The following is a 114,133-nucleotide window of genomic DNA, read 5'->3' as shown; positions in this document are numbered from 1 at the left end:
GGCGACACGGTGAGATTCACGCTCTCCGATCCTCAGGCGTTGATGGTGCCGGGCAACTATTCGCTGTTCGCGGCTACCGACATTCTCACCAGCGCCAAGGGCGAGTCCGGCGAGGCGCGGCTCGACTATTCGATGAATTTCGATGCGGACAGCCGCGGCTGGGGACTGAAAGCCGGCCTGGGCATGCGTGATTTCTCCATGGAGCGGGATCTCACCAACACCACCTTCAACGTCGATCGATCCTCGATGTCCCTGGCGGCCTACGATCCGCACTACGTGCCGTGGTTGTGGAACTATCCGGTGCTGTGGGTCGACTACGATGCCTATAACGCCAACGTCCGCGCGAATCAGACCGTCAACGTCGCAACCTCGGCCTCTGCGTCGCTGAGTTCGGACTATTCGTACGACGAGACCGTTTCTTATGGCTACGTGTCCGGCACCTATGCCACGGAGAAAACTCGCGTGATCGCCGGATTGCGCGCCGACACCGCCGACTACAGTGCCGATGTGCCTTTGAGCGTCGGCGGCGTGTTCCAGAATACCTTCGGCCACTACAAGGGTGACTATGCGTATCTGCTGCCGTCGCTGAACGTATTGCATGACTTCAGCGATCAGCTGCGCCTGAAAGCGGGTTACAGCCGCACGCTCGGTCGGCCAGCGCCCGAAGATATCGCGCAAGCGGAAACCCGTAACGATTCGTCGTTTACCATCAGCCGCGGCAATCCCAATCTGGATCCGCGCCTTGCCGACAACATCGATTTGGCGCTCGAGTACTACATGGGCAACGGCAGCGGCATGGTCAGCCTCGGCGGCTTCATGAAACAGATCAAGGACGACATTTATGAGCTGAAAGAGGAGCAGATCCTCGACGGCATCACGTACACCGTGAGCACGCCGATGAATGCCAACGAGTCCAAGCTGAAGGGCCTCGAGTTCCAGTACATCGAGAACCAGCTGCCCGGACTGCCGGGATTTCTCGCCGGCAAGCTCGGCGCGTCGCTCAATGTGTCGCGCATGTGGGGCGAGATGGATTACATCGTCGACGGTACGCCATTGCACGTGGACCGGCTGCTGTTCCAGCGCGATTGGCTGGCGAACGGCGCGCTGTTCTATCAGCTGCCGCGCGGCGGTGAGGTTCGCGTCGCTTACAACTACGGCGACGAATATTATGACGGCATCGGTGCGAGCCCGTGGCTGCATCGTGGGCCGCAGGAGCGCGGCCAGCTGGATATGACCGTCCGTTATCGGGTGTGGGACGACTGGATCCTGAAATTCCAGGCCGTGAACCTGCTCGATGACAATCTGAATCTGGGCTACGGCGAGGATCTGGGCCAGCGCCGGGCCGAGATGAAGAAGGGACTGACGTTCTACTTCAACATCATTTACAAGCCATGACCCATCGCATGATCGCGCGTCGCGACGTTCTGAAGCTCGCGGGCAGCCTGGCGCTGTTATCGGGCGTTGGCCGGCAAGCCTGGGCCAGCGCACCGTCGAGCGATTATTTGTTTTCGCTCGGCGTTGCGTCGGGAGATCCGTGGCCCGATGGCTTCGTCCTGTGGACCCGTCTTGCGCCGGTCCCGCTCGATCCTCACGGCGGCATGCCGATGTCTGTTGTTTCCGTGGATTGGGAAGTAGCGGAGGACGAACGTTTTACGCGTGTCGTTCAATCGGGCGTCGCCGCGGCTCGGCCTGAGCTTGGGCATTCAGTGCATGTCGAGGCGAGAGGATTGAAGCCGGGCTGGCGCTATTGGTATCGCTTCCGCGCCAACGGCCAAGTGAGCCCGGTGGGTGCGGCTCGCACGACCGCGCCCCAAGGAGTGACAATCGATCGCGTCCGCATCGGGGTGGCGGGCTGTCAGCATTACGAAGAAGGGTTCTACACGGCCTATCGACGTCTGGGCGAAGTGTCCGATCTCGACGCGATCTTTCATTACGGCGATTACATTTACGAAGGGCGCGGCCGGGACTGCACGAAGGTGAAGAACTGCGTGCGCTCGCATGCGGGCGACGAGATCTATTCGCTCGACGACTATCGTCGGCGTTATGCGCAATACAAGCTCGATCCCGATTTGCAGTTCGCGCATGCGGCTGTGCCGTTCCTGGTTTCGTACGACGACCATGAAGTCGACAACAACTGGTATGGCGAGTGCGATCAGGACGGATCGCCTGCCGAAGCGTTTCTCCTGCGACGTGCGGCGGCCATGCAGGCCTGGTACGAGCACATGCCGGTTCGGCAGGCGCTGTATCCGATGAACGGCGGACTGAAAATGTATCGCCGTTTCGACTATGGCGATCTATTGCGCGTGCAGGTGCTCGACACGCGGCAGTATCGCCATGGCGGCTTGCTCCAAACGAATCGGCCGCCGAAGGGATGCAGGCTCGATGAGTCCGGGCCGGTGACGATGTTGGGCTCACAGCAGGAAACCTGGGTGTCCGCCGGACTGAGCTCGTCGGCGCGCTGGAATCTGTTGGCGCAGCAGGTGATGGTCATGCCATTCACCTATCCGAAGAGTCGCGATGCCGGCCGCACGAACGTCGATTCGTGGAGCGGATACGCCGCTGCGCGCGAGCGATTGGTCGCGGAGATCGTGAAGCGCGACCTGAAGAATGTCGTGATCGCGACCGGCGATGTTCATCAACATCATGCCGGTGTCGTACCGGTGCGCGAAGGTGCGCTGGATGGACCGGCGGCAGCGACTGAGTTTGTTTGTACGTCGATCAGCTCGGGCGGTGACGGCGTTGAGCTGGGCAAGGGATGGAAGGAGACGCCGGCCGACAATCCTCACTGTCAGCTCTATGACGCGCGTCGCGGCTATCAGGTCTTCGACATCGGGCGCGACTCGTGGCGCACGGATGTCACGACCATGGACAAGGTGTCGGAGCGCGGCGGTCGCGCAACTGTCACGAACAGTTTCGTGGTCGAGCGCGGCCGCGTCGCGTTGAATCGAGTGTCGTAGAGCTCAGGTCGTGCGCTGCCGAGTCGACTTCAACGGAAGTCGATATAACGCGGCTTAACCTCGGAAGCCTGGCAGCCGGCGCTCGATGATCTCGAGCGCCTCGCGCATGATGCGATCCATCAGCTCGGCGACCGTCGGGATGTCGTGAATCAACCCTTGTACCTGGCCTGCCCAATACAGGCCAGCGTCGAGGTCGCCGCTTTCGAGCAGCACGCGGCCTTGCGCGCCGCGCACCAGGTGTTGCACGTCTTCGAACTTCGCGTCCGGGCGTTTCAGAATTTCCACGACTTTGTCGGAGACGCTGTTCTTACCGACGCGAGCCGTGTTCTTGAGCGAGCGGAAGATCAGGTTTGTGCCGCGCTCGTCGTTCTCAACCAGAATTTGTTTTGAGTTCGGGTGAATGGGCGCTTCGACGGTCGCGCAGAACCGTGTGCCCATGTTGATTCCGTCGGCCCCCAGGCTGAGCGCCGCGACCAGGCCGCGTCCGTCGCCGAAGCCGCCTGAGGCGATCATTGGAATCTTCACTTTATCCGCGGCCGCGGGAATCAGGATCAGTCCCGGAATGTCGTCTTCGCCCGGATGGCCGGCGCACTCGAAGCCGTCGATAGAAATTGCATCGACGCCCATGCGCTCCGCAGACAATGCATGGCGAACCGCCGTGCACTTGTGGATCACGATGATGCCGTGTTCCTTGAAGTGCGCGACATGCTCTTGCGGGCTGTAACCGGCGGTCTCAACGATCTTGATGCCGCTGTCGATGATGGCCTGGCGATACTCCGCATACGGCGGCGGTTTCACCGACGGCAGAATCGTGAGGTTCACGCCGAACGGTTTGTTCGTCATCGTGCGGCAGCGCTCGATCTCGCGTCGCAAGTCGTCGGGTGTGGGTTGCGTGAGTGCGGTGAGAATGCCGAGACCGCCGGCATTGGACACTGCGGCGGCAAGTTCGGCACGGCCGACCCACATCATGCCGCCTTGGACGATGGGGCGGTCGATGCCGACCAGCTCCGTGAAGCGCGTCTTCAGGCGCATAGACGTTCCGTTGTTTGTTTCAAGTAGCAGGCTGGGTGCGTTCGGCATCCGCCATCGCTGCGCGCATGGCGGGCAGACCGATCAGCAGAAGCACGGCGCAGATGGGGCCGATGACGCCGATCACCACGCCCATGCCGGAGCCGATGGCTGTGTTCGCGCCGTCGAAGAAATATTGGGCGGCGCCTGCGATCAGCACAGGACCGGTGCCCGCGCCGATGAGATTGCCGCTGGCCGAGAATAACGCGATGCCCGTGCCGCGCATTTCATTCGGTGTGACCAGGTTCAGTGCGGCGTTGGCGCAGGCGGGCAGGGGTGCGATCAGAATCAGGAACACGCCGATGCCGGTGAGAAAGATGTATGGGTTGGAGCTGCTGGTTGCGAAGATGCCGATGGGCGTGCCGACGAGCAGCGCGCCGGCGTACCAGCGCAGTTGTCCATCTCGCATGCCACGCTGATACATCGCGTCGACGGCGCGGCCGCAAATGATCTTGCCGACGAAGCCGGCGACGATCATCGTCAGGCCGAGGCTCATGCCGATCTGCGCCGCGCCCCAACCGAAGGCGCGACCTAAATGCGCCGGATACCAGGTGCTGCAGCCGGCAATGATGGCGGAGGCCAGGCCGAAGCCGAGGTAGTGGCAGATGAAGAAGCGGCGTCGCGCGTTCATGAACTTCAACAGTCCGGCGTAGGTCTCGCGCCATGACTGGTTGGCCGCGCGGCGACCGCGACGAACCGGGTCGGGCATCGTGAACACCATCAGCGCCAGCACCAGGCCCGGCAGTCCGACCATCAGAAACACGGCCTGCCACGAGCGCACGTCGCCAATCAACGGTACAGAGATGAATTCGACATGCGAGATCATGTCGATCAACGCGCCGCCAAACATGAACGCCGTGCCGCCACCCAGCGTCGCGCCGAGCGTGTACACAGCCATCGCCAGCGTCAGTCGCTCGCGAGGAAACAAATCGGTGATCATCGACGTCGCGCAGGGATTGAGTGCCGCTTCCCCCGCGCCGACTCCCAGGCGCGCAACCAAGAGTTGCCAGAAATTCTGCGCGACGCCGAGCGCTGCCGTTGCGAGCGACCAGACTGAAACCCCTGCGAAGATCAGCCAGCGACGGCTGTAACGATCGGCCAGCGCGCCGCAGATGAGGCCGAGCACCGCGTAGGTGAGCGCGAAGCCGATGCCATGGAGCATGCCGAACTGGATGTCGGTGAGTCCAAGATCCCGCTTGATGGGATCGACGAGCAGCGACACGATGAACCGATCGAGCACCGACAGCCAATACAACATCGCCAGCACGAACGTGGCGTACCAGGCGACGGTGCGAGCCGGATACGCCGCGTCGTGCGATTCAATCAGCGCAATCTCGGAAGTCCCGCCCGACACCGGAAAGCTTTGCGACTCGGGACGCATGGCCGAAGCGGTCCCGCCGGACACCGATTGGCCATGTGACTCTGGAACCGCGGCCGAGGAGGTCCCGCCGGACACCGATTGGCCATGTGACTCTGGAACCGCGGCCGAGGAGGTCCCGCCGGACACCGATTGGCCATGTGACTCTGGAACCGCGGCCGAGGAGGTCCCGCCGGACACCGAACGGCCATGCGACTCTGGAGGCGCGGCCGAGGAAGTCCCGCTGGACACCGAATTAACGTCGGTGCTGACCACGCAGCGCTAGCGATTGACGTCGATAACGACGCGTCCGCGAATCTTTCCTGCGACGATGTCTTCCGCCGCGCGCAGCGCTTGTTCCAAGCTAATCACGGTGCTGACGCGATCAATCGCGGCGCTATCCAGGTCACGAGCAAGACGGGCCCAAGCCTTTTCGCGCGGCTCGCGAGGCGCCATTACGCTGTCGATGCCGAGCAATGAAACTCCACGCAGAATGAAGGGCGCGACACTCGCCGGAAAATCCATTCCTTGCGCCAAACCGCAAGCCGCGACGAAACCACGGTACCGTGTTTGCGCGCATGCATTCGCCAGTGTGTGGCTGCCGACAGAGTCGACGACACCGCCCCAACGTTCCTTCTGCAACGGCTTGCCAGGTTGTGACAATTCGTTGCGATCGATGACCTGAGAAGCGCCGAGCGCCTTGAGATAATCCGCTTCGTTCGCTTTGCCGGTGGCCGCGACCACCTGGAAGCCTTGTTTCGCGAGCAGGGCAATGGCGAAGCTGCCGACGCCGCCGGACGCGCCCGTCACCAGCACTTCACCACGATCCGGGGTCAGTCCGTGGCTCAGCAATGCGTCGACACACAGGCTGGCGGTGTAACCGGCGGTGCCGATCGCCATGGCCTGCTGGTTGGTGAATTCTTTCGGGACTTTTTGCAGCCACTCGGCTTTGACACGGGCCTTCTGCGCGAAGCCGCCCCAGTGACCTTCGCCGACGCCCCAGCCGTTCAACAACACGCGATCGCCGACGCGAAAGTCGCTGCTGTCCGAGCTCTCCACAACGCCGGCGAAATCGATGCCGGGCACCATGGGGAATTTCCGCACAACGGGCGACTTGCCGGTGATGGCCAGGCCGTCCTTGTAGTTAACGGTCGAAAACTCGACGCGCACCGTGACAGCGCCTTCCGGTAGATCGCTCTCGGCGATCTCGGTCAGCTTCGCCGACTGTTTGCCGTCCTGCTTGTCGATCAAGATTCCTCGAAACATTCCGCCGACCTCGCCTGAGTGTTCTTTTCAAGCTAGCCGACCCCGCCACGGCTAGTCAACAGCGCTGTTGACTTGCGGGCCGCGCGGTTATAGTTTCTCCGGACGGCAAGAAAAATAGCCGATCGATTTGTTCGGGGGGTTACGGCCATGGTCTTGAAGGCGGCTTTCGTCTTTGTAGCCGGTGGATTGATGGGCTCGGGCATCGTGGCGCTGACGCGCTCGGATGACGCGGCAAAATCCGCTGAATCCGCAGTGCCGGCCGGCGCGCTGATAGCAGCCGAGTTGCATCATGAGACAAATCAGCCGGGTTATGTCCAGGCGCGCTTCGCCGCCCAGCGTCCGTTCGCGGCGCTCGGTCCGGTGACCCGCCAGTAGGTTCGATTAGTCGAATCTATTCAGCGCGTGGGCAGGACTCGATCGATGAGAGAGTCCGGCAACTGCCACGCGCGCAGCGTATTTGCGTCGACCGAGGTACTGTCCTGAATCGTCGTCGGCGTGCGCGAGAACCGGGGTGCCGGCGCGGGTTGAACGATTCCGGCATGAGTGACGAAGGTGCCGCGGGCGACGTTATGCGGATGATCGATGGCTTCGCTCATGGGCAGCACCGGCGCGAAGCACGCATCGCTGTTCTCCAGCAGCTGGCACCAGTGCGCTTGCGGCTGGCTCTGAAAAATCTTCTCGAAGCGCGCCCGCATGCCCGGCCAGCACGCCGGATCCCAATGATTGGGATAGTCGCTCACCGACATACCCAGTTTGTTGAGCAGCACCGTGAAGAACTGAATTTCCAGCGCGCCAACGCAGATCCATTTGTCATCGGAACAACGATAGGTGTCGTAGAAGGGCGCGCCACCGTCGAGCAGATTGGCATGTCGCTGCTCGAGCCAATTGCCGCCGGCGCGCATTGCGAACATCATGCTCATCAGGGACGCGGCGCCGTCCGTCATCGCGCAATCGACAACTTGCCCAACGCCAGTGCTACGCGCATTGAGCAGCGCCGCGAGCACGCCCATCGCGAGATACAACGCACCGCCTCCGAAATCCCCGACCAGATTCAGCGGCGGCGTCGGCTTTTCCGCGCTACCGACCGAATGCAGCGCGCCGGAGAGTGCGATGTAGTTGATGTCGTGACCGGCGGTGTGCGCGTTCGGCCCGTATTGTCCCCAACCCGTCATGCGTCCATAAACCAGCTTGGGATTTTCCTTGAGCAGCACGTCCGGCCCGAGGCCGAGCTTTTCCAGCACGCCGGGACGAAAGCCTTCGATCAGCGCGTCGGCGTTTTTGGCCAGCGCGCGGCAGGCTTCGACACCAACGCTCTGTTTCAAATCTACGGTCAGCACAGTGCGGCCGCGGTCGAGAATCGCGTCGAAGGGTTGAGCCGGAGCGTTGGGTCGCGAGATGCGAATGACTTGCGCGCCGAGATCGGAAAGCAGCATGCCGCAGAAGGGCGCCGGGCCCAGGCCGGCGAATTCCAGCACGCGCACGCCGTGCAGCGGGCCTTTCGCAGCTGCGCGCGTCGTCGCTTCAGACGATTTCGTTGGCTCGGTCGGGTTCATCGGGCACCGTATGATTCAGTAGCGAAAATTCTAGTCCAGAGCATGGCGTTGCGTACAACTTCAATACGCGCGCTGGAGCGCGCCGCGCTGTTTTCGCGGCGAAGTTGATTTCTAGCGACAGTGGCTGTGCTTTTCGTTTGAATTTCAGTCAATCGTTAACGTGAGAACACCATGGGCGAAGCATATATCGTTGCAGCACTGCGCACGGCCGGCGGACGGCGCAATGGCAAACTCTCGAGCTGGCATCCGGCGGACATGGGCGGTGAAGTGCTCAACGCGCTCGTCGATCGCACCGGCATCGATCCGCGCGCGGTCGAGGATGTGATCGTTGGCTGCGTGAGTCAGGTCGGTGAGCAGAGCTTTCATGTCGGTCGCAACGTCGTGCTCGCTTCCAAGCTGCCCGACAGCGTGCCGGCCGTTTCCATCGATCGGCAGTGCGGCTCGTCGCAGCAGGCAGTGCACTTTGCCGCGCAAGCCGTGATGTCGGGCACGCAAGACGTGGTGATTGCCGCCGGCGTCGAAAGCATGAGTCGCGTGCCGATGGGCTCGCCGGTCGCGCTGGCCGAGAAGGCGGGCATCGGCACCGGGCCTTGGAGCGAGCGCATTCGCAAACGCTATGGCGTTCAGCAGTTCAGTCAGTTCACGGGCGCGCAGATGCTCGCCGAGAAATACGGCTTCAATCGCGAGCAGCTCGATCGATTCGCTTTGCAAAGCCATCAACGCGCGGCTGCGGCGATTCACGTGGATGCGTTCAAAGACGAGATCGTGCCGATGCGCGCCGCCGACGGCAGCATGCACACGACGGACGAAGGCGTTCGTTACGACGCGAGTTTGGAAAGCATCGGAGCGGTGAAGCTGTTGCAGGAAGGCGGCGTGCTGAGCGCTGCAAACTCCAGCCAGGTTTGCGATGGCGCATCCGCGGTGCTCGTGGTCAACGAGCGCGGCTTGAAGACACACAACCTGAAGCCGCTTGCGCGAATTCACAATCTCACCGTCACGGCTGGCGATCCGGTGATCATGCTGGAAGAGCCGATTCCGGGCGCCAAGCGCGCATTGGAGCGGGCCGGGCTGAGCATCAACGACATCGACTTGTTTGAAATCAACGAAGCGTTTGCCTCGGTGGTCTTGGCCTGGTTGAAAGCCACCGGCGCCGATCCGGACCGGATGAACGTGAACGGCGGTGCGATTGCGCTGGGTCACCCGCTCGGTGCCACCGGCGCCAAGCTCATGGCGACGCTGGTGCACGCTTTGCGCAAGCGGGGCAAGCGCTACGGATTGCAGGCGATGTGCGAGGGCGGCGGTATCGCGAACGTGACGATCGTCGAAGCGCTCTGAAGTCTGGCCAATGGATGTGTAGGTCCCTGCCCGCAACGGGCAGGGGGCCGTTGCTCGCCGTGGCCGCCCGGGGCTGCATGGACTAACATATGCACCTCGGTTGGCCCGATATTTTGGCCCCAAACCTTAGTTGATCTGAAAACACCATGGCAGAGCGATCCACCAACGTGGTCCGGCGTCCGCGTCGGAAACGCGATCCCGAAGGCACCCGCGAAGCGATCCTGGAAGCGGCCCGCGGCGTGCTCGCTCAGGACGGCAAGGAAGGCCTGAGCGTGGCGCAAGTGGCCCAGGTTGCCGGCGTCAATCGCGGCACCGCGTATCAGCATTTCCAGACCCGCGAGCAGTTGATCGAAGCGACCGCGGCCTGGGTCGCGGAAAAGCTGAATCACGCCGCGTTCGGCGATCCGGCGACCACACACGACACGCCGGTCGATGCCCTGGTGGAAAAAGTCATGGGCGGGCTGTCCGAGTTCGCGATGGAAAATCCCGAGCTCGGGCGCGTCTGGCTGTACGAGCTGCTGAGCTCGGCGCGTCCTTCCAGCGACTCGTTCTGGCGCCAGTACAAGGAGCAGATGGAGCGCTTCACGCATACCGATTTCGCGCGGCCCGGCATCGACGTGGAAGTGCATTCGGTGGTGATGCTGGCCGGCACGTTCCTGTGGCCGGTGTGGGTCCGCGCCCATGCCCGGACCGCCAAGGAGCGCAAGGAAATGACCGAGCGCTTCACCCGGGAGATGCTGCGTCTGTCGCTCCAGGGCACGCTGCGCCCGGAAAAATTCCCCGAGCTGGACGCCAAAGTCGGCGGCAAAAAGCGCAAGTAACCGGCCAAGTAGATGATTGCAGGCGTCAGCGACCCTGGCGCCACACGTCAGCCGCCTTACGCCTGATTTCATAATCAACACCAGTGTTGACTTACAGCCGCGCCTTCCTCTAGCCTGACCGTCACTGGTTTCGGCGGCGAGGCGGAAGCGGACGTGAGCAAGGCAAGCGCGGTACCCCAGACGATCGAGTTCGATTTAACCGACGTGCAGCGTCGCGTCGGCCAGGAGGTCGGCGGCGGCCAGCTGATCGAGCCGTGCACCGCCACCGACATTCGTCGCTGGGTCATGGCGATGGATAACTTCAATCCCATCCACTGGGACGACGAGTTCGCCAAAGCGTCAAAGTTCGGCGGCCTGGTCGCGCCACAATCCATCGCGGTGGGGCTCGACTACGGTCACGGCGTGCAACCTGCGTGCGTTGGCTTCATCGCCGGCTCGCATCTCATCTTCGGCGGCGAAGAGTGGTGGCACTACGGCCCGCGCATCCGGCCGGGCGATCGTCTGACTCAGAAACGCCGCTTCCACGACTACAAAGTCACAGACACCAAATTCGCCGGTCCGACGCTGTTCTCGCGCGGCGACACGATGCACTTCAATCAGCATGGCGCCGTCGTTTGCAAAGAGCGCGCGACGTCGATTCGTTATCTCGCTGCTGAAGCGGAGAAGCGCGGCTCTTTGACTCAATCCGCAGGCAAAGCGCCGGCCTGGACCGCCGAACAACTCGCGGCCATCGATCGCGAGCGTCTGGACTGGATGCTGTCGAATCGCGAAGGCCGCACGCCGCGCTTCACCGAAGTTCGAGTGGGCGACCGCTTGAAGCGCCGTGTGATCGGTCCGCATTCGCTCGCGAGCTTCGCCACCGAATATCGCGCCTTCATTTTCAACATCTGGGGCACGTTCCGTTGGACGGCGCCGGACGGCGTGAGCGATCCGTGGATCAATCAGGATCCGGGTTGGGTGCCGGGCTTCGGCTTCGACGAGCAGGGCGCGAAGATCGATCCGCGCCTGCGCGATGGTTTGTATCTTGGCCCATCGCGCGGTCACGTCGATGCGGACAAGGCTAGCAAGATCGGCATGCCGCGCGCGTATGGCTACGGCGCAACGATGGGCGCCTGGGTGACTGACTACGTCGCTCACTGGGCGGGTCACGAAGGTTTCGTTCGTTACTCCAACACCGCGTTCCGCGGGCCGGCGTACGAAGGCGATATCACTTATCTCGACGCAGAAGTGGTCGGCAAGGAAGAGCTGTCCGCGTGGGGTGTGCCGCTGGTGAGCCTGTCGCTGCGCATGACCAATCAAGACGGCGGCACGCTGGCCACCGGCAAAGTCGATGTCGAGTTGCCGTTGTAGTAACCGAATAACGCGCTAGCGAGTGCCAGGATCCTTTAGAGATCCGGACGATCGGGGGTAGGGTGGATGAAAGCAGAGAAACGCAAACTGTCCGTGGTGCGCGATAACGCCGGCCTGAAGAGCGAGGCTGCGTTGTCCGCGAACAGCGAGCTGGCGTCGGTCCGCGTCGACGCGCTTCGACAGTTCGACAAGCTGGTGGCGAGTCTCGGCGGCGATGCCACGGCGCTGTTGCAACGAGCACGAATCGAGCGGGGCCACCTCGATCAAGGCAAGGGCGTGATTCCGTTCAGTCAGATGGCCGATCTGTTCGATCGCGCCAGCGCCGAGCTCACCTGCCCGGATTTCGGGTTGCGATTGGCGACGATCCAGGCGGCGCACGGCGCGACCAAAGTGCTTGGCCCGCTCGACGTGGCGATGCGTAACTCGCCGACGCTGGGCGAGGCGCTGAGATATTTCGCGAACCACGTGCACGCCTACAGCAATGCCCTGCGCATCTGCTTCGAGAAGATCCCCAACGACTCGCGGATCTTCATGCTGTTCGAATTTTCTTCGATGGGCTTCGCCGCGCAACGCCAGGCGGTCGAGCACGCGCTGGCCTTGATTCAGCACACGGTGCTGGCAATCACCGGCGGCCAGGCGCGTGCACGCGAGCTCTGGTTTACGCATGAGCCGGTGGGCTCGGCGTCGACGTATCGCAGCCATTGCAACGCTACGGCACGGTTCGGTCAGAGCATGAACGGTTTGTTCTTTGACGAGCGCGACTTCGAGCTGGCGCTGCCGGAAGCCGATCCGCAGCTGTACGAGATCGCGACCAGCTTCATCGATCAGCGCTTCCCCACGACCGCCATGTCGCTCAGCGAGCGCGTGCGTATCATCATTGGACGCTTGCTGGTCGAAGGAAATTGCACCCACGAGCGGGTGGCGTCGGCGGTCGGCATGCATCCACGCACGCTGCAGCGTCGTCTGAGAGACGAGGGCGACTCGTTCGAAGCGATCAAGGACTCGGTGCGCCGGGACGTGGCGCTACGCTACTTGCAGCAGCCCAATGTTTCCTTGGTGCGAGTGACGGAAATCCTCGGCTACTCGGAAACATCGGTGCTGTCGCGCAGCTGTCATCGCTGGTTCTGCGCTTCGCCGCGCGAGTTGCGTAACGCCGCGAGCCGTTAGAGCTTCGTGTTGTCCGTGCAGAACACGGGGCGACGCTTTTCCTGCATGGCCTTGACCGCTTCACGGTGATCGGCGGAGCGCGCCGTCACCGACTCGTAGGCGATGCCCGCGTCCATGACCGCCGTCGCGACGCGTTTCAATTCCAGGTTCATGAGCACTTTGGTCCAGCGGATGGCCTGCATGGAGCCGTGCTTCATCCGGTTGCAGAAGGCCGTGACGGCGTCGTCGAGCTGCGAAGGAATCACGCAATGGTTGATGAGACCGATCTCGGCGGCGTGCTTCGCGGTCAGCGGCTCGCCGGTCAATAGATACTCCTTCGCGCGGCCCAGCCCGATCCGCTGCGCCCAGATCGCCGCGCCACCGTCGCCTGCAACGAGGCCGACGCACACGTGCGGGTCGCCGATCTTCGCGCCGTCGTGAGCGATGACCACATCGCAAAGTAACGCGAGCGTCGCGCCAAGCCCGATGGCATGGCCGTTCATCCGGCACACCAGCGGCTTATCCAGATCCAGCATGGCGAACACGATGCGCTTGGCAATGCGCGCCTCGTGATCGAACAGTTCGGGCTTGGCGGCATTCCGCGCAAGGTGCTCGATATCTCCGCCTGCACAGAAGGCACGACCGGCGCCGGTCAGCACGACGATATCGGAGTCCATGTCAGCGGCCGCAAAGTTGAAAGCGTCCGCCAGTTCGTCGTGCATCTCCAGATTGACGGCATTGAGCACGTCGGGACGGTTCAAGGTAATGGTCAGCACTCGATCCTTGTGTGTCAGTGTCAAAGTGCTGTAGCTACGCACAGTTCGTCACCCCTTAGAATCTTGCCCGGATCGAAACGCCCGCGGTCGCCGGAGCACCCCAACCCGCGCCGATGCCGGTCGCGTTGGCCTGAGCCATGGTGCGGTACTCCTCGTCGGTTACGTTATCACCGTAAACGGCGAAGGTGTACCGGTTCGACGGATCCGTCCATTCGGCGCGTAACGAAAGCAGCTCATAGCCGTCCTGGGCAAACTGCTGTGACGTGTCGAAGTAAAACTTGGACGTGTGATAGAGATTGCCCGAAAGCGCCAACTCGCCCCCGCCCAGCGTGAGCGCGTAGCGCACGCCGAGACTGCCGCTGAAGTCCGGCGAATTCTGCATCTTGAAGCCGCTCGAATCGTTCGGCACGTTCACGAACAAGCCATAGCCGAAGCCGCACAGCGCGAGGTCCGTGCAGCGGATGAAGCTCGGCGAGTTGGCGAAGTCCTTGTACTCGCCATCGACGTACGAGGCACCGAGTGAAACTTGCAGGCTCGGCGTCAGATCCCAGCGCAACTGACCTTCAACGCCGGTGACGCGCGCGTTCGCCGCGTTGATGATCTGCGCTGTGCCGCCTGTATAAATCGAGATCTGCAGGTCCTTGTAGTCGTAGTAATACGCGGCCACGTCGAGCGAGAAGCCGCTGACGCTGCGCTTGTAGCCCACCTCATAGGAGGTGAGCTTTTCGGGATCGACGGCGCCGGGATTGCTGCCGCCGAGATCGTAGATGGCCGCTTTGTAGCCCTGCGTATAAGAGCCATAGATGCTGGAGTTGTCGTCCGGCTCATAACGCAAGACGACGCGTGGCGTGGCTCGATCGTCTTCGAGCTTCGGCAGATCCAGTCGAGTGAGCGGACCCGTAGCGCTGCTCAGAACCCAGGCATCGGTCACGCTGTCGCGGCCATAGCGAGCGCCGACCGTGAGGAAGAACTTCGACGTCATCTCGTAAGTCACATCGGCGAATCCGGCGATCGTTTCGGACACCGAGCGTGAGCCTGCGGTGGGCACCCACGCCGGCCCGCCGCCCAGCTGACCGAGAATGGGATTCCACTGATCGGCGAAACGCATGTAGAACAGGCCCGCGGTCCATTGCAGGCGATCGGTCGGTTCGAAGGCGAGCAGGAACTCCTGTGTCAGCGTGCGATCCTGGACGGGAATGCTCAACAGCAGAATCTTCGCGCCGGACTGATCCAGATCGAGCTGGCTCACCGCGTCCTCACGACGATACTGCGTGTAGGAAGTGAGCGTCGCGAAACCCAGCTCGAAGGTCGATGTGAGCTGAAAGATGTCGCTCTCGAGCGTGAACAGCTCTTTGTCTGTATTGGCGATGTCATTAGGCGCCGTAGCGATCAACGACCGCGGCACGCCGATGCCGCCGTTCAACGGCTCACCATTGGGAGCGACGAACGCGTTGCTCATGGAGCTGGTTGGATCGTTCGTGTCCTGGTGCGAGTAGCGGAGCAGGAAGGACACCGAGTCCGACGCGTCGATCTTCAGTCCGGCGCGGACCGCCCAGTTCTCATACTCGCCGTCGTCGTTGCTGCCCGAGACGATGTTGTGAGCGAAGCCATCGCCGGTGCGATACAACGCTTGAATGTCCGCCGCGACGTTGTCAGTGATGCCCGTGGTGAAGTAGCCCTGATAGCCCTGAGCGTTGTAGCTGCCGTAGCTCGCTTCGGCCACCGCCTTCGTGTCGTGACTCGGTGCCGCTGTTGTGACGAGGATCGCACCGCCGGTGGTGTTGCGTCCGAAGAGCGTGCCCTGCGGGCCTTTCAACACCTGAATGCTCTCGATGTTGAGCAGCTGAAAATCGACGTTCAGCGGATTGGTGGAATAGAAGCCGTCGGTGTAGATGCCGACGTTGCTGCCGCTGCCCGAGCTGAGAATCGCCGTGCCGACGCCGCGAATGGTCGGCTGCACGAACGGACCGCTGCGAGGAAAGCTCAGGCCCGGCGTGAGCTTCGCGATATCCGCAAGCTCCTCGGTGTTCGCTGACGACAAAGTGGCCGCGTCGATGGCGGTGACCGAGATGGGCACGTCGACGCTGCGCTCGGCGCGTCGCTGTGCTGTGACCACCACTTGATCGATGACGGAGTCATCCTGTGTTTGTGCCAGCGAAGGTAGTGGCAACAACGCGACGACGCCGACCAAAGCGAACGCATCCATCTTCATGTGATATCCCCCTGAGCTTCGGCAACGCTAAGGGAGGCGCTACACAGGGTCTTGATGAATGCCGACAGAACTCCCGGAGCCGGGCGACACGTTACGCAGCGCTCGCCACGCCGACCCGCAGTTGCCTGGGCGAGACAGAAAACCAGCGATAACAGCTCCGTGACAGCGCCGAGGTCTCCGAATAGCCCAGCAATCTCGCGACCCGGATCAGCGGCAGCGACGATTGTTTCAGGTATCGAAGAGCCAGCTCGCGGCGGACGCTGTCCTTGATCGATTCGAACGATTCGTTCTCGGCGCGCAGCCGTCGTTGCAGAGTGCGCGGGTGCATGCCGAGCGTCGAGGAGACGCTGCCATAGCTGCAGTCGCCCTTGATCAGCAGACGCTCGATGATGGTGCGAACGCGAGTACTCAGCGGCGCGCTCGCTGACGGGAAGCGGTTCTCGATGAAGTCCGTCGACAGCTCGTACAACTGTGCGTCGACGTTCGGGATGGGCATGTCCAGATCGCTGTTGGCGAACAACAGTCCGTCGACGGGCTGGCGGAAGCGCACGTTGAGGCCGAAGTATTCGCGATAGCGCGCTTCCGGCACCAGCGGATCGTGAGTGAACCAAATCTCGCGAGCGCGACTTCGTCCGCGGCTAATGTCGAGCGCCACGAGCTGCGTGAGCAACAGCGCGCGTTCGATCGCCTGCGTGTGTGGCGGAAGGCGCTGAAGCAGAATCTCGAACTTCAGGAACAGCGCGTCGGGAGCTCGACCGGTCTCGAAGCGCATCTGCGACGCCGTGCTGTACACCTGCGGATGCGACGCGCAGTACTGAAACGCTTCGCGAATGGTGCTCGAGTTACGCATCGCGAATTCCAGCGGCCCGAGCACCTTGAGCCCGCCTTGCGCCATCGCCAGCCGCATGCCGAAATCGGGGCAATGCAATTCATGCGCTGCCCGTTCCAGCAACATCACCAGCGAGCGATACGGAATGACGGCGTGACGATTGTGCAGAACCGTCGGATCGATCTGCGACTTGGTCAGCAGCGCGCTCGGGTCGTCGCCGAGTCGAGCGACGACTTCAGGAAATTTTCGCAGGCCGTCGACACGAACGGTCGCGGCGCCCAGCTCCGTGCTCGCCAGCTCGTCGGCGGCGAGATGTGACTTTCTATCGTCGGCCATCGGCATTCCTCTCCGCTACGGTCAAGCCCAGTTCCTTCAGCACTTGCGTCGTGTCGGCGCCCAGCTCCGGCGCGCCACCGGCGACCCGTCCCGGCGTTCGAGAAAACCATGTCGGCACGCCCGGAAAGCGCACCGGCCCGTGCGGCGTGTCCACTGTTTCGAAGAAGCCCACGGAATTCAGATGTTCGTTATCGAACAGCTCGGCCGGCGTGCGCAGCGGCGCCGCTGGAATGTCGAGCTTTCGGAACAGCGTCAGCCATTCCTCGGTCGTTCTTTCTTTCATCGTGTCCGCGAGCAACGCGTACACGGTGTTGATCTGGCGAGCGCGCTGCTCGAGCGTCGCCAAGGCATCGCTGGCCCAAGGCGGACGCACGGCTTCGACAAACGCGGACCACTGCTTGTCGTTGTAAATCAGCGCGGAGATCTGGCCGTCCTTGGTGCGATAGGGGCGGCGATTGGGCGCCACCGCGCGGTGATAAATCGCCGGCGTCAACGGCGGCTCAAACATCGCGCCGTTCGCGTGTTCGACCAGCATGAACGACGCCATGGTCTCGAACATGCTGACTTCCACTTCCTGGCCTTCGCCGGTGCGCTGCCGATGAAACAGTGCCATCAGCGTCGCGTACAGCGCGGTGAGGCCGGCGACTTTGTCAGCCATGATGGTGCCGACGTAGTTCGCTTCACCTGTGAGCATTTCTTGAACGGCGGGCAAGCCGCACTCGGCCTGGATGGTGTCGTCGTACGCGGTCAGATCTTTATCGGGACCGCGCCGGCCGTAGCCATAACAGTTGGTGTAGACGATCGAGGGATTGATGGCGGCGACGTCTTCGTAACCGAAGCCGAGCTTGCTGATCGCCTTCGAGCGCATCGAATGGATGAAAACATCCGCGGCTTTGATGAGTGTGCGCAAGGCGTGCGCATCTTCGTCGCTGCGCAGATCGAGTACGACGCCGCGCTTGCCGCGATTCACGTTGGTGAACACGCCGCTCAATCCCGGCACCGGCCCCGGCGAAATGTATCGGCAACCGTCGCCCACGGGCGGCTCCACTTTGATCACGTCCGCGCCCATGTCGGCCATGATCTGAGTGCAGTAGGGCCCCATGACCATCGCGGTCAGGTCCACGACCAGCAAGCCCGCCAGCGGGCCGGTTCGTTTGCCGGGGCTCGCCATGAATGCTCCCTTTGATGACTCGTTGTGCCGGAGGCCCTCAATCGCCGTACGGCTCGGAACGGACCTCCTCTCGAGCCGTACGGCTGGGAATCGAGCTCGTCCGAGCCGTACGGCTGGGAATGGAGCTCGTCCGAGCCGTACGGCTGGGAACGGACCTCGTCCGAGCCGTACGGCGATTGAGGGCCTCTTAACTCCGGAGTCTTGCACGGCACGCGTACACATTCCAGATCAATGAGCTAATATCGGTACATCTGACCCGACGGCCAGGAACGATCGAAGCCGGGTCATTACCGCTCAACCTATTGGCAGGCTATGGATTTTTCACTGACCTCCGATCAACAGAACATCCGGGACGCCGTCCTCAAGCACTGCGCCCGCTTCCCCGACGAGTTCTGGCTGGAGCGCGACCGGGAGGGCGTGTTTCCGCACGAATTCTTCCAATCCATGGTCGAGGCCGGCTGGCTGGGCATCGCCATGCCGACCGAGTTCGGCGGCTCGGGGCTCGGCATCACGGAGGCGGCGGTGATGATGCAGGCCATCGCCGAATCCGGCGCCGGCATGGGAGGTGCGTCGAGCATTCATTTGCCCGTGTTCGGTTTGCAGCCGGTCGTGTTGGTCGGCACGGAGGAACAGAAACAACGCATGTTGCCGCCCGTCGTGCACGGTGAAGACAAAGTTTGTTTCGCGGTGACTGAACCGAACGTCGGCCTCAATACTACTGAATTGAAAACGCGCGCCGAACGACGCGACGGCGGTTATCTAGTAAACGGCGAAAAGATCTGGATCTCCACCGCCCAAGTCGCGAACAAGATGCTCTTGCTCGCACGCACTACGCCGCTGGATCAGGTGAAGCGCAAGACCGACGGACTGTCGTTGTTCTATACCGATCTGGATCGCAGCAAGATCGAAGTGCGGCTCATCCATAAAATGGGCCGGCACGCGGTCGATTCGAACATGCTGTTCATCCAGGAGCTGTGGATCCCGGAAGCGGATCGCATCGGTCCGGAAGGCGAAGGCTTCAAGCTCATCCTGCATGGCCTGAATCCCGAGCGCATACTGGTCGCGGCCGAAGCGATCGGCATCGGTCGCGCGGCCGTCAAACGCGCCGCGAAGTACGCGCGCGAGCGAATTGTTTTCAATCGGCCCATCGGAATGAATCAAGGCATCGCGCATCCGCTGGCAAAATGCTGGGCGCAGCTCGAGGCGGCGAACTTGATGGTGATGAAGGCGGCGACCCTGTTCGATAAAGGCCAGGAGTGCGGGGTCGAGGCCAACGCTGGAAAATATCTGGCCGGCGAGTTCGGGTTCGAAGCCTGCCATACCGCGATGCTGACCTTGGGCGGCATGGGGTATGCGCAGGAGTACCACGTCGAGCGCTACTTGCGCGAAAGCCTGATTCCCCGGACCGCGCCGGTCAGTCCGCACATGATCCTGAACTTCCTGGCCGAGAAGGTCCTGGAACTGCCGAAGTCTTATTGAGGATGATCCCATGACTCAAATGCGCTCCTGGCTGTTCGCGCCGGGCGACAGCGAACGCAAGATGGAAAAGGCGACTGCGAGCCGCGCCGACATCGTGATCTACGACCTGGAAGATGCGGTGTCCGAGGCGGAGAAGCCCAAGGCGCGCACGCTGGTGTCGGCGTTTCTCAAATCGAACGCTCAGCACCGGTCGCGTCTGTGGGTTCGAATCAATCCGATCCAAGGCCCGCATGCGTTGGCGGATCTCGCCGCCGTGATGCCTGCGGCGCCGGCCGGCATCATGTTTCCCAAGCCGCGCGGCCGAGCCGATGCTGAATTGCTCGATCATTACCTGACTGCGTTCGAAGCGGCCGCTGGGTCGGAGATCGGCTCCACCAAAGTGATTCTGCTTGCGACTGAGATGCCGGCGAGCATGCTCGCCATCGGTAGCTATGTCGGCGTGCCTCGCGTTGTGGCGATGTCATGGGGTGCGGAAGATCTCGCGACGGAGTTAGGCGCTAGCGACAATCGTAGCGCCGATGGTGGCTATGACTTTACGTACGAGTTGGCGCGCAGTCTTTGTCTGGTCGGCGCGGCCGCTGCTGGCGTTGCTCCCATCGAAACCATCCACGGCGATTTCAAGGACGACGCGGGCCTTCGCAAACGCGCGGTGCAAGTGAGGCGAGCGGGCTATCGCGGCATGCTGGCGATTCATCCGGCGCAGATCGATGTGATCAATGAGGCGTTCTCGCCCAGCGCCGAAGAGCTGGCGGCGGCGCAGGAGATTATCGATCTGTTCGCGGCGAATCCCGGTGTCGGCACCATCGGTCACAAAGGCGCGATGTTGGATCGACCGCATCTCGCTCGCGCGAAGGCCTTGTTGGCGTCGGTGGGGCGCTGATGGGTGCTTCTATCGAGCCTGCTGAGTTGGATCTCGGCCAGTATGTTCGCGCGGGCGACCGCATCGTCTGGGGTCAGGCGTGCGGTGAGCCCACGACTTTGGTCGAGGCGCTGATCGCGCAGGCCGATAGCATCGGTCGCGTCTCCGCATTCGCCGCCACCAGCTTCTCCGGAATCCTCACGGCGGAAGCGGCAGAACGTTTCGATCTTTCCAGCATGGGCGCGATTGGAGCGTTGCGCGTCGTTGCGGCGAAGGGCCGGTTGGGCATCGTGCCGTGTCATGTCAGTCAGGTTGCGCCGATGATCGAGCAGGGCATCCTGGGCTGTGACGTAGCGTTCGTGCAGGTCAGTCCGGCCGATGCGAGCGGCAATCACAGCTTTGGTTTGATCAGCGACTTCGTGGCGTCGGCGGTGAAGAAGGCGCGAGTCGTGATCGCGGAGGTGAACGAACGTGTGCCGTTCACCTATAGCAATGTGGTTCTGCCGGCATCGCGTATCGACTGTGCCGTGCACGTATCGCGCATGCCGGTTGAGGTGCCGCCGGCGCAAATCAGCGAGACCGACCTGGCAATTGCCAAGATCGTCGCGGGTTACATCGATAGCGGCTCGGTGATTCAAGTCGGTGTCGGCGCGGTGCCGGATGCGATCTTGCGATTGTTGTTGGATCGCCGCGATCTCGGCGTGCACTCGGGGATGATCGGCGACGGCCTGGTCGATTTGATGGAAGCGGGTGTCATCACGAATGCGACGAAGGCCATCGATACGGGCGTCGCCATCACGGGCGCGCTCATCGGCACTCGACGTTTGTATGAGTTCGTCGACCGCAATCCCAAGATCGGCATGCGCAGTACCGCGTACACGCATGACGCGTCGGTGCTGTCGCAGCTCACGAAACTCGTGACCATCAATTCGGCTGTCGAAGTCGATCTGACTGGACAGGTGAATGCCGAGCAGAGTGGCGGCCAATATCTGGGTGGCACGGGAGGTCAGGTCGACTACGTTCGCGCGGGTGCGCGGTCACCGGGCGGTCACGCGATCATTGCTCTGCCTGCAACGGCCAAAGGCGGCAAGATCAGCCGCATCACCGCGGCGCTGTCGGGTCCGGTCACGACGGCGCGTAGCGATGTTGATGTAATCGTCACCGAGTTCGGCGCGGCGGAGCTGAAGGGACAGACTTTGGCCGAGCGCACGCGTCGGCTCATCAACGTTGCGCATCCCGACTTTCGCGAGGAACTGGACCGGGCCGCGCACGCCATCCGGCAGAGAGGCTTCTAATGAGCGACGCTGTACTGTTCGACGCGCGTGACGATGGCATCGCCATCATCACGTTGAACCGTCCAGAGACGCGCAACGCGCTCAGTAAGGACATTCGCGAGGGCCTGTTTGCTGCTTGGGATCGGTTCGAGCGGGACCCGAAGCTGCGAGTCGCGATTCTTACTGGATCCGGCGAGAAAGCGTTTTGTGCGGGTGGCGATCTGAAGGAAATGGTTGAGCGTCAGCTCGCCGTGCCACCGCGCGATATGTTTCCTGTGCCGGGCGATAACATCGAGGTGAGCAAGCCGACGATTGCCGCCGTGAATGGCGTGGCGTTTGCTGGCGGCTGGATGATCGCGCAGGCCTGCGACCTATGTGTCGCCAGCACTCGCGCTCAGTTCGGTATCACTGAAGTGAAAGTGGGTCGCAGCTCGCCCTGGGCCGCGCCGCTCATTCATATGATTCCGCAGCGGATCATGATGGAGATTATTCTGACTGGTAAGCCGATCACGGCGCAGCGTGCGTATGAGATCGGGCTGGTGAATCGGCTGGCCGAGCCTGAGGCGCTGATGGAAACGGCGCTGGCCTTTGCCGCTGAAATTCTCGATGGCGCGCCGTTGTCCGTTAAAGCGGGCCGCGAGACGGTGATGCTTGCGACCGAGATGGGCCGTTCCGCCGCTCTGCGTGCTGCGAGGCATGCGTCGGAATATTGCTATATGAGCAGCGATGCCCAGGAAGGGCCTCGAGCTTTCGCGGAGAAGCGCCGGCCGCAGTGGAAAGGGCGCTGAGTCGTGCGAATGACGTCCACTCGTGCCTTCGAACGCGATTCCCGACCGCACGGAATCGAGTTCGGCGCATGGGGCCGATGTCGGCATGTATATGCAGACTTTCATGCTGCTCGCAGTCGAGCAGGGGCTCGCGACTTGTCCACAAGAGATTTGGTCGGTCTGGCCGCGCACTGTCGCTCGATTCATTGGCATGCCCGATGAGCTGATGTTGTTCGCCGGTATGTCGCTCGGCTACGAGGACACGCAGTCGCCTCTGAACAGCTTCCGGACGACGCGCGCACCGCTGGACAGCTTCGCGTCGTTTCTTGGTTTCAACTGAACGCGTAGGTCACTATGGAACTCAGGGATCTCCTGGATCGAGAACAGATCCGCGATTGCATCGCTCGCGTAGCGCGCGGCGAGGATCGTCGGGACGCCGAGCTGATCAAGCAGTGTTACTGGCAGGATGCGAACGTCGACTTCGGCATCTTCACCGGCTCCTTCGCGGAGTATCTTGCGTGGGTCGTGCCGGGCTCGCCGGCGGTTCCGTTGACGCTTCACACGCTCGGGCAGAGTTTGATCGAGCTTCATGCCGCGAAGGCTGCTGTTGAAACGCACGTGACGTCCTATCACCGCATCGACATGGGCGAACAGCATCGCGACATCGTGATCGGCGGGCGCTATCTGGATCGTCTGGAGCAGCGCGAGGGGCACTGGCGCATTGCTCAGCGCACGATGCTTTACGACTGGGTGAGCGACTATGGCCAGTCGGCCGACTTCGGCAAGGGTGTGCTGGGGACGCCGTTCAAGACCAAGCACTCCGTCGGCGCTGCGCGCGGCGATTTCAGCGAGACGTTCTTCAAGCAGCTCAGAGCTTGATGACGCGTTGTCCTGCTGACATTGAGCTGTTGCGGTTCAATTTCAGCCGGGACGACCGCCGTCCTTCTAGTTCATATTGAAGTGTTCCATCGCGCCGCCGGTCGAGAACGGCTTCAGCAGCGCGCGGAACTCAGTCATGATCGGGCTCGTCTTGAACGCGGTGTGCGAGTCCATCGCGTCCCATTCGACCAGCAGCATGAACTTCTGTGGATTCTCCACCCCGCGTCCCAGCTGCACCGATTTCACGCCTGGCACGCTGGCCAGGAGCTCCAGGCCTTTACTCTTCATGGCCGCGGCGAATTCCAGTTCCATGCTTTCGCGAATTTGCAGTTCCGCGCGTTCGAGCAACATGCAGGCACCTCGAGATTCTTCGGGCTTCAACGGCCGGGAATGGATGTCGGGACATTGGTCCACTAGCGGCCAGGAATGGATGTTTGGCGCTGATTCGTCAGCGGCCGGCGATAAGATGGATCTTGTTTGTCGCGCGACGGCGCGCCATTCGCGTGAATGCCGGGCACGTCTGCGAACGGAATCGGCAGCGTCGGGACCATGCCTGACCACTCGATGGCGTTGGTTCTCAGCGCAATCTTCCATGCGCCGTCGCGACGCTCTAATCGATCGATGTATCGTCCGCCCGCGATCCAGTTCGTGTCGTCACGGTTGCGGCCCACAAACAAGTAATACGTTTCAGCGTGCGCGCGGTTGCCGTCTATCTCGCAGGTGTGATTGAGCAGGTTGTGATGCGTGGCCACCTGACCGTGCTCGTGCAGACTCGCCGCCCAATCGTAGAGCTCGACCGGCCCGCCGACGAACGGTCCCGCGGCAATCACTGCATCTGAGTGGAACGCGGAGAGGAAGAGTTCGCGATCGAAGCGATCCATGCCCCGGCTGAAGCGGATCAGGCAATCGAGAATGTCCTGCCGATCCAGCAGCTCCTCGAGCCGCGCTTGTCTGTCGTTAGTCATCGTGCTCCACCGCCGTCCAAACCTCCGCCCCTCGCTGCGCTATTCATCCTGCCCGCGTCCAGATCGCCGATCCACGCCGCGCTGTTCATGCTCTTAAATCGGCGCCAAGTCGCCGGCCCACGCCGCGCCATTCATACCTCTTAACCGGCGCCCAAGTAGCTGACCCACGCCGCGCTATTCGTCCTCTTACACCGGCGTCCAAGTAACCGACCCTCGCTGCGTTATTCATCACTTGAGCTGGCGTGCCGTTCGAGGGCATTCTGTGCTGTTGCTATACCGGTGCCCAAATCGGCGATCCGCGCTTCTCGCGCAGCGAGGGCGGCGTGTGGCCGTTGACGTCGGTGACGCCGTATTCGCGTGCCAGCTCGGCGGCGATGTAGGTGCCGCCGGTGCGTTTCAATACGTTCGTGTCCTTGGCGAGCGCCGCAATCACACGGCCGGGAAACTCAACGGACGAGCCGACGTTCGGGTCGGTGACGGTCTGCTGCTTCATCGCCGGGTTCCGACTCAGATTGCGCTCGGCGCGCTCTGTGAATGTGAGGCCGAGCCAGAGAGACAACGAAGCGACGTTATGGGGCTTCAGCTCAATCGCCATATCGCGAGCCATGCGATCGACGGCGGACTTGCACGTGCCGAACACGACGCCGTATGTGTACGTCACGCCCACATAACCCGACGTGGCGACAATCAATCCTGACTTCTGTGGCGTCATGATCTTCGCCGCATGCCAGGCCGCGACGAAGTTCGAGCGTACGCCGACGTCGACCATCTCCCAGTTGGAGAGGGGCTTCTCCCAAAACGATCCCGGTTCGGTGAGATCTTCCGGCAAGGAGAAGGCGTTGTTGACCAGGATGTCGAGACGCCCTTGCTCGCGCCGAACTCGTTCGAAGAGGGCAGCCACGTGAGCATCGTTCGCATGATCGACCTGAACAGCAATACCTTTCCCGCCGCGACGATCCACTTCGAGCGCGGTTTCGCCGACCGTGCCAGGCAGCGGATACGAGCCGGGAGTGACGGTGCGGCCGGTGACGTAGACCGTGGCGCCTTCTTCGGCGAGTGCAAGCGCGATGCCCTTACCGATGCCACGGCTCGCGCCGGTGACGACAGCGACTTTGTTTGCTAGCGAGCCCATATCACAGCTTCCGAGGCGCGCCGACGCCGCTCATATAGCGCGCCAGATTGCGATGGAGATTGGAGATCGACTGCTCGCGATAGGGATTTGGCAGCGTCCCACGGAACCCGCCGTTCTTCATGCCTTGCTGAACCGCCGCCATGTTCGAGAAGTCCTGCGGCAACACCGTACGCCAGCCCGCATCGTCAGCCGGCGTATATTGCCACTCAGTCTTCGGCTCCTCGCCTTTAGGAAACAACTCGTAGACCGCCGCCTCGAAGATGCACTTGTCCGGGTTGTACCCATACGGACGCGCGCTGTAACACAGCGCGTTGTTCAACGCGTGACCGATCTGGAAATTCGGGAACAGCTGCCAGGCCGTGCCGCTCTTACCCGTATGAGCCGGATCAACCGTCGGCCACACAACGCCGCGTGCGGCATCGTCACGCCGTGCCGAGTCGAGCCAATGTTTCAGAACTTTATCGGCCGGCGTTCCTTCCGGGAGCTCATCAACCAATCGTTGCGCGGCTTTGACCAGCGTCTGCGTCGTGTTCGTGTTCGCGTGCTCCCACGTGTAGAGCTGTAGCTGAGCTGTCGAGACACGCGGATCGCCGCCCGAGCCGAGACGCAACTTGGCCTGGTTCTCGTCCAAACCCTTGGGTGCGTCATAGCCGATATTGCTGTGAAGACCTTGCGCTCGTGCCCAACCGCGGAAGTCACCGAACGGCATGAACTCCGGATGCGTGCCCGGCACATGGTAGGTTTCGCTGAACGCTTCCATCGCCACTTTCCAGTTGCAATCGAACACCAGCCAGCGACGCCAGCGATAGCGCATGTTCTGCAGTTGGAACGGATCGAGCATGCTCGCGGCGGGCTCGAGGTAGTCGCGTAGCGGGCCGGCGTTCGGATCCAGGTTGATCCAGATCCAGCCGCCCCACGTATCCACGTTCACTTCGCCCAGTCGAGTGCGCTCATCCGACAGCGCGCCTTTCCAATCCTCGTGATTCATGACATGCGTGCACTTACCGTCGAGGTTGTAGCGCCACGCATGAAAGCCACAAACAAAGTTGTCGCGCTTGCCACAGGCGCGCTTCGCGCCGGCCGGCGTGTCCACCAGGCGGCGGCCGCGATGAGAGCAAACGTTGTAGAACGCTTTGAATTTATCGGCAGCGGTGCGGACGATCAGAATGGAATCGTCGAGAATGTCATAGGTGAGAAAGCTGCCGACTTCCGGCGCTTCCTCGATGCGACCGACTTGTTGCCACACCTTGCGCCACAGCTTGTCGCGCTCGGCCCGCACATATTCTTCGGACGTGTAAGCCTCGACGCTGTAAGTCACTGCGGTCGACAGGTCCTCGGCCGTCGTTGCCACGCCCGTCGTATCAGCCGCTGTGCTCATGACATCCTCCGCCTGCACTGATGCTCAACGGGCGGAAGTTAAAAGCAGGGCCGGCGAGGGTCTTGACCCGACACGGCAAATCCCCAACCAGCGACGACAGGGTGACGGGAGGCGAGGAGTTAACCTGCGCGTGTCAGCCGGCGCGAGGCGGGGCTTAACCTGCGCGCGTCAGCGGAGGCGTACGGAATCCAAGGCTGCGGGAAATCGCCGTTGCTTCTTCGAGCACCAGTCGCGCCAATTCGGCGCCACGATCCTGCAGGCGAGAGCTCGGTGCGGCCGCGATGATTGCGCCGATCACCGTGCCCGCGGCATCGCGAATCACCGACGCCGTTCCATTCACGCCATCCGCTGCTTGATCGAGGGTCTGAGCGACGCGGGCCTCGCGGGCGGCGGCAATAATCTCGGTGAGCTTGCGTTTGTTTGTTTCGGTCTTGGTCGTGAGCTGTTCGGGTTTCAGTCGCTGCAAATAGGACTGCAGCTCTTCGTCCGGCAGCGCTGCCAGCAGCACGCGACCGCCTGCCGTACAGTACAGGGGCCGACGATCGCCGACCGACACCGCGAAACGCACGGTGTTACGACTCTCGATCACATCCACATAAGTCAGGGTGTCGCCACTCGAGTCGCGCACGGCGAACAACACCGTTTCGCCCGACCGCTCCGCCAGCCGCACCATGCCTTCGCGCACGAAGCTCGACGATTGCAGACGGCGACGAGCTTCCAACAGAGCGCTGCCCAATCCGTAAGCCGCGGGCCCGAGTCGATAAACACCTTCGGTGGGAATGACGAAATCCGCTTCCGCCAGGCCTCGGAGCAAGGCGGCGATGCTGCTCTTCGGCGCATTCAGGGTGCGACTGAGTTGGGCCAGGCCGATGGGCGTCGGGCTGGCGCACAGCGCTTCCAGAATCTGAATCACCCGCGTGACCGATTGGGGTGAGCTGAAGCGGCGTTCGTCATCGTTGAGCATTGGGAAATTAGACTCCACTGAGACGCGCCCGCCAAGCCCGGCGCGCGAAAATTCATCCGGAGAAGTTTGTCAAATTCCTCCGGAGAGGTATCGTGGTGAAAACCAGTGCGATGCGGGGGCGCCAGTGACCGAGCTCAGATTCGACAATCGCGTGGCCGTGATCACGGGCGCGGGCCGGGGGCTGGGACGCGCTTACGCACTGCTGCTGGCGTCGAAAGGCGCCAAAGTCGTCGTCAACGATCCGGGCGGAAGTTTGCAAGGCGCCGGCGCTGACTCGACCCCGGCGCAAGACGTGGTGCGTGAGATCAAAGCGGCTGGAGGCGAAGCGGTCGTCAACACCGATTCGGTCGCGACGGCCGACGGTGGCAAGGCGATCGTTCAATCGGCACTCGATCGGTACGGTCGCATCGATATTCTCATCCATAACGCCGGCAACGTTCGCGCAGCGTCCTTGCGCGAAATATCTCACGCCGATTTCGACGCGGTGCTCGATGTTCATCTACGTGGAGCGTTTCATGTAGTGCGGCCCGCGTTTCCTGTGATGTGCGATGCCGGCTACGGCCGCATTGTGCTCACTTCATCGATCGGCGGGCTGTACGGCAATCATCGGCAAGTGAACTACGGTGTTTCCAAAGCGGGATTGATCGGTCTTTCCAATGTCGCGGCCCTCGAAGGCGCGGAATACGGCGTGAAATGCAACGTCATCGTGCCCGCGGCCGTGACGAGAATGGCTGAGGGCATCGACACCAGTGCGTTTCCGCCCATGACCTCTGAAATGGTGGCGCCGGTCGTCGGGTGGCTCGCACACGAGTCGTGCTCGATCACGGGTGAGATGCTTGTATCTATCGCGGGCCGGGTCGCGCAAGCGTTTATCGGCGAGAGCGTCGGTGTGTATCGGCCGGAATGGACGATCGATCAAGTCGGCGAACAGATCGACTCGATTCGGGACAAGAGTGCGCCGTGGATTTTGCCGGTCGTGCCTTCGGGACATGTCGATCACATCCGTCGCAGCTTCGAAATGGCGGCTAAGGGCTGACGCATGCCCGTCAAGGCCAGCGCCAGATCCCATCGAAGGGCGAGAGTGCGCTTATCGCCTGTTGTGGCATCGGACGATCCACTGTATTTGCAGGTTGCTCGGGCGTTGAAGAAAGAAATCGTCGGCGGTCTCTATCCCGTCGGCTCGCATTTGCCGACCGAGAGCGAGCTTTGCGAACGGTTCGTCGTCAGTCACTACACGATCCGAGAAGCGCTACGTCGTCTGCGTGACGATCGCCTGGTGTCCTCGCGACAAGGCGCGGGCACCGTCGTCGTGCCTCGACCCAGCGCTGACGCGTACGCGCAGGATGTGGTTTCGATCAATGATTTGCTGGAGTTCGCCACCGGCGCACGCTTTGCGATCGAGTCCATCGATATGGTTACGATCGATGCCAAGCTCGCCGCGCGCACGGGGCTCGCAAGCGGTCAAGAATGGCTCGCGGTGCGCGGCTTGCGCCAAAGAGAGGGCGCGCCGACGCCGGTGTGCTGGACGGAGTACTACATCAATCGTGAGTTCGCGGCGCTTGGCAAAGTGTTGGGGCGACACGTCGGGCCGATCTTTCCATTGATCGAAGACTTGTTTGGCCGGAGCATTCTGGAAGTGCATCAGGAGATCGGCGCGGCGGTGCTGTCAGCGACACTGGCGCAGAGCTTGAAGGTCGATGCGGGGACGGCGGCGCTAGAGGTTCGCCGCACGTATAAGAGCTCGGACGCGGAAGTCGCGCAGGTCACGATCAACACACATCCGGCGTCGCGCTTTCGTCATTCCATGACGATGCGAAGAATCCGAATGTGACGACCGCTTACGTCACTCCATAGCACTGCGATGAAGCGGAATGTAGCGATTAACGCCGCGCTCCCGTCATTCCATGACGCTGCGAGGATTCAGGGCGCGATCAACGCGGCCCTTTCGGTAACCCGAGCACGCGCTCGGCAATGATGTTTCGCTGAATCTCAGCCGTGCCGCCCGCGATTGTCTCCGAGAACGCGTCGAGATAATCGTGACCCCAGCCATGCATGCCGGCGACTTCCGGCGCATCGATGCCATAGAGATCGATGGCCGCTGCCGTCACGCGTTGTGAGAACTCGGCGAAGCTCAGGCGGATCATCGAGCCGCTGGCGTCGGGCACGCTGTTTTCGGAGTCGAGTGCGAATCGATACGTCATGGCGCGGATCGATTGTCCTTCGGCCCGCAAGCGTCCCAAGCGGAGCCGCAGCTCCGATCGATGTGCGGGGCAGGCAGCCAGCAGGTGTTCCACTTTGATCGTGAGCCCGATCAACAGCGCGAGGCCGGCCGTGCCACGCTCGAAACTCAGGGTCGACATCGCGGTGGCCCAGCCGTTGTTCACGCCGCCAACGACGTTGGACAGCGGCACACGTACCGAGTCGTAGAACACTTCGCAGTACTTGTGCGGGCCCGCCATCGTGCGGATCGGACGCACGGTGATGCCGGGGAGATTCATGGGGCAGATCACCCACGTGAGCGCGGCAGAAGTCTTGGCGCTCGGATCGGTGCGGATCAACAGTTCCTGCCAATCGGCGATGTCGGCGAAGCTCGACCAGATCTTGTGACCGTCGATGATGAGTGTGTCACCTTCGACCCGGCCACGAGTTCTTACGCTCGCGAGGTCCGAGCCCGCCCCGGGTTCCGAGAAGCCCTGGCACCAGATCACTTCGCCCGCAAGGATCTTCGGCAGATGAAACGCTTTCTGCTCCGGACTACCGCAGGCGATCAGCGTCGGGCCCGCGTGATTCAGAGCGACGAACGATGCGTTGAGCGGCGAGGGCGCGCTGGCGCGTGCGTACTCTTCGAACCAGACGATCTGCTCGAGCACGGACAACCCGCGCCCACCGACCTCTTTGGGCCAGGCGAGGCCGGCCCAGCCGCCTTGGGCCTGCTTGCGCTGCCAGGCGAGAACGTAGTCACGCGAGGCCGGGCCGTCTTCGGGCGAGGGCTCGTGAGGAACATTCGCTTCGAGCCAGGTGCGGGCCTCACGTCGAAACGCGCCGATCGAGTCCTCGTTCGCGGAATGCGTGCCCATCGTTCAATGGCTCTGCGCGAGCGTCGCGCGAATCTGATGTTTCAGGACTTTGCCGGCGTCATTCTTGGGCAGCGAGTCCCAGAGGACCACTTGCTCGGGGAACTTGAACTTGGCCACGAGCTGCGCATCGAGAAATTCTCCGACGCTCGCGACTGTGGGCCCCGGCGCTCCCTTGGGAACAATGACAGCACAAGCTCGTTCGCCCGTGCGTGCATCGGGCAACCCGACGATGGCGACTTCCGCGATCTGCGGATGACCGATGAGAATATCTTCCACTTCCTTGGGAGAAATGTTTTCGCCGTTGCGAATGATGATGTCCTTGGCGCGACCCGTGACGACCAGATAGTCCCCATCCACCCAACGGCCGAGATCGCCGGTGCGGAAGTAACCTTCGGCATCGAACGTGTCGTTCTCGTCCTCGTTGTGCAGATAGCCGACCAGCATCTGCGGACCGCGAGCGTAGATCTCACCCTGGCCCGAGGGCGCTGACGAGTGATCGATGAGTTTGATGTCCGCGAAGCCGGCGCGCCCGTCGGTATCGGCGGCGTGAGCGACGTCGTTGCGATCGATCGCGCCAACGGTCGTCACCGGCACTTCTGACGAACCATAGACTCGAGAAACAATCGCTCGCTCGAAATATTCCGACGCGTTCCGAATCAGCGCCGGCGGCACCGAAGCGCCACCGCAGATGAAGACTTTCAAGCTGGGCACACGAGTGCCGACGCGTCGCGCGGCTGCGAGGATTTGCTCCAGGAAGGGCGTCGCACCGGCCATGTGAGTGCAGCCTTCGCGATCCATGATTCGCACGGCCTCGTCGGCGTCCCAGCGCTCCATCAACACCGCGGTGGTCCCGAGCAGCAGCGGACCTTCGAATACATAGATCGAGCCGCCGATGTGGCCGATGGGCGAGGGAACCAGAAACTTGTCACCCGGCGTCGCCAGCCAATGATTGCGCAGCTGCTGAATCAGCGCATGCAACGTGTTGTGAGTGTGCATGACGCCTTTGGGCCGGCCCGTCGTGCCCGACGTGTAAAGGATCATTCGAACTGCATCGGGATCGACCACCGGCAGCGAGGCGGTGGGCGATGCTTTCTCACGAACTAACGATTCGTAGGCGATGTGACCGGCGGGGTCGCCACGTAGCACCACGACGTCGGGCGGCGAATCGATCTGAGCGACCACTCGCGTCAACATGGCGGCGCATTCCTGCTGACGGAAGCGCGCGGGCACGAAGATGATTCGGGTGCCGACATCCTTCAGGATGAACTGCAGCTCGCGATCGCGCAGCGACGGCAGGATGGGATTCACGATCATGCCGGCCAACGTCGCGGCGAGATAGATGGTGGCGGCTTCGTGCCAGTTCGGCAGCATGAACGAAATCACGCTGCCCGTCGGTGCTCGCGCCAGCATGGCATGCGCCAGGGCCGTGGCTTCGGCATGCAGCGTTTCACAATCGATGTGACGCTCGCCGTCGATCAGCAGGATTCGCTTCGGGGTTTGCCGGGCCGCTCGCTGAAGCGCGTCGGCTAAGGTCTCGCGGACCCATTGGCCGCGTGCGTATGCCTGCGATGCCCGTTCGTCGTTCCACCGGAGGGACCGTCCGGCGATTAATTTGCGCTGTGTGCTCGGCATCGTTGCGGCCTTCTAGAGCCTGTAATGCTACTGGCGGAGGCGTCGGAGGGTCTTGATTACTGGCGACATTCGCGCAGCGTGCGGAGCCATGGGGGTGTCGTACAGCGTCAAGCCGCTTGTCGCGCCCGCTCCCTAAAATGCCTCAATTCTTACCATGAGGCAGTGCTTTGCAGGCCCAAACCCGCTATCACCCCGATGCCGAGCAGCTGGCGCTGGCGGGCACGATCGAGGAATCGCTCGACAGCCTGGTGCCGGTCGCCCGATTGCATTCGGCCGTTGAAGAAAGTGCCGATGCCTGGTCCAGCCTTCGGGATCTCGGCGTGTTCGGCATCAGTCTCGATGAAGCGCAGGGCGGCAGTGGGCTCGGCGCAGTGGAAGAAGCGCTCATCGTCATGGGGCTGGGCCGGCGCTTGGTATCGCCTGCCGTGCTCGCGACGATTGGCGCGGGGCCGGCGTTGGCTGCCAGCGGAAATAGGGACAAGAACGTCGCGGCTGCTTACCGGCGTGGTGATCGCACGGTCGTTGTGGACGAGTCGCAGGCCAGTCTCATCCTGGTGCGCGACGGTGATAGCGCCGCGCTCTACAACCGCACGCCGAGCCGAAGCATCGATCGTCGCTTGTGGCTCGCGGGCCTCAGCGAAATCGAAACTCCGCGTGAGCCGCTTGCCAGGCTTGATGCGCATGATGTTTTACGACTGCGTTTGATCGACGCCGCTGCTCTCGCCGGAATCGCCGCCGCCGCGCTCGATATGGCCGTTGCCTACGCTGGCATTCGCGAGCAATTCGGTCGACCCATCGGCACTTTCCAAGCCATCAAGCATCACTGTTCCAACATGGCGATGGCGGCGCGTTGCGCTCGCGATCAAACGAACTTCGCCGCGGTCGCATTAGACGATGAGCGTGACGACGCGGCGCTCCAGGTCGAATGCGCGCTGCTCGTGGCCGGTCAGGCGGCACTCGACAGCGCGGGCAAGAACATTCAGATCCACGGCGGCATTGGCTTCAGCGACGAAGCCGATCCACATCTGTTCCTCAAGCGGGCGCAGTTGCAGCTCGCGATCGCCGGCGGCCTCGAAGCGGCCAACGCCCGCATCGCCAACCTGCCGGCGAAGTGGTAGCGTCCCCGCCAGGGATTACAGGCGGAGCTCGATATGAATCTTTCCGGCAGGAAGATCGTCATCACCGGCGCGTTCGGCGCGCTCGGGACCAAGGTGTCAGCGGCTGTTCGCGCGGCCGGTGCGAGCGTTGCTTGCATCGACCACTCGCCGACGGCGAGAGCGCCGGACTCGTTGAATAACTGCGTGGTGATCGGCGGCGTCGACCTTACTTTGCCGGACGCGGCGGCTGCGGCGTTGAAGGCGGCCGCCAAACAGATGGGCGGGCTCGACGGCCTGGTCAATATCGCCGGCGGCTTTCGTTGGGAGAAGGTCGAGGGCGGCGGCATTGCCACGTGGGATCAGCTGTACAACCTCAACCTGCGTACTGCCGTGAATGCGGTGCAAGCCGCATTGCCGTTGCTCGGTAGCGAGCACGGCCGAATCGTCAATATCGGCGCCGCCGGTTCAATCAAGGCCGGCACTGGAATGGGCGCGTACGCCGCGTCCAAAGCCGGCGTCGCGAAGCTCACCGAGGCGCTGGCCGACGAGCTGAAAGACAAAGGCGTGTGTGTCAACGCCATCCTACCGAGCATCATCGATACGCCGGCGAATCGCGCCGATATGCCCGATGCGGATCCCGCTCGCTGGGTCAAGCCGGAGCAGATCGGGGACCTGGTCGTGTTCCTGTTGTCGGATCATTCCAGCGCGATCACTGGCGCGTTGATTCCTATCACGGGACGCGTTTGAGATCCGCCACCGCAAGCGTGGGATCTGCGCCGCGACGGCGCGTCGATGCGTCGAATAACCGGGTGCTGTTGCTCGATGCCGCCGAGCAGGTGTTTCTAACGGACGGCACGTCGGCGCCGCTGGATCTGATCGCGACTCGCGCTGGCGTGGGCCGGGCGACGTTGTTTCGTAATTTTCCCGACCGGCCGACCCTCATGCGAGCGTTGGTGGATCGCGCACTCGATCGGTTGCAAGCGCGGGAGCGCGCATTACGCGACGATCCAAACGCCTTTCTCGAGCTGCTGCGGTACTGCGCTGAGCGAATCGCGCTCAGTGCGCCGCTGGTCGAATACTGCCGGCGCATGGATCAGCGCGAGACCTCATACCGCGCCGCTGTTGCTCGCTACGTCAAAATATTCTCGGGCCCGATGCGTCGTTGCGTGAAAGCGGGTCTGTGTCGCCCAGACTTGCAGCCTGCGGATGTGCTGCTCTTGAGCTCGCTATTGAACGCGCGGGCCATCCACCTGGCGCATAAACGAAGGAAGCTGGCGGCTCGCAGTTGGGAATTGATGCTCGCCGCCGCGGGCATCGAGGACACTCACGGCGTGTAGATGCTGATCGGATCGCGACTCGGATCCGGTGTTTCCGCCCGCCAGCGCACTGACCCAAACGGTCGCTCCAACCGCCGACGCACGCGAGCGCCTGCGCCAGCAGTGTGAAACGCATCGGCCATCGTTTGCAGCTCGCGATCGGCGTGTGTGAAACGAGTGCGCAGGCGCAAATAGTCGGCCCAGGTCGGGCAGTGATAACGTTCCGTCCACAACTCCGGATCGGCGATGTCGCGCGACAGGGACCAATCGAACGCGCCGTTGCGTAGCCGAGTCCGCTGCATCTTCAGCATCACATCGTAAAACTGGCGGGCCGCGTCGGGATACACTCGATAATCGATTTCGATGACGATGGGACCGCTGCGTCCGGTGAGCGCCAGCCCGACTTCCGGCTCGTTGGCCAGCTCGACCATTTCAACGTCGGCCGTGGACACGGGCGGCATCGGTAATACCAAACCGATCAGCGGCGTGAGAATCAGCGTGATGCCGGATGCGATGAGCGCATGGCTCACGCCCCAGTCCGACGCGATCACGCCCCACATCCACGCGCCAATCGCGATGCCGCCGGTGAGCGACGCTTGGAACCACGCGATGGCTCGTGCCGTGACCCAGCGCGGCGCGGACAACTGCACGCCCACATTCAGCAGCGCGATGTTCAGCATGTAGGCTGCACCGGTGACCGACAGCGCAAGCGCGGTGATCACGATGTTCGTGCTGAGCGCGATGATGACGATCATCACACTGGCAACGATCGCGCACAGGCGAACGGCATTCTCGGGCTTCATCCGATTGCGCACTCCACTGACGACCAGCGCGCCCAGCACCGCACCGACCCCGTTGGCTCCGAGCAGCAGGCCGAAGGTGCTCGCATTGCCGGCGAGCAGATTGCGTGCGACCAGCGGTGTGAGCGCTGAGATCGACGCCGCCGCCAGTCCCAACGTAAACGCACGAACCAGCACGATGCGAATCGGCGGCGAGTGAATGGCGTAACGCGCGCCAGAAATGATGGCGCGATGGAGGCGTTCGGGCGGCAGCCGAGCGGGCACATGCTCCCGACGCCACAGAAAGAACGCCACGATGAGCGGCAGATACATCAGCGCGTTCACGGCGAACGCAGCCGTCGCACCGGCCGCCAGCACGATCAAGCCGCCCACCGCCGGTCCGAAGCTGCGAGCGATGTTGTAACTCACGGAGGCGAGTCCAACGGCGGCGGGCAGTTGTTCCGGTTTGACCTGTTCGCTCACCGATGCCTGCCACGCGGGTCCATACAGCGCGACGCCGACGCCGATCAGTGAGCTGAAACAAAGCAGCACCCACGGCGTCGTGAGGTTCAGCATCGCGATGGTGGTCAACGTCAGCGCGCAGATCGTCGCGAACGTGAGTCCGGCCAGCGCGATCTTGCGACGATCGAACATGTCCGCAATGGCGCCGGCAGGCACCGCCACGAGCATCAGCGGCAGCATCAACGCAGTTTGCACCAACGCCACCATGCTGGGCGACGAGGTGAGCCGGGTCATCTCCCACGCGGCGCCGACGCCTTGAATCAACTGTCCGAAGTTGGATAGAACGCTGGCCGACCAGATGCGCCGGAAGGTCCGTTCACGCAGCGGCTCGAATGCGGTCCAGCGCTGGGTCGGGGCCGAGTCTTCTGCTATCGCCATGCCTCAGCTACCGACCTGCTGACCGACTTGCCGGTCGATGAAGTCGAACACGGCTTCGTTGAATGCATCGTTGGCATCGCCGGCCACCATGTGATGCGCGCCGGCGATGTCGACGAACTCGGCATGCGGCACCATTTCAAGAAACTCACGTGCGCCTTCTTCGCTCACGATACGACTGCGGCTACCGCGGACGAGCAGGGTAGGGACGTCGATGGCGCGTGCGAAGGTTTCGAGAGGATTCGGTCCGTCGGTTTTCAGTTTTCCTTGCGAGTCCCGGCCCATGCGGATGAAGGCGGGATCCCAGTGCCAGTAGTAACGGCCGTTGCGAAGTCGCAGATTCCGTTTCAGGCCATTTGTGTTCTTCGGCGGCGGCCGGTGCGGCAAGTAAGCGGCCACCGCCGCGGCGGCTTCTTCGAGCGAGGCGAAGCCGTCGGGTGCGCTGTCCATGAATGCGATCACTTCGTTCGCGCCGCTCATTTCGACGCGAGCCGTGATGTCGACCAGCACGAGCCCTCGCAGTCGTGGCGGTGGCGCGGCGGCGACCATCATGCCGATCAATCCGCCGAGCGAGGCGCCGACGACGATCGGTTCGTCATCGAGTTGTTCGATCACCTGGCGAATGTCGCGGGCGAAGGTGTCCAGCGAGTATTCGCCATCGGGCGACCATTCGCTGTCGCCGTGACCTCGCAAGTCGACCGAGATAGCGCGATAGCCGCGTTGAACCGCTTCGGCTAAGGCGCCGGCCCAGCTCTGACGCGTCTGCCCGCTGCCGTGTAGAAACAAAAGGGTCGGAGCGTCGGTGGGACCGGCCGCGTCCGCGGCCAGATTCAAATTCGAGCCACGCAGTGTGATCATTTGGCGAGCTGCGTGTCGAGGTGCAGACGGGTCAGCTTCAGCGACGCGATCTTCCATTCGCCATTCTGTCGTACGTAACGTTCGTGATAATGGCCGTAGCCCGTGATCGATGCGAGGCCGCGGCGGGGTTCGTCCCATACGACGCGGTCTTGCATCGCCCAGATCACCAGCGCTTCGTCACCTTGCACGTCGATCTCGGGAGTGTGGACCTGATGCACAGTTCGCGCATTCCCGACGAGCGTTTGCACCTGTTGTAACGCTGCTTCACGACCGCGAATCACCGGCACCGACGTGCCCTCGCTCACATCGAGCACGAAGTCTTCGGTGAACAACGCACCGAACCCGGCCCAGTCCTTGGTGTCGAGCATCCTGCAATAGCGTGCTTTGACTTTGCTGATTGCGAGATGCGCTTCGAGCGCGGCGGTGTCGGCCATGGAATTTCCTAAGTGAGGGCGGTCATAGCGAGCGCGCGATGACCATGCGTTGAATGTCGGACGTGCCTTCATAGATCTGGCAGACGCGCACGTCGCGATAGATCTTGGCCAGGCCGAACTCTTCGAGATAACCGTAGCCGCCGAGTGTCTGGATCGCGCCGGAGCAAACGGCTTCCGCGGTTTCGGAGGCCACCAGCTTCGCCATCGAAGCTTCTTTCAAACACGGAGCGCCCGTGTCTTTGATGCTCGCTGCATGCAACACCAGCTGACGCGCGGCTTCGAGTCGGGCGGCGAGATCGGCGAGGCGGAAGCCGACGGCCTGGTGCTCGATGATGGCCTTGCCCATGGAGCGACGTTCCTTCGCATAGCCCGTCGCGATTTCCAGAGCCGCCTGCGCCATGCCGATGGACTGCGAGGCGATGCCGATGCGGCCCGCTTCGAGATTCGACAGAGCGATGCGATAGCCCTGGCCCTCCGCGCCCAGTCGCAGATTGTTTTCGACCTTCAGGTCGTCGAAGCGCAAGCTGCAAGTGTCGGACGCGAGCTGACCCAGCTTGTGCTCGACTTTATCGACGACGTAACCCGGGCGGTCGGTCGGCACGAGGAAGGCGGAGATGCCTTTCTTGCCCGCGTCGGGATCGGTGACCGCGAACACGATCGCGAGTCCGCCGATCTTTCCGGAGCTGATGAATTGTTTGCTACCGTTGATCACATAACCGTCCGCGACTTTGGTCGCTCGCGTGCGAATGGCGGAAGCATCCGAGCCCGCGTCGGCCTCGGTCAATGCGAACGCGCCGATGGTGCGGCCGTCGATCAAGTCGGGCAGATACAGGGCCTGCTGTTCCTCGGTGCCGTCCTTGATCAGCGCCGAAACGATCAGGCTGTTTTGAATGGACAGAATGGTCGAGAGCGCACCGTCGGCGGCAGCGATCTCCATCAGCGCCAGCGCATACGACACATAGTCGGCACCCGCGCCGCCTTTCGACTCGGGCGCGGTCATGCCCATCAGGCCCAGCCCGGCGAGCTCCTGGAACAACTCGGGCGGATAAGCGCGGGCGGCTTCGTAGCTCAATGCGTTGGGACGAATACGTTCTTGGGCGAACTCGCGGACGGAATCGGCAATGGCTTGCTGCGTGGCGTTGAGTAGCATCGGCGGAGTCTTCGGTAAACAGGACGAGAGCGTCAGGCCGCAAGGATGGCGAGGGAACCGCCCGGGTGCAAATGGCAGCGGGATTTGGCGGATTCCGTGCACAAAACCTGTCGCGTCCGATCAAGACCGCGCATTCATATTGCAAAATCATAGCCGCCATTCACGGGATAGGTTTGTCCGGTGATCCAGCTGGCCGCGTCGGAGCACAGGAACAGCGCCATGACGGCGACATCGTCCGGCTTGCCGAAGCGGCGGATCACATAACGGGACACGATGGCCTTCGCCTGCTCGCTGGCCAGGAACTGCTCCTTGCTGACCGGGTCAAGCGGAGGTTCCAGCGCGGACAACGAAATGGCATTGGCGGTAATGCCGAAGCGGCCTGCCTCGCGCGCGATGGCTCGTACGAAACCAGCGGCGCCGGCCTTGGCGGCGGAGTAGGCCGCGAGCCGTGCTTCGCCGACGCGCCCCGCATCCGAGACGATGGTCACGATTCTGCCTTTGCCTTGTGCCACCATGCCGGGCAACGCGACATGGCAACAGTTCATGACTCCTTGCAAGTTGGTGCGGAAGTATCGGTCCCAGTCGGCCGGCCGGGTCTCCCAGAACCAGGGCGAATGGCCCATCTGTGCATTCGGCCCCGCGTTGCCCGCGTTATTCACGAGCAATGTGATCGGGCCGAGCGTCGATGTGGCTGTGTCAATGGCTGCTCGAACCGACGCGTATTCGCCGACATCGGCGGTGACAGCGACGGCACGCACGCCGAGCGCTTCGATTTCGGAAGCCACGGCTTCAGCTCGCGCCGCGACGAAATCGTTGACCGCGATCGCGCCGGCATTGTGGTGTGCCAGCATCAACGCGATGCTCCGGCCCGCGCCTTGTCCCGCTCCCGTGACGAACGCGATCTGGCCGCCGAGATCGAGCGGATCGGTGCCGATCATCCAGCCTCCTCAAACATGCTCAAATTCGACCAATCGAACGTGCCCGACGCGCTCTTGACATTGGCGCGCCGCTAAGCGAGTCTGAGGTTAATCAACAGCGTTGTTGTTTACAACAAACGTTGCATGACCCAAACAAAAAGGGTGCGATCAGGACTTGCGAGCGTGACAGGGGGCATCGATGACACGCGGCGACTCGACGAATCCTCGTTCGAGCGCGCGTGACTCACATCACATTCCCTCTGAAGAAGCAGGTTCCCGGCAACGGAATGTGTGCCGGCTCGTGGGCATCCGAACGGTCGATGCGTTTCCGCGAAAACAGCCAGGGGTGATTCATGAGAGTTCGCAGGGGGAAATGTATGAGAGCCGGGACACTGAACCTGCTTGCAGGGTCGAGTCTGGCATTGCTTGCTTCTGCGGCCGGCGCGCAGACGCAGCCGGCCGCCGGAGCCGCCGCCAGTGCCGAGCCGAATTTCGGTCTGGAAGAAATCATCGTTACCGCACGTCGTAAAGCAGAAAGCCTGCAGGATGTGCCGCAGACCGTCGATGCTGTCACCGCCGATGAAATCGAGCGGCTCAGCTTCCAGCAATTCACCGATGTGCAGGCCATCGTGCCGGGCTTGACGCTCACCAGCGGCAGCAACGGTTACACCACGGCCGCGACCATCCGCGGCGCTTCGTTCCAGGTGGAATCCAGCGCCACGCCGACCGTCGAGTTCTATCTCAACGACGGCCCGATTCAGTCGGTGTTTCTATTCCAGTCGATGTACGACGTGGGTCAGATCGAAGTGCTGCGCGGTCCGCAAGGAACATTGCGCGGTCGTGCGGCCCCGTCCGGCTCGATCACCGTGACCACGCGCGATCCCGATCTGTCGGAGTTCGGCGGCTATGTGAGCACGATCGCGACCGACGAAGATTCGACGATGGCGCAGGGCGCGTTGAACATCCCGCTGGTCAGCGACACGCTGGCGCTGCGCGTCGCCGCTGTGTACGAAGACAACGAGTACGATCACGTCAAGAGCATCAACAACAGCGACGATCCGTCGCAGGAAACAAAGAGCGGCCGCGTGTCGCTGCGTTGGGAGCCGAACGACGCGGTGAGCGCGAAGCTCATGTATCAATACCTGGAGCGCGATCTCACTTCGTTCGACGGCTACGAGTCGTTCTATCTGAACCAGTCAGGTGCGCCGGTGGTGCAACCGACGATCCGTGCTGAAGATCGCCTGGGCATCACGGACGGTGCACGCACTTCCACCCAGAAGCTGGACATCCTCACCGGCCAGATCGACTGGCGTTTCGGGGGTCAGAAGCTGAGCTACGTCGGCACCTACACCACGTTCGATAACGTGGCACTCACGCCGCAGGACACCGGCAACGTCATTCCCAATTACGAGTTCTATCAGGACCTGCACGCGGAGTCGGAGCAGCGCACGCACGAGCTGCGTCTGGCATCCGAAGAGCGCCTGGGCGGCGTGTTCGATTACACCGTCGGTGCGTTCTATTCGGACTTCTCCAGCCCCAGCGATCTGACCAATCGCACCCTGCTGGCTCAGCCGATCGCCGCCTACACGTTGATGCCTCTGCGGATGTTCGAATCGCCGATTGCCCGGCGCAGTACTCTGGAAGAGGCCAGCGTCTTCGCCAATCTCACTTATCACCTGGGTGAGAAGACCGAATTCTCGGCCGGGGCGCGCTACATCGATTTCAAGTCCACCAGCTCGCTGGTCGTGGCCGGCAACAAGCTGTCCGATCTCGATGAGGACGAGCAGCCGGTAATCTGGAACGTGGCTGCCTCGCATCGCTTCACCGACGACTTCATGGCCTACGTCAACGTCGGCACGTCGTGGCGTTATGGACCGAGCGTGGTGGGCGTGTTCCGCCCGCTGGACAACACGCGGCTCGGTCAGTTCCTGAACCTGGACTCCGAAGACTCGACGTCGTACGAGCTCGGCTTCAAGGCGGATCTCATGGATGACCGGCTGCGGGTGAACGCGTCCGTGTTCCATCAGGACTACAAGGACTTCATCTACCGTGGCCCGTCGGTGTGGTATGTCAATTTCAGCCAGACCGGCCCGGTGCCTGCGCAATTCAACTTCGTCGCGAACGTCGACGCGAAGGTGGACGGCGCCGAGCTCGATGTGGCGTTCCAGGCTACCGAGAATCTCAATGTCGGCGTGACGCTCGCCTATGCCAAGGGCGAGATGGAAGACGGCGTGGTCGCGTGTAACGACTTCGACAGCAACGGCGTGCCGGACTTGTTCCCAACGGCACCCACGGTCCAGCAGATCCGTGATGCCACCGGCGACGAAGTGGGCGCTTGCACGGTCAACGACCGTCTGGCGTTCGCGCCCGACTGGACCGGCACGCTGCAGGCCGAGTACAAGTACCCCGTCACTCCGTCGATGGATATTTTCGGCCGCGGGCTGTACAGCTACTACACCAGCAACGAGCAGGATCCCAACAACATCTACGACAACGTGAGCTCTTACGGGTTGCTCAATGTGTACGCGGGCGTTCGTAGCAGCGATGGCGCCTGGGAAGTGTCGTTGTTCGCGCGAAACCTGACCGACACCACGGAAGTGTTGCGACGGGGCAATGGTCCTGAAGCCACGCCGTATACGAATACGGGTGGCCTCGGCACGACGCTGGCCGGCCCGTATCAGCTCGCGACGTATACTCCGCCTCGCGAGTTTGGTATCAGTCTGCGTTACGCGTTCGGTTCACGATAATGTGATGAGCACCCCGGCTGACTTCGGTCAGCCGGGGCTGCCGCCGATGCGGGGTTCGATGCGAGGACTCATGGCGGTGGAAATAAAACAAGTGCGCATTGGATGGCGCAGCCGGTTGCGCGTGAAGCTGCTGCGGACCTTCTTCAAGCCGATGGTGTCGCGCATGAGCAAGGCGTCGCCAGAACGCCTCGTGGCTATGCAAACGCGCGCTGCGGCCGGGCTGAAAAATAACTATTCCGGTTTACCGGCACGCTATGGGGTGCTCGGTGGCGTACCGGGACCGATGATTGGCGATCTCGCCGATCGAAACCGGCTTGCGATTCTTTATCTGCATGGCGGCGCCTTCGTTTTTCCCGCCTCGCCCAATCTGCAGGTCGAATTGATTGGGCGGCTGTGCAAGGATCTGGATGCTGTCGGCTTCATGCCCGACTATCGTTTGATCCCTCAGCATCCCTGGCCCGCGGCGCTCGACGATTGTGAGGGTGCTTATCGTGGCTTGTTGAACCTGGGCTTCGCGCCGGAACGCATCGTCGTGATTGGCGAATCGGCGGGCGGCAATCTGGTGCTTTGTTTGTTACAGCGCATTCGCAAGGCCGGGCTGTCCATGCCCGCGTGCGCGGTGCCGATCTCAGCAGTGACGGATCTGGCGCGCACCCATGCACCGCCTGCTCGTGGCTTCAATGCCAAACGCGAAGCTTTGATTCCTACAGGTTTCGCCTATCGGATGACGCAGTGGTACGTCCACGGTCAAGACGCTTCCAATCCAGAGATCTCGCCGCTGTTTGCCGACTACGCCGGCTTTCCGCCGTTGCATTTCCTCGTCGGCGAGGAAGAGTTCCTGCTGGACGACACGCTACTCGCGGCCGAGCGTGCGCGTGAAGCGGGCGTGGAAACGCAGCTCGATGTGTGGCCGGTGCTGCCGCATGCATTTCCAGTGTTCGAATCGATGTTCAGCGAGGCGCCGCAGGCGCGGCAGGACATGGTCGCTTTCATCCGCCGGCATGTCAGCCGGCGCAACGACAGCAGCAATGTGACCCCGTTGCGCGCGTAGTCAACACGACTGTTGACTAGCGGGGAAGCGACCGGTTAGGGTCGTTGCTTGCGGTATGACCATCGCGTCACGAGTCGTCCGTCCATGAATTTCGAGCTTTCCGAAGACCAGCAGCTGCTGCGCGAGACCTTCGCGCGCTATCTCAATGAACACAGCAGCATGAGCCGGGTGCGTGCCGCGCAGCCGTCCGGCTTCGATCCGGCGCTGTGGAGCGGGTTGGCGGAGCTCGGTGCGTTCTCCTTGCGCGTTCCCGAAGACGCCGGTGGCGTTGGGCTCGGGCTGCTCGATGCGGCCGTGTTCATGGAAGAAGTGGGCCGAACGCTGGCATCGGGTCCGATCGCAGAAACTTTGGTCGCTGCCCGACTGCTGGCGACGCTCGCTCCGAATGCGATGCTCGATCGCGTCCTGTCTGGCGAGGCCGTTGTGAGCATCGCGTTTCATAACATCGCGGATGAGCCGGTGCAGTGGGTTGCAGGCGGTGCCGTTGCCGATGCTGTCATTGCACGAGATGGCGATCGAGTCGTGTTGATTCAGATCCCGGCGAGCGTGCGTAAAACTGAAGCGAATCTGGCATCGACGCCGATTGCGGAGTTGCGCCTCGCCGATGGTGAGCGCTCGGTTCTTTCCAAGGACGAGTCCGGGCGCAAAGCGTTTGCCCAGGCCATCGAGGAATGGAAGTTGCTGATCTCGGCGGCGCTCGCTGGGTTGTCTCGCGAGGCTATTCGTCTTGCCTCGGCCTACGCGTGCGAGCGCTCGGCATTCGGTCAGCCCATCGGTACGTATCAAGCAATCTCACATCCGCTCGCGGATCTGAGCACCGACGCTGACGGCGGCAAGTTCCTCACCTGGAAGGCGATTCGAGATATTGCCGACAGCAAGGCCGGCGCGGGCGCGGAGATTTCGCTGGCCGCGTGGTGGAATATTGATACAGCAGGTCGTGCGGTCGCGCAGGCGTTGCATACGTTCGGCGGCTACGGCCTTACGACCGAGTACGACATTCATTTATATAACCTTCGTGCCAAGGCGTGGCCGCTGATCCTCGGTGATCCGGCGCGTTTGCTGGAAGAGGCCGGGCGGCGTCTCTATTCCGGCGAGCAGGTAGCACTGCCCGATGTCGGCGCGGTGACCATCGATTTTGATCTCGGCGCAGAGGCGCGCGAGCTCGCCAAGGAAGTGCACGCGTTCTTCGAGAAGACGCTGACGCCCGAGCTTCGAGCCAAAGCGCACTATTCTTTCGACGGGCACGACGCCGGTGTCCATCGCAAGCTCGCCGAGGCGGGGTTGCTGTTTCCGTCGTGGCCGAAAGAGTGGGGCGGTCGGCAGGCACCACCCTATGCGATGAACGCCTTGCATCAGGCTTGGGAAGAAGTGGGCTGGAGCAGTCATGCGATCAGCACGACCGGCCTGGTCGGCACGATGATCCGACTGTTCGGCAGCGATGAGCTGAAGAGCGAGGTGCTGACGAAGATCGTGTCTGGCGAAGTGGTGTGCAGCCTCGGTTACTCGGAGCCGAGTTGCGGGTCCGATGTTTTCGCCGCACAGACGCGCGCGACGCGCGACGGCGAGGGCTGGCGCATCGACGGTTCGAAGATGTTTACGAGCGGCGCCAACATTGCCGACTACGTCCTGATGCTGACGCGGACCAATCCCGACGTGCCCAAGCACAAGGGCCTCACGATGTTCATCGTGCCGCTGAAGAGCCCGGGTGTGAGCATCCAGCCGGTGTTCACGTTTCAGGACGAGCGGACCAACATTACTTACTACGATGGTGTGAGGGTCAAGGACAGCTATCGGCTCGGGCCGGTCGACGGCGGCACGAAGGTGATGGCCGGTGCGCTCGAGATGGAGCACGGCGGTGGCTTCTCCAAGAGTATGCGGCACATGGTGCACGCTGCCGAGGAGCTGTGCCGGGAGATTCAATATCGAGGCCGGCCTTTGATCGAAGACTCCGCTGCTCAGGTGCGGCTAGCGCGTTCGACGGCGCACGTGCTGCTTTCAGAAGTCATCGCGTATCGCGCCGTGTGGGCGGCGACACAGCGGCAGCCGAACGTAGGCTATGGACCAATGGCGAAGTTGTTCTCGTCGGAGAAGTTCTTGAAGGACTCGGCCGATTTGTTGAATCTCACCGCGCCATATTCGCTGTCCAAGCGCACCGGCCCGGCGGGATTTCTCAACCAGTGTTATCGGCACGCGCAGGGCACGACTATCTACGGCGGCACCAGCGAGGTCCATCGCAGTATGATCGCCGAACGCGGGCTGGGTTTGCCGCGTAGCCGAGCCTGAGCAGGAGACGAATGTGTCCGACGCTCCCCATCTACTGACCGAACAAGACGACGCGATTCTGATCGCGATCCTCAATCGACCGGACAAGCTCAATTCGCTGAGCGCCGAGACCATGGCGCTGTTCGAACAGGCCCTGCATCGGTTCCGCGATACGCCGGAGCTGAAGGTGATGCTCGTGCGGGCGACTGGCCGATATTTCTGTGCCGGTGCGGATCTGCGTGGCAAAGATGAAGGCGGCCCGGCGCGCACTGGATCGGCGATTCGGGAGAAGCATCGATTGCGATTGCATGGCATGCATCGCATTTACGATGAGATGGAAGCGATCGAGAAACCCATTGTCGTTGCTCACCACGCTGCCTGCGTGGGCGGCGGTCTGGAGTTGTCGTTGTCCTGCGATTTTCGCCTCGCCGCGAAGAGTGCGAGTTATGCGTTTCCTGAAGGGAAGTTCGGTGTGCTGCCGGCGTCGAACGGCGTGAGCCGCCTCGCGCGGATCATCGGCCCCCATTGGGCGCGCTATCTCATCATGGCGAACCTGCCCGCGAGCGCGGACAAGGCGCTGATCATGGGGTTGGTGCATGAAGTGTTTCCTGATGAGACGTTCTCTGAAGACGTGATGAAGTTCTGCCGTCATCTGGCACAGCAGAATGGCGAGCAGATGGGAACGGCGAAGATCGCCATCGAGCTGGCGCATGACGTCGGCCTTGCTCAAGCCCGGAATGTGGAGCGGATGGCGAATAGCGCGCTGATGCTCAATCCGGAGTATCTCGCTGGGATTGAGCGGTATATTCAGAGCTTTGGTGGTAAGAGCAAGGATAGGGAATAGTCAGCGGTAACGCCCGATGCAACAGCCCCGCAGCTAGCGCGCGACACGCCGCATCGGCTACGCCGAGCGGCGGCAACGCTCGATGCAATAGCCCCGCCGCTAGCGTGCGACACGCCGCATCGGCTACGCCGAGCGGCGGCAACGTTTACTCCGATGTGTTCGCGCGGCCTGCACTGGCTGCGTCGAGCGACTCACGCCACGACTCGCATCGACTTGCCCGAAACCGGCGCGTTGTACGGCTTGGTCAGTGGCGCCGCGCAGCGGGCGCGCTCGATCTGCTCTGCGTTCGCATTGGCGTACAGCGTCGTTCGCTGTCGGTAAGGACGGCCAAGTTCTGTAATGAGCTGTTGCATCTGACGGGGCTCGAGCTCCTGCCCATGCGTCGCGCCCGCCGCGCGGCTGATCGACTCGTTCATGAGCGTGCCACCCAGATCGTTCGCTCCAGCTTCGAGGCAACGCTGCGCCCACAGCGGCCCGAGCTTCACCCAAGACACCTGCACATTCGGAACAACCGGATGCAGCGCCAGCCGCGCAACCGCATGCATCAGTAACGTCTCTCTCAACGTCGGTCCCCTGCGCGCACGGCCGCGCAGATACATCGGTGCTTCCATGTGCACGAAGGGCAGGGGCACGAACTCCGTAAGCCCGCCGGTTTCCTGTTGCAACCGTCTCAGTAACAGCAGGTGCCTCGCCCAGTGCTCATATCCTTCGATGTGACCGAACATGATCGTCGACGTGGTCGGCAACCCAACCTGGTGCGCCTGAACGACGACATCCAACCATTCCCTCGTACTGAGCTTGTCCGGCGCGAGCGCGCGGCGAATGTCATCGTCCAGAATCTCCGCCGCCGTGCCCGGCAACGAACCCAATCCCGCCTGCTTCAGCTCAATCAAAAACTCCTGCACCGAGATGCCGAGCGTCTGCGCGCCGTGACTGACTTCGAGCGGGGAGAAGGCATGAATGTGAATCTGCGGCTGCGCCTGCTTCGCCGCACGGCAGATCTCTAAATAAGTGTGCCCTGTAAAGGAGGGATGAATGCCCCCTTGCATGCACACTTCCGTACCGCCCCGTTCCCAGGCTTCGCTGACGCGTCGGCGGATCTCATCGAGATCGACCAGATACGGCGCACCCCGCAGGTGCTCATGGGTGCGACCCTTGGAGAACGCGCAGAAACCGCACTTGTACAAGCAAACATTCGTGTAATTGATGTTGCGTACGACGGCGTAACTCACCGTGTCGCCAACGGCCTGGTGCCGAACCTCGTTGGCGACCCGGCAGAGGCGAGCGAAATCGGCGCCGCGCGCAGTGAAGAACTCGGCGATCTCGGTCTCGATCAGCTCATGGCCGGCAGCAGCGCGCTCAGCGAGTTCCGCGATTCGAGACCGACGCGGCGGCGAGGAGATCGCGCTCGTTGGCGTGGCGCACGTGAGCACCTGCGGCGCTGCTGAGATCGCCGGCACCTGGCGCGGCACATTGCACAGATGTGGCGCTATCAAGATCGCCATCGCCGAACTCGGCACATCACGCAGATCATCCGCAGATGGGGCGGATGTCGCCATCGCCGAACTCGGTATATCACGCAGATCATCCGCAGATGGGGCTGATATCGCCATCGCCGAACTCGGCACATCCCGCAGATCATCCGCATTTGCCGGTTCCGGCGCCCCGGCGCACCACCGCCCAACGCGAGCCCAACCCGCACCATCGGATAACTTCAGGACCGGCGCACGCAACTCATCAACGAGCCATTCCTGACTACGGCGCACATAGCTCGGATAAACCGTCAGCCGCTCAACCAAATCGCAACCCGCGCGCGAAGTCTCCGCCGCGAGCCGATCGAGATGTGGCCAGGGTGCTTCTGGATTGACATGATCGGGCGTGAGCGGCGACACGCCGCCCCAATCGTTGATGCCAGCCGCGATGAGCTCCGTCAAATCGCCGCCATACAAATTCGGCGGCGCTTGAATGCTCATCCGCGCACCGAACATCAAGCGAGCGACGGCGATCGTCCAGCACAGATCATCGGTGGAAGGCTCCGGCGCGTGCTGCATCTTGGTGCCAGGCTTCGCGCGAAAGTTCTGAATGATGATCTCTTGCAGATGACCGTAGCGATCGGACAGGTCGCGCAATGCCAGCAGGGCATCGATACGCTCGCGGCGCGTCTCGCCGATGCCAATGAGAATGCCGCTGGTCATGGGAATGCGGGCCTCGCCGGCCAGCCGCAATGTATCCAATCGTCGCGACGGCACTTTATCGGGCGAGCCAAAATGCGGGCCGCCACGCTCGCACAGCCGTTCGGACGCCGATTCCAGCATGATGCCCATCGACGGCGCGACCCGTCGCAGTCGAGCAAGATCCTCTGCATTCATCAGACCGGGATTGAGATGAGGCAGCAGCCCGGTCTCGCGCAAGACCAGTGCGGCGACATGTTCCAGATAGGTCAAGGTCGTTTGAAAGCCGAGCTCCGCCAATGCATCGCGCGCCCGCGCATAGCGCAGCTCAGGCTGATCTCCCAACGTGAACAGCACTTCCTTGCAACCCAGTGCCGCGCCATCTCGCACAATTCGAAGGACGTCATCTGGAGTGAGATACGGCGTCGATAGATGACTCGGCGTCTTGGCGAAGGTGCAGTAGTGACAAACGTCGCGACACAGCTGCGTCAGTGGCACGAAGACCTTGCGCGAATAGCTGACGCGCATTCCCCAGCCCTGCTCACGGAGATCCGTAGCGCGAGGCACAAGCGTGCGCCAGTCATCGTGCGCCAGGAGTTCATAGCACTGTTCCGAGTTGGGCAGCGTCATCGCATCACCCGACGAGCGCCGCGTGCAACGGCGCATGCACCGGAACCAGGAGATTTTTCGAACGGTCGCTTCCCTGGCTGCGTAAGTAGTCCAAGTCGTCGACACAATCCAGATCCAGTGCCAACTCTTCGCTCTCGATCACGCTCGTAGCAATGCCCGCCGAACGGGCGGCGCTCAAATGTCGAGCGAAGCTATCAGCGCCAAAGCGCGGTGCTAATACCTTTGGAGGAGAACAAAGCAGCGCATTCGTTCCTTCGCGCCGACGATCAGGTGCAAGCACAACGTGCTCACTCGACAGCTGGGCTTCGAAGATCGCATCCACCGCGCGGGCGGTGATCAACGGCAGATCGCCCGGCACCATCAGCACGCGCTGAGGCTGCATCGTCTGCAAGATCTGCAGGGCCAGATCGAGCGCAGGTGACATCCCGACATCCGCCTCCTGCATGATGGGCACCGCGCCGATCGATCTGGCAAATGCGGCGACCTTGTGACTCGACGTCACCACAGCGACGGCATCGACGCTCTTGCTGGCAGTCAAAGCGGAGATTACCCGTTCCGCGAGCGAGAAGAACAGCCGCCGACGTTGCTCGGCATCGAGCGCCCCAGCCAGTCGCGACTTGGCGCGCTCGCTCGACTTCAGAGGAACCAATGCCCAGGTCGATGCCGACATACGAGCGCCCGTCATCCGAACGTCGCCCGCAGGCGCGGGGCGAGCTGTTCGCCGAAGAGTTTCAGAAAGCGGCCCTGATCCGGGCCCGGTGCATGAAACACCAGATGATTGAAGCCGAGCTCCACATACTTGCCGACCCGTTGCACGGTTTCATCCGGATCGTTGCTGACAATCCAGCGCGAGGCGGCGCGTTCCACCGGCAGGGCGTCAGCCAATCGCTCCATTTCCAGCGGATCTTCGATGTTGAGCTTTTCCTCGGGCCGCAGTGCCAGCGCGCCCCAGAAGCGCGTGTCCTGCAGCGCCCGCTCGCGATCGGTATCGAACGACAGCTTGATTTCAATCATGCGATCGAAGGCTCGCGGAGTGTTGCCGATGCCGGTATGCAAGCTGGGCAGCAGCGTTTGCGTGTACAGGTCCCATGACTTGCCGCTGGTGCAAATGAAGCCGTCGCCGTGTTCGCCGGCAAACTTCGCCATGACGGGCCCCGCGGCGGCGATGTAGATAGGAACGGGTAACTCAGGCCGATCGTAAATCGTGGCGTTCACGGTCCTGTAGAAAGTGCCCTCATAGGTGAGTTGTTCCTCTCGCCAGAGTCGGCGAATCAAGTCCACCGCTTCTTTGAAGCGGGCAGTGCGCTCCTTCTGCTCGGGCCAAGCCATGCCGCTCGCGGGAACTTCATTGAGCGATTCGCCCGTGCCCGCGCCCAAGGCAACGCGGCCTGGAAACATCGCGCCTAAGGTGGCAAATGCCTGCGCCACGATCGACGGGTGATAACGGAAGGTCGGCGTTAGCACGCTCGTGCCGATGAGAACGCGCGACGTTCGTGCACCCAACGCGCCGAGCCAGGCCAATGAGAACGGCGCATGTCCGCCGGTGTGTCGCCAGGGCTGAAAGTGGTCGCTGATCCAGACCGAATCGAGACCCACCGTCTCAGCGAGCACGGCGTAGTTCAGCAACTCGGTCGGTCCGAACTGCTCCGACGACGCCTTGTAGCCTAACTTCAGCGGTGCTGGATTCATGGACGAGCGTTGGGAACTTTGCTCAACACGGCGGCGCCGAAGCGTTCCGCGAGCTCGCACCACTCCGCGCGCGTGCTGGCTTGCACATGCACGGCGGCGCCGACGACACCCAATTCCCGCAGCTTGCCGATCTTTTCCAGCACCGCTTCGGCGTTGAAGTGACGATCGACAGCACTGAGACTGCCGAGGATGATTTCTGGCGGTCGCTCGCGACCTACTTTCTCACAGTGATCGCGCAGGTACTGAAGGGCGACCGCGAGATCCTTCTCATCCGTCATCGGCGCCGTGCGCGAAGTGGTCGACACACCCGGTGCTGTAAAGAAGGGATACCACGCGTCGCCTTTCTCCACCGCGCGACGGATCGCGCGATGTGAGTTGCCGCCGATCAGCAAGGGCGGATGCGGTGTCTGCACGGGGCGAGGAAGGACACGACTGCCTCGGGCCTCGTAATTGGTGCCTTTGAAGGAAAACTCATCCGCGGTCCACGCCGCCTTCAGTGCGTCGATGTATTCGTCGACGATCTCGTTCCGCCGCTCGAAGTCGACGCCGAGCGCGAAATACTCGCCCTTCATATAGCCTGCGCCAATGCCCAACGTCACTCGCCCGCGCGAGAACACGTCGAGCGTCGCGACCGCTCGCGCTGTGATGAACGGGTTGCGATAGGGCAGGACCAGAATGCCGGTCTGCAATCGCACGGTGCGCGTGGCCATCGCCACCAGCGACAGCATCACGAACGGGTCCTGCGCGTGATGACCGCCGGCATCGAGCCATTTTCCCGAGGGGCAGGGATGATCGGTGACATTGCAACCAGCGAAACCGACGCGCTCCATCACCGCGCCGATTTCCATGACGGCCTCGGGCGTCAGGAACTCATCGCCGTCGTGAAACTGATCGAAGGGCAGAGTGACATTGATGCGCATGTTGGGTCATCCGTGCTTACGGCGTGATGTCTCCGGTGAGCGTCCACTTGCCGGCTTTGTTTCGCAGCCAGCCGCTCGACGCCCAGGCGCCACCGTCGACCGGTATTACCGTTCCAGTCACATAAGCGCTCATTGCCGACGCAAGAAACAAAGCGACTTGTCCGCATTCGGTATCGATGCCGGGTCGGCCGAGCGGAATACGTCGCGCGGCCGCGGCTTCCTGCTGTTCGGTGGGCTGAATCCACTTCGTCGGATCGACAGGGCCTGTGAAGTTGCCACGCAGGCCGGGTGTAACGGTGTAGTCGGGTGCGATGGCATTGACGCGAATGCCGTGGTCCGCAAGCTCCAGCGCCATGGTGCGAGTGAAGTTGAGCATGCCGGCCTTACACGCCGCATAAACCGCGAAGTTTGGAGCGGCACGCGATGCTTCGATGCTGCTCACGTTGATGATGGAGCCGCCGCGACCGCCGCTGATCATCACGGGCACCGCTGCCGATGTGGCCGCGAACATGCTCACGAGATTGAGATCGATGTGGCGCCGCCAGGATCGTTCGGACTGCTCGAGAAACGGTGTCGGCTTGGCGCCGCCCGCGTTGTTCACGAGGATGTCGATACGACCGAACTTCTCGCTGGCCGTGGCGATCAGCGCTCGAATCTGATCGATCTGTATCACGTCGGTCGGGATGGGTAACGCGCGCCGGCCCATCTCGCGCACACGAGCGGCCGTTTCGTCGCAACGCTCGGGGACGATGTCTGCAATGACGATATCGGCGCCAGCGGCCGCGAGCGCCAATGCAGTCGCGCGACCGATGCCGGCTCCGCCGCCCGTGATGACGGCCACTTGATCCGTGAGTGCGCTCATCGGGTGATCTTGTCCTTGCGCGAGGAGCGCTCGATCATTCCGTACGTTTCTTCGCCGTTCCATCGATAACGCGCGTTCGGATCTTCAGCCAGCAAACATGAGAGCGCGGATGAACCGGTGCGAGGCAGGCCGAGGCCGATCAACGGCGCTCGAATGACCACCTGCTCGATTTCGGGATGACGGCGATACCAATCTTCCAGCTGCAAGCGCTGCTTCAGGTGGCCGACGATTCGATGGCGTAACACAGCTTCGCCGAGTGCGTTGAGTCGCGCCTCGGTGCGCAGGGCGCGAACCGGAATTTTCAGCCCTTCCAGGAAGTCGTCCGCGCCGAAGTCATCGAGATCCGTCTCGGCCCGGGCGGCGTCGAGTAATTCTTCGTAATCCCCCACGGCGGTCTCCTGCGCTGTGCCTACGAGGCTGTGTCAGCAGGGCGCCGGATGTATCGACAGTTGACGACAGGAAAGAGGGCGACGCAGGCGTACTCGCCTACGTCGCTCGATCTCAGGCGCGAATGCCGATCGCTTTTGTTTCCAAAAACTCCTCGATGCCTTCGCGGCCCCATTCGCGGCCGATGCCGCTGGACTTGTACCCGCCGAAGGGCAGGTCGCCCGTGATGCTGACGCCGCCGTTCACGCTGATCGAACCGGTGCGAATGCGTTTCGCCATGCGAATGGCGCGGTCCTTGTCGCCAGAGAAAATGGCGCCGCCCAGTCCGTATTCACTTTCGTTGGCGATGCGGATGGCGTCTTCGTCGTCCTCGTACGGAATCACCACCAGCACCGGGCCGAAGATTTCTTCCTGCGCGATGCGCATGTCATTGCGCACGTCGACGAAGCAGGTCGGCTCGACGAAGAAGCCGCCGCCTTTGTCGGTGCGCACCTTGCCGCCAGCCAGCAAGCGAGCGCCTTCCTGTTTGCCGATCTCGATGTAACTCATCACGCGATCCATCTGCCGACGTGAGATCACGGGGCCCATGATGCAAGTGGGCTCGTTGATGTCGCCCCATTTGCTGGCGAACCCCGCGTAGCCCATCTCCAACGCCTTGACTGCTTCCTGATACCGGCTCTTCGGCACGAGCAGTCGTGTCGGATACGCGCAGCCCTGGCCGGCGTGGAAGACGACCATGCCGCCCATCACGGTTTGCGGGAAGTTGGGCGCGTCATCGAGAATGATGTTGGCCGACTTGCCGCCCAACTCGAGGAACACTCGCTTCAGTGTGGCTGCGCCTTTTTCCATCACGCGACGGCCGATGGCGGTCGAGCCCGTAAAAGAGATGAGATCCACGCGTGGATCGGTGACGAGCATTTCGCCGGCCATCGCTGGATCGGCGGACGTGATCACGTTGAATACGCCCGGCGGTAGGCCGGCTTCAGCAGCGAGCTCGCCCATGTATGCGCCCATCAACGGCGTGTCGGGCGCGGGCTTCAGCACGACCGTGCATCCAGCCAACAGCGCGGCGATGACTTTGCCGATGTTCACATACAAAGGAACGTTCCACGGCGTGATGGCGCCGACGACGCCCACGGCCTCGTGCGTCACGATGCGATTCGTATCGAAGCCGTACTCCCGACGCGTGCCACGATCCTCTTCCCACTTCACCAGCGGGAAACATTCGAGCAGGCCGTCCATACCGAACAACGCGCCGTCCACCTGGGCACGCGCGGCGGCGCCGATGGCGGAACCTGCTTCGTATCGGGAGATGTCGACCAGCTTCGACCGGTTGGCATAGAGCAGGTCGCGATATTTCTTCATCAGCTCGAAACGGAACGCGTGGTTGGTCGACCAGTTGGTCCGATCGAAAGCACGGCGGGCCGCGACGATCGCCGCATCGACGTCTTCGCGCGAGGCATCAGCGGCCTTGCCGACCACCTCGCCCGTCCAGGGGCCGACGTTGTCGTAAGTCTTGTCGCCGGTGGCGCGCCGAATGACGCCATCGATATAGAGTTTCGCTTCCGGAAGCATCGTCATATTTGTGTCCTCTAACCAGCTTTGCGCGCAGACAGGGTGACCAGCGGCGAATGCAGGTCAGGGGGCAGATCGACCAACGCGCGGAAAATGTTCGTGACGGAGGTGAATTGAGTGATGGGCCGCTCGCGCAGATTGATGCCGGCTTCCATCGCAGCCTTGGCGAAGCGCATCTGTGCGGCGGGATCCGCGTTCCAAACCTTGCCTGGTTCCATCATTTGCCCCGCGCGCACGCAGGTGACGCGTATGCCGTTCGGCTCCAGTTCCTTATGCAGGCCGGAGCAGAAACGCTCGAGTCCCGCTTTCGTGGTCTGGTACATCAGCAGATGCGGGAAGGGCATCTCGACGGACTCGCTGCTCACACTCAGGATGTGACCGCCGCGATTCATCATCGGAATGGCCGAGCGTACACACAGGATCGCGCCGCCGAGATTCGTAGCGAGCGTGCCCATGATCTGCTCGTCGGTGGCGTCCGCGATCAAATAGGGCTCGAAGATCGCCGCATTATTGATCAGCACATCGATGCGGGGATGGCGCCTGGCAATTTCCGCGAACGCTGACTTCACCGACTCGGGAGAAGCAACATCGCAGCCGACGGCCATGGCGCGGTCGCCGATCTCCTGCGCAGCTGCCTGCACTTTCGCAAGCGTGCGACCGAGCAGCACAACGTTGTCGCCATCGGTTGCGAAGCGACGCGCGAGTGCGCGGCCAAGGCCGACACCGGCGCCGGTTATGACTATTACTTTGGACACGATCTTCTCCCCTGATCAAGCTTTGCCGGGATAGACGGACAGGTCGCCCCCATAAGCGATTCCGTTCTGCCAAAACTTCGTTCCGCTGACCTTGCGGAAGTAATGAACGGTGCGCGCGACCGAGGCGGCCGCCGAGCGAGGCTGCATGGCGATGCCACTCGGGCTCGCGCCTCGCGCTCTCGCACTGAAATCTTTCAGCGTAAATAGCAGATCGTCGGTCTGTTGAGCGCACAGGACGAGCTGATCGCCCGGGCAGTAGTGCCGCGGTTCGATCTGCACAGATGCGAGCTCGCCGCGCTTCATGGCGACGTGACCGGGCACGTTGATCACTTCCACGCTGTGCACTTCTTCGTACCAATGCTGATACTCGGCGTATCGGCCAGGCACATAGTTCGCGAGGATGATGCTGACGCCGGACAGCGGCTCACTGCGCTTCCAGTTCGGACTGGCCTTCCAATCCGAGAAGATGCGATAGGTATAGAGACGCTCCGTTTCGTCGTTCGCGATCAAACCTGAATCGCGCGCATCGGCGACGAGTGGGCCCAACGCCGGGATGTCGATAGCCGGGGTATCGAACGAAAAGTCATAAACGCTGAGGTAACGCCACGGTTGCGGGATGTCCGGCATGATCTGCTGTGGCGTGACTTCGTAGCGGTCCGCCGAAGCAAAGCCGCGCAGACGGCTCAACGCGTCCCGATGTGGGCCATCGAACCAAGTGGCGTAGTCAGCCTCTCGACCCGCGGGGACGTTGTGCAGATGAAGCGTTGTATAGAGCGCCATGGATTGTCGCCGGCCTCGAATCGTTCTCGTGAACGCCGTTATGGAACGAATCGCCGGCGCTCGGGCAATAATCAGTGCTGTTGATTATTGCGTCAAGGCCGGGCCCCGGCCGAATCGGCCGGGCCGGCCAGATGCCTATAGAAACTTAGTATTCGCCTTGTTTTTACGATAAATCAGGCCTTTGTGGCCGGGCGTGGCGGATGTCGTGTTTAATCAACAGTGCTGTTGTATAGCGGCGCGAAGTGTGCGATAAAGTTAGCCACCTAAGTTGTGGCTCGGCCAGTGGCGCCGACGTCGCGGCAGGATCGGGCCCGGGGGATGTGAGGTCATGAAAATACTCATCAATAAGGCTGCCTGCGCCGGCAATGCCCGTTGCGCGGCAGTGTCGGAAGAGCTCTTTCCGTTGGACGAGGACGGCTACATCGCGGTGGAGGAGGTCATCGTGCCTCCCGGCAAGGAAGAGCTTGCCCGACGCGGTGCCCGCGCTTGTCCGGAGCGGATCATCATCATCGAAGAAGACAAGTAACCGCGAGCATTCAGGAGACGACGATGGGGGAGTTTGCCAGCTACAAGAACAAGCGGGTCGTCATCAGCGGCTGCTTTTCCGGCATGGGCGAGGCGACCGCGAAGCTGCTGTTGCAGCTGGGCGCGGAAGTGCACGGCCTCGACTACAAGCCGAGCAAGCTCGGTCTCGCTTCGTTCACTCAGGTCGATTTACGAGAGCCCGCGGCGATCGATGCAGCGGTGAAGAAGATCGGGGGCAAGGTCGATGCGCTGTTCAATTGCGCCGGCTTGCCGCAAACGTCGCCGGCGCTCGACGTCATGAAAGTGAATTACGCCGGCACGCGACGGCTCACCGAGCAAGTGTTGCCACTCATGTCCGCCGGCGGTGCCATCGTCAGCATCTCGTCGAATGGCGGCCTGGGCTGGAGTCGCAGACTGCCAGTGCTCATGGGGCTGCTGAAGATCGATAACTACGACGGCATCGTCAAATGGTGCCAGGACAATGCCGAGACGGTCCGCGAAGGCTATGCGTTCTCGAAGGAAGCGCTCATCGTCTGGACGATGATGACTTCCACTCATCTCATCAAGCGCGGCATTCGTATCAATTGCACGATGCCGGGCCCGACGCAGACACCGATGATGTCGCAGTTCGAGCAGGCAACCGCAGCCTCGGTGCTCGAAGCAGCAGCGCAACCGATCAATCGGCGCTCGACGCCGGAAGAGCAGGCGGGCCCGCTGGTGTTTCTCAACAGTGACGCAGCGAGTTACATCAACGGCGTGGCGCTGCCAGTGGACGGCGGATTCCTGGGCGGTGTGGCCACGGGCCAGATCGATCTGAGCGCCATGATGGCCGGGGCCGCGAAGTCGGCGTGATCTTCAGCGCAGGAGAATCCGAATGTCAGCAGCCGCCAATGTGAGCCCCGCCGTACCGAAGCCAGCGCATGTCCCTGACTCGCTGGTGTACGACTTCGATATGTTCCGCGATCCGGCGTATGTGACCGATCCGCATCAACGCATTCTCGATCTGGTGAAGAACGCGCCGCCGATCTTCTGGACGCCGCGCAACGGCGGACATTGGATGTTGATGAGCCACGCGGCCAACTTCAATGCGTCGCGCGACACCGAAAGTTTCTCGAGCGAGTTCATCCCGCGCGCCGAAATGGCGGCGATGAAGGCGAAGCTGCCGCCGGGCATGCCGCACATCCCGCTACCGGTGCCCATCAACGTCGACCCGCCGGAACACAGCAAGTACCGCGCGCCGCTGCAACGAGTCTTCTCGCCCAAGTCCATTCTTGCGCTGAAAGACAGCATCGCCGCGCTGGCGACCGAGCTGGTCGACGGCGTGAAGGGACGCGGTCAGTGCGAGTTCATGAAAGAGATCGCCGAGCCGATGCCGGTGCAGGTGTTTCTCAAGATGCTGGGCTTGCCGCTGGACCGTCAGGACGAGTATCGCGAGATCGTTTCGCAGCACCTGTCCGATCCGGCGTCCGATGCACGAGCGATGATTCCGAAGCTGCAGCGGATCGCGGCCACCATGCATGACACGTTCATCGCACGGCGCGATAACCCGCAGGACGACATCATCAGCATGCTCTGGAAGATCGAGATCGACGGCAAGCCGACGACGCTCGAGGACATGCAGAACTACGGCGTGCTGTTGTTCATCGCCGGTCTGGACACGGTGATGAACGGCATCGGCCACGGCGTGCGTCATCTCGCTCGTCATCCGGAATTGCAGGCGCAGCTGCGCGCCAATCCGAAAATGATTCCGGAGGCGACGGAAGAGCTGCTGCGTCGGTACACCTTCACTGTTCCGCCCCGCATGGTGGCGAAGGACATCGTGTTTGAAGGCGTGCAGATGAAGGCTCGCGAGCGCGCGATGCTGTTTCTGCCCGCGGCGGATCTCGATCCGAAGGAGTTTGCGAACTCCGACCGCTACGACCTGAATCGCGAGAACAAAGTGCACATCGCGTTCAACGCCGGCCCGCATCGTTGCCTTGGCTCACACCTCGCACGTGTCGAGCTGCAGGTTCTGTATGAAGTGCTGATGGCGCGACTGCCGACGTTCCGGCTCGATCCGCAACGGCCGCCGACCTTCCATTGCGGCCACGTGGTCGGCGTCGATTCGCTTCATATTCTCTGGGACGTTTGAGTCATGAGCGCGCCGCGTCCGCAACCGCGGCTGGATGCCGATAACCGCGCCTTCTGGACGGGCGGCGCGGTGGGTGAGCTGCGGTTGATGCGCTGTCGAGATTGCGCATCGTTCATTCATCCGCCGCGACCGGTGTGTCGCAAGTGTCTTTCCGAGAATGTCGCGCCCCATGCGGTGGCCGGCACCGGCGTGATCGACTCGTTCACTGTGAATCATCAGAAGTGGCATCCAGCGCTGGAGGTGCCATACGTGATCGCGCGTGTCGCCATCGACGGCGCGCCCGGCGTGTTTCTGACGACGAACGTCGTGGGTTGCGATGTTAATGAGGTCGATATCGGCGACCGGGTGCGAGTGACGTTCGAACAACAGGGCGAGATCTACTATCCCCTGTTCGAGAAGATCGTGCGATGACAGCGAACGACGCATATATCACGGGCGTGGGGCAGTCGGAGATCGGCGTCAAGCTGACGCGTCATCCTTTACTGCTTACCGTCGATGCAGTTCGTGAAGCGCTGGCCGAAGCGGGGCTCACGATCGGGCAGATCGACGGTGTGTCGACTTATCCCGGCCGGATGCAAGGTTACCTTGGCTTCTCGCCCGTGGGCGCCGACGAGCTGATCGATGCGCTGGGTATTCGTGCGACCTGGTACGCGGGCGGCGGAGAAATCACATCGCAGCTTGGCGCCGTGGTCGCGGCGGCTGCGGCAGTTCGCGCCGGTCTCGCACGTCACGTTATTTGCTTTCGTACGGTGTATGAAGCTGCGGCGATGGCGCGGCCCGATGAGTTTCCGCCCCTGAAGCGCGATAAGGTCGATGGCGGCTCGCAGTGGACCGCGCCCTTCAATGCGCTGTCGGCGGCGAACTGGACGGCGCAGTACGCCATGCGTCACATGAAGCGCTATGGGCTGACGCGCGAGCAGCTTGCTCAAGTTGCGCTGACTGATCGGGCCAATGCAGCCTTGAATCCACGCGCGTTGACGCGTGAGCCGATCACGATGGACGAATACATGTCGGCGCGCATGATCTCGACACCGCTGTGTCTCTATGACTGTGACCGCTTCACCGATGCGTCCACGGTCCTGATTGTTTCGGCCGGTAGCGCGCTCGATGAGGTGAAGTGCACGCCGATTCGGATCGCTGCGATGGCGGGCACGGTCACGCGCCATAGCTGGGACCAGGCGGAGTGGATGGCCAGCTATCAAACAGGCCCGGATCTGTGGAAGCGGACGGATTACAAGCCGTCCGACGTCGATACGGTGCAGTTCTACGATGGGTTCAGTTTCTACGTCATTACCTGGCTAGAAGCGTTGGGCTTTTGCGATGTGGGCGATGGCGGACGATTCATCGAAGGCGGCAAGCGCATCGCGCTCGATGGCGAGCTGCCGCTGAATACGTTCGGCGGCCAGATCGGTGCCGGACGGTTGCACGGCTTCGGCTTCGCGCACGAGTCGGTTGTTCAACTGCGTGGCACGGGCGGCGCCCGACAGATTCCAGGCGATCCGCGCGTTGCTGTCTGCACCTCGGGAGGAGGGCCGCTGGCGACTGCGCTGCTGCTCGCTCGCGACTGAACGTCATGGAACTGACTTCGATCGACAACTTGCCCGGCTTCCGACGGCGCTTCCGAATCACGCCGGCGCCGGGTGTGGTGAGCAGTGAAGTCGAAGACGACTTCCATTGCATGAGCGTGACGGTGCGTCATCGCGACGGTGTCACGACGTCTGTGGAACCGGTTTTGTCACGTGCGCCCTGGACGACTTGTCCGGGGGCGCCTGATCGATTGAAACAAACGTTCAGCGGTGTGCCGCTGGCGATGTATGCGGAGCGAGGCGAGAAGCGAGAGAACTGCACTCATCTGCACGATCTAGCGACCTTGGCCGCGGCTCATGCTTTCGATAGCGAGCAGGTGGTTTACGACATTCTTGTTTCGGATCCGGTCGCGGGACTGCGCACTGCCGAGATTCGTCTGAATGGTCGCACGGTGTTGCGCTGGTCGCTGGCGGAAGGACGCATCGTCGATCCGCCCGAGCTCGTCGGCGTGACGCTCGATCAGCTGAGCCGTTGGATCGCATCGCTCGAACCGCAACAGCAGGAGGCGGCGCGTCTGCTGCGTTGGGGGACGATGATCGCCAACGGTCGTCAGATACCGCTGGAGCGCCAGTCCGACGCGAACCGCATGCCCACGGGCAACTGCTACACCTTTCAAGCGGAAAGAAAAGTTCACGCGCGACGCATCGTTGCGATCCGTGATTTCAGCCAGGGCGCCGCGCAGCCGCTGCAGCCCTCGACCCTCAGTCAATAGGAGAGCGCCCATGAATATGAACGATATGGTGATCATCAGCGTGGACGATCACATCAGCGAGCCCCCGGACATGTTCAAGAAGCACCTGTCCGGTGACGATCTGGCGTCCGCGCCGAAGTTCTGCACGACGGCGGAGGGCACGAACTATTGGGAATATCAGGGCATGCAGATGCCGTCCGTCGGTCTCAATGCGGTCGTGGGCCGAGTGCCGGAAGAATACGGCGCTGAGCCGACGGCGCTGGATCAGCTGCGTAAGGGATGTTACGAGCCGAAGGCGCGCGTCGATGACATGAACGTCAACGGCATCGCGGCGTCGCTGAACTTCGGCAGTTGCGTGGGCTTCGACGGCGGTCGCTTTCACAAGGCGGCGGACAAGGCGAAGTCGCTCGTTCACATGCGCGCCTACAACGATTGGCACATCGACGAGTGGTGCGGCTCGCAGCCGGGCCGCTTCATTCCCTGCGCGCTGCTGCCGACCTGGGATATGAAGGCGACGGTCGAGGAGATCAAGCGGATCGCGAAGAAGGGCTGCACGGCGGTGTCGCTCAACGAGAATCCCACGATTCAGGGATTGCCGAGCATTCACAATCCGTATTGGGAGCCGATGTACAAGACGCTCGTCGATCACGACATCGCGATCTGTCTGCACATCGGCGCGGGCAACCCGGCCCCGCATGCGTCGATGGAGACGCCGATCGAGGCCTGGATCAGCACCATGCCGATCTCGATTGTGGTTGGTGCGGCGGATTGGTTGAATCTCGAGGCACTGGAGCGCTATCCGACGATGAAGATCGCGCTGTCGGAGGGCGGCATCGGTTGGATTCCGTACTTCATCGAGCGCGCGGATTTCAGTCATGAGCGTCATAAGGCGTGGACGCATTCACGGTTCAAGGGCACGAAGCCGAGTGAGGTATTCAAGCGGCACTTCCTGACTTGCTTCATCGACGATGAGTTCGGCCTGAAGAACCTGGATTCGTTGAATGAGGACCTGGTCTCGTACGAATGCGATTACCCGCACTCCGATTCGTTGTGGCCGTATGTGCCGGAGCGGTTGTGGGAGACTGTGAAGAACCTGAGCGAGACCCGGATCAACAAGATCACGCATGCCAACGCCATGCGTTTCTTCAACTTCGACCCGTTCAAGCATCACAAGCGCGAAGACCTGACGGTTGGGGCGCTGCGCGCCAAGGCGATTGCCGACAAGGTGGATATCACTCCGCGTTCGTACGGTGGCGCGAAGCCCCTGGCGGATGGCGAGTCACCTCGCGTCGTCACCTCTGGCGACCTGGCGAAGATGTTCGCTCATCACTCGAAGGCTGGCTCCAAGGCCGCCTGACGGTTCTTTCGCCTCGCGTTTGGGCCGGGACCACGCTTGCGCGTGGTTCTCGGCTCGTTACTGCCCTAGCGCCGCCTCAACAGCAGCGAGTTCAGCCTTGAGCCACATCGCCTCGCTGAGATTGCTACCTCCGCTCTCAGCTTGAAGCCGCTTCAACACGGCAGCTTTAACTTTCAGCGCGGCGGTATTAGCCGGCTCCGCGCCGAGCGCGACATCGAGCAAGTGCATTGCTTCAAGAGCGGCGCCTGACTCCAGCTTGGCATTGGCGCGCAAGGCGAGCGCGGCAGCGCCGCCGGCGAGCTCGGTAAGGTCAGCGTTGACACTGGATCGTGGTACGCCGTAGAGCGACGTGGTGGAGTCGTAATGGAACCAACCGGAGTACTCCTCCCAGATCGATCTCACCGCCCACGACACTTTCCCGTGGAACTCACCGATCTTCAGCTCTGCAGGCAAACTGATCTCACGCATCAGCGTGTAAACATCCTTGCCCGCATTCATCCCTGCAATCGTCGCCTCATTCACATACGAGACCGCTGCGTGCATCTTGTCGAGCGACGAACGAATGTTCTCAGCGCCCCGAATCGGCTCCCCATGCCCAGTAACCAATAACTCGGCGCCAAGCTTGCGGACCAAATCGAGCGAGGGCAGATACCGCTGAACCAGTCGAGGCTTATCACCCCGCATGGTGACCAAGTTCGGCATCGCCAGAAACACCGGTCCAAATAAATTGCCCGTAAAGACGACGCGCTCCCGAGGCATCCAAACGACAACGGAGTCCAGCGCCTCGCCACCCGGCGTGGAAATCACTTCGAAACGCCGGCCGCCCTGTTCGAACTCATAGCGCCGATCAATGACGATGTCCGGCACAACCTCCGGCGGCGGTAAGGGATTGGCTTTGCGTTTAATAGTGCCGCCCCACAACTTGGCCGAGCGACGTGCAAGGTAAGGCCCGAGATCTCGGAAGTAACGCCAGGTATCGACGAAGCGGCGCTCGGCGACGACCTCAGTTCCAGTCTCCTTCATGGAAGGCACGCCGCCATAGTGATCGGGATGCGCCTGCGTGAGAATGATCTTGCGTAACGGCCCGGTGCGATGAGGAGCGAGCAGAGCCCTGGTGCGCTCGGCGTTGTCCATGAAGCCGGTGTTGATCTGCACGTCGCCGTCGGCGGTCGTCACCAGGTAGGCGTTGGAGATGTCCTTCGCCATGAAGATGAAGTCGGCGATGCGCTCGGCCTCGGTCTGCTGGTCGCCGGCCAGGACCATGCTCGCCAGCGGTGGCTTGTTCTCGCTCATGCGTCGAACTCGACCATCACTTTTGCGGACCCCGGCGTGCCGGCGGTGGCGAAGGCGTCGATGACGCGATCGAAAGGATAGCGATGGCTGATCAAGGTGGCGACCTTGTCGCGCAGGCGAGGCAGCGCTGCGATGACATCGGGCATTTCATCGGGATAGCCAACCGCAGTCGTGATGGTCATCTCCGTCGTCAGCATGGTGCCGAGATTGATCTCAACCGGTTTCATGTACGCGGCGGTGACGACGAGGCGCGATTGATACTTCGCCATGTTGATCACGTCGGAAAGGATGCTCGGCGCGCCGGCGGCGTCGATGTAGGCGTCAGTGCCGACGGCCTCGCGGCTGAACACCCGGGCGGTGCCGTGCAGTTCGAGTAAGCGAGCGCGAACGTTATCGCGAGTCGGATTGATCACGGCTCGTGCGCCGAGCGCCTTCGCTCGTTCCAGGCGTTCATCGGAGAGATCGAGCGCGACCACGTCGGTGACGCCGCGATCGACGAGCCACACGACCATGCCGAGCCCGATCGGCCCGCAGCCGAAGACGACAACTTTGTCACCGGCCTTGGCCTGGGAACGATTCACGCCATGGAGAGCAACGGCAAGCGGCTCGGTGAGGGCGGCCACATCGTAAGGAAGATCATCTGGAATCGGCAGCAGACTATCGCCAACCCGCGCGTCGCGCACGAGGAGTTCTTCGGTGAAGGCGCCTTCGGGGCCGCCGCTGCCGATATAGCTGGGCGTCATCATGGGATTGATGACGACGCGTTGACCGACGCTCACGCCTTTGACGGCCGAGCCAACGACCACAACTTCGCCGGCAGCTTCATGGCCGATGGGCGTCACGCCGCCGGGCTTGCGATGGATGCCGCCGACCTTGACGTAAGAAAGGTCGCTGCCGCAGACACCGCAGGCTTTCACTTTGACCACAACGTCGCTGTTGCCCGGGCGCGGCGGGTCGATGGGATCCAATCTCACATCGTCGACGCCATGGATGTTGAGAACGCGCATGTCGCGGCTTCCTTCAAAGATTGATCAGCGAGGCGCCATCGATGACGAGGGTGTCGCCGGTGTGAAATGACGATGCGTCGCTGGCGAGATACGCGGCGATGCCTTCGAAGTCCGCTGGATAGCCCGGGCGAGGGATCGGCGTCTTCGAGGCGAAGTACTTGTCGATCTGACTCAGCCCGGTGGCTTCGCCGGTCATGCCGGTCTTGATGTAGCCCGGTGCGACCGTGTTGGCACGAATGCCGAACTTGCCGAACTCGACGGCCATCGTGCGCACGATGGCGCCCATCGCCGCTTTCGACGCCGCGTAGGGAACCTTGCCCGGCAAGCCTTTGAACATCGACAGACTGCCGCAGAAAATCAGCGAGCCGCCCGGTTCGCCGGCTTCCGCACGCTTCACCATGTGACGCGCGCCTTCACGAAGCGTGTAGTACGCGCCGTGCAGGCTGATGTCCATGAACGTGAGATAGTCCTTGGTGGTTTGATCCAAGGTGCCGCCACGGGGCGGGGGCAGGCCGGCATTGGCGACGACGCAATCGACGCGGCCAAGTTCTTTGATGACCGCGTCGTAACCAGCAATGATTTGCTGCTCGGACGAAACATCCACTTGCGCGGTGGCTACGCGAGCACCGAGTGCTTCCAACTCGGCTTTCGCGGCGGCGTTCTTCTCCGCGTTACGGCCCCAGATCACGACGCTGCCGCCTTGCTTGGCGATGCCTCGCGCGAAACCCAAGCCGATGCCGCTGTTACCGCCTGTGACCACGGCGACTTTGCCGGTCAGATCGAACAACCCTTTGGCCATCGCGTCCCCCTCAGTGTCCTGCAAAAAGTGTGTTCACCCGTCGGCGGAATCACAATGAAGAACAGTGTCGAATCCGGGACGCAATGACGCGAGCAGGACGCGCACGACAGCGTTACTGAGTCCCGCCGAGAACGCGTGCGACCAGGGCTTCGCTTTCTTTCCAGAGACGTTCGGCCGCTGCTTCATCCTGCGCAGCGAGACTGGACGCGACCGCGGCGCGCTGGTGGTAATAGCCACCGCTCGTTCGTCCGGGCCCCTCGGCGGTGGCGAGCCAGACCAGCGTGTCGGCCGCCACTTCTGGCGTGAGCGAAATGTCTTTCAGCGTCGCCATGTACTTCTGCATGGCGTCGTCGGCGTGATTGACAAAGTTGCTGTCGACGACGCCGGGATGCATGGCATGCGCGACGATGCCCTCGGGCGTGAGACGTTTGGCCAATGCACGAGTGAACAGAATGTTGGCGAGCTTCGCATTCGTGTACGCGCCGCCGGTGGTGAAGTTGCGCAGGACCTGCAGATCGTCCCAATTCAAACCGGGGCAGCGCTCATGCCCGCTCGAAGAAACGCTGACGATCCGAGTCGCGCCGGGTTGGGATTGAGCCGCTGCGGCTCTTAGAAGGGGCAGCAGCCGCGTCGTGAGCACGAAGTGACCGAGATGATTGCTGGCGAACGTAGACTCGAGGCCCTCGGTCGTCATCTCCAACCGATTGCGAACGCCACCCGCATTGTTGAGCAGCACATCGACACGATCGGTACACGAGATGATTTCTTCTGCCGCTCGTCTCGCTTCGGACATAAGCGATAGATCCGCGCGAATCATCGTCACATTCGCACCAGGTGCGGCCGCACGAATCGTTGCCTCGGCGGCAGCCGTGCGATGTGGGTCGCGTCCAAGGCCGATGACTCGCCAACCCTGAGTTGCGAGGGCCTGGGCAGCGGCCTTACCGATGCCTGAACTGGCGCCTGTAACGACGGCGACTCGTGCTTGATTCATCTTCATACGATTCAGTCTCGACGAGCCTCCCACTTGTGAACAACCTTGCGTAGTATTGTCAGCAGGCCGCAATGATGATGGCGAGACGGAACTCGCGAATAAACATTACGTGCGGCTGAAGTCATGACAGGAAGCGACAGAAAACAGCATCTGAAGCGACAGGTCGCGGGGGAATCACAGTGAGCGCCGCTGAGCCACCATCGATGACGATTCACGCCGAGGTCCGCAATCCGCTCGCGACGGCGCAGCTGGTGCGCTTCGACGTGAGCGGCCCGGCCGACAACATCCTGCACGACAAGGGCAGGTATTGGCTGGACCTTTGCTTGAGCCCCCGACCGCGTAACGCGCGGGCTTGCTATGTGGATCGCTGGGCGCCGCATCGCTACGAGCGCATCGGCAATATGTTTCTAGCGCCGCCCGGGCAACGCATGCATGCGCGGAGCGATGGCGGGCCGCCGCAGGCGTCGATCCTGTGTCACTTCTCGCCGGAACAGCTGCGCGAATGGTTTGGCGAGGACTTCGAGTGGACTGACCGAAGGCTGGCGGCGAGTCTCGATATTCCAGATGCAAACATTCGCGGGTTGCTGCTGCGTCTGGCGGAGGAGTTGCGCCATCCGGGATTCGCGAGCGAGGTCATGGTCGAGTTGATCGTCGCACAGGTCGCGCTCGAGCTGGCACGTTACTGCGCGACGGTGCAAGACGCGCCGGCGACGGGCGGCCTATCGCCGTGGCGATTGCGAATCATCGAGGCGCGACTGAAGGAAGTCCGCGAACCGCCGACGCTGTCCGAGCTCGCCAAGCTCTGCAATCTGTCGGTGCGGCAGCTGACGCGTGGCTTTCGGACCAGCCGGGGCCGATCGATCGGCGATTACGTCGAGCAGTGTCGGCTGGATAACGCGAAACGTCTGTTGGGCACCGAAGAGAGCGTCAAGGCCATCGCCTATTCGCTGGGCTTCGCGTCGCCGTCCAGCTTTTCGTTTTCGTTTCGTCGCGCGACCGGCGAAACACCCAGCGAGTTCAGGCAACGCATGCTCCGCGTCAGTTGAAGGGCGGCCGGATCGAGGCATTGTGGCCCACCGTCGAAATCTATTGACGTTGTCGCCTGGCGGCGCGGCGCTTCAAGATGATTCGAAAATGGCGTGAGTCACGCAGGGGGAATCGAGATGCCGCAAAAATTAGTCGCCGATGAGTTGATCGAGGCGGCGCGAACGGCAACCGGGCTGCAACGTTTCGATAGCGAGAGCTTCCGCGAAGGGCTCGACATCCTGCTGGCCGACGCGAGCAAGGTGGATTATCCGGACATGGGCATCCAGCGATTCCGCGGCTCCGTCATCGGTGCGCTGTCGAATCGTTTGAAGGCCAACGCCTATCTCGAGCAACGTCCGGAGTTGCTGAAACGCCCCATCGAGCGGCCTGTGTTCGTGTTCGGCGTTCCTCGCACCGGCACGACTTTGCTGAGCAATCTGCTCGCAGCGGACCCGGCGCGTCGTTCGCCGCTGACGTGGGAGATCGACGATCCGGTGCCGCCGCCGACGAAGGACACGCTCTACACCGATCCTCGCGCGATCGCTCGACTCGAAATGGAACGCAAGATGCTGGCGGCGCGTCCCGATGCCGGCAAGTACTACCGCAATTCCGCGGTGTATCCGAACGAGTGCATGTTCTTCATCAACGCCGATTTCAAGGCACTGATGTGGGAAGGGCGGGGCAAGCTGCCGAACTATCGCGACTGGTTGTTCAAAGACGCCGATCTCACGTCGACTTACCGGTATCACAAGCGCTTCCTGCAGGTTCTGCAGGCCGAGGTGCCGGGCGTGTGGAATCTCAAGCAGCCTTCGCACGCGTTGTGGCTCGAGACTCTGCTGAAGGAATATCCAGACGCACGGTTGGTCTGGACGCATCGAGATCCGCTCACGGCGACGGGCTCGTTCTGCAGTCTCATGAAAATGGGCAGCAGCGCGTTCGGGCTCACCCCCGATCTGGACTACATCGCGAAGAACTATTCCTGGCAGGCGGTGGAGCACGCCAACCGCATCATGGATTCGCGCGCACGTCTGGGGCGCGATCGAATCATCGACGTGCACTACGCCGATCTCATGCGCGATCCCGTCGGATCGATGCGCAAGCTGTATCGAGCGCTCGGTGACGACTTCACGCCGGAAGCCGAGAACGGCATGCGCACGTGGCTGGCCGACAACCCGCAGGACAAGTTCGGCAAGCATGAATACAAGCTCGGACAGTTCGGGCTCACGCCGGATCAAGTGCGCGGCATGTTCGAGCGCTATCTGTCCGAGTACGACGTGGAACGGGAAGGGTGAGCGATGATCGGAGCGCTGGCGAGGCTGGAGAGTCATTACCAGAACGCGTACATCACGCGGGATCTCGATGCTGCCATCGAGCTGTTCCGCACGCGGCATGGATTCGACGGCTTTCAACGCTACGAAATCAGCTACGAGCTGAGGACGCGTGCGGGCTTGGGAACGGCGAGCATCAAGCTGGCGCTCGGCTGGATTGGAAACCTGCAGTACGAGCTGATCCAGCCAGTGTCCGGTGTCGTCGATGTGTACACGAGCGATTTGCCGGAGCGATCGGTGCTGCGGTTTCATCACGTGGCGATGCGCGTGAAGGACGATTGGCCTGGCTTTAGAGCTGAGGTCGAGCGCCAGCAGCTTCCGGTCATCATGGAAGGTGGCTCGCCGGGGCAGTCGCAGTGGCTCTACATCGATGCACGCGACACGGTGGGCCACTACCTGGAGTATTGCTACATGTCACCCGAGCGCTGGACGCAGCTCGGCGGTCGCTGAGGACTCATGAAACGCTTTGCAAACAAGCTCATCGCGATCACAGGCGCAGCCGGCGGCATGGGGTTGGCGTTTGCGCGTCACTTCGCGACAGAAGGAGCAGCGCTGATTCTCACTGACGTGGACAAAGCGGGGCTCGCTGAAGCCGCGGCGGTGCTGACGAAGGAAGGAGCACGCTGCTCGACACACCTGGTCGATCTCGCCGTTGAAAGCGAGCTTCACAAGTTCGCGGCTGAGATCGCCGGACAGCACGAGCGAGTGGATGTGCTCGTCAACAACGCCGGCCTCGCTTATGGTGAGGTCGCGTTTTCTTTCGAATCTCTGTCGCAGGCACAGTGGTTGCGCTTTCTGTCGGTCAACACGGTTGCTCCGCTGCTTCTGGCTCAGGCACTGCGTGCCCCGTTGGCTCGAGCAAAGGGTGTGGTGCTGAATGTCTCTTCCATGGCAGCCAACGTGCCGGCCACGGCTTATGGCGTGACCAAGGCCGCGTTGAATGCGATGACGTATGGCATGGCCAGCGTGTTCGGCAATGATGGCATTCGCGTCAATGCCATCGCGCCGGGCCTCATGGAGACGCCCGCGGCGCGCGGCAACCTGCCAACTGAGACGTATCAGCGCATCCAAAGTCAGCAGATGTTGAAGGTGCACGGCACGGCGGACGACATCGCGGCGCTCGGCGTGTTTCTGGCGTCTGACGAGGCACGCTTCATTACCGCTGAAATCATCAGCTGCGACGCAGGCAACCGCTTGCGGGGATGGCGCGGGTAACGCGGCCGACCTACCATGTGGACCTGCAACCTCGCAGGTGATCTCTCATGACCCCGGCGCTACGCGCTGCTGTCGAAAAATATCTGATCGATCCATCGCAGGAGGGGGCGTGGCAGGCGCTCGCGTTCGTCGATCTCGACGCGTGTGACAACGCGGCTGGGATGGGGTCGCCGCCACTCGCGTCCGTCGATCTCGATGGGTGTGGCAGTACGGCTCGGATGGGATTGCCGCCGCTCGTGTTCATCGACCTGGATGTATGTGATCGCTCGGCTTTGGCGGGGTCGTTGCCGCCGTTCCCAGTCATTGGCATCGGCGATCCGGATCATCCGCTGAGCGTGACGCTCGACGCCGTGCTTGAATCGCCAGTGGATGCTGAGGCATTGATCAAGCAGGTCGAACGCGCACCGAGAGCGGCCGCGGTTACGGTGCAATTGCTACGGACGGCGGAAGCGCTCCCGCTGGATCGTGCGCTGGTGCTCGAATCGCTCGCTTACGGGCTTTTGCAGGGAAGTGAGGAATACGCGGCGTGGCTCAGTGCTCGCCGGCCCGCGGAACCCAACCCCGACGGGAGAGTCGTTGTCGAGCGTCGTGACGCGGTCCTTCACGTTACGCTCGATCGGCCCCGAGCTCGGAACGCCATCAATCGCGTCGTCCGCGACCAGCTCTATGAAGCATTCACCGTCGCTGCAGCCGATCCAGAGATTCGCTCGGTGAAGCTGCGCTCGGTCGGCGAGGCATTCAGCGCCGGCGGCGATCTGGAAGAGTTCGGAACCACGAGAGATCCGGCAACCGCGCATCTGATTCGCATGCACACGCTGCCTGCGTTGGCCGTAGCACGGCGACCGGAAATTCTCGACGTTCACATACAGGGCGCGTGTATCGGCGCAGGTGTTGAGATCTCTGCATTCGCGGGCCGTGTGACGGCCGCGTCGACCGCGTGGTTTCAACTTCCCGAGCTCGCGATGGGTTTGATTCCCGGCGCAGGCGGTTGCGTCTCCGTGCCTCGCAGAATCGGCCGACAGCGCGCAGCGCTGATGATTCTTTCCGGTCAGCGGATCGATGCACAGACAGCGCTGCGTTGGGGGCTGATCGACGCCATCGAAGATCAGCCGCCCGTTACAACTATTTGACGCCGGCGGCGTGTTTCGCGGCGACATACCCCCAAACAAACGACGGTCCCACGCTGCTGCCCGCGCCCGGATAGAAGCGGCCCATCACTGATGCGGTCGATACGCCCGTCGCATAGAGCCCGGGAATGATCGAGCCATCGCCGCGTAGCACTCGCGCGTGCTCGTCCGTCACGACGCCGCCATAAGTGCCGACATCGCCGGGCACGATGGGTACGGCATAGAACGGCCCTTTGTTTATCGCGCCGAGTGTTTCTGAAGGTTTGTTGAGGGAGTCGCCCAACCAGCGATCGTAGGCGCGCTCGCCGCGATGAAAGTCTTCGTCCTTGTTCTTCGCGACGAATCCATTGAAGCGTTCGACCGTGGTTTTGAGCGCGGCCGGATCCATCTTCAGCTGTTGTGCCAGCGCTTCGATGGTGTCGGCCTTCTTCAAGTATCCCTGGTCATACCAGTGCTGCGGCTTCGCTTTGCCGGGCATGGTGCCGGCGAGCCAGTACTTCGCCATGAACTGACTATCGAAGATGGCCCAGCTCGGCACCGCGGGCACGGTCTTGTTTCTTTCGAGCATGGCCTTGCAGTAGGCCATGTAGGAGCCGCCTTCATTCATATAACGCACGCCGCTCTGGTCGACGAGAATCGCATGAGGCGATGCGGTCAGCGCTTGCGCGGTCGGCTTGGCTTCACCGTCGGCGGCGCCGGGCGGATGCGTTTGTTGATTGCCAACACGCTCTTCCATCTGGGCGATGGCCGCACCGATGCGCATCATCTCCTCGATCATTTCGCCGGTGTCGCCGGGCGTGGCCATGGTCCATTTCACCGATGTTCCCGGCGCGTATTGATCCCGCATGCGCTGGTTGCGAGCGAAGCCGCCGGCGTTGACCAGCACGCCCATGCGAGCTTCGACTCGCCAGGGGCGGCCGTCCTTGACGGTCGCGACGCCTTTAACGGCGCCATTCTCGACGATGAGTTGACTCACCGGCGATTCTGTACGGATCTCGATGCCCGCTTTCACTGCCGCTTGCAACATTCGTCCCTGCAGCGCGCCGCCGCCCGCGATCCAATACTTGCCAGTGATTTTCCCGAGCACGCCGCGAAGGACCAGCTTCGCGACCAGTGCTTTCACGCGCCACGATCGGGTCAGCGCGGGCAATTCCATCATTTCTTCGAGCGAGGGTTGCAGCAGATCCACGGGCGCGCGAATGAAGGTCGGCTGCAGCTTTTGTTTCCATTCGCCCAGCTCGTTGACGTTGAACAGCTCGGCAACGACGGTTCGACCATCTTGCGAGCCGCCCGGCAGATCGTCGTAGTAGTCCGGCCAATAGGTGACACGGTTCAGCTTCACGCCCTGGCTCACCAGGAAATCCACCATACGCGGCGCTTCGGTTACGTAAGTGCGACGACGCTCGAGCGTCGAGCCGGGGGCGTCGGTTTGTTTGCTCGTCAATGCATCGAGATAAGTGTTGGCTTTCTCGGTGCTGTCCTCGATGCCGTCCCGCTTCATGAAACGATTGTTCGGAATCCACATCACGCCGCCAGAGCGCGCGGTCGTGCCGCCGACGAGCGCGGTCTTCTCGAGGATCAGGACCTGCTTGCCCAGCGTGCGCATCAACAGCCCGGCGCACATCGAGCCGCCGCCGCTGCCCACCACGACAAAGTCGACGACCTCGTCAAAACCGCTCATGTCATCCCCTCGGTGTCGCGATTGAAGATCATCCGTCCGTCGATGAACGTCGCGCGGACGTGCGCTGATGAAAGCGTGCTGCGGGCGGCTGCCCACGAGCGATCGAGTAAGCAAAGATCGGCCGGCGCACCGATGGTCACGTGGCGGTAGCGGTTCAGTGCTGTCGGGTCACGCAGAAAGAGATCGAGTGCTTGTTCCGGCGTGAGTGCTTCGGACGCGCCGATGGCAGCCCCGCTTTCGGTATGGCGCGAGACGGCGGCGGCCATGGAGGCCCAGGGATCGCATCCGCCGAATGGCGCGTCGCTGCCGCCTGCTAGTGTCACATCCGCGTCGAGGAAAGAGCGGAGTCTATATAGAAGTTGGCGAGCGTCGGCGTCGACATCGGTTAGATAGCGGTCGCCTCGCTCTCTGATGAAGTGCGGCTGACTGACGACGGCGATGCCGGCGCGTGCAATGTCTTCGATGGCCGAGTTGGGTGCGATGGATGCGTGCTCGATGCGATCGCCGGCGAGGGTGCCGGCGTCGTTGAAGGCTGCCAGCGTGAAGACGATTTCCACTTCGGTCGCACAGTGAACTGCGACACCGCGACCTTGCTCGTGTGCGCGTCGGATGAAATCGGCGGCGTCGTCGAGTGTCGGCAGGGCGGCTTCGTGGAGGTGAAGCTTCGCTGGGCCCAGTAGCACTCGATCGTTTGTGTCGTTAGGTCCGAGGCTCAAGCGGCCGGCGAGTACAGCGCGTTGTGGCAGGTCGCGATTGCCTGTTTCCTTGATGAAGTGACGGGCCATAAATGAATCATTGGCCGGCGACATTTCCGTGAGACCCGTGATGCCGCGGCTCGCGAGCATCGCGCCGACCTGAGCGAATGATGGCGGTTCGCTGCCCAGCGTTCGTTGCAGCCAGGCGTCTTCGTCGAACAGGCGGCCGGTGTATCGAGTGCCATCGTGCTCGAGCCCTTTAGGTGGCGGCGATTTGTTTAGCAGGCGATCTAGGGCGACGGAGTTGAAGAACCACATGCGGCCGGATCGATGCTGTACGCGGACCGGGCGATTGGGAGCGATGCGGTCGAGTGTCGCGGTGTCGAGCATTCCGGCGACGCTTTCGTGATAGCCGGTGGCTCGCAGCCAATCTGTGCCAGGAGTTTGCAGGCGAGCGGCGAACGTATCGCGGTCCGTCACATCGGGCGGCCCGCAGCGGACCGAGCTCAGCGATGCGGCCAAAGCGGCGACGTGGATGTGATGATCGTGCAGGCCGGGCAACAGTAAACCGTTGTTCGCATCCAGCGTGGGCTCGTCGTCGTCGTCGCCGGCGTCGAGCTGGCCGATCGCAGTAATGACGCCCCGCTCGATGCGAACATCGACGATGCCGCCGCCTTTGAGCTCGGCGTGACGGATTAGCATGTCGCCACCTTTGCAAGCGGCCTCAGGTTTTGCCGCTGCGTCAGCATGTCGCCACCCTCGCGAGCACGCTCTGCGTGTGCTCGCCGAACAAGCTGGCGTTGCCGACGCTTCGGCGCGCGACGGTGGGGAATGGCGCGCCGACGTTCGCGTTCCAATCGATCAGTTGCTGGCTCAGCACTTCCGGCTCGTGTTCGCGACAGCGCGCGAGGCAATACGCCACAACGTCGCTTAGCGCGATTCCAATCCGGCCGCCGACCCCAGACTCCCAGGCACGCCAAGCGGCGTCCGCTGCGAAGATTCCTGTGAGAGGATCGCCAATCGCATCACCAACGAATCCTGTTCGCCCCGTCGCAACTCGCAAGGCCGCGCTCAGTCCGGCGGCGACGCTGCAGTCGTCGCCGAAGCCGACCCAACCGGCCGGCTCATTCGTCGCGCCATGACCGGTAATCGTGATCCACACCAACCCCGGCGTCGTAGCAACGATCTCCATCGCATCGAACCCAAGCTGCGCAAGGGCGCGAGGTCGCGACGCTTCGATGACGATGTCCGCCGTAGAGATCAACGCGCGCAACGCTTGCCGGTCGTTGTGATCGGAAAGATCGACGACGACACTGGACTTGCCCTGATTGAGCAGCGAGTAGAACTGCGAGTCGCCGTTACGCATGGCATCCGGCCGCTTGCGACTTTCGACTTTGATGACATCGGCGCCCGCGAGCCACAAGAGATGCGAGGCCAGCGGCCCTGCCCAAAGCGCGGAGAAATCGACGACGCGCGGTCGCGCGCGTCGGCTGGCGCTAGCTGAACAACCGCGCGCCAGTGAAATGAACGGAGCGGACGGGGCACGCTGTGCCAGCTGAATGCAAGGCGTCGATGGAGAAGTCCCTGTTGCCGGCTGAACGCGAGGCGTCGACGGAGAAGTACGTTCTGCCAGCTGATCACAAGAGTTCGACGGCGCCGCACGCGTCTCGTGCTCCGCCGAGATCGCCAGGCCCATCGACCGACCCCGCATCACCAACGATTCCGCATGACATCGCGACACAAGCGCTGCAATCGTCGCGTCGTCGCTGCTATCGAACGGCTCAGTCTCGAACAACGCCGGCAACAACTCCCGATCCGCGACCCGGGAGAGATTCAGCGCAATCGTATCGTCGAGCGCATCGAACAAGCGGCACCCACCGCCCGCCGAAACCCGCCCGGAAATCCGCATGCCCGCCAGCATCGCTCGTTCACCGAGCAGCGTCTGGCCGCTCAGATCCGCGAGTGCCGCCGAGCCCGTCGCAGTCGCGAGCCGACGAATCGCTTCGTCGGCACAGCTGGCGAGCGGGATTGCGATGGCGGCCATGTTAGTTTCGCAGCAGTGCGCGAACCTCACGTCGAAGCAGCTTGCCCATTTCGTTGTAGGGCAGCGCGTCCATGACAGCGATCCGCTCCGGTACGCGTGAAGAGCGCAGGCGATTCTTGATCAGAGTACGCAGCTCGTCGTCGCTCGGGGCCTTCTGGCCGGGTCGAGGCACGATGGCGATGCCAACGGTCTCGCCCCATTCGATCGAGGGCACGGCGACGGCCGCAGCGTCGGCGATGGCCGGGTGAGTCATCAGCGCATCTTCGATTTCGGCAGGAGAGATGTTCTCGCCACCGCGCACGATGATGTCGTCGGCACGACCGGAGAGATAGAGATAACCATCGGCGTCCATGTACCCGGCGTCACGCGTCGGGAACCAGCCATCGGCATCGAGCGCCTTGCGTTCTCGATACTCGCCGGAGACTTGCTCGCCGCGAACGTAAATTTCTCCGCGCTCGCCCGACGGCAATCGCCGGCCTTCTTCGTCGCGGATCTCGATCTCCACGGTCGGTAGCGGTTTGCCCACCGACCCCAACCGAGCGCGAATCGCTGGATCGGTCGCGCGTTGCGCAGCCCGATGCTCCTCAGGTCCGAGCAGCGCAATCGTCGAGCTGGTCTCGGTGAGACCGTACGCATTCGTGAACTTGACCTTAGGAAACAGTTCCAATGCTCGCTCGATCAACTCAGTCGGCATGCGACCGCCGCCATACGCAATCGCTTGTAACGAAGACAGCTCGGCACGCGTGCCGCCGTCCATCCGAGTGATGATTCTCGACAGCATGGTGGGCACGACGAACGCGTTGGTGGCGCGCTCATTGGCGGCGAGCACGAGCCAGTCATCGGGATCGAACGCCGGCAACAGCACAATCCGTCGCATCGAATAGATCGAGCTCAGCAGCGCTGCGATTCCAGCAATGTGATACGGCGGCACGCTGACCAGCGCAGCCTCGTCTTCCGAAGCCGATCCGAACTCAACCGTGCCGAGAATGTACGAGAGCAAATTGGAGTGACGCAGGATCGCGGCCTTCGGTGCGGCAGTGGTGCCGCTCGTGAACAGCTGAATCGCGATGCCTTGCTCGATTTCATCAGCGGCATCGCCGCTCAGCCGCTCAGCCTCAGCAACGAAATCGGCACGAGACAAAGCTGTGTGCCCACCATCGGGATTGAGCCGTTGGACTCGTTCCACATCGCCCGTGATGTACGCCGGTGAAATCCGCTGCAGTAGTGCCGAGAGATCCGCGTCAGCGAGTCGATAGTTGAGCGGAACATACGGCACGCCCGCGATGGCCGCGCCAAAGAGCGAGATGGCCGCACCCTCGCTATTCTCATCGAGCAACGCGACGTGCGAGGCGCCACTCTTCAAAATGCTCTGCGCGGCGCCGTGGGCCGCCTTCCACAACGACTGATACGACCAGCGACGGCCATCGCAAACCAGTCCGATGCGCTCAGGCTCGGCATCGGCGGCCATCTGCAGAATAAGAGAAATATTCATCGCGAGCGGGCTCAGTCGGAGGCGGGCAGCGGCTTCGCGTCCTTGATTTTCAGAGCCTGGCCGGCGATGGAGAGCGAGCCCTGGCCCTGCTTCACGCACAACAATTCGACGGTGCCGGCCGCGTTCACATAGCGCTTGCCGATCTTGGTTCCCTCGGCGAACGCGGGATTCACGGCCTGGCGCTCAGCAGGGCGCTCTTCAACCATCGGCGAGCCGCCGCAGTCGATCGATATGTCGCCGGCGCGAACCACCATGACTTCGGTATCGCACACGACGCTTTTCAATTTGGTTCCGGGTTTCATAGGCAGGGCTCAGGCGATGGCGCCGACGGCTTTCAACTGTTCGATGCGGTCCCAGTCGATGCCGATTTCCATCAAGAAGGTTTCGGTGTGCTCCGAGGCTTGCGGGGCACGCGTGGTCTTCACCGGCGCGTGATTGAATTGCACCGGGCCGCGCACCAGCTTGAGCGGCGGGCCTTCGGTGGCTTCGACTTCGACGATCATGTCGTTCGCCAGCGCCTGCTCGTCGGTGGCGAGATCGATCAGGCTCTGGATCGGCGCCCACTGACCTTTCATGGTCTTCAAATGCTGGCGCCAGTATGCAAACGGTTTGCTGCCGATGGCCTGCACGATCAGATCACTCGCGGCTTTGGAGTTCTCGATCAGCTTGTGCACATCGGCAAAGCGGGGATCGTCGCCCGCTTCGGGAATGCCGAAGTGCTCGAACGCGTCGCGGATCAGCCCGGTCGGGCTCACCATACAAAGGTTGATCGTGCCGCCATCCGAGGTGCGGAAGTTACCCATCAACGGATTCTTCGCTGAGCCACCCGAGGTCGGCATGGCATTCCGTGTGATGACGCCTTTCTCCATGCCTTGCGAGACGAGCGCGCCCGAGGCCCACCAAGCCGTGCTCAGCAAAGAAACATCGAGCTCCGCGGGCTCGCCAGTCCGCTCGCGATTGAAGAGGGCAGCGGAAATGCCGCCGGCGATGAACATGCCGCCGATCGAGTCACCGAATGCTGGAATGCCTTGAGTGAGCGGTCCGCCGAGCTCTGCGGGCGTCATCGAGTGAGCGATGCCGCTGCGTGACCAGAACGCCGTGCCGTCGAATCCGCCGACATCGCGCTCAGGGCCTTTGTCTCCGTAAGCACTGCCACGGGCGTAGATGATCTTCGGGTTTGCCGCGCGAATATGCTCGATGTCGAACTTATGTTTCTGCCGCACGGACGGCAGATAGTTCGTCAGGAACACATCCGAGGTCTTCGCGATCTCATACAACAGCGCCTGACCCTCGGGCTTGGAAACGTCGATGCCGACGCTGCGCTTGCCCCGATTGGGATGTTCCATCAGCGTGTGGCGATTGGGATCGAGCGATACGCCGCCCATATTGAGAAAGCCGCGCTGCGTGTCGCCGCGCACCGGGTGCTCGACCTTGATGACGTCCGCGCCCCAATCCGCCAGGACCGCGCCGGCCGCCGGCACGAAGGTGAACTGCGCCACCTCCAGAACTCTCACCCCTTTCATGACTTGCATGCAGCGTCCCCCACGCGGTCTGTCTTTGCCCGGGATCATCCCCGAGATTGCCCGCACTAATCAACAGCAGTGTTGCATAGCCGGCGGCAGTTCGGTAGAACTTGAGCCGACAGCTAGGGGGAACGAAATGAAGATCGATGCGACATTGGCGGCCGTCGTCACGGGCGGCGCGTCCGGCTTGGGACTGGCTACTGTCAAAGCCTTACGTGCGGCGGGCGCGAAAGTCGCCATCTTCGACCTGAACCCGGAGACGGGAGAAAAGGCGGCGGCCGAGACCGGCGCCATATTCTGTCGCTGCGATGTGCTTACCGACGCCAGCGTCGACGAAGCCTTCGCCAAGGCCCGCGCCGAGCAAGGTCAGGAACGCGCACTCATCTGTTGCGCGGGCGGTGGCAACGCCATCGCGACTGCGCGCCGGGACAAGCAGACTGGCGAGATCAAGATATTTCCTTCCGAGCAATTCGAGTGGGTGTTGCGGTTGAATACCGTCGGCACCTTCCGCTGCATCACTCGCGCCGCCGCCGGGATGATGACGCTGGAACCGATCGAAGGTGAGCGCGGCGTGCTCGTGAACACCTCGTCCGCCGCAGCCACCGAAGGGCAGATGGGGCAGGCAGCGTATTCAGCCGCGAAGGCCGCAATCGTGGGCATGACGCTGACCATCGCTCGCGATCTGTCGCGTGAAGGCATTCGTGTGAACACGATTCAGCCAGGCATTTTCAATACGCCCGCCATGTCGCGCGCGACTCCGCAGATGCTCGAAGCGCTGGGTGCGATGGTGCCGTTCCCGGCGAGACTGGGTCATTCAGATGAGTTCGCGAGCATGGCGCTCGAGATGATTCGCAACGGCTATATCAATGGCGCGACCGTGCGGCTCGACGGCGCCATTCGCATGCAGCCTCGCTGAACGGATTCGCGAACATGACGTTACGAGTTGGAATCATCAGCGCGAATTGGGGAACGTTCGCGCACCTGCCGGCGTGGCGCGCCATTCCGGGTGTCGAAGTCACCGCCGTGTGTACCTCGCGCCAGGAAACTGCCGAAGCGGCGGCCAGGAAGTGCGGAATCGAGCGCGCCTTTTGGGACGCGCAGAAGATGGTCGCCGATCCAGACATCGACATCGTCGACTGCGGCACGCGGCCAAGTATCCGGTACGCCATGGTTTTATCCGCGCTCCGCAATGGCAAGCATGTCTACAACGGCATTCCGTTTGCCGCGAACATCGACCAAGCCCGCGATCTGCTCGACGCCTGGCGTGCCAGCGGCAAAGTCGCGATCACCGACGCGTATTCGCAGTGGCTGCCCGCGCCGCGAATGGCGAAGGAAATGATGGACGACGGGTTGTTGGGCAAGCCCTTCGCCGCGACTTGTTTCTTCAATCTGTCGCTATTCAACAAGCCGCATCCGCTGTTTCCGTATAACTGGTTCTGGCAGAGCGGCCACGGCGTCTCGGCCATGCGCAACCTCGGCAGTCACGCGCTGAACATGCTTGTTTTCATGTTCGGTGATGTGGAAGAGGTGGTTGCGCACGACGGCCAGCTGCTCGATCAATGGGAGTTTCCGGACGGCAAGACGATCAAACCGGAAACAAACGATTTCGCGTGTCTGCTCCTGCGCATGAAGAACGGCATGGTCGTGCAGTTGCAGGTGTCGTGGAATGCCACCGTTCAGCCGGGCTGGCGCCTCGAAGCGTTCGGCAGCAATGGACGATTTGTGGCCAGCGCACCGAGTTTTCCAACCAGTCGCGACACGACGTTACATGCGGGAACGGTCGCGAGCGGTCGCCTCGATCCGGTCGAGATCCCGCGGCGGCTGCTCGAGTCTCCCGAAATTTCAGTCGTGGCCGAGGCCGATCCGCAGCCCGTGTTCCCGATGGCGCTGTCCATGAACCGCATGGTTCGGGCGATCAAAGGCGAGGGGACGGCGCATCCGGGCTTCGAACAGGCTTGGTTTGTTGAACGAGTTCTGGAAGCCGCGCGCCGTTCCTCGACGGAGCGGCGCTGGGTTCGCATCGACGAAGTGGTTTGATTTCACTAAGGAAATGATTGGCAACACCGAGGTGACGACGACCGGAATTGTGTACTGATTCACAGGACTTCCCGTTGACTTTGGCTGGTAAAGTACTAAGGTAGCTTTGTATTAGGTGCCTAGGTATTAGGCACCTTGGTATGAGCTACCTTGGTGTCCAAGGTCATTTAGTGGTTTTTCAAACTCGGAGAAAGTCACGTGAGGAAGTCCTGGGTTGCCTTGGCGATGGGCGCGTTCATCAGCTTGTCGGCGGTCGCACAACAAGCGGTGGCGACAGAGGGCAAGATGCTGGTCGCCGCGAACGGCGCGCGTCTCGGTGCTGTGTATCGAGTGACCGATGACGGCTCGGCGCAAGTGATCATCGACGGCAAGATGGTGACGGTGCCGGCGTCCACGTTGTCGGTCGTCGATGGCAAGTTGACGACGACGCTGTCGAAGGCGGAAGTTCGCAAGCTGAAGTGATGCACTGACGTTTCGAGTAGCGGCGGAAAGGTCGCGAGAGCCTTCCGCCGCAATTGATTCATAACGAGGGGGATGCAATGGCCGAAGCATTCATCGTCGATGCTGTTCGCACACCGCGAGGCATCGGCAAGCCGGGCAAGGGCGCGCTGTCCAAAATGCATCCTCAGCATCTGGCGGCCGTGGTGCTCAAGGCGCTCAAAGAGCGCAACGACATCAACACCGCCGAAGTCGACGACGTCATCTGGGGCACGAGCGCGCAGAAGGGCAAGCAAGGCGGCGACATGGGTCGCATGGCTGCACTCGATGCCGGCTATGACGTTCGCGCCAGCGGCGTCACGCTCGATCGTTTCTGTGGCAGCGGTTTGACCGCGGCCAGTCTGGCAGCGGCGCAGATCAAATCAGGTATGGAAGATTTGATTGTCGCCGGCGGGACCGAAATGATGTCCTTGATCACGACGCTCGGCGAAGAAGAGCGGGCGGCGGGATTCAAGTCGCTGGGGATTGGCACCGGTAATCCCCGTCTGCAGGAGCGTCATCCGCAATCTCATCAGGGCGTATGCGCCGATGCGATCGCGTCGATGGAAGGCATCGGTCGCGAAGCGCTCGATGCGTTCTCGCTCGAGAGTCAGCAGCGCGCCGCCCGCGCCATCAAGGAAGGTCGTTTCGATCGCTCCATCGTTCCGGTCGTCGACGATGAGGGCAAATTGATTTTGGCGAAGGACGAGCATCCTCGCCCGCAGACGACTGCGCAGGATCTCGCCGCGCTGAAGCCGAGCTTCACGCAGATCGCCGATTTTCCGTTGGAAGGCGGGGTGACGTTCCGTCAACTCATCAACCGCCGCTATCCCGATCTCAAGATCGACCATTTCCATCACGCGGGCAGTTCGTCAGGCGTTGTGGATGGCGCGGCGGGTTTGCTGCTCGCGTCTGACACGTATGCCCGCAAGCATGGTTTGAAACCTCGCGCCCGTGTCGTGGCGACCGCGAACATTGGCGATGACCCGACGTTGATGCTCAACGGGCCGGTGCCTGCGGCGAAGAAAGTGCTGGCGCGAGCGGGGCTGACTGTGAACGACATCGATCTGTGGGAAGTGAATGAAGCATTCGCTGTCGTGGTCGAGAAGTTCATTCGCGATCTGAAGTTGGATCGCGAGAAGGTGAATGCCAACGGTGGAGCGATTGCGCTCGGTCATCCGATCGGAGCGACCGGCGCCGTGCTCATCGGCACGGTGCTCGATGAACTGGAGCGTCGCGACGCGAAACGCGCGCTTGTTACAATGTGCGCGGCGGGCGGCATGGCGCCGGCCATCATCATTGAACGCGTCTGAGCGAACGCACCGATGCCCTCTCGAAAAGACCGCGCGCCCGAGCAACCCAATCCCGAAGCTCTCTTTGGATCCGCCGGAGCGACCTTGAACGCACCCGAGAGCCGGAAACGAGCCGTCGCCGTGAAGATGACCGTCATCGCCCGCCAGATGCGGCAGCGGTTCGATCAGTTCGTCGAAGGCGACGGTCTGACTCGCGGCAAATGGAGCGTCATCGTCGCGGTGGCCCGCAGCCCGGGCGCCACACAGCGCACGATTGCTTCGATGTTGGAGATTACGGAAGTTACGGCGGGGCAGTTGATCGATCGGCTGTGCGCGGATGGCTATCTGGAACGACGCGAACATCCCAAGGATCGACGCGCGCACTGTGTGCATCTCACAGACAAGGCAACTCCGTTGCTGGGGCGCCTGAACGAAGTCGCGAAGGTGCATGAGGACCAGACGTTCGTCGGCTTGAGCGACGCGGACCTCGAACGTTTGGAAGCCATGCTCGATATCGTCGCGCGCAACCTCGCGCTGTCTCGCTGCGCGGACGAAGAGAAGAAGTCCGTGAGATTGCGCAGCGTCGGCGGCGCTTAGTCGCGCGAACTCGCATACGCTGGATTACTCGCCGGCGTAAGAATAAATCCGGTTTTGCACGGGAAGAACAAGCGGCGCTGTGAGCGAGCCGCAGTCCTTTCTTCGTGCGCGTCGCGCATCACTGACGTTTCGGCGACGCCTGTCGGGGGGAGGACCTCCCCCCGACAGGCGTCGCAGACCACGACCTGACAACGCGAACTCTCAGCCGCAGTCATCCCCATGTCGCCCTCCGTCAAGACATCTTGTATCGCCTCGGGCGCTAATGAACACTGGTGTTGAATAACAATCCCGAGTGCGGTGAAATGTTCGAAGACTCGCGGTCCCCATCTGGAGAGCGCCCATGAGCGCGACACGCTCGCTTCCGCCCAAAACGCTGCTCGATGTATTTCGAACGGCGCTCAAAATTCAGCTCATCGACGAGAAGGTGCGCGGGCTGTTGATGTCCGGTCGCATGGCCGCCGTCTTCTATTCGCCGCGCGGTCAGGAAATTCTTGCCGCCTGCATGGGCGTGAATTTGAAGCCCACCGATTATCTCGTGACCACCTATCGCGGCATGCACGATCAAGTCGCGAAGGGCATCCCGCTGCGTCAACTGTTCGCTGAGTATTACGGCAAGGCAACGGGCACGTGCAAAGGCAAAGGTGGCCCGATGCACATCACGTATCCAACCGCCGGCATCATGGTGACGACCGGCGTCGTCGGCGCGGGTCTCCCGATCGCGAATGGACTCGCGCTCGCCTCACAGCTGAAGAAAGACGGTCGCGTGACCGTGGTTACTTTCGGTGACGGCGCATCGAACATCGGCGCGTTCCACGAATCTCTCAACATGGCTTCGCTCTGGAAGCTGCCCGTGATCTTCCTCTGCCAGAACAACGGCTATGGTGAATGCACCAAGTACGAGAAAGCCACCGCCGTTGCAAACATCGCCGACCGCGCCGCCAGTTACGACATGCGCGGCGTCACGGTCGACGGCAACGACGCCAATGCCATGCACGAAGCCATGCGCGAAGCGGTCGAGCGTGCACGCAGCGGCGACGGTCCGACGTTGCTCGAAGCGAAGACCTTCCGTTTCATGGGTCACTACTTCGGCGACCCCGGCGCCTACATTCCGAAGGAAGAATATGCTGCCGCGCTGGCGCGCGATCCGATGCCGATCGCCCGCGCCGCGGTTCTGAAATCCGGGGCCGCGACCGAAGCAGATCTCGAAACGCTGGCCACGCGGATCAATGCGGAGATCGACGACGCACTCCAGTTCGCGCTGGACAGCGCGCCGCCGGACGTGAGCGAAATCGATGTCGATATCTATGCAAGCGGAGCACACGCATGAGTGCGGTCACTGACGCGCCAAAGAACATCACGTTCACGGACGCCTACCGAATCGCGCTGGAAGAATCGATGGCGCTGGACGAGAGCGTCATCATGCTCGGCGAGGACATCGGCGACGACGAAGGCGGCGGCGTTTTCAAAGTCACCAAGGGCCTGTCGACTCGCTTCGGCAAGCATCGCGTCCGCACGACGCCGATTTCCGAGGAAGCCATCATGGGCGCCGCAGTCGGTGCCGCGCTCGCGGGCATGCGTCCGATCGCCGAGATCATGTTGATGAACTTTGTCACGGTCGCGATGGATCAGATCGTGAATCACGCGGCGAAGTTGCGCTTCATGTCCGGGGGACAGACCTCGGTGCCGCTGACTATTCGTACGCGCACTGGCGCAGGTGCCGGAACGGCCGGTCAGCATTCCGACATGCTCGAAGCTTGGTTCGCGCACGTGGCCGGCATGAAGGTTGTCGTGCCTTCGTCGCCCGCCGATGCCATCGGGCTGATGGCGGGTTGCATCTTCGACGATGACCCGTGTCTGTTCATCGAAGATGGTATGACCCGCACGCTGCAGGGGCCGGCGCCGCCGCCGAATTATCGGCTGCCGCTGGGCAAGGCAAACATCCTGCGCGAAGGTAAGGATGTTTCTCTGATCAGCTACGGTCGCCCGATCCAGGATGCGAAGGTCATCGCGGACAATCTCGCCAAAGAAGGCATATCCGTGGAGATCGTCGATCTGCGCACCGTGTCGCCGCTCGACACTGAAACGGTGCTGAAGTCGGTCGCCAAGACACGCCGTGCGGTCATCGCTCACGAAGCGCCGCGCAGCTTCGGCGTCGGAGCGGAAGTGGCCGCGCGCATTCAAGAGCATCTGTTCAGCGATCTGAAAGCGCCGGTGCTGCGAGTAGCCTCGCGCGACGTGCCCGTGCCGTTCACCAAAGTTCTGGAACAAGAATTTCTTTACAAGCGCACGGCGATGGAAGCCGCCATTCGCCAGACGTTGGATGCGAGGTCGGCACGATGAGCGTGGAAGTCAGAATTCCGCAGATCGGTTTCTCGATGCAGGAAGGCACGTTGGTCGAGTGGCTGGTGACCGATGGCGCGCAAGTGGAGAACGGCGCGCCGCTGTACACGCTCGAGCTCGATAAGGCCGTTCAGGAAGTGACTGCGCCCGCCGCGGGTAAGCTCAAGGTGCATGCGAAGACCGGGCAGGTCTATCCGGTCGGTGAGCTGATCGCGGAAATCATCTGAGCCGGGAGGTCGTCGATGGGGCGCTATATTTTCGCAGTCCAGAGTAATCCTGCCGAAGGCCTCGAGCAGGAGTACAACGACTGGTACTCGAATCAGCACCTCAATGACGTGCTCGCCCTGCCTGGCGTGCTCGGGGCACGCCGCCTGGCGCTGGCGGATCAGCAAATCATGCCGACGCCGCACAACTTCAAATACTTCTGTCTGTACGAAATCGAGCTCGACAACCTGCAGACCTTCATCGATGCGCTCATGGCCAGGGCTGGAACCGAGCGTATGCCGATCAATAAGGCTATGGGCAACTCTCTGCCCGTATTCTGGAAGGTTATGTAGCGAATGAGTACCGCAGCTGGGGCCATGTTGCCATGGCCCGTCGATGATTTCTCCAAGTATGGTCCGGTCGAGGCGCAGCCGGTCGGCAAGATCCAGGGGTTCGTGGGACGGGCGATGCACCGCAATTGGGTGTCCATCCCGCACGTCGCCCATCACGACGACGCCGATGTGACCGAGTTCGAGCGCCGCCGGAAGGCGTGGAATGCCGCGCATCCGGACGATAAGCGCACGTTGCTGCCGGTGCTGATCAAAGCCAGCGTGGCAGCGCTGCAGGCGCATCCGAAGTTCAATTGTTCTTTGAGCGCGGACGGCGCGACGGTGTTCACGAAGAGCTATTTCAACATCGGCATCGCGGTCGACGTGCCGAGCGGGTTGCTGGTGCCGGTGCTTCGCAACTGCGATCAAAAGAGCGTCGGTGAGATCGCCCGCGAGATCGTGCAGATCTCGGAGAAGGCACGGACCAAGGGGTTGTCAATCGCCGAGATGGCGGGCGGATGTTTCACCTTGTCATCCCTGGGGCATATCGGCGGCACGGGCTTCACGCCGATCATCAATGCGCCGGAAGTGGCGATTCTCGGCATCTGTCGTACGCAGGAGCGCTTCGTGCCCGATGCGGGCGGCAATCCGGTGCTGAAACAGATGCTGCCGCTGTCGCTCAGCTATGACCACCGTGTCATCAATGGCGCCGATGCCGCTCGCTTTGTGCGCTTCATGGCCGATTGGCTCGGCACGTATCAGTTCGCCTGAAACATTCATCGTTGGAACTCGCATCATGTCTGCATCGCCTCGCTCTGCTACGCCTGCTTCCTGGATCACTCATTGGGTCGGAGGCAAAGCGGTGCCGGGCGAGCAGACGCGGGCCGGTGACGTATTCGATCCGAGCACGGGCGAGGTGACAGCTCGCGTTCCGTTTGCATCGTTGGAAGAGCTCGATGCGTGTGTGCGCACGGCTCGCGCGGCCTATCCCGCCTGGGCCGCGACACCGCCGCTGCGACGTGCTCGAGTCATGTTCCGTTTCCGCGATCTGCTCGAACGCGCCAGCGACGAGCTGGCAGAAGCCATTTCACGCGAGCACGGCAAGACGCTGGCCGATGCGCGGGGCGAGATTGTTCGCGGTCTGGAAGTGGTCGAGTTCGCCTGTGGTATTCCCGATCTGCTCAAGGGTGAGCACAACGAAAGTGTCGGCACCGGCGTCGATGCGTTCAGCATCCGTCAGCCGCTCGGCGTCGTGGCCGGCATTACGCCGTTCAATTTCCCGGCCATGGTGCCGTTGTGGATGTTTCCTATCGCGCTGGCGTGCGGAAACGCGTTCATTCTAAAGCCGTCCGAGCGGGATCCGTCGGCGTCGGTTCTGATCGCTCGCATTCTGCACGAGGCCGGCTTGCCGGCGGGTGTGTTCAATGTGATTCACGGCGATCGTGAGATTGTCGATGGGCTGCTCAGTCATCCTGGCGTGGCTGCCGTCAGCTTCGTGGGCTCGACGCCGGTCGCGCGTCATGTGCATCTGGAAGGCACGAAGCACGGCAAGCGGGTGCAGGCACTCGGCGGTGCGAAGAATCATGCGGTGATCATGCCGGACGCGGATCTCGATGACGCGGTGAATGCCTTGATGGGCGCGGCTTTCGGATCGGCCGGTGAGCGTTGCATGGCCATTTCCATCGCAGTGGCCGTCGGCGATGACACCGCCGATCGCTTGATCACGAAGCTCGAGCCGAAAGTGAAGGCGCTTCGCATCGGCGGCTATTCCGATCTCAACGCCGACATGGGCCCGTTGATTACGGGCGAGCATCGATCGAAGGTGTGCAGCTACATCGAGTCGGGTGTCGGGGAAGGGGCGAGCCTGGTCGTCGACGGTCGCGGTGGCCTCAGTAACAAAGGATTTTTCCTGGGCGGCTCGCTGTTCGACGGCGTGAAGCCGCAGATGCGCATTTACCAGGAAGAAATCTTCGGGCCGGTGCTGGGCGTGGTGCGCGTCCCCGATCTGGACGCAGCAATCGACTTGATCAACGCGCACACCTACGCGAACGGTACGGCAATCTTCACTCGCAGCGGCAGCGCGGCTCGTGCGTTCACATCAGCCATCGAAGTCGGCATGGTCGGTGTGAATGTGCCGCTGCCGGTGCCGATGGCGTTCCATAGCTTCGGCGGCTGGCGCAGCTCGCTGTTCGGCGATCATCACATCTACGGTCGTGAAGGCGTGCGCTTCTATACGCGCTTGAAGGCAGTCACGCAGCGTTGGCCGCGAGACGTGCAGCACGCCGCCGAGTTCTCGATGCCGACGATGAAATAGCGGCGGTCAGTTCGCCCAGCGCTCGGCGTCGGTGACTGCTTCGCGCATGGCGCGAAAGCCCAGCGCCAGGAACAGGGCGCCGATCGGGCAGCAGATCGCAACCAGCGTCGCCATGCCGAAGCCGATGCCTCGGCCACCAGCGTTGGCGTAGAACAGTTCGGCGAACAGTGCGATCAACATCGGACCGGAGGCGCCGCCCAACAATCCGGCCGTGCCGGAGAAGAATGCGATACCCGTGCCGCGGAGCTCGTTAGGTGTCACAAGGTTCAGCGCAGTGGATGCGCAGGTCGGCAGCGACGAGACCGCCGTCAGGAATAGACAGAGGCAGGCCAGAAAAATCCAAGGACTGGTGCTGGTGTTCGCGATGATGCCAGCGGGCGTCGCTACCAACAGGCAGCCCGCGTACCAACGAAGCTGAGCGTCGCGAATACCGCGACGGAACATTGCATCGATGGCCCGGCCGCCAATGACCTGAGACGCGATGCCAGCCGTCGTGAGCGTAATGCCGAGCGCCAGGCCGATCTGGCTCGGTCCCCAGGCGAACGTGCGGCCCATGTGCGCCGGATACCAGGTGCCGCAGCCAGCCACCACCGCGGAGGCAAAGGCGAATGCGGTGTAATGGCACAGGAAGAAACGTTTCTTCTGACCAATGAACTTCAACAGATCCGCATATGACTGGGTCCACGAGCGGCGCCGGTCCGTATTCAGCAGTCCCCGACGCGCAGGTTCCGGCAATGTGAAAATGAGGAAGGCCAGCAACAATCCAGGCAATCCCACGATCAGGAACACCGCCTGCCACGACCGCATGGTTCCAAGCACGGGCACGACAATGGTGTCGGTCCGCGCGACCAGATCGACAATCACGCCGCCGAAGAAATAAGCGCATCCCGAGCCCAACGTCGCGCCCAGGCCGTAGATCGCCATTGCTGTCGTCAGTCGTTCGCGTGGGAACAGGTCGGTGATCATCGATGTGGCACAGGGATTGAGCGCCGCCTCGCCGACACCCACGCCGACCCGAGCGACCAGCAAATGCCAGAACCGCTGTGCCAGTCCACACATCGCAGTGGCCAGCGACCACACGGCGACACCGGCGAATATCACCCAGCGCCGACTGAAGCGATCGGCGAGCGTGCCGAGAATCAGGCCGAACAGACTGAACGTGAGCGCGAACGCCAGGCCGTGCAGCATGCCGAACTGCACGTCGCTGATCCCGAGGTCGCGTTTGATGGGATCGACCAGCAGCGTGATGATGAAACGATCGAGGATGGAGACCAGATAAAGCAGGGCAAGCACGAACACCGCGTACCAGCCCACACTGCGTGGCGGATAGGCCGTGGCTTCGTTGCGAACTGCCTGCATCGATTCGACGGCTTCCGACATCCGCATCCCCCGCTGTATGTCGTTTATGTTCCGTCGGCCAGTGTCGCCGCCGGATTGACGTTAGTCAACAATGCTGTTGACTATCGGCATGGCTCTCGATAGCTTTGAACGATGCCAAAGCTGACCGTGGTGACCCGAGCGGGGGACGAGATAGAGATCGAGCAGACTCGACCCGGCGCGTCCGTCATGGAGCTGATGCGCGATCACGATGTGCCCGATCTGCTGGCACTGTGCGGCGGCAGCCGCTCCTGCGCGACCTGTCACGTCTGGGTCGATGCGGCGTTCGTGGACAAGCTCCCCGAGGCCGTCGAGGAGGAGAACGAGTTGCTGGACAGCTCGATGCATCGTCAGCCGAACTCGCGCCTGTCGTGTCAGATCAAATGGAAGGACGAGCTCGAGGGCCTGCGAGTCACGCTGGCGCCCGAGGACTGATTGCCAAACCATAAGAGCGTCCGAACAAATGGCAGACAAGCGCCTGGCTAAGAAGCGCGATCCCGAGCGCACGCGTGAAGCGATCCTGGACGCGGCGCGCGAGGTGTTGGCGCAGGATGGCAAGGAAGGGCTGAGCGTCGCACGAGTGGCACAGCGCGCGAAGGTGAATCGCGGCACGGCCTATCAACATTTTCAGACACGCGAGCAGTTGATCGAAGCGACCGCGGCGTGGGTCAGCGAAAAGCTGCATCGCGCGGTGTTCGGCGATCCGGACGTCGCGAGCACGGTCCCCGCCGAGAATATCAATATCGAGTCGGTGAATACTCAGCTCGCTCAGTTCGCGATGGAGAATCCGGAGCTGGGCGGCGTGTGGCTATTCGAAGTGCTGAGCTCGCGCCGGCCGGCGAACGATACATTCTGGCGGACCTACGAATCGAAATTCGAGCAGTTCGCCGCGACCAAATTCGCGCAGCCCGACATCGACGTCGAGGTGCTGTCGGTGCTGATCCTGGCCGGCTCTTTCATCTGGCCGGTGTGGGCCCGTGCGCATGCGCGCACGGCGAATGAGCGGCAGGAAATGTCAGCACGATTTTCGCGAGAGATCTTGCGGCTGTGTCTGCACGGAACGCTCCGTCCGGAAATGTACGCGGAACTGGACGCCCGCGTGACCAAGGGAGCGAAAGCCGCTCCCGAGTTGCGGGCGGTTGCTACGAAGACGCGCCGTGCGTCTTCCAACTCCTGATTCAACGAGGCGAGAACAATGCCACTGGCTGGAAGGAATGTGATCGTAACGGGGGCGGCGTCGGGCATCGGGTTGGCCACGGCGCAGCGGTTTGCACGCGAAGGCGCGAACGTCGCCATCTGGGACCTCAACGAGGAGGGCGCGCAACGTTCTGCCGCTGAGTTGCAGGCATCCGGCGTGAAAGCGATCGGAAGCCGCGTCGACGTGTCGAATCGCAAGAGTGTGGATGCGGCCGTCGAACAGTTTCACGCGAAGATCGGTCAGGTGAGCGTATTGGTGAACAACGCAGGCATCACGTTGTTCCAGCCGTTCATGGAAACGACCGAAGAGCAGTGGGACCGGGTCATGCTGATCAATCTCAAGAGCATGCTGGTCTGCACGCAGGCCGTGCTGCCGGACATGCTGGCGGCGAAGTGGGGCCGCATCATCAATGTTTCTTCGTCGAGCGCTCAGACGGGCTCGGCTCGCATGACGGCGTATGCCGCGTCGAAGGGCGGCGTGATTGGTTTTACGAAGTCGCTGGCGCAGGAGCTCGCCGCGACTGGCATCACCGTCAACAACGTGCCGCCGGGCTTCGTCGACACGCCGATGCTTCGGAATGAAGGTGTCGCTGGTCTCGGCGTGAGTGTCGACGCCGTCGCTGCGCGCTCGCCCATGGGTCGCCCGGGCCGCCCTGAGAACATGGCCGCTGCGATTGTGTTTCTCGCGACCGATGATGCGGACTACATCACCGGCCATACCTTGAATGTGAATGGCGGTCGCTACTCGAGCTGAGCCATGGCGCAGCCGTCGGTTGCAATCATCGGCTCGGGGCAGGCCGGGCTTCAGGTCGCAGTCTCGCTTCGCGAGCTGCACTACGAAGGTCGCGTGGTGCTGATTGGCGATGAGCCGCACCTTCCGTATTCGCGGCCGCCCTTGTCGAAGGCTTATTTGCTCGGCGAGACTGCCGACCTTGCGCTCCGTCCGCAGGGATACTTCGCTCAGCATCACATCGAGCTGATTGCCGGCAAACGTGCGGTCGCGATCGACCGTACGCGGCGCATGGTGGGGCTCGAGGACGAGTCCGTGATCGAGTACGACCACTTGGTCCTTGCGACCGGTGCGCGCAATCGTCCGTTGCCGATTCCGGGTGCCGAGCTGGGCAATGTCTTCCTGCTCCGGACGCTCGATGAGGCGAATGTCTTACGCGAGCAAATGGTCACGGCGAGAAACATCGTCGTTATCGGTGCCGGCTTCATCGGTCTGGAGTTCGCGGCAACGGCCACGAAGTTTGACGCTATCGTCACCGTGCTGGATGTGGCCGATCGACCGATGGCTCGCGCGCTCTCAAAAACAATGTCCGCTGTATTCACGCGCGAGCACGAGAAGAGCGGCGTACGGCTGATGTTCAACTCTCAGGTGATGCGATTGCTGGGCGAGCGGCACGTGACTGCGGTGGAGACCGTCGATGGTCAGGTGTTGCCTGCGGACCTTGTGCTGGTCGGCATCGGCGTCATTCCGAATGTTGAATTGGCCGCGACCTGCAACTTGACCGTCGAGAACGGCATCGTCGTCGACGAGTTCCTGCAAACCAACGATCCTCACATCAGTGCGATCGGCGACGTCGCCGCCTATCCGAATCGATATTCCAATGGCGCGCGAGTGCGTCTGGAATCCGTGCAGAACGCTTCTGATCAAGCTCGATGCGTTGCCTCGCGGATCATGGGGCAACCTGCTGCCTACGAAGCAGTCCCGTGGTTCTGGAGCACTCAGGGCAACCTCAAGTTGCAAATGGCCGGTCTGCCGAGCGGCGGTTGTGAGGAGGTCGTTCGTGGCGATCTGAACTCATCGAAGTGCTCGGTGTTCCTGTTCCGTGACGGCAAGCTCGCCTGCGTCGAGACCCTCAACAAGCCGGCGGATCACATGCTTGCCCGCCGATTGCTGGCGGAGCGAGCGGCGCTGACGCCAGGACAAGCGGCTGACCCGACGTTCGATCTCAAAGCGTTGTTACAAAGTCCTGCCGGAAGAGTCGCGGCCGCTTAACAGGCCCCTGTGTCGCGAGGCGCAGCACCCGCTGTCGTGAGAGGCCATCGTGTGGCCTTGCTTTCCTGCGTACCATGAAAAGACCAATCCTGTTGGGGAGGTCGTTCAGGCCATGGCTGGAACTCTTGCAGGGCGTGTCGCTCTCGTGACCGGTGCGTCATCGGGCATCGGTGAAGGCGCGGCGCTGGCGCTCGCTGCGGCTGGGGCAACTGTCGCTGTCGCAGCTCGACGCGCTGACCGTCTCGACGATCTCGTAAAACGAATTCAGGCCGCTGGCGGAAAGGCTCTCGCGCTGCCGGGCGATGTTGTCGATGAGGCGTTCGCAAGAAACATCGTCGAGCAGACGGTGAATGCCTTCGGACGGCTCGACATCCTGGTCAACTCGGCGGGCATCATCCAGGCCGGTGGCGTTGAGAACGCGAACACGGACGAATGGCGTCGCGTACTCGAAGTCAATTTGCTGGCGACGTTGTACACGTGCACGGCCGCGATCGGCCCGATGCGGGCACAGGGCGGCGGCGACATCATCAATATTTCTTCGACCGCGGGCCGTCGCGCGGCTGCGCCGTTCGGGCCTTACTCAACGAGTAAGTTCGGTCTTACCGGCATGACCGAAGGGATGCGGCAGGAAGTGGGCAAGTACGGCATCCGCGTGTGCATCGTCGAGCCGGGCGCGACCAGCACCGAAGTCGCGGATTCGATCAGCGATCCCAACTATCGCAAGGCCATGCAGGCGCATGTTTCCAAGGACGGCGCGATGAAGCCGGAAGATGTCGCGGATGCCATTGTCTTCGTGCTCTCGCTGCCACGCCGGGCCAACGTATCGCAACTGCTGATCCGGCCGACCATCGACGTCGCGCCGATGTAACCAACCGTTCTCGGGGGAGTCTGCCAATGAAGCTTGCCAACAAAGTGGCGATCATCACCGGCGCGGCGGGCGGCATGGGCCAGGCCGCGGCCATTCTGTTCGCACAGGAAGGCGCGAAGATCGCGGTGATCGATCTCAAGGAAAGCGCCGCTCAACCCACGGTGGACCAGATTCGCGCGAACGGGGGAACGGCGATTGCCATTGGTGCCGACATCACGCGCACCGAAGATGTGAAGCGCATCGTCTCACGGACCGTCGACGAGCTCGGGCCGCCGAATATTCTGTACAACAACGCGGGCATCGACACGGAAGGCAAGAAGCCGCTGATCCACGTCACCGAGGATGAGTTCGATCGCACGGTGGCCGTGAACCTCAAAGGCCCGTGGTTGATGATGAAGTACGTCGTGCCTCACATGATCGAAGCGGGCGGCGGCTCCATCGTCAATACGGCTTCGATTGCCGCATTCTTCGTTTGCAATACGGTGGGCTACTGCGGGGCGAAGGCTGGGGTTGTGATGATGACGAAGGTCGCCGCCGTCGAACTTGGTCGTTACAACATCCGTGTGAACGCGCTGTGTCCTGGAGCGACCAAGACGCCCATGGGCGAGAAAGTGAAAGCGGAGATGGACGCACGCAAGGCCAAGCTGCCGGTCGTCGACAAGATGGGCGTGCTGGGTCGGATGGCGACGCCGCTGGAAATGGCTAAGATGGCGCTGTTCCTGGCCAGCGACGATTCCTCGTTCGCCACCGGCTCGGCCTTCATCAACGATGGCGGCTGGACTTCGATGAGCGGTTTGGAGACAGTGGCTCCGTGAAGACGCAGCAGCTCGCCTACAGTAGCGGCAAAACAAACTTTCTGGGCTACCTCGCGTGGGATGACACGCGAGCGGACAAGCGGCCCGGCGTCATCGTGTTCCCCGAAGCTTTCGGCCTAGGCGATCACGCCCGCGAGCGGGCGAATCGTCTCGCCCAGGCAGGTTACGTCGTGCTTGCCGCCGACCTGCATGGCGAAGGCTTCGTGCACAAAGACCTTTCCAGTCTACGGCCGGCCCTGCAAGGTTTGTATGCGAACCGCGCCGAATGGCGCTCCATCGCCACGGCTGCATTCGATGCCTTGATCGCGCAGCCGCTCGTCGATCGCAGTCGGATCGGCGCGATCGGATTCTGTTTTGGCGGCACGACTTGCTTGGAGCTGGCGCGTACTGGCGCCAGCGTCGGCGCCATCGCCACGTTTCACTCAGGATTGAACGTCGGCTTGCCGGAGGACGCCGGCCGCATGCGTTCTAAAGTGCTCATCTGTCACGGCTCGGAAGATCCGCTTGTCAGCAAGGACTCGATCGAGGCGTTCATGGCCGAGATGCGACGCGAGCAGCTTGATTGGCAGTTCCTCTATTTGGGGAACGCCGTGCACAGCTTCACCGAGCCCGCCGCAGATTCGCGGGGCTCGCCGCAGTTCGCATACAACAAGAATGCCGAGGCCCGCGCCTGGGCGGCAATGACTCACCTGTTCAACGAAACGTTCGGCTAACGGGCCCGAAGCGATCGACGGCGCGATGAAGCGCCACGTAGCCCGACAGCCTTCCGGGCAGCCACTGCTTCACATCTGCCATGTCGAGCAGCGCTCGAGCTTGTGGGTCGGTAGGTGACATCGCCAACAGCAATGCGACGAAACGCTCGATCTGCAGTTGAGGGGCGCCGTCGAGCACGGTGAGGTTGTAGTTATCGAAGGGCTCGGTCGTGGCTACGATCTGAGTTTCCTGCTCGAATAGCGAGTAATGAGCGTCGAGCAGGCAGCAGGCGTCCACCTTGCCGCTCATCAATGTTTCGCATGCATCGTCGACCTCAGCGCAGTGTTTGCCCAGGCAGGCGTTGAGATAGATCACCTCGAAGTCTGTGCCGGGCGCGAGTCCGGCTTGCGCGATCAGATCGAGCGGAACGAGGGTTGCCTGCGGCGAATCCTTGGCACCGACTGCGACACGTCGGCCTTTGAGATCGGCGATCCCGGCGATGTCACTATCGCGTCGGGACACGATCACGCTGTGAAGATCCCGATCGGAGTCGCGCATGGCAATCGCCGAGGCCTTGCGACCGTGCGCGACGGCCAACCGTTCGACTTCGATCCACGCCAGCGGCGAGTTCAGCGCGACGTGACATTGCCCGTCGAAATGATTTCGGACCTGCTGTTCGTAGTTGGAATACAGCACGTACTCGAAGGGCAGGCCGCGTTGAATGAAATAACGCTGGAATGCATCCCAGACAGTGACGACCTTCGGATCGGTAGCGACGGCGCCCAGAACCAGCGGCCGGGGGCGCGTTACAGACATCGTCACCTCCTCGAGCGAACCGGCGCCGATTCTTGGAGCCCGCCGCCGCCGGGGTCTCGACGGCCCACGACAAATCGGCGTCGCCCGGCGTCGAGACCGCCGCCCCGTCCTCTCTTATTAATAGGCGGACTGGCGTATTTTGTGCCTATAAACGGTTATCGGGCCGATATCGGTACGGGCTGATCGGAGACCCTTGCGATGACATTGCAGACCAGAGACCTCTCGCCGCGGATCGCGACCGAAATCCGGGCCGACAAGAAGACCCTGCTCAGCGGCGAGCACGCGGCCAAAATTCGCGAGCTGCTCGAGCTGCGCGGCGTGCTGGTCTTCCCGAAGGTCAACTTCAGCGACGAGGAACAGGTCGCGTTCACGCAGACGCTCGGCACGTTCGCCCCCGAAATGCGCGGCGACAAAGTTTATAAAGTCACGCTGGATACCAAGGTCAACGATCAGGCGGACTATCTCAAAGGCTCGCTGTACTGGCACATCGACGGCACGATGAACGCCGTGCCGATTCTCGCGTCGCTGTTGTCGATGCGGGTGCTGCCATCGACGGGCGGCGGCGATACTGAGTTCTGCAACACTTACGCCGCTTACGAAGATTTGTCGCACGAAGTCAAGCAGCAGATCGATAAACTCCACGTGATGCACTCGGCCTGGAACACGTTGTTCTATTACGATCCGGAGCCGCGCATCGATCTCCTGCGCAACATGATGCGCATCGGCGATCGCGAGCTGCCGCTGGTGTGGACGCATCGCTCGGGCCGCAAATCGCTGGTGATCGGCGCCACGGCCCGTCACGTCGTCGACATGGATTTCAAGAAGAGCGCCGAGCTGCTGGTACAGCTGCGCGATTGGGCGACGCAGCCGCAGTTCGTTTATCGGCATACGTGGTCGGTGGGCGACCTGGTGATCTGGGACAACACCGGCACGATGCACCGGGCGACGCCGTACGATCCTGCGTCCGGCCGTTTGTTACATCGGACCAAGTTGGAAGGCGAGGAAGCGTTCGCCTGAGTCTGGGGGTTCGTTGGATACGCACAAGAGCGCGGCCGCTGAATGGCGCCGCTTCGGATTCCTGCCGCTGGCCGCTGCGCTCGGGTATGCGACTTCGGTTCTGCACGTTTACTCGCTCGGCGCGTTCATCGGGCCGTTACAACATGAGTTCGGTTGGTCTCGCGCACAGATTTCTGTTGGGCTGACTGTTGCTGCTTTGATCAGTGCCATCGGATGTATTCCGGTTGGCATGCTGGTGGATCGCATCGGGCCGCGGCGCGTTGGCTTGATCGGCGTCGTTGCGATGAGCGCGGCCCTTGCGTGTGCCAGCACGGCGACGGGCACGCCGGCGAATTGGTTGGCGCTGTGGGGTGTGATCGCGATCGGCACCTTCTTCGTGCAAGCGACGGTGTGGACGAGCGCCGTCGCCAGCCGCTTCGAAGCTTCTCGTGGCCTGGCGTTTGCGATCACACTGTCCGGTGCGTCGCTGGCCGCTACGCTTTATCCCATTCTCGCGACCTGGCTGATCGGTAATTACGGTTGGCGCACGGCATATGCGGCAATGGGCGGCATCTGGGTGGTGCTGGTGTTTCCTATTCTGTTCTTCTTGTTTCGTGGGGCTCACGATCAGGGACGGAAGGAACAGGCAGCTGCTGCGCCGGTTGTATTGACGGGCGTCAGCTTCGCGGAGGGGCTGAGATCGGCGGCGCTTTATAAGTTGCTGATGGCGGCGGGCTTGTTTTCATTCACGGTGATCGGCGTGGCGGTGCACTTCGTGCCCATCCTGACCGATAGCGGCGCGACGCCTCTTTCCGCCGCGGGCATTGCCTCGCTGGTTGGGATTTTCTCTATTGTAGGCAGACTGGGCACTGGGTTTCTGCTCGACAGATATCCGGGGCATATCGTCGGCGCGATGGCGTTTCTGATCCCCATCGTGGCTTGTGTTTTGTTGCTGACCGATGGCGCGAATCCGGTGAGTCAGGCAGTTGCGGCTGCGATCTTCGGGCTCACGCTCGGTTCAGAGGTGGATGTGATCGCCTATCTCGCGGCCAAGCACTTCGGTCTCAAGAACTTCGGCGCGCTATATGGCGTCTTGCAGATGGCGCTTGCTGGAGGGACTGCGTTTGGTCCGTTAGCAGCCGGCGCGGTCTTTGACCGTTATCACAGTTATTCGCTGTTCCTGGTGTTGACGGCGGCGCTGATGGCGGCGAGTGCGATTGCGTTATTCACGCTCGGGCCGGTGAGACAAGCGGCGGCCCTGGATTCGTCAGGGGCCGCCGCTGACGCCTAAATCTCAGCTCTTCAAGAGCTGTTTGTTCACAAACGGGTCGTTGCCAACAAACAGCGGCTTGCCGCCGAACAGGACGATGCGCCACTCGCCGTCGGCTTCCCTGCGAAAGACCATCCGACAGTCCGTGACCATCGCCGGGCTGATCGCGCCAAGCACCGGTGGGTGGCCTTCACCCGCGTAGTTCACGTTGGTGAAGAACACCGTCGCATTGTTCTTATCCGCGACCTGCACTCGCATGTTCACGAACGTATGCATCGACACCCGAATCCCATCCTTATGCGAGGCCGGAATCCTCTGCGCCCGGTCGCTATAGAACTTGCGAATCGCCGTGTGTCCCTTGTGAGTGTAGTCGCCCACCGCGAACTCGCCGTCCTCGGCGTAGAACTGGGTGATGTTCAGGCCGCCGTTGGTGTCGATCTCATGAGCGAACTCCGACACCAGCTGTTGCAGCTCGAGGGCGATGACGGCCGTTTCGGCGTTGAACCTGGGCATGATCTGTCCTTAAGTAGTTAGAGCGTCATGGCTTCGCCCGGGCCGCGATCCGTTGCTCCCAGTTCTTCGGAAGCACGATCTTCTTCGCCGTCGGGAAGCCGAGATAACCGTTGTGAGCAAACACATAGGCGTTGGTCCGCAGCGGGTCGCCCGAGACCAGCACCATGAAATCGTCCGGCTCGAGCACGATGGGCACCAGCCGGTTCGGATCGTCCGACTCCGCGAACACCTTCGGTAGCCGACCCAGATTCACTTGATGTTTGAGCGACACGATCGGGAAATCCGCCCACGTCTCCGTGAACGCTTCCACTCGCCACGCCGGCATGCGCGCATGCTCGAACAAATATCGCTTCACGTCATCCTTCGACCACCCCGCCCGCGCCATGGTCTGCGCGAGAATCGGTGTGAGCACGAGTGCCGGCCGCAATGTGCCGAAGGTCAGCCCGCCGACCGTGAACACGATCTCCCAACCCGTCTGCTTCGCGAGACCGTCGGCGATGTAGGGCATCATCTGCTCGGGCTTGCTACCCGTCACTGACGCAAGCACTCCGCCACCTGTCATGCGCGTGATCGTGACGGTGTTGTCGCCAGCCTCGAAGCCCATGTCGACGCTGTTCGGCGGCCAGCCCGCTTTCTCGAGTGCATCCTCATTCTCAGCGAGCACCACACGAAATGTATTGCCGAACGAGCCCTTGTCCGTCTTGTGCGGCAAGAAGCCCGCGAGATTGCGCAGCGCCAGGCGCCAGAACCGGCCCACCGACGTGTTCGGCAAGAACCCGTCGCGCAACACGCCTTGCCGATAGTTGAAGCCGAGCTGTTTGATGATCGGTCCATTGAGAACGATCAGCGTCTCCGCGCCCGGCGTATTGCCGCTGTGCTCGACGCCATAGATCGGATCGGCCATCGCCTCGGCCAGCGCCACCAGAATCGGCATGTACTCGGGACGACAGCCGGCCATCACTCCATTCACGGCTACCGCCCAAATCGTCACAGCGCGACTTTCCGGCAGCACGATGCCGAGCGTTTCGTCCCGATCTCGATCGGTGAAACTCAGGAACTCCTCGATCTTCTCCAGCGTCGGCGGAACGATGGGCAAGCCGTCACTCCACTCTCGCTCATAGAAGTAAGCATTCACTTCCTCGAACGAGCCGCTGAACACGATGTCACGCGCGCCAGGCTCCGGCGGTAACTCCTGCTCGTCGGGCTGTTTCAATAGATTGTCGATCACCTGCTGAGCCGTGACGCTGAATACGTTGGCCCGCAGCTCTTCCACGCTCTGCGCACCGGGATGGCCCGGAATCATCGCGACAGCAAGGTTTGGCATGCCAAGACCCACCGACGTCGCGGCGGCCTGGCCGAGGAAACCCTCGCAGACCAGCGACGATGTTGGAAATCCACCCCGTTCACACGCTTCACTGGCCCGCAACACGGCGGGTGTGCAGCTGCCTCAGCAGGCCATCGATGAGATGGCTGCGTCGACTCCCAGTTCCCTGAAACGTTGCGGCAGCGACGCGAGCAGTTCCTTCTCGTTGACTCCGTGCGTCGTGCCGAACTCGCGCCAGCTGACGAACTTCACGTCCGGATACTGCTCGCGAATCTTCTCTTCGAGGGCGCTGAAGACTTCATCGCCGGCGAATAGAAAGTCCCACAGCTGCGCGACGGTCTTGCCGTTCAGCGTATCGAGCCGCTTCGCGAGCGGGCGCATCTTCAACCGGCGTTCGCCGCAGGGCCAGACGACGTCGTAAAGACCGTTGGATGTCTTTGCCATCGAATCTTTCCTCAACGCTTCAATCCACCAAGCCGATGCGAAGCGGCCTCAGCAGCTCGCACGCCCTCGGCCATCGCTTCGACAATATTGCCGCCGTAGCCGGCGCGGACGGCGCCGACCGCAAGCACGCGATCATCGGTCGTAGATAAATCCGGGCCGGTCGCGATGTGACCGGTCGTCGCAAGCAGCGACGACGGAATGAACTGTGCGTTGGGCGTGGCGCCGATAAACGGAAACAGCCCGGCGCAGTCGATCTCAGTAGTCGCGCCGTCCTTCACGTTGCGGACACGAACCCCGGTGACGCCATCGCCGCCCAGAATCGCGGTGACTTCACTGTCCCAAACGAAGCTGACGTTCTCACGGGCGGCGATCCGGTCGATGTAGTCGCGTTTCGCTTTGAGCGGACTACGGCACACCATGATCACGCGACGCACAGTTTTCGCGAGCACCAGCGCTTCCTGCACGGCGCTGTCGCCACCGCCAACGACGACAACCTCCTGGCCACGAAAGAAGCCACCGTCGCAGGTCGCACATCGCGAGACGCCGCGACCGACGAATTCCTCTTCGCCAGGGACACCGAGTTTTCTCAGGGAGGCGCCGGACGCAACGATGATCGCGTCCGGGGAATGCGTTTTGTTCTGCTCGTCGGTTAGCGTGAGGCGCGAGCCGAGGTCGAGCTTCGCGATGCCGGACTCGATGACTTGAACGCCGATCTTGCGAGCGTCCTGGAGGAGGTGGATGGCGAGATCCTGTCCCGAGAACTTGCCCGGCACAGACAGGCCGTCGACTTCGTCCACCGTGGCGACCAAGCCGCCGAACATCGGACTGCTTTCGTACAGTGTCACCAGTCGCCCGAGTCGCGCGGCATGGCGCGCGGCGGAGAGTCCGGCCAGACCTCCACCGATGACAGCGACCTCGCACATATTCTTGAGCGGCCTCATCCAACATGCACAGTACTCGACCTGTGTTTCACGACGCTTGACCTGAAGCGACTCATTCCTGTCCGCCGGCGCCAGCGCATTCGACCCATGAAACAAGGGGCCAGGAAGTCAACAGATGTGTTGACTAACGAAGGGTTTCTAATCAACACTCGCGTTGACTTCAAAGGCCGACCCCTGGATGGCGCTGCATGACCTGTCAGCCGACGCGGACCCCCGCCGAGATCGATATTCCTTCGTTGCGCGACAAGTATCGAGTAGAGCGCGAGAAGCGGCTGCGCCCGGACGGTCAGCGACAATATTTTCGTCCGTCGGGCGAGGTGGTCGCGAGCTATGCCGCCGATCCTCACCAGCCCATCAAGTCACGCGCGCCGGTGTCGGAAGAGATCGACGTCATCATTCTTGGCGGCGGCTGGGGCGGCATCATGGCCGCTTATCACCTGACCAAGGCCGGCGTCACCCATTTTCGTAACGTCGACACCGCTGGCGATTTCGGCGGCGTGTGGTACTGGAATCGCTATCCCGGCATTCAGTGCGACAACGAGTCGTATTGTTACTTGCCGCTGCTGGAAGAGATGGGCTTCATGCCGTCGAAGAAGTTCGCCGACGGCTGGGAGATCTACGAGTACGCGCGCTCCATCGCCGCGAAGTTCGGGTTCGCCGATAAGGCGCTGTTCCATACGCACATCAACTCGCTGCGGTGGGATGAGAAGTTGAATCGCTGGCGTGTGGGCACCAATCGCGGCGACGACATTCGCGCCCGATTCGTGATCGTCGCCTGCGGCGTGCTCAACATGCCCAAGCTGCCGAGCATTCCGGGTATCGACAAATTCAAGGGCAAGGTCTTTCACACAGCACGTTGGGACTACCAATACACCGGCGGTAGCTACGGCAGTCCGGTGCTCGACAAGCTTGCCGACAAGCGAGTCGCCATCGTTGGCACGGGCGCAACGGCGATTCAGGCCGTTCCCCATTTGGGCAAGTACGCCGAACACCTGTATGTCGTGCAGCGGACGCCGTCGAGCGTCGATGAGCGGCCCAATCCGCCGACCGATCCGGCATGGGTGAAGTCATTGGAGAGCGGCTGGCAGAAACAGCGCCAGGCGAACTTTCACCGCAGCGCCATGGAGTTTCTGGCGCCGGGCGAGACCGATCTGGTTTGTGATATCTGGACCGAGATCACTCGCAATCTGCACGCCGAACTGGCTGCCGAAGGTTGGCCCCAGCTCACGCCGCAGGAGTTCATGGCGCGACGTGAAGTGGTGGACTACCGGGTGATGGAGCGACTGCGCCATCGCATCGATGAGATCGTGGCCAACAAGCAGGTTGCGGAGTCGTTGAAACCTTACTACCGCTTCCTGTGCAAGCGGCCGCTGTCGAGCGACGACTTCTATCCGACCTTCAATCGTCCCAACGTGAGCCTGATCGACGTGTCCGACAGCAAGGGACTCGAGCGCATCACGGAGAAGGGCTTCGTGGTGGGCGACAAGGAATACGCCGTCGATTGCATCATCTTCGCCAGCGGCTTCGAGGTGACCAGCGATCTGAAGCGGCGCTGGGGCGTCGATGTCGTGCAAGGCCGCGGCGGAAAATCCATCTACGACCATTGGCCGGACGGATACGAAACGCTCCACGGCACGATGACGAACGAATTCCCGAATCAGTTCTACATTGGATACATCCAAGGCGGATTGAACGCCTCGGTGACCGAGCAGTTCGGTCAGCAGGGCTATCACATCGCGTACATCGTCAGCGAAGCGCTCAAGCGTAAGGCTGCAGTGGTGGAGCCCAGCAAGCAGGCGCAAGACGCCTACGTGAAGCATTTCCGCGAGATCGAAATCGATCTGTCCGAGTTTCAGCGCACCTGTCCGCCGGGCTATTTCAACAACGAAGGCGAAGAGAAACCGAAGTGGGCGCTGTTCCGCGGCTATGGGTACGGATGGGATGCGTTTCAGAAGCTGCTCAAGGACTGGCGCGACCAGGGTGATATGGAGGGTCTAGTCCTGACGCGTTAGCGCCGGGCTTGCTCGATCAGTTTGAGGGGGATGATGTGGATACTCTAGCGAATGTCAGTGTCGAAGAGCTGGCGGAGCCGCTCACTTATCCGGTCGAAGCGTTTATCTCCGAGGAGTATGCGCGGGCGGAAGGCGATCGGTTGTGGTCCAAGGTCTGGCAGCATGCCGGTCGCGTCGAGGAGATTCCCAAGGTGGGGGACTTCCTGACCTACGACGTCGGTGCGGACTCCATCATCATCGTCCGCTCGGCGCCCGACACGCTCAAGGCGTTCCACAATGTTTGTTCACATCGCGGGCGTCGACTCGTCGATGTTCCTCCCGGCGCTCAATGCGCGCACGGAAACAAGACGGGCTTCGTGTGCGGCTTCCATGCTTGGCGCTACAACCTGGACGGGAAGTGCACGTTCAAGCTGGATGAGCCCGATTGGAAGGGCGCGCTGACCGACGAGCGCACGCGCTTGAATGAGGTGAAGGTCGACACCTGGGGTGGTTGGATCTTCATCAACATGGATCCCAACGCGGTGTCGTTGCGCGAATACCTCGAGCCGGCCGCGTCGATTCTCGATCCGTTCGAGCTCGGCAAGATGCGCTTCAAGTGGCGGCAGTGGGTGATCTTCGATGCCAACTGGAAAACGGCCATCGAAGCCTTCATGGAGCCGTATCACGTCGCCGGCACGCACACGCAGATGCTCGAGCATGGCCAGTACTACGCCTATAGCGCGGCGTATGGATTGCACGGCGTGAGCGGCTTCGATGAGCGCGATCCCAGCCTCAAGATGAAGCAGAGCACGACCGTGACCCGCGCGGGCAAAGGTAGCGATGCTCGCATCTCGACTTACAACTTGCAGAACGAGATCTACACGACCGTCAACAAAGCCAGCACGACCGAGACGCTGGTCAACGCCGCCAAACGACTCGTCGATGAATTGCCGGAAGGCACGCCGGCGGATCAGGTGATCAAACACTGGCTGGAGCGTGCGAAAGCAGACGATGCCGCGCGTGGAGTGGTGTGGCCGACGATCACGCCGGAGCAGATGTCCAAGGCGGGCCTGGCCTGGAGCATCTTCCCCAACATGGCGATCCTTCAAGGCATCACGTTCGCCTTGTGTTATCGCGCGCGTCCGTATGGCGACGATCCTCACAAGTGCGTGTTCGAGTCCTATGCGATCGAGCGCTTCCCCGAAGGCGGCGAGCCGAAGACGGAATGGGTCTACGCCGATCCCACTCAGGAGAAGTGGGGACTGGTGCTGTCGCAGGACTTCTCGAACATGGCAGCGGTGCAGAAGGGCATGCGGTCGCGGGGCTTCCGCGGCACGTTGCCGAACCCCCACCAGGAACGAAAGGTCACCAATTTCCACCGCAATCTGGCCAGGTACATGCAAGCCGGTGCGCCCAGTGTCCTGCCGCGCGATTCCAAGTAACCAAACAGTCAGCACGACCCAGCGAGATCCGATCATGGCCGTCAAAGTTTACGAGCGCATCCTGCATCTGTTCGAGGCCGAGGGCATCAATACCCTGTTCGGCATTCCCGACCCGAACTTCGTCCATATGTTCCTCACCGCCGAGAAGCGGGGCTGGCAGGTCGTCGCGCCTCATCATGAGGAGTCGGCGGGCTTCATGGCGGAAGCGGCGTTTCGCATGACTGGCAAGCCCGGTCTTTGTATCGGCACGCTCGGCCCGGGTGTCGCGAATCTCGCGGGCGCGATGATGTGCGCCAAGGTCGAGAACTCGCCGGTGATCTTCCTCGGCGGTCAGCGTGCGCGCATCACTGAACAGCGCGTGCGTCGCGGTCGCATTCAGTTCATCAAGCAGTCGGGCTTGTTCGAGCCTTCGGTGAAGTACTGCGCGAGCATCGAGTACGCGAATCAGACCGATGAAATCATTCGCGAAGCGTTGCGCGCCACGCTGACTGGTACGCCGGGCCCGGCTTACGTCGAGTATCCGGCGCATGTGATTCAAGAGGAGCTGGATGTCGGTGAGCCACTGCCGCCGTCGGCGTATCGATTGGTGGAGCAGGGCGCCAGCGCGCAGATGATCGCGAAGGCCGTGGAGCTGATCAAAGCCGCCAAGAATCCCATCCTGCTCGTGGGCCACGCCGTGCATTGCTTCCGGGGCGGCGAGTCGGTCAAGGCGCTTGCAAACATCTTGAACTGCCCGGTCATTCAAACGTCGGGCGGCACTTCGTATATCGCCGGCCTGGAAGATCGCACCTTCCCATACGGCTTCTCGCCGGCCGCGGTCGAGGCGGTGGTGAAGTCTGATCTGTGTATCGCCATCGGCACTGAATTAGGCGAGCCCGTGCACTACGGTCTCGGCCGTCATTGGAAAGAGAACGACGCGAATCGCAAGTGGGTTTATATCGAGCTGGATCCAAAGGCGATCGGTGTGAACCGTCGCTTCGATGCGCCGCTGGTCGGCGACTTGCGCGCGATCGTTCCACAGTTGGTGGAGGCGCTAAAGGACTCGCCACGGAAGGCTGCGCCGGAGCTCGCCACTTGGATCAAGAGCGAAGAGAAGCGCATGGCGGAGCTGGCCGAGTCGGCCCCGAAGGGCGGCGAGCGCATTCACACCGCGCGCTACGTGGTGGAAGCGACCAAGGCGTTCCCGAAGGACGGCATCATGATTCGCGATGGCGGTGCGACCGTCATCTTCCAGTGGACGTACACGCAGGCGAAGCCGCTCGATGTGATCTGGAATCAGAACTTCGGTCACCTCGGCACGGGTCTGCCGTACGCCATCGGCGCGATGGTTGCCGATGGTGGCAAGCGACCGGGCATGTTGCTGACCAGTGACTCCGCTTTCTTGTTCCACGTCTCCGAGTTGGAAACCGCCGCGCGTCTGAAGCTGCCGCTGGTTTGCGTCGTGGGTGTCGATCACCAGTGGGGCCTCGAAGTCGGCGTTTACAAGCGCACCTTCGGCAAGGGCTCGGCCGAGACGGGGGTGCATTGGAGCAAGGACGTGCGCTTCGACAAGATGGCGGAAGGCTTCGGCTGCTACGGCGAGTACGTCGACAAGGCGGAGAACATCGGGCCGGCGATTGCGCGTGCTTATGCGAGCGGCAAGACGGCCGTCATTCACGTCGCCATAGATCCGACGGTGAATTCGGAAGAAATGCCGAACTACTCCGAGTTCCGCACCTGGTACGCCGAAGGAACTCAATAACCATGCGCGAATATCTGAAGTTCTACGTCGACGGCCAGTGGGTCGCGCCGATCGAGTCGAAGACGGTCAACACCGTCAATCCGGCGACCGAAGCGGTGTCCGGCACGATTGCGCTCGGCACCGCGGCGGATGTCGATCGTGCGGTGAAGGCGGCTCGGAAAGCCTTCTCTAGTTGGTCGAAGACCAGCCGCGAGGAACGCCTTCAAGTGCTCGAACGGATTCTCGCCGAGTATCAGAAGCGCGTCGGCGATCTGGCTGCTGCCGTTACGGAAGAGATGGGCGCACCGAAGGCGCTCGCCGGTGGCTATCACGTCGGGCTCGGCTTGGGCCATCTCACGACTGCTATCGCGATTCTGAAGAACTTCAAGTTCGAGGAGCAGAAGGGCGGCACGCTGATCGTGAAAGAGCCGATCGGCGTGTGCGGCATGATCACGCCGTGGAACTGGCCGATCAATCAAGTGACGGTCAAGGCTTTTCCAGCGCTCGCGACGGGCTGTACGATTGTGTTGAAGCCGTCGCAGGAGTCGCATTTCTCTGCGCACATTCTCGCGGAGATTTTCGATGCGGCGAAAGTGCCGGCGGGCGTGTTCAATCTCATTCAGGGCAAGGGATCGATCGTGGGCGCGGCGATGTCGACGCATCCGGGCATCGACATGATCTCCATCACCGGTTCGGAGGCGGCGGGCATCGAAGTCGCGAAGAATGCCGCGAGCACGGTGAAGCGGGTGTGTCAGGAGCTGGGCGGTAAGAGCGCGAACGTCATTCTCGATGACGCGGACTTTGCGAAGAATGTCGCGAAGGGTATCGCGGGCATGATGGTGAATTCAGGCCAGACCTGCAGCGCGACCTCGCGCATGTTGGTGCCGAAGTCACGAATGAATGAAGCGATTGCCGTGGCGAAGGAGGCGGCGGCGTCAGTCACGGTGGGCGATCCCAACGGCGATGTGGCGATGGGGCCCGTCGTTTCGAAGGCGCAGTTCAATTCGATTCAGGACTACATCCAGAAGGGCATCGCTGAGGGTGCGACCCTGGTTGCGGGTGGGCCGGGTCGGGTCTCCGGATTGGAGAAAGGTTTCTTTGTGAAGCCGACGGTATTCGCGAATGTCACCAACGACATGGTGATCGCGAGAGAGGAAATCTTCGGACCGGTGCAGGTGATCATCGGTTACGACGATGTCGATCACGCGGTGCAGATCGCCAACGATTCGGACTTCGGCTTGGCCGGCAACGTCGCCGGTGCCGATGCCGCGAAAGCCCGAGCGGTGGCGAGGCAAATTCGAGCCGGCTGGGTGTCGATCAACGACGGCTTCGACTTCAACGCCGCGTTCGGTGGCTACAAGAAGAGTGGCAACGGGCGCGAGTGGGGCGAGTTCGGCTTTCACGAGTACCTAGAGATCAAGTCGTTGCTCGGGTACGCGCCGGCATAGCTTACAGGCGGCACAGACCGCCACAACAAAACATCGTTAGACGTATGAGTGCGGAAGGGGGCTTCTGTGAGCAAGTCTGCTGTCTTTTTTCTTTGCCAAACCGTTCTTCTCTCCACTATCGCCGTCGACGCGAGGGCGTATAGCGAAGACGACGCGCAGTCGGCGCGCTCGCTGGAGGAAGTGGTTGTCACGGCGCGTAAGCGTGAAGAGTCGCTGCAAGACGTCCCAGTGGCCGTCGCGGTCGTCGGCGCGGAGCAGCTGAAGAATAACGTCGCGAGCGATCTCTCCAAAGTCGGCGAGCTCGCGCCGCAGGTGAGTATGTCGCAAGGCGGCTCCGGCACGGGTGCCGTCATCACGGTGCGCGGTGTGAGTTCGGCATCGAACGACTCCGGTCTGGATCAGAGCGTGGCAATCGAAGTCGATGGCGTGCCGATCAGCCGAGGGCAGGTCATCTCCGCATCGGTCTTCGATCTGCGGCAGGTCCAAGTCTTGCAGGGCCCGCAAGCATTGTTCTTCGGCAAGAACTCTCCCGCCGGCGTGATCTCACTCCGCTCAGCCGACGCGACCGATACATTCGAAGCCTACGTCACGCCCGGCTACGAATTCGAATCCGAGCAGCGCTTCGTGGAAGGTGCCGTCTCCGGTCCGCTCAGTGACACATTCAAAGCGCGCCTCGCTTTTCGAGGCAGCGAAATGGACGGCTGGGTGAAGAACACGGCGACACCCATCGCTGACATCGTGAATCCAGCCGTCACCGATCCGGGCGCGACGATGGGCCGCACCGGGCCCGACGATGAGATCTACGCAGCAAGACTGACCCTGCAGTGGCAGCCCAGCGACGATTTCGATGCGAACTTCAAGCTGCTGATGAACTCGCAGGAGCGTAACGCCGGCAACGCGAGCTCCGAGCCTTTCTGCATCAATGGCCAGACGACGCCGGTCATTCTCGGCACTCGTCCCATCCCCGGAGCGGATTGTCAAAAGAACCAAACGAAGTCGCACGGCGCGGTCGCCCCGGTCTACGCAGCGAATGTGCCGTATTCGAACGGCGGCGTGCCGTATCTGGATTCGCGATTCACGCTGGCGTCGTTGAATCTCAACAAGGATTTCGGTCCGATGTCGCTCACATCGACGACCGGCTACTACGATCAAACCGTCCAGCAGATGAGCGTGTCCGACTGGAGTCCCTACGCGACGATCTGGGCGGCGAGCAAGGAGCAGTATGAGTTGATCACCCAGGAACTGAGAGCGAGCAGCGATTTCGACGGCCCGCTGAATTTCATGGTCGGCGTGTACTACGAGACGTTCGATCGTCCGTATCTCAATTCCTCCGACCTGTTCCATGTATTCAACCCCGTCGCGCAGAACTACGCGTCGGTGACGATGGATTCGAAGTCGAGCGGCGATTACTTCTCCGGATTCGCCCAACTGCGCTGGGACATTACCGATGCAGTCGAGCTGGCTGCCGGCGCGCGATACAGCCACGATGAGAAGGATATTCGCATCGTGAATCTGGAAACCGGCCCGGCGTACCCGACGTTGCTCGCGCGAGGGCAGCCGCTCACGTCGAGCTACAAGGATGACAACGTGTCACCCGAAGTGACGGTCACGTGGAAGCCCGTGGACGATCAGACTTTGTATGTCGCGTACAAGACCGGCTACAAGGCCGGCGGCATCTCCAATCCATTCCTGGTCTTCCGAAATGCGACGGCTCAGAACCTGCAGTTCCAGCCGGAAGAAGCGAAGGGCGTCGAAGCAGGGTACAAGGCGACGTTGCTCGATCGCACGTTGCGTCTGGATCTGGTGGGCTATCGCTACGACTACGAAGATCTGCAGGTCGTTTCCTATAACGCGGAGACGATCAGCTTCACGATCAACAACGCAGCGCAGGCGGCGATCAAAGGCATCCAGGGCTCGTTCGAATGGTCTGCGCTCGATGAGCTGAGCTTGCACGGAAACATCGGCTACAACCGCGCTGAATACGACAGCTTCCCCAACGCGCAGTGCTATCCCGGTCAGACGGCGGCGCAGGGCTGCGTCGGCGGCGTGCAGAGTCTTGCGGGCAAGGCGCTCTTGCGTGCGCCGGAGCTCACCTACAGCTTGGGCTTCGACTACAAGCCACAACTCATCTCCGGCTGGGACACCACCCTCTCGGCGCTCGCGTCTCACAGCAATGCATTTCAAGCCGCGACCGATTACGCGCCAGGTGGCTTCCAGGAAGCCTACTGGCTGGTGAACGCCGCGCTGCGCGTCGGGCCGGACAGCGGCTCGTATGAAGTGGCGTTGATCGGCCGCAACCTCACCGATACGTACTACATGCTCAACGTGAACGGCTGGTCGGGCGCCAGTAATCCCAACCAGTTCGTCGGTTTCTTCAATCGCCCGCGCGAGGTGGTGCTACAGGCGACCGTTCGCTTCTAGTTCCACTCGGGCAGCGTTTCTCCGCTGAGCTGATTCGACAGCGTCTGCGCCGAGGAGCGCAGCGCTGCCGCCAGCGAGGACAGCCCGGACCGCTGCGCGCTGCCGATGCCGATCGCCACGAGGGCGTGGCTCAGCTTGGCACGAGCTTTCCAAACGGGGGCGGCGACGACGGTGACGCCGGAGATGTAATTGCCATCGTCAATGGCATAACCCTGCGCGCGTGTTTGTTTCACCTGCGTCTGCCACTGCTCGAAAGTCGGCGCCTCGTCCCAGCGCAAGGCTCTGAATTTCGTTTCGATCTTGGCCTCGGGATGATCGCCGAACGCGGCGATACAACGGCCCGTGGCGCTGATCAACGCGGGAAAGCGACTGCCGATCTGGGTGCTGAGCTGCAAGTTCTGTCCGGACTGTGCGATGGCCACCACGATGATGTGATCCAGCCCGACGATGTGCACGCCGAGCATGGTCACGCCAAACGACTGCGCCATGCGCTCCAGGACGGGCTGTGCGAGATCGGTGAATTGATTTCGTCGCAGCCAATGACGCGCCAACGTGAGCACGCCGGCCTCGAGCGAATAACGCTTGGTGTCCGGATCGAAAGAAACAAACTCTTCGGCCACCAGCGCACGTAACACGTGCAGGCAAGTGCTGGGAACGAGGCCCAGCTCGCGCGCGATGGATTGCACGCCGAGCGGCGCATCGCTCTTGCCCAGCAGACGCATGACCGCGGCCGCGCGCGAGATCGCGGGCGCTTTGCTGGTTTCCATTGCCTTGGCCAATTCGCGCGGCGAAGCGGAAGACGGGCGTTTGGTGATCATGGCTCCCCCTGAAAAGCGTGGATCAAGTGTTCTATATATCGAATAACATTCAATATTTGCAATAGCTTATCTCGTTGTGGCAAGTTGAGCCAAAGCACGCGACGACAAGTTCTATGGCGTTAACCGACTACACCCGCTACGCGCAGGCCCAGCAGTTTGCAAACTCCAAGGCGTTGTGGGATTTGTTCGAGGGCGATAGCGAATATTTGAATATCGCCCGCGAGTGCATCGGCCGGCATGCCGATGGCTCCGGCCGCATCGCTGTTCGTATCGCCCATGCCGACGGCACCGACGAGATTCTGTCGTTCGACGCCATCGCCGCCGGCTCCGCACGTTTCGCTCATTGGCTGATCGCCAATGGCATTCAGCCCGGCGACCGGATCGCGTTCATGCTGGATCCGTCGCTGCCGTTCTACATCAGCCTGTTCGGCGCGATGATGACGGGTGCCATCAGCGTGCCGTTGTTCACGTTGTTCGGTCTTGACGGACTGCGACTGCGAGTCGACGACTGTCAGCCGAAATTGCTGATTACCAACGCCGAGAAGGCCCCGATCGCCAGGCAGATCGAAGGCGTCCGCGTCGTGGTCGCCGATGCCGCGCTCCTCGAGGAGATCTCGCGTTTCCCGACGAAGTACGAGACGAAGACACGGGCCAACGACATGGCGGTCTTCCAGTACACCTCGGGTACGACGCGTGAGTTGCCGGCAGCGGTGAAGCACACCCATCGCTCCATCGTCACGCTGATGTTCGCGGCGCTGTACGGCACGGGCATTCGCCCCGGCGATGAGTTCTTCTGTCCGTCCTCACCGGCGTGGGGGCACGGGCTGTGGCATGGCACGTTGGCGCCGCTGGCGCTGGGCGTGACGACGGGAACGTTTGCTGGCCGCTTCGATGCCGTGCGGCTGATGAAGGCGCTGCAGGACTTCAAGATCACGAACATGTCGGCGGCGGCGACTCACTACCGCATGATGAAGAACTCCGAGCGCGCCAACGAATTCAAGTTCTGTTTCAAGAAGCTTTCCTACACCGGCGAGCCCATCGATCCAGCGACGCTGGAGTTCATCGATCGGACGTTTCATGTGCCCGCGTGCAGCATGTATGGCACGACGGAGATTGGCGTCGTGCTGGTCAACTATCCGGGCGCGGATGACTACGTCGTCAAACCGGGCTCGCTGGGCAAGCCCATTCCTGGTTTGAAGCTGCAAGTGCAGAAGCCGGATGGCACGCCGTCTGAGCCGAACGTCGTCGGCGAGCTGATGTTGTGGCGACGTGATCGTTGGGAAACGACCAAGGATCTCGCGAAGGTCGACGACGAGGGTTATTTCTATCACGCCGGCCGTGCCGACGACGTGATCATCTCCGCCGGTTGGACCATGAGCGCGGTGGAAATCGAGAACACGTTACTCAAGCATCCCAACGTGAAAGAGGCCGCCGTCATCGGCGTGCCCGATGCCACGCGCGGACAAGTCGCCAAAGCGTTCATCGTGAGCGACCGCGCGCCCAGCGACGCCTACGTGGACGAGCTGAAGCAATTCACACGCGATCGGCTCAGTCAGCACGAATTCCCCCGTCATATCGCCTTCGTGAGCGAGCTGCCGAAGACGCCGGCCGGCAAGGTTCATCGCAAGGTCTTGCGCGATCGCGAAGCCGCGGCCGCCGTCAACAACTGAGTTATTCGCAGGAGAGATGAATGTCCACGGTTCAGAGCGCTGTCACCAATCGCTTCCCCAAGATCACCGAAGAAGGTCTGGAGGATCTGCGCAAGCGGATTGGCGTGCCGATCACTGACACGGTCGAGCCGTGGAACTACGAAGCGACGCGCGATGCCATCCGTCACTACGCGCACGGTATCGGCGACGACAATCCGCTGTGGTCCGATCCGGCGTACGCGGAGAAGACCAAGTACGGTTCGATCGTTGCGCTGCCGAGCTTCTTGTTCTCGACCAGCCGCATCGTGTCGGGCTACGTCGGCGGCCTCGCGGGCGTGCATGCGATGTGGGCGGGCGCGGACTGGACCTGGTACAAGCCGGTGCTCCGCAATGATGTGATCACCACGCAGGCGCACCTGAAGGATCTGATCGAGCACAAGACGCGCTTCGCCGGTCGCGCGTTCCAGCAGATCTATCACGTCGACTTCTTCAATCAGCAGGGCGACAAGGTGTCCGAGTGCGACTCGTGGGTGTTCCGCACCGATCGTGACGAAGCGCGCGAGCGCGGCACCAAGTACACCG

105 protein-coding genes and 1 pseudogene (2 of these 106 running past the window's edge) are annotated in these 114,133 nt (G+C 62.1%); 61 read left to right on the top strand and 45 right to left on the bottom strand.

Annotated features, from left to right (window positions below):
• Both ACFPN2_RS36615 and ACFPN2_RS36610 read left to right on the top strand, forming a co-directional pair.
• A protein-coding gene (locus ACFPN2_RS36615; RefSeq protein ID WP_380606000.1) for a TonB-dependent receptor crosses the window boundary here: on the top strand, positions 1-1,395 show its 3' portion. 1,500 nt of this gene lie to the left of the window's left edge; 1,395 of the gene's 2,895 nt are visible here — the last part of the coding sequence; its start codon lies beyond the left edge, outside the window; its stop codon occupies positions 1,393-1,395.
• Positions 1,392-2,957 carry an alkaline phosphatase D family protein gene (locus tag ACFPN2_RS36610; RefSeq protein ID WP_380605999.1) on the top strand — a complete coding sequence of 522 codons (1,566 nt, stop codon included), beginning with the start codon at positions 1,392-1,394 and terminating at the stop codon, positions 2,955-2,957. Before ACFPN2_RS36615 ends, ACFPN2_RS36610 begins: the two co-directional genes overlap by 4 nt.
• A 54-nt stretch (positions 2,958-3,011) precedes the next feature.
• Here the strand turns inward: ACFPN2_RS36610 and ACFPN2_RS36605 are convergent, their stop codons facing one another.
• From ACFPN2_RS36605 to acuI, 3 genes are all read right to left on the bottom strand, one after another.
• A complete protein-coding gene (locus tag ACFPN2_RS36605; RefSeq protein ID WP_380605997.1) occupies positions 3,012-3,989 on the bottom strand; it encodes an NAD(P)H-dependent flavin oxidoreductase in 978 nt (325 codons plus the stop codon).
• Positions 3,990-4,008: 19 nt separating this feature from the next.
• Positions 4,009-5,406, bottom strand: coding sequence for an MFS transporter (locus tag ACFPN2_RS36600; protein ID WP_380605995.1), 1,398 nt, complete (start codon positions 5,404-5,406; stop codon positions 4,009-4,011).
• Positions 5,407-5,664: 258 nt separating this feature from the next.
• Positions 5,665-6,648, bottom strand: a complete 984-nt coding sequence (gene acuI / locus ACFPN2_RS36595) for an acrylyl-CoA reductase (NADPH) (protein WP_380605993.1) — start codon at positions 6,646-6,648, stop codon at positions 5,665-5,667.
• 147 nt (positions 6,649-6,795) lie between these two features.
• On the opposite strand from acuI, the gene ACFPN2_RS36590 reads away from it, so the two are divergent.
• Positions 6,796-7,023: a hypothetical protein gene (locus tag ACFPN2_RS36590; RefSeq protein WP_380605992.1), complete on the top strand. Its 228-nt coding sequence runs from the start codon at positions 6,796-6,798 to the stop codon at positions 7,021-7,023.
• Positions 7,024-7,043: 20 nt separating this feature from the next.
• Here the strand turns inward: ACFPN2_RS36590 and ACFPN2_RS36585 are convergent, their stop codons facing one another.
• Positions 7,044-8,201 (bottom strand): CaiB/BaiF CoA transferase family protein, encoded by a 1,158-nt coding sequence (locus tag ACFPN2_RS36585; RefSeq protein ID WP_380605990.1) that lies wholly within the window; start codon positions 8,199-8,201, stop codon positions 7,044-7,046.
• A gap of 171 nt (positions 8,202-8,372) precedes the next feature.
• Between ACFPN2_RS36585 and ACFPN2_RS36580 the strand changes: the two genes are divergently transcribed.
• The 4 genes from ACFPN2_RS36580 to ACFPN2_RS36565 all read left to right on the top strand — a co-directional run bounded on the left by ACFPN2_RS36580 (position 8,373) and on the right by ACFPN2_RS36565 (position 12,874).
• Positions 8,373-9,536, top strand: coding sequence for an acetyl-CoA C-acetyltransferase (locus ACFPN2_RS36580; protein WP_380605988.1), 1,164 nt, complete (start codon positions 8,373-8,375; stop codon positions 9,534-9,536).
• A gap of 146 nt (positions 9,537-9,682) precedes the next feature.
• Positions 9,683-10,357, top strand: coding sequence for a TetR/AcrR family transcriptional regulator (locus ACFPN2_RS36575; protein ID WP_380605986.1), 675 nt, complete (start codon positions 9,683-9,685; stop codon positions 10,355-10,357).
• Between the two features lie 153 nt (positions 10,358-10,510).
• Positions 10,511-11,707: an FAS1-like dehydratase domain-containing protein gene (locus ACFPN2_RS36570; protein ID WP_380605984.1), complete on the top strand. Its 1,197-nt coding sequence runs from the start codon at positions 10,511-10,513 to the stop codon at positions 11,705-11,707.
• A 66-nt stretch (positions 11,708-11,773) separates the two neighbouring features.
• Positions 11,774-12,874, top strand: a complete 1,101-nt coding sequence (locus tag ACFPN2_RS36565) for an AraC family transcriptional regulator ligand-binding domain-containing protein (protein ID WP_380605982.1) — start codon at positions 11,774-11,776, stop codon at positions 12,872-12,874.
• Here the strand turns inward: ACFPN2_RS36565 and ACFPN2_RS36560 are convergent.
• The 4 genes from ACFPN2_RS36560 to ACFPN2_RS36545 form a co-directional block, all read right to left on the bottom strand.
• Positions 12,871-13,671, bottom strand: coding sequence for an enoyl-CoA hydratase/isomerase family protein (locus tag ACFPN2_RS36560; RefSeq protein ID WP_380605980.1), 801 nt, complete (start codon positions 13,669-13,671; stop codon positions 12,871-12,873). The two genes, ACFPN2_RS36565 and ACFPN2_RS36560, sit on opposite strands and share 4 nt — an antisense overlap.
• A 13-nt stretch (positions 13,672-13,684) precedes the next feature.
• Entirely contained in the window at positions 13,685-15,841 is a 2,157-nt protein-coding gene (locus ACFPN2_RS36555; RefSeq protein WP_380605978.1) for a TonB-dependent receptor, read from the bottom strand.
• 91 nt (positions 15,842-15,932) lie between these two features.
• Entirely contained in the window at positions 15,933-17,006 is a 1,074-nt protein-coding gene (locus ACFPN2_RS36550) for an AraC family transcriptional regulator (protein ID WP_380605977.1), read from the bottom strand.
• Positions 16,993-18,177 (bottom strand): CaiB/BaiF CoA transferase family protein, encoded by a 1,185-nt coding sequence (locus tag ACFPN2_RS36545; protein ID WP_380605975.1) that lies wholly within the window; start codon positions 18,175-18,177, stop codon positions 16,993-16,995. Before ACFPN2_RS36545 ends, ACFPN2_RS36550 begins: the two co-directional genes overlap by 14 nt.
• 312 nt (positions 18,178-18,489) lie before the next feature.
• Between ACFPN2_RS36545 and ACFPN2_RS36540 the strand changes: the two genes are divergently transcribed.
• The 6 genes from ACFPN2_RS36540 to ACFPN2_RS36515 all read left to right on the top strand — a co-directional run bounded on the left by ACFPN2_RS36540 (position 18,490) and on the right by ACFPN2_RS36515 (position 23,435).
• Entirely contained in the window at positions 18,490-19,656 is a 1,167-nt protein-coding gene (locus tag ACFPN2_RS36540; protein WP_380605973.1) for an acyl-CoA dehydrogenase family protein, read from the top strand.
• Between the two features lie 10 nt (positions 19,657-19,666).
• The gene (locus ACFPN2_RS36535) at positions 19,667-20,536 is read left to right on the top strand and encodes an HpcH/HpaI aldolase/citrate lyase family protein (protein ID WP_380605971.1); all 870 of its coding nucleotides are present in this window, start codon (positions 19,667-19,669) and stop codon (positions 20,534-20,536) included.
• Positions 20,536-21,810 carry an acetyl-CoA hydrolase/transferase family protein gene (locus ACFPN2_RS36530; protein ID WP_380605970.1) on the top strand — a complete coding sequence of 425 codons (1,275 nt, stop codon included), beginning with the start codon at positions 20,536-20,538 and terminating at the stop codon, positions 21,808-21,810. Before ACFPN2_RS36535 ends, ACFPN2_RS36530 begins: the two co-directional genes overlap by 1 nt.
• Positions 21,810-22,577 carry an enoyl-CoA hydratase/isomerase family protein gene (locus ACFPN2_RS36525; protein WP_380605968.1) on the top strand — a complete coding sequence of 256 codons (768 nt, stop codon included), beginning with the start codon at positions 21,810-21,812 and terminating at the stop codon, positions 22,575-22,577. Before ACFPN2_RS36530 ends, ACFPN2_RS36525 begins: the two co-directional genes overlap by 1 nt.
• A gap of 85 nt (positions 22,578-22,662) precedes the next feature.
• Positions 22,663-22,896, top strand: coding sequence for a nitroreductase family protein (locus ACFPN2_RS36520; protein ID WP_380605966.1), 234 nt, complete (start codon positions 22,663-22,665; stop codon positions 22,894-22,896).
• Between the two features lie 14 nt (positions 22,897-22,910).
• Positions 22,911-23,435, top strand: a complete 525-nt coding sequence (locus ACFPN2_RS36515; protein WP_380605964.1) for a nuclear transport factor 2 family protein — start codon at positions 22,911-22,913, stop codon at positions 23,433-23,435.
• Positions 23,436-23,501: 66 nt separating this feature from the next.
• Here ACFPN2_RS36515 and ACFPN2_RS36510 read toward each other — a convergent pair whose 3' ends face one another.
• The 5 genes from ACFPN2_RS36510 to ACFPN2_RS36490 all read right to left on the bottom strand — a co-directional run bounded on the left by ACFPN2_RS36510 (position 23,502) and on the right by ACFPN2_RS36490 (position 27,874).
• Complete coding sequence (locus ACFPN2_RS36510; protein ID WP_380605962.1) at positions 23,502-23,786, bottom strand: antibiotic biosynthesis monooxygenase family protein; 285 nt, start codon at positions 23,784-23,786, stop codon at positions 23,502-23,504.
• Between the two features lie 62 nt (positions 23,787-23,848).
• Positions 23,849-24,400 (bottom strand): nuclear transport factor 2 family protein, encoded by a 552-nt coding sequence (locus ACFPN2_RS36505; protein ID WP_380605960.1) that lies wholly within the window; start codon positions 24,398-24,400, stop codon positions 23,849-23,851.
• Between the two features lie 271 nt (positions 24,401-24,671).
• Positions 24,672-25,532: an SDR family NAD(P)-dependent oxidoreductase gene (locus ACFPN2_RS36500; RefSeq protein WP_380605958.1), complete on the bottom strand. Its 861-nt coding sequence runs from the start codon at positions 25,530-25,532 to the stop codon at positions 24,672-24,674.
• Between the two features lies 1 nt (position 25,533).
• Positions 25,534-26,910 carry an aromatic ring-hydroxylating oxygenase subunit alpha gene (locus ACFPN2_RS36495; protein WP_380605956.1) on the bottom strand — a complete coding sequence of 459 codons (1,377 nt, stop codon included), beginning with the start codon at positions 26,908-26,910 and terminating at the stop codon, positions 25,534-25,536.
• Between the two features lie 154 nt (positions 26,911-27,064).
• Positions 27,065-27,874: an IclR family transcriptional regulator gene (locus ACFPN2_RS36490; protein ID WP_380605954.1), complete on the bottom strand. Its 810-nt coding sequence runs from the start codon at positions 27,872-27,874 to the stop codon at positions 27,065-27,067.
• Positions 27,875-27,998: 124 nt separating this feature from the next.
• Between ACFPN2_RS36490 and ACFPN2_RS36485 the strand changes: the two genes are divergently transcribed.
• On the top strand, positions 27,999-28,910 hold the full coding sequence (locus ACFPN2_RS36485; protein ID WP_380605952.1) for an SDR family NAD(P)-dependent oxidoreductase: 912 nt from the start codon (positions 27,999-28,001) through the stop codon (positions 28,908-28,910).
• Positions 28,911-28,955: 45 nt separating this feature from the next.
• Entirely contained in the window at positions 28,956-29,705 is a 750-nt protein-coding gene (locus ACFPN2_RS36480; RefSeq protein ID WP_380605950.1) for a GntR family transcriptional regulator, read from the top strand.
• 100 nt (positions 29,706-29,805) lie between these two features.
• Here the strand turns inward: ACFPN2_RS36480 and ACFPN2_RS36475 are convergent, their stop codons facing one another.
• Positions 29,806-30,951, bottom strand: a complete 1,146-nt coding sequence (locus tag ACFPN2_RS36475; RefSeq protein ID WP_380605948.1) for an acyl-CoA dehydrogenase family protein — start codon at positions 30,949-30,951, stop codon at positions 29,806-29,808.
• A 3-nt stretch (positions 30,952-30,954) separates the two neighbouring features.
• Positions 30,955-32,583, bottom strand: coding sequence for an AMP-binding protein (locus ACFPN2_RS36470; RefSeq protein WP_380605946.1), 1,629 nt, complete (start codon positions 32,581-32,583; stop codon positions 30,955-30,957).
• Positions 32,584-32,750: 167 nt separating this feature from the next.
• Here ACFPN2_RS36470 and ACFPN2_RS36465 point away from each other — a divergent pair, with 167 nt between their 5' ends.
• Genes ACFPN2_RS36465 through ACFPN2_RS36455 form a run of 3 tightly spaced genes read left to right on the top strand, consistent with a single transcriptional unit; the run spans position 32,751 to position 35,017 of the window.
• Positions 32,751-33,701, top strand: a complete 951-nt coding sequence (locus tag ACFPN2_RS36465) for an acyl-CoA dehydrogenase family protein (protein ID WP_380605944.1) — start codon at positions 32,751-32,753, stop codon at positions 33,699-33,701.
• Between the two features lie 33 nt (positions 33,702-33,734).
• Positions 33,735-34,427 (top strand): SDR family NAD(P)-dependent oxidoreductase, encoded by a 693-nt coding sequence (locus tag ACFPN2_RS36460; protein WP_380605942.1) that lies wholly within the window; start codon positions 33,735-33,737, stop codon positions 34,425-34,427.
• A complete protein-coding gene (locus tag ACFPN2_RS36455) occupies positions 34,424-35,017 on the top strand; it encodes a TetR/AcrR family transcriptional regulator (RefSeq protein WP_380605940.1) in 594 nt (197 codons plus the stop codon). Before ACFPN2_RS36460 ends, ACFPN2_RS36455 begins: the two co-directional genes overlap by 4 nt.
• Here ACFPN2_RS36455 and ACFPN2_RS36450 read toward each other — a convergent pair.
• The 5 genes from ACFPN2_RS36450 to ACFPN2_RS36430 form a co-directional block, all read right to left on the bottom strand.
• Positions 35,005-36,675 carry an MFS transporter gene (locus tag ACFPN2_RS36450; protein WP_380605938.1) on the bottom strand — a complete coding sequence of 557 codons (1,671 nt, stop codon included), beginning with the start codon at positions 36,673-36,675 and terminating at the stop codon, positions 35,005-35,007. The genes ACFPN2_RS36455 and ACFPN2_RS36450 overlap by 13 nt on opposite strands.
• Positions 36,676-36,678: 3 nt before the next feature.
• The gene (locus tag ACFPN2_RS36445; protein WP_380605937.1) at positions 36,679-37,530 is read right to left on the bottom strand and encodes an alpha/beta fold hydrolase; all 852 of its coding nucleotides are present in this window, start codon (positions 37,528-37,530) and stop codon (positions 36,679-36,681) included.
• Positions 37,527-37,964 (bottom strand): nuclear transport factor 2 family protein, encoded by a 438-nt coding sequence (locus tag ACFPN2_RS36440; RefSeq protein WP_380605935.1) that lies wholly within the window; start codon positions 37,962-37,964, stop codon positions 37,527-37,529. Before ACFPN2_RS36440 ends, ACFPN2_RS36445 begins: the two co-directional genes overlap by 4 nt.
• Before the next feature lie 22 nt (positions 37,965-37,986).
• On the bottom strand, positions 37,987-39,114 hold the full coding sequence (locus ACFPN2_RS36435) for an acyl-CoA dehydrogenase family protein (protein WP_380605933.1): 1,128 nt from the start codon (positions 39,112-39,114) through the stop codon (positions 37,987-37,989).
• Between the two features lie 134 nt (positions 39,115-39,248).
• Positions 39,249-40,052, bottom strand: coding sequence for an SDR family NAD(P)-dependent oxidoreductase (locus ACFPN2_RS36430; protein ID WP_380605931.1), 804 nt, complete (start codon positions 40,050-40,052; stop codon positions 39,249-39,251).
• 356 nt (positions 40,053-40,408) lie between these two features.
• On the opposite strand from ACFPN2_RS36430, the gene ACFPN2_RS36425 reads away from it, so the two are divergent.
• The 4 genes from ACFPN2_RS36425 (at position 40,409) to ACFPN2_RS36410 (ending at position 46,935) form a co-directional block, all read left to right on the top strand.
• Positions 40,409-42,778, top strand: coding sequence for a TonB-dependent receptor (locus ACFPN2_RS36425; RefSeq protein WP_380605929.1), 2,370 nt, complete (start codon positions 40,409-40,411; stop codon positions 42,776-42,778).
• Between the two features lie 4 nt (positions 42,779-42,782).
• Positions 42,783-43,829 (top strand): alpha/beta hydrolase, encoded by a 1,047-nt coding sequence (locus tag ACFPN2_RS36420; protein WP_380605927.1) that lies wholly within the window; start codon positions 42,783-42,785, stop codon positions 43,827-43,829.
• A gap of 84 nt (positions 43,830-43,913) precedes the next feature.
• A complete protein-coding gene (locus ACFPN2_RS36415; protein ID WP_380605925.1) occupies positions 43,914-46,112 on the top strand; it encodes an acyl-CoA dehydrogenase family protein in 2,199 nt (732 codons plus the stop codon).
• A gap of 13 nt (positions 46,113-46,125) precedes the next feature.
• Positions 46,126-46,935, top strand: a complete 810-nt coding sequence (locus tag ACFPN2_RS36410) for an enoyl-CoA hydratase/isomerase family protein (RefSeq protein ID WP_380605923.1) — start codon at positions 46,126-46,128, stop codon at positions 46,933-46,935.
• Between the two features lie 191 nt (positions 46,936-47,126).
• Here the strand turns inward: ACFPN2_RS36410 and ACFPN2_RS36405 are convergent, their stop codons facing one another.
• The 9 genes and pseudogenes from ACFPN2_RS36405 to ACFPN2_RS36365 all read right to left on the bottom strand — a co-directional run bounded on the left by ACFPN2_RS36405 (position 47,127) and on the right by ACFPN2_RS36365 (position 56,704).
• Positions 47,127-49,736, bottom strand: coding sequence for a bifunctional FO biosynthesis protein CofGH (locus tag ACFPN2_RS36405; RefSeq protein WP_380605921.1), 2,610 nt, complete (start codon positions 49,734-49,736; stop codon positions 47,127-47,129).
• A gap of 4 nt (positions 49,737-49,740) precedes the next feature.
• Positions 49,741-50,406: a 2-phospho-L-lactate guanylyltransferase gene (gene cofC / locus ACFPN2_RS36400; protein WP_380605919.1), complete on the bottom strand. Its 666-nt coding sequence runs from the start codon at positions 50,404-50,406 to the stop codon at positions 49,741-49,743.
• Between the two features lie 11 nt (positions 50,407-50,417).
• Positions 50,418-51,425: a glucose-6-phosphate dehydrogenase (coenzyme-F420) gene (gene fgd / locus ACFPN2_RS36395; RefSeq protein ID WP_380605917.1), complete on the bottom strand. Its 1,008-nt coding sequence runs from the start codon at positions 51,423-51,425 to the stop codon at positions 50,418-50,420.
• Positions 51,422-52,345, bottom strand: a complete 924-nt coding sequence (locus ACFPN2_RS36390; RefSeq protein ID WP_380605915.1) for an LLM class F420-dependent oxidoreductase — start codon at positions 52,343-52,345, stop codon at positions 51,422-51,424. Before ACFPN2_RS36390 ends, fgd begins: the two co-directional genes overlap by 4 nt.
• A gap of 16 nt (positions 52,346-52,361) precedes the next feature.
• Entirely contained in the window at positions 52,362-53,207 is an 846-nt protein-coding gene (locus tag ACFPN2_RS36385; protein ID WP_380605913.1) for an SDR family NAD(P)-dependent oxidoreductase, read from the bottom strand.
• A 47-nt stretch (positions 53,208-53,254) separates the two neighbouring features.
• Positions 53,255-53,596, bottom strand: a pseudogene (locus ACFPN2_RS36380) (sulfotransferase family protein); the annotation flags it as partial.
• Between the two features lie 112 nt (positions 53,597-53,708).
• A complete protein-coding gene (locus tag ACFPN2_RS36375) occupies positions 53,709-55,175 on the bottom strand; it encodes an aldehyde dehydrogenase family protein (protein ID WP_380605911.1) in 1,467 nt (488 codons plus the stop codon).
• Between the two features lie 11 nt (positions 55,176-55,186).
• Positions 55,187-55,924 carry an SDR family oxidoreductase gene (locus ACFPN2_RS36370; RefSeq protein WP_380605910.1) on the bottom strand — a complete coding sequence of 246 codons (738 nt, stop codon included), beginning with the start codon at positions 55,922-55,924 and terminating at the stop codon, positions 55,187-55,189.
• 15 nt (positions 55,925-55,939) lie between these two features.
• Complete coding sequence (locus ACFPN2_RS36365; RefSeq protein WP_380605908.1) at positions 55,940-56,704, bottom strand: hypothetical protein; 765 nt, start codon at positions 56,702-56,704, stop codon at positions 55,940-55,942.
• Between the two features lie 328 nt (positions 56,705-57,032).
• On the opposite strand from ACFPN2_RS36365, the gene ACFPN2_RS36360 reads away from it, so the two are divergent.
• The 7 genes from ACFPN2_RS36360 to ACFPN2_RS36330 are packed head-to-tail and all read left to right on the top strand — an operon-like array spanning position 57,033 to position 62,995.
• Complete coding sequence (locus ACFPN2_RS36360) at positions 57,033-57,230, top strand: ferredoxin (protein ID WP_380605906.1); 198 nt, start codon at positions 57,033-57,035, stop codon at positions 57,228-57,230.
• A 23-nt stretch (positions 57,231-57,253) separates the two neighbouring features.
• Entirely contained in the window at positions 57,254-58,081 is an 828-nt protein-coding gene (locus tag ACFPN2_RS36355; protein WP_380605904.1) for a coniferyl-alcohol dehydrogenase, read from the top strand.
• 22 nt (positions 58,082-58,103) lie between these two features.
• Complete coding sequence (locus ACFPN2_RS36350; protein WP_380605902.1) at positions 58,104-59,360, top strand: cytochrome P450; 1,257 nt, start codon at positions 58,104-58,106, stop codon at positions 59,358-59,360.
• A 3-nt stretch (positions 59,361-59,363) separates the two neighbouring features.
• On the top strand, positions 59,364-59,771 hold the full coding sequence (locus ACFPN2_RS36345) for a Zn-ribbon domain-containing OB-fold protein (RefSeq protein WP_380605900.1): 408 nt from the start codon (positions 59,364-59,366) through the stop codon (positions 59,769-59,771).
• Positions 59,768-60,928: a thiolase family protein gene (locus ACFPN2_RS36340; RefSeq protein WP_380605898.1), complete on the top strand. Its 1,161-nt coding sequence runs from the start codon at positions 59,768-59,770 to the stop codon at positions 60,926-60,928. The genes ACFPN2_RS36345 and ACFPN2_RS36340 overlap by 4 nt, the downstream gene beginning before the upstream one ends.
• Before the next feature lie 5 nt (positions 60,929-60,933).
• Positions 60,934-61,659: a hypothetical protein gene (locus ACFPN2_RS36335; protein WP_380605896.1), complete on the top strand. Its 726-nt coding sequence runs from the start codon at positions 60,934-60,936 to the stop codon at positions 61,657-61,659.
• Between the two features lie 10 nt (positions 61,660-61,669).
• The gene (locus tag ACFPN2_RS36330) at positions 61,670-62,995 is read left to right on the top strand and encodes an amidohydrolase family protein (RefSeq protein WP_380605894.1); all 1,326 of its coding nucleotides are present in this window, start codon (positions 61,670-61,672) and stop codon (positions 62,993-62,995) included.
• A 57-nt stretch (positions 62,996-63,052) separates the two neighbouring features.
• On the opposite strand, the gene ACFPN2_RS36325 is transcribed toward ACFPN2_RS36330, so the two are convergent.
• The 4 genes from ACFPN2_RS36325 to ACFPN2_RS36310 all read right to left on the bottom strand — a co-directional run bounded on the left by ACFPN2_RS36325 (position 63,053) and on the right by ACFPN2_RS36310 (position 67,085).
• Positions 63,053-64,288, bottom strand: a complete 1,236-nt coding sequence (locus tag ACFPN2_RS36325) for an alkyl sulfatase dimerization domain-containing protein (protein WP_380605892.1) — start codon at positions 64,286-64,288, stop codon at positions 63,053-63,055.
• Positions 64,285-65,295 (bottom strand): zinc-dependent alcohol dehydrogenase, encoded by a 1,011-nt coding sequence (locus ACFPN2_RS36320; protein WP_380605890.1) that lies wholly within the window; start codon positions 65,293-65,295, stop codon positions 64,285-64,287. Before ACFPN2_RS36320 ends, ACFPN2_RS36325 begins: the two co-directional genes overlap by 4 nt.
• Positions 65,296-65,308: 13 nt before the next feature.
• Entirely contained in the window at positions 65,309-66,094 is a 786-nt protein-coding gene (locus ACFPN2_RS36315; protein WP_380605889.1) for an SDR family NAD(P)-dependent oxidoreductase, read from the bottom strand.
• Between the two features lie 112 nt (positions 66,095-66,206).
• Entirely contained in the window at positions 66,207-67,085 is an 879-nt protein-coding gene (locus ACFPN2_RS36310) for an SDR family NAD(P)-dependent oxidoreductase (RefSeq protein WP_380605887.1), read from the bottom strand.
• Positions 67,086-67,264: 179 nt separating this feature from the next.
• On the opposite strand from ACFPN2_RS36310, the gene ACFPN2_RS36305 reads away from it, so the two are divergent.
• The 5 genes from ACFPN2_RS36305 (at position 67,265) to ACFPN2_RS36285 (ending at position 71,784) form a co-directional block, all read left to right on the top strand.
• On the top strand, positions 67,265-68,131 hold the full coding sequence (locus ACFPN2_RS36305; protein WP_380605885.1) for a helix-turn-helix transcriptional regulator: 867 nt from the start codon (positions 67,265-67,267) through the stop codon (positions 68,129-68,131).
• A gap of 117 nt (positions 68,132-68,248) precedes the next feature.
• The gene (locus tag ACFPN2_RS36300) at positions 68,249-69,403 is read left to right on the top strand and encodes a sulfotransferase family protein (RefSeq protein ID WP_380605883.1); all 1,155 of its coding nucleotides are present in this window, start codon (positions 68,249-68,251) and stop codon (positions 69,401-69,403) included.
• Positions 69,404-69,406: 3 nt separating this feature from the next.
• Positions 69,407-69,889 (top strand): VOC family protein, encoded by a 483-nt coding sequence (locus ACFPN2_RS36295; RefSeq protein ID WP_380605881.1) that lies wholly within the window; start codon positions 69,407-69,409, stop codon positions 69,887-69,889.
• A gap of 6 nt (positions 69,890-69,895) precedes the next feature.
• Positions 69,896-70,654: an SDR family NAD(P)-dependent oxidoreductase gene (locus ACFPN2_RS36290; protein ID WP_380605879.1), complete on the top strand. Its 759-nt coding sequence runs from the start codon at positions 69,896-69,898 to the stop codon at positions 70,652-70,654.
• Positions 70,655-70,701: 47 nt separating this feature from the next.
• The gene (locus tag ACFPN2_RS36285; RefSeq protein WP_380605877.1) at positions 70,702-71,784 is read left to right on the top strand and encodes an enoyl-CoA hydratase/isomerase family protein; all 1,083 of its coding nucleotides are present in this window, start codon (positions 70,702-70,704) and stop codon (positions 71,782-71,784) included.
• Here the strand turns inward: ACFPN2_RS36285 and ACFPN2_RS36280 are convergent.
• From ACFPN2_RS36280 to ACFPN2_RS36255, 6 genes are read right to left on the bottom strand one after another with little or no spacing between them, the layout of a single operon-like run.
• The gene (locus ACFPN2_RS36280) at positions 71,777-73,462 is read right to left on the bottom strand and encodes an FAD-dependent oxidoreductase (RefSeq protein WP_380605875.1); all 1,686 of its coding nucleotides are present in this window, start codon (positions 73,460-73,462) and stop codon (positions 71,777-71,779) included. The two genes, ACFPN2_RS36285 and ACFPN2_RS36280, sit on opposite strands and share 8 nt — an antisense overlap.
• Positions 73,459-74,859 (bottom strand): amidohydrolase family protein, encoded by a 1,401-nt coding sequence (locus tag ACFPN2_RS36275; RefSeq protein ID WP_380605873.1) that lies wholly within the window; start codon positions 74,857-74,859, stop codon positions 73,459-73,461. Before ACFPN2_RS36275 ends, ACFPN2_RS36280 begins: the two co-directional genes overlap by 4 nt.
• 40 nt (positions 74,860-74,899) lie before the next feature.
• The gene (locus tag ACFPN2_RS36270) at positions 74,900-76,201 is read right to left on the bottom strand and encodes a CoA transferase (protein WP_380605872.1); all 1,302 of its coding nucleotides are present in this window, start codon (positions 76,199-76,201) and stop codon (positions 74,900-74,902) included.
• A 1-nt stretch (position 76,202) separates the two neighbouring features.
• Positions 76,203-77,693: a class I adenylate-forming enzyme family protein gene (locus ACFPN2_RS36265; RefSeq protein WP_380605870.1), complete on the bottom strand. Its 1,491-nt coding sequence runs from the start codon at positions 77,691-77,693 to the stop codon at positions 76,203-76,205.
• An 11-nt stretch (positions 77,694-77,704) separates the two neighbouring features.
• Entirely contained in the window at positions 77,705-77,995 is a 291-nt protein-coding gene (locus tag ACFPN2_RS36260) for a hypothetical protein (RefSeq protein WP_380605868.1), read from the bottom strand.
• A gap of 9 nt (positions 77,996-78,004) precedes the next feature.
• Entirely contained in the window at positions 78,005-79,216 is a 1,212-nt protein-coding gene (locus tag ACFPN2_RS36255) for a CaiB/BaiF CoA transferase family protein (RefSeq protein WP_380606753.1), read from the bottom strand.
• A 136-nt stretch (positions 79,217-79,352) separates the two neighbouring features.
• Between ACFPN2_RS36255 and ACFPN2_RS36250 the strand changes: the two genes are divergently transcribed.
• From ACFPN2_RS36250 to ACFPN2_RS36200, 11 genes are all read left to right on the top strand, one after another.
• A complete protein-coding gene (locus ACFPN2_RS36250) occupies positions 79,353-80,132 on the top strand; it encodes an SDR family NAD(P)-dependent oxidoreductase (protein ID WP_380605866.1) in 780 nt (259 codons plus the stop codon).
• A 14-nt stretch (positions 80,133-80,146) separates the two neighbouring features.
• Positions 80,147-81,253 (top strand): Gfo/Idh/MocA family protein, encoded by a 1,107-nt coding sequence (locus tag ACFPN2_RS36245; RefSeq protein WP_380605864.1) that lies wholly within the window; start codon positions 80,147-80,149, stop codon positions 81,251-81,253.
• A 198-nt stretch (positions 81,254-81,451) separates the two neighbouring features.
• Entirely contained in the window at positions 81,452-81,715 is a 264-nt protein-coding gene (locus ACFPN2_RS36240; RefSeq protein WP_380605862.1) for a hypothetical protein, read from the top strand.
• A 77-nt stretch (positions 81,716-81,792) separates the two neighbouring features.
• Positions 81,793-83,043, top strand: coding sequence for an acetyl-CoA C-acetyltransferase (locus ACFPN2_RS36235; protein ID WP_380605860.1), 1,251 nt, complete (start codon positions 81,793-81,795; stop codon positions 83,041-83,043).
• An 84-nt stretch (positions 83,044-83,127) separates the two neighbouring features.
• Entirely contained in the window at positions 83,128-83,619 is a 492-nt protein-coding gene (locus ACFPN2_RS36230) for a MarR family winged helix-turn-helix transcriptional regulator (protein WP_380605858.1), read from the top strand.
• Between the two features lie 340 nt (positions 83,620-83,959).
• Positions 83,960-84,946 (top strand): thiamine pyrophosphate-dependent dehydrogenase E1 component subunit alpha, encoded by a 987-nt coding sequence (locus ACFPN2_RS36225; RefSeq protein WP_380605856.1) that lies wholly within the window; start codon positions 83,960-83,962, stop codon positions 84,944-84,946.
• On the top strand, positions 84,943-85,959 hold the full coding sequence (locus ACFPN2_RS36220; RefSeq protein WP_380605854.1) for an alpha-ketoacid dehydrogenase subunit beta: 1,017 nt from the start codon (positions 84,943-84,945) through the stop codon (positions 85,957-85,959). Before ACFPN2_RS36225 ends, ACFPN2_RS36220 begins: the two co-directional genes overlap by 4 nt.
• Positions 85,956-86,186: a biotin/lipoyl-containing protein gene (locus ACFPN2_RS36215; RefSeq protein ID WP_380605852.1), complete on the top strand. Its 231-nt coding sequence runs from the start codon at positions 85,956-85,958 to the stop codon at positions 86,184-86,186. The genes ACFPN2_RS36220 and ACFPN2_RS36215 overlap by 4 nt, the downstream gene beginning before the upstream one ends.
• A 15-nt stretch (positions 86,187-86,201) precedes the next feature.
• Positions 86,202-86,516, top strand: coding sequence for a hypothetical protein (locus ACFPN2_RS36210; protein ID WP_380605850.1), 315 nt, complete (start codon positions 86,202-86,204; stop codon positions 86,514-86,516).
• A gap of 3 nt (positions 86,517-86,519) precedes the next feature.
• Positions 86,520-87,263, top strand: a complete 744-nt coding sequence (locus tag ACFPN2_RS36205; protein WP_380605848.1) for a 2-oxo acid dehydrogenase subunit E2 — start codon at positions 86,520-86,522, stop codon at positions 87,261-87,263.
• 25 nt (positions 87,264-87,288) lie between these two features.
• Complete coding sequence (locus tag ACFPN2_RS36200) at positions 87,289-88,806, top strand: CoA-acylating methylmalonate-semialdehyde dehydrogenase (protein ID WP_380605846.1); 1,518 nt, start codon at positions 87,289-87,291, stop codon at positions 88,804-88,806.
• Positions 88,807-88,812: 6 nt separating this feature from the next.
• Here the strand turns inward: ACFPN2_RS36200 and ACFPN2_RS36195 are convergent, their stop codons facing one another.
• Positions 88,813-90,186 carry a spinster family MFS transporter gene (locus ACFPN2_RS36195; RefSeq protein ID WP_380605844.1) on the bottom strand — a complete coding sequence of 458 codons (1,374 nt, stop codon included), beginning with the start codon at positions 90,184-90,186 and terminating at the stop codon, positions 88,813-88,815.
• 111 nt (positions 90,187-90,297) lie between these two features.
• Here ACFPN2_RS36195 and ACFPN2_RS36190 point away from each other — a divergent pair, with 111 nt between their 5' ends.
• The 7 genes from ACFPN2_RS36190 to ACFPN2_RS36160 all read left to right on the top strand — a co-directional run bounded on the left by ACFPN2_RS36190 (position 90,298) and on the right by ACFPN2_RS36160 (position 95,778).
• Positions 90,298-90,618, top strand: coding sequence for a 2Fe-2S iron-sulfur cluster-binding protein (locus ACFPN2_RS36190; RefSeq protein WP_380605842.1), 321 nt, complete (start codon positions 90,298-90,300; stop codon positions 90,616-90,618).
• Positions 90,619-90,646: 28 nt separating this feature from the next.
• Complete coding sequence (locus ACFPN2_RS36185; RefSeq protein ID WP_380605840.1) at positions 90,647-91,360, top strand: TetR/AcrR family transcriptional regulator; 714 nt, start codon at positions 90,647-90,649, stop codon at positions 91,358-91,360.
• Between the two features lie 18 nt (positions 91,361-91,378).
• Positions 91,379-92,134: an SDR family NAD(P)-dependent oxidoreductase gene (locus ACFPN2_RS36180; RefSeq protein ID WP_380605838.1), complete on the top strand. Its 756-nt coding sequence runs from the start codon at positions 91,379-91,381 to the stop codon at positions 92,132-92,134.
• A 3-nt stretch (positions 92,135-92,137) separates the two neighbouring features.
• Positions 92,138-93,382, top strand: a complete 1,245-nt coding sequence (locus tag ACFPN2_RS36175) for an NAD(P)/FAD-dependent oxidoreductase (RefSeq protein WP_380605836.1) — start codon at positions 92,138-92,140, stop codon at positions 93,380-93,382.
• Between the two features lie 112 nt (positions 93,383-93,494).
• Complete coding sequence (locus ACFPN2_RS36170) at positions 93,495-94,250, top strand: SDR family oxidoreductase (RefSeq protein ID WP_380605835.1); 756 nt, start codon at positions 93,495-93,497, stop codon at positions 94,248-94,250.
• Between the two features lie 26 nt (positions 94,251-94,276).
• A complete protein-coding gene (locus tag ACFPN2_RS36165) occupies positions 94,277-95,065 on the top strand; it encodes an SDR family NAD(P)-dependent oxidoreductase (RefSeq protein ID WP_380605833.1) in 789 nt (262 codons plus the stop codon).
• Positions 95,062-95,778 carry a dienelactone hydrolase family protein gene (locus tag ACFPN2_RS36160; RefSeq protein WP_380605831.1) on the top strand — a complete coding sequence of 239 codons (717 nt, stop codon included), beginning with the start codon at positions 95,062-95,064 and terminating at the stop codon, positions 95,776-95,778. The genes ACFPN2_RS36165 and ACFPN2_RS36160 overlap by 4 nt, the downstream gene beginning before the upstream one ends.
• Here the strand turns inward: ACFPN2_RS36160 and ACFPN2_RS36155 are convergent.
• Entirely contained in the window at positions 95,759-96,574 is an 816-nt protein-coding gene (locus tag ACFPN2_RS36155; RefSeq protein ID WP_380605830.1) for a phosphate/phosphite/phosphonate ABC transporter substrate-binding protein, read from the bottom strand. The genes ACFPN2_RS36160 and ACFPN2_RS36155 overlap by 20 nt on opposite strands.
• A 198-nt stretch (positions 96,575-96,772) precedes the next feature.
• Here ACFPN2_RS36155 and ACFPN2_RS36150 point away from each other — a divergent pair, with 198 nt between their 5' ends.
• Positions 96,773-97,591: a TauD/TfdA dioxygenase family protein gene (locus ACFPN2_RS36150; RefSeq protein ID WP_380605828.1), complete on the top strand. Its 819-nt coding sequence runs from the start codon at positions 96,773-96,775 to the stop codon at positions 97,589-97,591.
• A 13-nt stretch (positions 97,592-97,604) separates the two neighbouring features.
• A complete protein-coding gene (locus ACFPN2_RS36145) occupies positions 97,605-98,861 on the top strand; it encodes an MFS transporter (protein WP_380605826.1) in 1,257 nt (418 codons plus the stop codon).
• A 3-nt stretch (positions 98,862-98,864) separates the two neighbouring features.
• Here ACFPN2_RS36145 and ACFPN2_RS36140 read toward each other — a convergent pair whose 3' ends face one another.
• From ACFPN2_RS36140 to ACFPN2_RS36125, 3 genes are read right to left on the bottom strand one after another with little or no spacing between them, the layout of a single operon-like run.
• On the bottom strand, positions 98,865-99,353 hold the full coding sequence (locus tag ACFPN2_RS36140) for a nuclear transport factor 2 family protein (RefSeq protein ID WP_380605825.1): 489 nt from the start codon (positions 99,351-99,353) through the stop codon (positions 98,865-98,867).
• Between the two features lie 25 nt (positions 99,354-99,378).
• A complete protein-coding gene (locus ACFPN2_RS36135; protein ID WP_465270396.1) occupies positions 99,379-101,121 on the bottom strand; it encodes a UGSC family (seleno)protein in 1,743 nt (580 codons plus the stop codon).
• A gap of 11 nt (positions 101,122-101,132) precedes the next feature.
• Positions 101,133-102,062: an NAD(P)/FAD-dependent oxidoreductase gene (locus ACFPN2_RS36125; protein ID WP_380605820.1), complete on the bottom strand. Its 930-nt coding sequence runs from the start codon at positions 102,060-102,062 to the stop codon at positions 101,133-101,135.
• 188 nt (positions 102,063-102,250) lie between these two features.
• On the opposite strand from ACFPN2_RS36125, the gene ACFPN2_RS36120 reads away from it, so the two are divergent.
• The 5 genes from ACFPN2_RS36120 to ACFPN2_RS36100 all read left to right on the top strand — a co-directional run bounded on the left by ACFPN2_RS36120 (position 102,251) and on the right by ACFPN2_RS36100 (position 111,084).
• Positions 102,251-104,074 (top strand): flavin-containing monooxygenase, encoded by a 1,824-nt coding sequence (locus ACFPN2_RS36120; protein ID WP_380605818.1) that lies wholly within the window; start codon positions 102,251-102,253, stop codon positions 104,072-104,074.
• Between the two features lie 35 nt (positions 104,075-104,109).
• The gene (locus ACFPN2_RS36115; protein ID WP_380605816.1) at positions 104,110-105,495 is read left to right on the top strand and encodes an aromatic ring-hydroxylating oxygenase subunit alpha; all 1,386 of its coding nucleotides are present in this window, start codon (positions 104,110-104,112) and stop codon (positions 105,493-105,495) included.
• 34 nt (positions 105,496-105,529) lie between these two features.
• Complete coding sequence (locus ACFPN2_RS36110; protein ID WP_380605814.1) at positions 105,530-107,236, top strand: thiamine pyrophosphate-binding protein; 1,707 nt, start codon at positions 105,530-105,532, stop codon at positions 107,234-107,236.
• A gap of 2 nt (positions 107,237-107,238) precedes the next feature.
• Positions 107,239-108,663 (top strand): aldehyde dehydrogenase family protein, encoded by a 1,425-nt coding sequence (locus ACFPN2_RS36105; protein WP_380605812.1) that lies wholly within the window; start codon positions 107,239-107,241, stop codon positions 108,661-108,663.
• 66 nt (positions 108,664-108,729) lie between these two features.
• On the top strand, positions 108,730-111,084 hold the full coding sequence (locus ACFPN2_RS36100) for a TonB-dependent receptor (RefSeq protein WP_380605811.1): 2,355 nt from the start codon (positions 108,730-108,732) through the stop codon (positions 111,082-111,084).
• Here ACFPN2_RS36100 and ACFPN2_RS36095 read toward each other — a convergent pair.
• Complete coding sequence (locus ACFPN2_RS36095) at positions 111,081-111,902, bottom strand: IclR family transcriptional regulator (protein ID WP_380605809.1); 822 nt, start codon at positions 111,900-111,902, stop codon at positions 111,081-111,083. The two genes, ACFPN2_RS36100 and ACFPN2_RS36095, sit on opposite strands and share 4 nt — an antisense overlap.
• A gap of 113 nt (positions 111,903-112,015) precedes the next feature.
• Between ACFPN2_RS36095 and ACFPN2_RS36090 the strand changes: the two genes are divergently transcribed.
• Both ACFPN2_RS36090 and ACFPN2_RS36085 read left to right on the top strand, forming a co-directional pair.
• On the top strand, positions 112,016-113,572 hold the full coding sequence (locus ACFPN2_RS36090; RefSeq protein WP_380605807.1) for an acyl-CoA synthetase: 1,557 nt from the start codon (positions 112,016-112,018) through the stop codon (positions 113,570-113,572).
• Between the two features lie 20 nt (positions 113,573-113,592).
• On the top strand, positions 113,593-114,133 hold the start of the coding sequence (locus tag ACFPN2_RS36085) for an FAS1-like dehydratase domain-containing protein (RefSeq protein ID WP_380605805.1). 611 nt of this gene lie beyond the right edge of the window; 541 of the gene's 1,152 nt are visible here — the first part of the coding sequence; it begins with the start codon at positions 113,593-113,595; its stop codon lies off the right edge, out of view.

The sequence above is a fragment of the Steroidobacter flavus genome (assembly GCF_042651805.1).
GTDB classification, from domain to species: Bacteria; Pseudomonadota; Gammaproteobacteria; order Steroidobacterales; family Steroidobacteraceae; genus Steroidobacter; species Steroidobacter flavus.
Note: the sequence above shows the minus strand (reverse complement) of the source record. Positions and strands in the feature narration are given on the sequence as shown.

Bases quoted from the DNA above. Each gene is read 5' to 3' on its own strand.
- ACFPN2_RS36610 (WP_380605999.1), top strand. From the start codon at position 1,392: ATGACCCATCGCATGATCGCGCGTCGCGACGTTCTGAAGCTCGCGGGC.
- ACFPN2_RS36605 (WP_380605997.1), bottom strand. From the start codon at position 3,989: ATGCGCCTGAAGACGCGCTTCACGGAGCTGGTCGGCATCGACCGCCCC.
- ACFPN2_RS36600 (WP_380605995.1), bottom strand. From the start codon at position 5,406: ATGCGTCCCGAGTCGCAAAGCTTTCCGGTGTCGGGCGGGACTTCCGAG.
- acuI (WP_380605993.1), bottom strand. From the start codon at position 6,648: ATGTTTCGAGGAATCTTGATCGACAAGCAGGACGGCAAACAGTCGGCG.
- ACFPN2_RS36590 (WP_380605992.1), top strand. From the start codon at position 6,796: ATGGTCTTGAAGGCGGCTTTCGTCTTTGTAGCCGGTGGATTGATGGGC.
- ACFPN2_RS36585 (WP_380605990.1), bottom strand. From the start codon at position 8,201: ATGAACCCGACCGAGCCAACGAAATCGTCTGAAGCGACGACGCGCGCA.
- ACFPN2_RS36580 (WP_380605988.1), top strand. From the start codon at position 8,373: ATGGGCGAAGCATATATCGTTGCAGCACTGCGCACGGCCGGCGGACGG.
- ACFPN2_RS36575 (WP_380605986.1), top strand. From the start codon at position 9,683: ATGGCAGAGCGATCCACCAACGTGGTCCGGCGTCCGCGTCGGAAACGC.
- ACFPN2_RS36565 (WP_380605982.1), top strand. From the start codon at position 11,774: ATGAAAGCAGAGAAACGCAAACTGTCCGTGGTGCGCGATAACGCCGGC.
- ACFPN2_RS36555 (WP_380605978.1), bottom strand. From the start codon at position 15,841: ATGAAGATGGATGCGTTCGCTTTGGTCGGCGTCGTCGCGTTGTTGCCA.
- ACFPN2_RS36550 (WP_380605977.1), bottom strand. From the start codon at position 17,006: ATGGCCGACGATAGAAAGTCACATCTCGCCGCCGACGAGCTGGCGAGC.
- ACFPN2_RS36545 (WP_380605975.1), bottom strand. From the start codon at position 18,177: ATGGCGAGCCCCGGCAAACGAACCGGCCCGCTGGCGGGCTTGCTGGTC.
- ACFPN2_RS36540 (WP_380605973.1), top strand. From the start codon at position 18,490: ATGGATTTTTCACTGACCTCCGATCAACAGAACATCCGGGACGCCGTC.
- ACFPN2_RS36535 (WP_380605971.1), top strand. From the start codon at position 19,667: ATGACTCAAATGCGCTCCTGGCTGTTCGCGCCGGGCGACAGCGAACGC.
- ACFPN2_RS36530 (WP_380605970.1), top strand. From the start codon at position 20,536: ATGGGTGCTTCTATCGAGCCTGCTGAGTTGGATCTCGGCCAGTATGTT.
- ACFPN2_RS36525 (WP_380605968.1), top strand. From the start codon at position 21,810: ATGAGCGACGCTGTACTGTTCGACGCGCGTGACGATGGCATCGCCATC.
- ACFPN2_RS36520 (WP_380605966.1), top strand. From the start codon at position 22,663: ATGTATATGCAGACTTTCATGCTGCTCGCAGTCGAGCAGGGGCTCGCG.
- ACFPN2_RS36515 (WP_380605964.1), top strand. From the start codon at position 22,911: ATGGAACTCAGGGATCTCCTGGATCGAGAACAGATCCGCGATTGCATC.
- ACFPN2_RS36510 (WP_380605962.1), bottom strand. From the start codon at position 23,786: ATGTTGCTCGAACGCGCGGAACTGCAAATTCGCGAAAGCATGGAACTG.
- ACFPN2_RS36505 (WP_380605960.1), bottom strand. From the start codon at position 24,400: ATGACTAACGACAGACAAGCGCGGCTCGAGGAGCTGCTGGATCGGCAG.
- ACFPN2_RS36500 (WP_380605958.1), bottom strand. From the start codon at position 25,532: ATGGGCTCGCTAGCAAACAAAGTCGCTGTCGTCACCGGCGCGAGCCGT.
- ACFPN2_RS36495 (WP_380605956.1), bottom strand. From the start codon at position 26,910: ATGAGCACAGCGGCTGATACGACGGGCGTGGCAACGACGGCCGAGGAC.
- ACFPN2_RS36490 (WP_380605954.1), bottom strand. From the start codon at position 27,874: ATGCTCAACGATGACGAACGCCGCTTCAGCTCACCCCAATCGGTCACG.
- ACFPN2_RS36475 (WP_380605948.1), bottom strand. From the start codon at position 30,951: ATGGGCACGCATTCCGCGAACGAGGACTCGATCGGCGCGTTTCGACGT.
- ACFPN2_RS36470 (WP_380605946.1), bottom strand. From the start codon at position 32,583: ATGCCGAGCACACAGCGCAAATTAATCGCCGGACGGTCCCTCCGGTGG.
- ACFPN2_RS36460 (WP_380605942.1), top strand. From the start codon at position 33,735: ATGAATCTTTCCGGCAGGAAGATCGTCATCACCGGCGCGTTCGGCGCG.
- ACFPN2_RS36450 (WP_380605938.1), bottom strand. From the start codon at position 36,675: ATGGCGATAGCAGAAGACTCGGCCCCGACCCAGCGCTGGACCGCATTC.
- ACFPN2_RS36445 (WP_380605937.1), bottom strand. From the start codon at position 37,530: ATGATCACACTGCGTGGCTCGAATTTGAATCTGGCCGCGGACGCGGCC.
- ACFPN2_RS36440 (WP_380605935.1), bottom strand. From the start codon at position 37,964: ATGGCCGACACCGCCGCGCTCGAAGCGCATCTCGCAATCAGCAAAGTC.
- ACFPN2_RS36435 (WP_380605933.1), bottom strand. From the start codon at position 39,114: ATGCTACTCAACGCCACGCAGCAAGCCATTGCCGATTCCGTCCGCGAG.
- ACFPN2_RS36430 (WP_380605931.1), bottom strand. From the start codon at position 40,052: ATGATCGGCACCGATCCGCTCGATCTCGGCGGCCAGATCGCGTTCGTC.
- ACFPN2_RS36425 (WP_380605929.1), top strand. From the start codon at position 40,409: ATGAGAGCCGGGACACTGAACCTGCTTGCAGGGTCGAGTCTGGCATTG.
- ACFPN2_RS36420 (WP_380605927.1), top strand. From the start codon at position 42,783: ATGAGCACCCCGGCTGACTTCGGTCAGCCGGGGCTGCCGCCGATGCGG.
- ACFPN2_RS36415 (WP_380605925.1), top strand. From the start codon at position 43,914: ATGAATTTCGAGCTTTCCGAAGACCAGCAGCTGCTGCGCGAGACCTTC.
- ACFPN2_RS36405 (WP_380605921.1), bottom strand. From the start codon at position 49,736: ATGACGCTGCCCAACTCGGAACAGTGCTATGAACTCCTGGCGCACGAT.
- cofC (WP_380605919.1), bottom strand. From the start codon at position 50,406: ATGTCGGCATCGACCTGGGCATTGGTTCCTCTGAAGTCGAGCGAGCGC.
- fgd (WP_380605917.1), bottom strand. From the start codon at position 51,425: ATGAATCCAGCACCGCTGAAGTTAGGCTACAAGGCGTCGTCGGAGCAG.
- ACFPN2_RS36390 (WP_380605915.1), bottom strand. From the start codon at position 52,345: ATGCGCATCAATGTCACTCTGCCCTTCGATCAGTTTCACGACGGCGAT.
- ACFPN2_RS36385 (WP_380605913.1), bottom strand. From the start codon at position 53,207: ATGAGCGCACTCACGGATCAAGTGGCCGTCATCACGGGCGGCGGAGCC.
- ACFPN2_RS36375 (WP_380605911.1), bottom strand. From the start codon at position 55,175: ATGACGATGCTTCCGGAAGCGAAACTCTATATCGATGGCGTCATTCGG.
- ACFPN2_RS36365 (WP_380605908.1), bottom strand. From the start codon at position 56,704: ATGGCGCTCTATACAACGCTTCATCTGCACAACGTCCCCGCGGGTCGA.
- ACFPN2_RS36360 (WP_380605906.1), top strand. From the start codon at position 57,033: ATGAAAATACTCATCAATAAGGCTGCCTGCGCCGGCAATGCCCGTTGC.
- ACFPN2_RS36355 (WP_380605904.1), top strand. From the start codon at position 57,254: ATGGGGGAGTTTGCCAGCTACAAGAACAAGCGGGTCGTCATCAGCGGC.
- ACFPN2_RS36350 (WP_380605902.1), top strand. From the start codon at position 58,104: ATGTCAGCAGCCGCCAATGTGAGCCCCGCCGTACCGAAGCCAGCGCAT.
- ACFPN2_RS36345 (WP_380605900.1), top strand. From the start codon at position 59,364: ATGAGCGCGCCGCGTCCGCAACCGCGGCTGGATGCCGATAACCGCGCC.
- ACFPN2_RS36340 (WP_380605898.1), top strand. From the start codon at position 59,768: ATGACAGCGAACGACGCATATATCACGGGCGTGGGGCAGTCGGAGATC.
- ACFPN2_RS36335 (WP_380605896.1), top strand. From the start codon at position 60,934: ATGGAACTGACTTCGATCGACAACTTGCCCGGCTTCCGACGGCGCTTC.
- ACFPN2_RS36330 (WP_380605894.1), top strand. From the start codon at position 61,670: ATGAATATGAACGATATGGTGATCATCAGCGTGGACGATCACATCAGC.
- ACFPN2_RS36325 (WP_380605892.1), bottom strand. From the start codon at position 64,288: ATGAGCGAGAACAAGCCACCGCTGGCGAGCATGGTCCTGGCCGGCGAC.
- ACFPN2_RS36320 (WP_380605890.1), bottom strand. From the start codon at position 65,295: ATGCGCGTTCTCAACATCCATGGCGTCGACGATGTGAGATTGGATCCC.
- ACFPN2_RS36315 (WP_380605889.1), bottom strand. From the start codon at position 66,094: ATGGCCAAAGGGTTGTTCGATCTGACCGGCAAAGTCGCCGTGGTCACA.
- ACFPN2_RS36310 (WP_380605887.1), bottom strand. From the start codon at position 67,085: ATGAATCAAGCACGAGTCGCCGTCGTTACAGGCGCCAGTTCAGGCATC.
- ACFPN2_RS36300 (WP_380605883.1), top strand. From the start codon at position 68,249: ATGCCGCAAAAATTAGTCGCCGATGAGTTGATCGAGGCGGCGCGAACG.
- ACFPN2_RS36295 (WP_380605881.1), top strand. From the start codon at position 69,407: ATGATCGGAGCGCTGGCGAGGCTGGAGAGTCATTACCAGAACGCGTAC.
- ACFPN2_RS36290 (WP_380605879.1), top strand. From the start codon at position 69,896: ATGAAACGCTTTGCAAACAAGCTCATCGCGATCACAGGCGCAGCCGGC.
- ACFPN2_RS36285 (WP_380605877.1), top strand. From the start codon at position 70,702: ATGACCCCGGCGCTACGCGCTGCTGTCGAAAAATATCTGATCGATCCA.
- ACFPN2_RS36280 (WP_380605875.1), bottom strand. From the start codon at position 73,462: ATGAGCGGTTTTGACGAGGTCGTCGACTTTGTCGTGGTGGGCAGCGGC.
- ACFPN2_RS36275 (WP_380605873.1), bottom strand. From the start codon at position 74,859: ATGCTAATCCGTCACGCCGAGCTCAAAGGCGGCGGCATCGTCGATGTT.
- ACFPN2_RS36270 (WP_380605872.1), bottom strand. From the start codon at position 76,201: ATGGCCGCCATCGCAATCCCGCTCGCCAGCTGTGCCGACGAAGCGATT.
- ACFPN2_RS36265 (WP_380605870.1), bottom strand. From the start codon at position 77,693: ATGAATATTTCTCTTATTCTGCAGATGGCCGCCGATGCCGAGCCTGAG.
- ACFPN2_RS36260 (WP_380605868.1), bottom strand. From the start codon at position 77,995: ATGAAACCCGGAACCAAATTGAAAAGCGTCGTGTGCGATACCGAAGTC.
- ACFPN2_RS36255 (WP_380606753.1), bottom strand. From the start codon at position 79,216: ATGAAAGGGGTGAGAGTTCTGGAGGTGGCGCAGTTCACCTTCGTGCCG.
- ACFPN2_RS36250 (WP_380605866.1), top strand. From the start codon at position 79,353: ATGAAGATCGATGCGACATTGGCGGCCGTCGTCACGGGCGGCGCGTCC.
- ACFPN2_RS36245 (WP_380605864.1), top strand. From the start codon at position 80,147: ATGACGTTACGAGTTGGAATCATCAGCGCGAATTGGGGAACGTTCGCG.
- ACFPN2_RS36235 (WP_380605860.1), top strand. From the start codon at position 81,793: ATGGCCGAAGCATTCATCGTCGATGCTGTTCGCACACCGCGAGGCATC.
- ACFPN2_RS36225 (WP_380605856.1), top strand. From the start codon at position 83,960: ATGAGCGCGACACGCTCGCTTCCGCCCAAAACGCTGCTCGATGTATTT.
- ACFPN2_RS36220 (WP_380605854.1), top strand. From the start codon at position 84,943: ATGAGTGCGGTCACTGACGCGCCAAAGAACATCACGTTCACGGACGCC.
- ACFPN2_RS36215 (WP_380605852.1), top strand. From the start codon at position 85,956: ATGAGCGTGGAAGTCAGAATTCCGCAGATCGGTTTCTCGATGCAGGAA.
- ACFPN2_RS36210 (WP_380605850.1), top strand. From the start codon at position 86,202: ATGGGGCGCTATATTTTCGCAGTCCAGAGTAATCCTGCCGAAGGCCTC.
- ACFPN2_RS36205 (WP_380605848.1), top strand. From the start codon at position 86,520: ATGAGTACCGCAGCTGGGGCCATGTTGCCATGGCCCGTCGATGATTTC.
- ACFPN2_RS36200 (WP_380605846.1), top strand. From the start codon at position 87,289: ATGTCTGCATCGCCTCGCTCTGCTACGCCTGCTTCCTGGATCACTCAT.
- ACFPN2_RS36195 (WP_380605844.1), bottom strand. From the start codon at position 90,186: ATGTCGGAAGCCGTCGAATCGATGCAGGCAGTTCGCAACGAAGCCACG.
- ACFPN2_RS36190 (WP_380605842.1), top strand. From the start codon at position 90,298: ATGCCAAAGCTGACCGTGGTGACCCGAGCGGGGGACGAGATAGAGATC.
- ACFPN2_RS36185 (WP_380605840.1), top strand. From the start codon at position 90,647: ATGGCAGACAAGCGCCTGGCTAAGAAGCGCGATCCCGAGCGCACGCGT.
- ACFPN2_RS36180 (WP_380605838.1), top strand. From the start codon at position 91,379: ATGCCACTGGCTGGAAGGAATGTGATCGTAACGGGGGCGGCGTCGGGC.
- ACFPN2_RS36175 (WP_380605836.1), top strand. From the start codon at position 92,138: ATGGCGCAGCCGTCGGTTGCAATCATCGGCTCGGGGCAGGCCGGGCTT.
- ACFPN2_RS36170 (WP_380605835.1), top strand. From the start codon at position 93,495: ATGGCTGGAACTCTTGCAGGGCGTGTCGCTCTCGTGACCGGTGCGTCA.
- ACFPN2_RS36165 (WP_380605833.1), top strand. From the start codon at position 94,277: ATGAAGCTTGCCAACAAAGTGGCGATCATCACCGGCGCGGCGGGCGGC.
- ACFPN2_RS36155 (WP_380605830.1), bottom strand. From the start codon at position 96,574: ATGTCTGTAACGCGCCCCCGGCCGCTGGTTCTGGGCGCCGTCGCTACC.
- ACFPN2_RS36150 (WP_380605828.1), top strand. From the start codon at position 96,773: ATGACATTGCAGACCAGAGACCTCTCGCCGCGGATCGCGACCGAAATC.
- ACFPN2_RS36140 (WP_380605825.1), bottom strand. From the start codon at position 99,353: ATGCCCAGGTTCAACGCCGAAACGGCCGTCATCGCCCTCGAGCTGCAA.
- ACFPN2_RS36125 (WP_380605820.1), bottom strand. From the start codon at position 102,062: ATGAGGCCGCTCAAGAATATGTGCGAGGTCGCTGTCATCGGTGGAGGT.
- ACFPN2_RS36120 (WP_380605818.1), top strand. From the start codon at position 102,251: ATGACCTGTCAGCCGACGCGGACCCCCGCCGAGATCGATATTCCTTCG.
- ACFPN2_RS36110 (WP_380605814.1), top strand. From the start codon at position 105,530: ATGGCCGTCAAAGTTTACGAGCGCATCCTGCATCTGTTCGAGGCCGAG.
- ACFPN2_RS36105 (WP_380605812.1), top strand. From the start codon at position 107,239: ATGCGCGAATATCTGAAGTTCTACGTCGACGGCCAGTGGGTCGCGCCG.
- ACFPN2_RS36095 (WP_380605809.1), bottom strand. From the start codon at position 111,902: ATGATCACCAAACGCCCGTCTTCCGCTTCGCCGCGCGAATTGGCCAAG.
- ACFPN2_RS36090 (WP_380605807.1), top strand. From the start codon at position 112,016: ATGGCGTTAACCGACTACACCCGCTACGCGCAGGCCCAGCAGTTTGCA.